At 58.7% G+C, this 94,965-nt stretch carries 87 protein-coding genes, 1 tRNA gene and 4 pseudogenes; 67 read left to right on the top strand and 25 right to left on the bottom strand.

Going from position 1 to position 94,965, the window contains the following annotated elements; genetic code table 11:
• The 16 genes from infB to Q4B98_RS09775 all read left to right on the top strand — a co-directional run.
• Positions 1-2,876 (top strand): translation initiation factor IF-2 (infB, locus tag Q4B98_RS09850; protein ID WP_303197118.1); only part of this gene is annotated, 2,876 nt, incomplete at its 5' end.
• A gap of 668 nt (positions 2,877-3,544) precedes the next feature.
• Positions 3,545-4,348, top strand: coding sequence for an ABC transporter ATP-binding protein (locus Q4B98_RS09845; protein ID WP_303197117.1), 804 nt, complete (start codon positions 3,545-3,547; stop codon positions 4,346-4,348).
• Positions 4,345-5,517: a conjugal transfer protein TraL gene (locus Q4B98_RS09840; protein ID WP_303197116.1), complete on the top strand. Its 1,173-nt coding sequence runs from the start codon at positions 4,345-4,347 to the stop codon at positions 5,515-5,517. The genes Q4B98_RS09845 and Q4B98_RS09840 overlap by 4 nt, the downstream gene beginning before the upstream one ends.
• Entirely contained in the window at positions 5,514-6,125 is a 612-nt protein-coding gene (locus tag Q4B98_RS09835) for a hypothetical protein (protein WP_303197115.1), read from the top strand. The genes Q4B98_RS09840 and Q4B98_RS09835 overlap by 4 nt, the downstream gene beginning before the upstream one ends.
• 79 nt (positions 6,126-6,204) lie before the next feature.
• Positions 6,205-6,639 carry a 30S ribosome-binding factor RbfA gene (gene rbfA, locus Q4B98_RS09830; protein WP_303197114.1) on the top strand — a complete coding sequence of 145 codons (435 nt, stop codon included), beginning with the start codon at positions 6,205-6,207 and terminating at the stop codon, positions 6,637-6,639.
• Between the two features lie 24 nt (positions 6,640-6,663).
• Positions 6,664-7,560, top strand: a complete 897-nt coding sequence (truB, locus tag Q4B98_RS09825) for a tRNA pseudouridine(55) synthase TruB (protein WP_303197113.1) — start codon at positions 6,664-6,666, stop codon at positions 7,558-7,560.
• A 335-nt stretch (positions 7,561-7,895) separates the two neighbouring features.
• Positions 7,896-9,239 carry a glycine betaine/L-proline ABC transporter ATP-binding protein gene (locus Q4B98_RS09820; protein ID WP_303197111.1) on the top strand — a complete coding sequence of 448 codons (1,344 nt, stop codon included), beginning with the start codon at positions 7,896-7,898 and terminating at the stop codon, positions 9,237-9,239.
• A 5-nt stretch (positions 9,240-9,244) separates the two neighbouring features.
• Positions 9,245-10,111, top strand: a complete 867-nt coding sequence (locus Q4B98_RS09815; protein ID WP_303197139.1) for a proline/glycine betaine ABC transporter permease — start codon at positions 9,245-9,247, stop codon at positions 10,109-10,111.
• Positions 10,112-10,227: 116 nt separating this feature from the next.
• Complete coding sequence (locus Q4B98_RS09810) at positions 10,228-11,235, top strand: glycine betaine ABC transporter substrate-binding protein (protein ID WP_303197138.1); 1,008 nt, start codon at positions 10,228-10,230, stop codon at positions 11,233-11,235.
• A 98-nt stretch (positions 11,236-11,333) separates the two neighbouring features.
• On the top strand, positions 11,334-12,299 hold the full coding sequence (locus Q4B98_RS09805) for a bifunctional riboflavin kinase/FAD synthetase (RefSeq protein ID WP_303197110.1): 966 nt from the start codon (positions 11,334-11,336) through the stop codon (positions 12,297-12,299).
• 172 nt (positions 12,300-12,471) lie between these two features.
• Positions 12,472-12,735, top strand: a complete 264-nt coding sequence (rpsO, locus tag Q4B98_RS09800) for a 30S ribosomal protein S15 (protein WP_303197109.1) — start codon at positions 12,472-12,474, stop codon at positions 12,733-12,735.
• Positions 12,736-13,239: 504 nt separating this feature from the next.
• Positions 13,240-15,447 (top strand): polyribonucleotide nucleotidyltransferase, encoded by a 2,208-nt coding sequence (locus Q4B98_RS09795; protein WP_303197107.1) that lies wholly within the window; start codon positions 13,240-13,242, stop codon positions 15,445-15,447.
• Between the two features lie 155 nt (positions 15,448-15,602).
• Positions 15,603-16,343 carry a 4-hydroxy-tetrahydrodipicolinate reductase gene (dapB, locus tag Q4B98_RS09790; RefSeq protein WP_303197105.1) on the top strand — a complete coding sequence of 247 codons (741 nt, stop codon included), beginning with the start codon at positions 15,603-15,605 and terminating at the stop codon, positions 16,341-16,343.
• Positions 16,344-16,359: 16 nt separating this feature from the next.
• Positions 16,360-17,175, top strand: a complete 816-nt coding sequence (locus tag Q4B98_RS09785) for a DUF2993 domain-containing protein (RefSeq protein WP_303197137.1) — start codon at positions 16,360-16,362, stop codon at positions 17,173-17,175.
• A 112-nt stretch (positions 17,176-17,287) separates the two neighbouring features.
• Positions 17,288-19,027, top strand: a complete 1,740-nt coding sequence (locus tag Q4B98_RS09780; RefSeq protein ID WP_303197103.1) for a pyruvate dehydrogenase — start codon at positions 17,288-17,290, stop codon at positions 19,025-19,027.
• A 140-nt stretch (positions 19,028-19,167) separates the two neighbouring features.
• Positions 19,168-20,859, top strand: coding sequence for a ribonuclease J (locus Q4B98_RS09775; RefSeq protein ID WP_303197102.1), 1,692 nt, complete (start codon positions 19,168-19,170; stop codon positions 20,857-20,859).
• A gap of 556 nt (positions 20,860-21,415) precedes the next feature.
• Here Q4B98_RS09775 and Q4B98_RS09770 read toward each other — a convergent pair.
• From Q4B98_RS09770 to Q4B98_RS09760, 3 genes are all read right to left on the bottom strand, one after another.
• A complete protein-coding gene (locus Q4B98_RS09770) occupies positions 21,416-21,724 on the bottom strand; it encodes a helix-turn-helix domain-containing protein (RefSeq protein ID WP_303197101.1) in 309 nt (102 codons plus the stop codon).
• 247 nt (positions 21,725-21,971) lie between these two features.
• Positions 21,972-24,014 carry an AlwI family type II restriction endonuclease gene (locus Q4B98_RS09765; RefSeq protein ID WP_303197100.1) on the bottom strand — a complete coding sequence of 681 codons (2,043 nt, stop codon included), beginning with the start codon at positions 24,012-24,014 and terminating at the stop codon, positions 21,972-21,974.
• Between the two features lie 11 nt (positions 24,015-24,025).
• Positions 24,026-26,098 carry a Dam family site-specific DNA-(adenine-N6)-methyltransferase gene (locus Q4B98_RS09760; RefSeq protein ID WP_303197099.1) on the bottom strand — a complete coding sequence of 691 codons (2,073 nt, stop codon included), beginning with the start codon at positions 26,096-26,098 and terminating at the stop codon, positions 24,026-24,028.
• 897 nt (positions 26,099-26,995) lie between these two features.
• On the opposite strand from Q4B98_RS09760, the gene Q4B98_RS09755 reads away from it, so the two are divergent.
• A complete protein-coding gene (locus tag Q4B98_RS09755; RefSeq protein ID WP_303197098.1) occupies positions 26,996-27,802 on the top strand; it encodes a sulfite exporter TauE/SafE family protein in 807 nt (268 codons plus the stop codon).
• Positions 27,803-27,838: 36 nt separating this feature from the next.
• Here the strand turns inward: Q4B98_RS09755 and Q4B98_RS09750 are convergent, their stop codons facing one another.
• The 4 genes and pseudogenes from Q4B98_RS09750 to Q4B98_RS09735 form a co-directional block, all read right to left on the bottom strand.
• On the bottom strand, positions 27,839-28,084 hold the full coding sequence (locus tag Q4B98_RS09750; protein ID WP_303197097.1) for a methionine adenosyltransferase domain-containing protein: 246 nt from the start codon (positions 28,082-28,084) through the stop codon (positions 27,839-27,841).
• A 116-nt stretch (positions 28,085-28,200) separates the two neighbouring features.
• Positions 28,201-28,914: pseudogene (locus Q4B98_RS09745) on the bottom strand (methionine adenosyltransferase domain-containing protein); the annotation flags it as partial.
• Positions 28,915-29,001: 87 nt separating this feature from the next.
• Positions 29,002-29,436 (bottom strand): annotated as a pseudogene (locus Q4B98_RS09740) (P27 family phage terminase small subunit); the annotation flags it as partial.
• Between the two features lie 504 nt (positions 29,437-29,940).
• Positions 29,941-30,354, bottom strand: coding sequence for a YccF domain-containing protein (locus tag Q4B98_RS09735; protein WP_303197096.1), 414 nt, complete (start codon positions 30,352-30,354; stop codon positions 29,941-29,943).
• A gap of 517 nt (positions 30,355-30,871) precedes the next feature.
• Here Q4B98_RS09735 and rpmB point away from each other — a divergent pair.
• Together rpmB and Q4B98_RS09725 are read left to right on the top strand one after the other, a co-directional pair.
• Positions 30,872-31,057 (top strand): 50S ribosomal protein L28, encoded by a 186-nt coding sequence (gene rpmB / locus Q4B98_RS09730; RefSeq protein ID WP_303197095.1) that lies wholly within the window; start codon positions 30,872-30,874, stop codon positions 31,055-31,057.
• Between the two features lie 119 nt (positions 31,058-31,176).
• On the top strand, positions 31,177-33,396 hold the full coding sequence (locus Q4B98_RS09725) for an ATP-dependent DNA helicase RecG (protein ID WP_303197136.1): 2,220 nt from the start codon (positions 31,177-31,179) through the stop codon (positions 33,394-33,396).
• Positions 33,397-33,472: 76 nt separating this feature from the next.
• Here Q4B98_RS09725 and Q4B98_RS09720 read toward each other — a convergent pair whose 3' ends face one another.
• Positions 33,473-33,895, bottom strand: coding sequence for a pyridoxamine 5'-phosphate oxidase family protein (locus Q4B98_RS09720; RefSeq protein WP_303197093.1), 423 nt, complete (start codon positions 33,893-33,895; stop codon positions 33,473-33,475).
• 142 nt (positions 33,896-34,037) lie between these two features.
• On the opposite strand from Q4B98_RS09720, the gene Q4B98_RS09715 reads away from it, so the two are divergent.
• Positions 34,038-34,631, top strand: coding sequence for an RsmD family RNA methyltransferase (locus Q4B98_RS09715; protein ID WP_303197092.1), 594 nt, complete (start codon positions 34,038-34,040; stop codon positions 34,629-34,631).
• Complete coding sequence (gene coaD, locus Q4B98_RS09710; RefSeq protein WP_303197090.1) at positions 34,628-35,104, top strand: pantetheine-phosphate adenylyltransferase; 477 nt, start codon at positions 34,628-34,630, stop codon at positions 35,102-35,104. The genes Q4B98_RS09715 and coaD overlap by 4 nt, the downstream gene beginning before the upstream one ends.
• 141 nt (positions 35,105-35,245) lie before the next feature.
• On the opposite strand, the gene Q4B98_RS09705 is transcribed toward coaD, so the two are convergent.
• The 6 genes from Q4B98_RS09705 to Q4B98_RS09680 form a co-directional block, all read right to left on the bottom strand.
• Entirely contained in the window at positions 35,246-36,421 is a 1,176-nt protein-coding gene (locus Q4B98_RS09705) for a hypothetical protein (protein ID WP_303197089.1), read from the bottom strand.
• A complete protein-coding gene (locus Q4B98_RS09700) occupies positions 36,418-39,501 on the bottom strand; it encodes a glycoside hydrolase family 38 C-terminal domain-containing protein (RefSeq protein ID WP_303197088.1) in 3,084 nt (1,027 codons plus the stop codon). The genes Q4B98_RS09705 and Q4B98_RS09700 overlap by 4 nt, the downstream gene beginning before the upstream one ends.
• A gap of 70 nt (positions 39,502-39,571) precedes the next feature.
• Entirely contained in the window at positions 39,572-40,570 is a 999-nt protein-coding gene (locus tag Q4B98_RS09695; RefSeq protein ID WP_303197134.1) for a TIM-barrel domain-containing protein, read from the bottom strand.
• A complete protein-coding gene (locus Q4B98_RS09690; RefSeq protein ID WP_303197132.1) occupies positions 40,515-40,787 on the bottom strand; it encodes a TIM-barrel domain-containing protein in 273 nt (90 codons plus the stop codon). Before Q4B98_RS09690 ends, Q4B98_RS09695 begins: the two co-directional genes overlap by 56 nt.
• Before the next feature lie 63 nt (positions 40,788-40,850).
• A complete protein-coding gene (locus tag Q4B98_RS09685) occupies positions 40,851-41,156 on the bottom strand; it encodes a hypothetical protein (RefSeq protein ID WP_303197086.1) in 306 nt (101 codons plus the stop codon).
• Positions 41,157-41,174: 18 nt separating this feature from the next.
• A complete protein-coding gene (locus tag Q4B98_RS09680; RefSeq protein ID WP_303197085.1) occupies positions 41,175-41,462 on the bottom strand; it encodes a hypothetical protein in 288 nt (95 codons plus the stop codon).
• 196 nt (positions 41,463-41,658) lie between these two features.
• Here Q4B98_RS09680 and Q4B98_RS09675 point away from each other — a divergent pair, with 196 nt between their 5' ends.
• Positions 41,659-42,669 carry a LacI family DNA-binding transcriptional regulator gene (locus Q4B98_RS09675; RefSeq protein WP_303197131.1) on the top strand — a complete coding sequence of 337 codons (1,011 nt, stop codon included), beginning with the start codon at positions 41,659-41,661 and terminating at the stop codon, positions 42,667-42,669.
• On the opposite strand, the pseudogene Q4B98_RS09670 reads toward Q4B98_RS09675, so the two are convergent.
• A pseudogene (locus Q4B98_RS09670) lies at positions 42,655-42,850 on the bottom strand (leucine zipper domain-containing protein); the annotation flags it as partial. The gene Q4B98_RS09675 and the pseudogene Q4B98_RS09670 overlap by 15 nt on opposite strands.
• Before the next feature lie 599 nt (positions 42,851-43,449).
• Between Q4B98_RS09670 and Q4B98_RS09665 the strand changes: the two are divergent.
• Entirely contained in the window at positions 43,450-44,115 is a 666-nt protein-coding gene (locus Q4B98_RS09665) for an ATP-binding cassette domain-containing protein (protein ID WP_303197083.1), read from the top strand.
• A gap of 2 nt (positions 44,116-44,117) precedes the next feature.
• On the top strand, positions 44,118-46,481 hold the full coding sequence (locus Q4B98_RS09660; RefSeq protein ID WP_303197082.1) for a hypothetical protein: 2,364 nt from the start codon (positions 44,118-44,120) through the stop codon (positions 46,479-46,481).
• 192 nt (positions 46,482-46,673) lie between these two features.
• Here Q4B98_RS09660 and Q4B98_RS09655 read toward each other — a convergent pair whose 3' ends face one another.
• From Q4B98_RS09655 to Q4B98_RS09645, 3 genes are all read right to left on the bottom strand, one after another.
• On the bottom strand, positions 46,674-47,591 hold the full coding sequence (locus Q4B98_RS09655) for a carbohydrate ABC transporter permease (RefSeq protein ID WP_303197080.1): 918 nt from the start codon (positions 47,589-47,591) through the stop codon (positions 46,674-46,676).
• Positions 47,588-48,544 carry a carbohydrate ABC transporter permease gene (locus Q4B98_RS09650; protein WP_303197078.1) on the bottom strand — a complete coding sequence of 319 codons (957 nt, stop codon included), beginning with the start codon at positions 48,542-48,544 and terminating at the stop codon, positions 47,588-47,590. Before Q4B98_RS09650 ends, Q4B98_RS09655 begins: the two co-directional genes overlap by 4 nt.
• A gap of 84 nt (positions 48,545-48,628) precedes the next feature.
• On the bottom strand, positions 48,629-49,939 hold the full coding sequence (locus Q4B98_RS09645; protein WP_303197077.1) for an ABC transporter substrate-binding protein: 1,311 nt from the start codon (positions 49,937-49,939) through the stop codon (positions 48,629-48,631).
• Between the two features lie 383 nt (positions 49,940-50,322).
• Here Q4B98_RS09645 and Q4B98_RS09640 point away from each other — a divergent pair, with 383 nt between their 5' ends.
• The 23 genes from Q4B98_RS09640 (at position 50,323) to dprA (ending at position 69,854) form a co-directional block, all read left to right on the top strand.
• Positions 50,323-50,883: a DUF177 domain-containing protein gene (locus tag Q4B98_RS09640; RefSeq protein ID WP_303197075.1), complete on the top strand. Its 561-nt coding sequence runs from the start codon at positions 50,323-50,325 to the stop codon at positions 50,881-50,883.
• 61 nt (positions 50,884-50,944) lie between these two features.
• Positions 50,945-51,136, top strand: a complete 192-nt coding sequence (gene rpmF / locus Q4B98_RS09635) for a 50S ribosomal protein L32 (protein ID WP_303197130.1) — start codon at positions 50,945-50,947, stop codon at positions 51,134-51,136.
• Between the two features lie 10 nt (positions 51,137-51,146).
• Entirely contained in the window at positions 51,147-51,884 is a 738-nt protein-coding gene (gene rnc / locus Q4B98_RS09630) for a ribonuclease III (protein ID WP_303197073.1), read from the top strand.
• Entirely contained in the window at positions 51,877-52,722 is an 846-nt protein-coding gene (gene mutM / locus Q4B98_RS09625) for a bifunctional DNA-formamidopyrimidine glycosylase/DNA-(apurinic or apyrimidinic site) lyase (protein WP_303197072.1), read from the top strand. Before rnc ends, mutM begins: the two co-directional genes overlap by 8 nt.
• Positions 52,723-53,004: 282 nt before the next feature.
• Positions 53,005-53,637 (top strand): GtrA family protein, encoded by a 633-nt coding sequence (locus tag Q4B98_RS09620; protein WP_303197128.1) that lies wholly within the window; start codon positions 53,005-53,007, stop codon positions 53,635-53,637.
• Between the two features lie 57 nt (positions 53,638-53,694).
• A complete protein-coding gene (locus Q4B98_RS09615; protein ID WP_303197071.1) occupies positions 53,695-53,862 on the top strand; it encodes a hypothetical protein in 168 nt (55 codons plus the stop codon).
• Between the two features lie 50 nt (positions 53,863-53,912).
• A complete protein-coding gene (gene ftsY, locus Q4B98_RS09610) occupies positions 53,913-55,112 on the top strand; it encodes a signal recognition particle-docking protein FtsY (protein WP_303197070.1) in 1,200 nt (399 codons plus the stop codon).
• A gap of 173 nt (positions 55,113-55,285) precedes the next feature.
• On the top strand, positions 55,286-56,869 hold the full coding sequence (gene ffh / locus Q4B98_RS09605; RefSeq protein WP_303197069.1) for a signal recognition particle protein: 1,584 nt from the start codon (positions 55,286-55,288) through the stop codon (positions 56,867-56,869).
• A gap of 55 nt (positions 56,870-56,924) precedes the next feature.
• Positions 56,925-58,088 carry an amidohydrolase family protein gene (locus Q4B98_RS09600; RefSeq protein WP_303197068.1) on the top strand — a complete coding sequence of 388 codons (1,164 nt, stop codon included), beginning with the start codon at positions 56,925-56,927 and terminating at the stop codon, positions 58,086-58,088.
• A 181-nt stretch (positions 58,089-58,269) separates the two neighbouring features.
• On the top strand, positions 58,270-58,713 hold the full coding sequence (rpsP, locus tag Q4B98_RS09595; RefSeq protein WP_303197067.1) for a 30S ribosomal protein S16: 444 nt from the start codon (positions 58,270-58,272) through the stop codon (positions 58,711-58,713).
• 2 nt (positions 58,714-58,715) lie between these two features.
• Complete coding sequence (locus Q4B98_RS09590) at positions 58,716-58,994, top strand: RNA-binding protein (protein ID WP_303197066.1); 279 nt, start codon at positions 58,716-58,718, stop codon at positions 58,992-58,994.
• Positions 58,995-59,180: 186 nt separating this feature from the next.
• Positions 59,181-59,735, top strand: a complete 555-nt coding sequence (gene rimM, locus Q4B98_RS09585) for a ribosome maturation factor RimM (protein WP_303197064.1) — start codon at positions 59,181-59,183, stop codon at positions 59,733-59,735.
• A 2-nt stretch (positions 59,736-59,737) separates the two neighbouring features.
• Positions 59,738-60,457: a tRNA (guanosine(37)-N1)-methyltransferase TrmD gene (trmD, locus tag Q4B98_RS09580; RefSeq protein ID WP_303197127.1), complete on the top strand. Its 720-nt coding sequence runs from the start codon at positions 59,738-59,740 to the stop codon at positions 60,455-60,457.
• A 180-nt stretch (positions 60,458-60,637) separates the two neighbouring features.
• Positions 60,638-61,318 (top strand): succinate dehydrogenase cytochrome b subunit, encoded by a 681-nt coding sequence (locus Q4B98_RS09575; protein WP_303197125.1) that lies wholly within the window; start codon positions 60,638-60,640, stop codon positions 61,316-61,318.
• The gene (locus Q4B98_RS09570; protein ID WP_303197063.1) at positions 61,318-63,345 is read left to right on the top strand and encodes a fumarate reductase/succinate dehydrogenase flavoprotein subunit; all 2,028 of its coding nucleotides are present in this window, start codon (positions 61,318-61,320) and stop codon (positions 63,343-63,345) included. The genes Q4B98_RS09575 and Q4B98_RS09570 overlap by 1 nt, the downstream gene beginning before the upstream one ends.
• The gene (locus tag Q4B98_RS09565) at positions 63,342-64,115 is read left to right on the top strand and encodes a succinate dehydrogenase/fumarate reductase iron-sulfur subunit (RefSeq protein ID WP_303197061.1); all 774 of its coding nucleotides are present in this window, start codon (positions 63,342-63,344) and stop codon (positions 64,113-64,115) included. Before Q4B98_RS09570 ends, Q4B98_RS09565 begins: the two co-directional genes overlap by 4 nt.
• A gap of 272 nt (positions 64,116-64,387) precedes the next feature.
• Positions 64,388-64,741: a 50S ribosomal protein L19 gene (rplS, locus tag Q4B98_RS09560; RefSeq protein ID WP_303197054.1), complete on the top strand. Its 354-nt coding sequence runs from the start codon at positions 64,388-64,390 to the stop codon at positions 64,739-64,741.
• A gap of 245 nt (positions 64,742-64,986) precedes the next feature.
• Positions 64,987-65,700, top strand: a complete 714-nt coding sequence (lepB, locus tag Q4B98_RS09555; RefSeq protein WP_303197123.1) for a signal peptidase I — start codon at positions 64,987-64,989, stop codon at positions 65,698-65,700.
• Positions 65,681-66,349, top strand: coding sequence for a ribonuclease HII (locus Q4B98_RS09550; RefSeq protein WP_303197053.1), 669 nt, complete (start codon positions 65,681-65,683; stop codon positions 66,347-66,349). Before lepB ends, Q4B98_RS09550 begins: the two co-directional genes overlap by 20 nt.
• Positions 66,346-66,657, top strand: coding sequence for a DUF2469 domain-containing protein (locus tag Q4B98_RS09545; protein ID WP_303197052.1), 312 nt, complete (start codon positions 66,346-66,348; stop codon positions 66,655-66,657). The genes Q4B98_RS09550 and Q4B98_RS09545 overlap by 4 nt, the downstream gene beginning before the upstream one ends.
• 112 nt (positions 66,658-66,769) lie before the next feature.
• Positions 66,770-67,192 (top strand): YraN family protein, encoded by a 423-nt coding sequence (locus Q4B98_RS09540; protein WP_303197051.1) that lies wholly within the window; start codon positions 66,770-66,772, stop codon positions 67,190-67,192.
• A gap of 35 nt (positions 67,193-67,227) precedes the next feature.
• Positions 67,228-68,712 (top strand): YifB family Mg chelatase-like AAA ATPase, encoded by a 1,485-nt coding sequence (locus tag Q4B98_RS09535; RefSeq protein ID WP_303197122.1) that lies wholly within the window; start codon positions 67,228-67,230, stop codon positions 68,710-68,712.
• Positions 68,709-69,854 carry a DNA-processing protein DprA gene (dprA, locus tag Q4B98_RS09530; protein WP_303197050.1) on the top strand — a complete coding sequence of 382 codons (1,146 nt, stop codon included), beginning with the start codon at positions 68,709-68,711 and terminating at the stop codon, positions 69,852-69,854. Before Q4B98_RS09535 ends, dprA begins: the two co-directional genes overlap by 4 nt.
• Here the strand turns inward: dprA and Q4B98_RS09525 are convergent.
• The 3 genes from Q4B98_RS09525 to Q4B98_RS09515 form a co-directional block, all read right to left on the bottom strand.
• Positions 69,749-70,330, bottom strand: a complete 582-nt coding sequence (locus Q4B98_RS09525; protein ID WP_303197049.1) for a methylated-DNA--[protein]-cysteine S-methyltransferase — start codon at positions 70,328-70,330, stop codon at positions 69,749-69,751. The two genes, dprA and Q4B98_RS09525, sit on opposite strands and share 106 nt — an antisense overlap.
• 51 nt (positions 70,331-70,381) lie before the next feature.
• Entirely contained in the window at positions 70,382-70,597 is a 216-nt protein-coding gene (locus Q4B98_RS09520; protein WP_303197048.1) for a CsbD family protein, read from the bottom strand.
• A gap of 195 nt (positions 70,598-70,792) precedes the next feature.
• A complete protein-coding gene (locus Q4B98_RS09515) occupies positions 70,793-71,926 on the bottom strand; it encodes an alpha/beta fold hydrolase (RefSeq protein ID WP_303197047.1) in 1,134 nt (377 codons plus the stop codon).
• An 872-nt stretch (positions 71,927-72,798) separates the two neighbouring features.
• Here Q4B98_RS09515 and Q4B98_RS09510 point away from each other — a divergent pair.
• Together Q4B98_RS09510 and Q4B98_RS09505 are read left to right on the top strand one after the other, a co-directional pair.
• Positions 72,799-73,677: a hypothetical protein gene (locus tag Q4B98_RS09510; protein ID WP_303197046.1), complete on the top strand. Its 879-nt coding sequence runs from the start codon at positions 72,799-72,801 to the stop codon at positions 73,675-73,677.
• A gap of 502 nt (positions 73,678-74,179) precedes the next feature.
• Positions 74,180-76,057: a hypothetical protein gene (locus tag Q4B98_RS09505; protein ID WP_303197045.1), complete on the top strand. Its 1,878-nt coding sequence runs from the start codon at positions 74,180-74,182 to the stop codon at positions 76,055-76,057.
• Positions 76,058-76,402: 345 nt separating this feature from the next.
• Here the strand turns inward: Q4B98_RS09505 and Q4B98_RS09500 are convergent.
• Positions 76,403-76,488: transfer RNA gene (locus Q4B98_RS09500), tRNA-Leu, on the bottom strand.
• Between the two features lie 337 nt (positions 76,489-76,825).
• Between Q4B98_RS09500 and Q4B98_RS09495 the strand changes: the two are divergent.
• Together Q4B98_RS09495 and Q4B98_RS09490 are read left to right on the top strand one after the other, a co-directional pair.
• A pseudogene (locus Q4B98_RS09495) lies at positions 76,826-77,014 on the top strand (hypothetical protein); the annotation flags it as partial.
• Positions 77,015-77,016: 2 nt separating this feature from the next.
• On the top strand, positions 77,017-78,315 hold the full coding sequence (locus Q4B98_RS09490) for a citrate synthase (protein WP_303197044.1): 1,299 nt from the start codon (positions 77,017-77,019) through the stop codon (positions 78,313-78,315).
• A 75-nt stretch (positions 78,316-78,390) separates the two neighbouring features.
• On the opposite strand, the gene Q4B98_RS09485 is transcribed toward Q4B98_RS09490, so the two are convergent.
• Positions 78,391-79,359, bottom strand: coding sequence for an aldo/keto reductase (locus Q4B98_RS09485; protein WP_303197043.1), 969 nt, complete (start codon positions 79,357-79,359; stop codon positions 78,391-78,393).
• 89 nt (positions 79,360-79,448) lie between these two features.
• Between Q4B98_RS09485 and Q4B98_RS09480 the strand changes: the two genes are divergently transcribed.
• The 6 genes from Q4B98_RS09480 to hisG all read left to right on the top strand — a co-directional run bounded on the left by Q4B98_RS09480 (position 79,449) and on the right by hisG (position 83,334).
• Positions 79,449-79,847 (top strand): histidine phosphatase family protein, encoded by a 399-nt coding sequence (locus tag Q4B98_RS09480; RefSeq protein WP_303197042.1) that lies wholly within the window; start codon positions 79,449-79,451, stop codon positions 79,845-79,847.
• A 113-nt stretch (positions 79,848-79,960) separates the two neighbouring features.
• Complete coding sequence (locus tag Q4B98_RS09475; protein ID WP_303197040.1) at positions 79,961-80,542, top strand: DUF3090 family protein; 582 nt, start codon at positions 79,961-79,963, stop codon at positions 80,540-80,542.
• Positions 80,543-80,663: 121 nt separating this feature from the next.
• The gene (locus tag Q4B98_RS09470) at positions 80,664-81,236 is read left to right on the top strand and encodes a hypothetical protein (protein ID WP_368492345.1); all 573 of its coding nucleotides are present in this window, start codon (positions 80,664-80,666) and stop codon (positions 81,234-81,236) included.
• Positions 81,237-81,408: 172 nt separating this feature from the next.
• Entirely contained in the window at positions 81,409-82,074 is a 666-nt protein-coding gene (gene pnuC, locus Q4B98_RS09465; protein WP_303197038.1) for a nicotinamide riboside transporter PnuC, read from the top strand.
• Positions 82,075-82,158: 84 nt separating this feature from the next.
• Positions 82,159-82,425 (top strand): phosphoribosyl-ATP diphosphatase, encoded by a 267-nt coding sequence (locus Q4B98_RS09460; protein WP_303197036.1) that lies wholly within the window; start codon positions 82,159-82,161, stop codon positions 82,423-82,425.
• A gap of 54 nt (positions 82,426-82,479) precedes the next feature.
• Entirely contained in the window at positions 82,480-83,334 is an 855-nt protein-coding gene (gene hisG, locus Q4B98_RS09455) for an ATP phosphoribosyltransferase (protein ID WP_303197034.1), read from the top strand.
• Between the two features lie 88 nt (positions 83,335-83,422).
• Here the strand turns inward: hisG and Q4B98_RS09450 are convergent, their stop codons facing one another.
• Positions 83,423-83,977, bottom strand: coding sequence for a hypothetical protein (locus Q4B98_RS09450; protein WP_303197032.1), 555 nt, complete (start codon positions 83,975-83,977; stop codon positions 83,423-83,425).
• Between the two features lie 138 nt (positions 83,978-84,115).
• Between Q4B98_RS09450 and Q4B98_RS09445 the strand changes: the two genes are divergently transcribed.
• From Q4B98_RS09445 to pheT, 7 genes are all read left to right on the top strand, one after another.
• On the top strand, positions 84,116-84,550 hold the full coding sequence (locus tag Q4B98_RS09445) for an SseB family protein (RefSeq protein ID WP_303197121.1): 435 nt from the start codon (positions 84,116-84,118) through the stop codon (positions 84,548-84,550).
• A 352-nt stretch (positions 84,551-84,902) separates the two neighbouring features.
• The gene (infC, locus tag Q4B98_RS09440) at positions 84,903-85,544 is read left to right on the top strand and encodes a translation initiation factor IF-3 (protein ID WP_303197030.1); all 642 of its coding nucleotides are present in this window, start codon (positions 84,903-84,905) and stop codon (positions 85,542-85,544) included.
• 100 nt (positions 85,545-85,644) lie between these two features.
• Complete coding sequence (gene rpmI / locus Q4B98_RS09435) at positions 85,645-85,851, top strand: 50S ribosomal protein L35 (RefSeq protein ID WP_303197027.1); 207 nt, start codon at positions 85,645-85,647, stop codon at positions 85,849-85,851.
• 100 nt (positions 85,852-85,951) lie between these two features.
• Positions 85,952-86,323, top strand: coding sequence for a 50S ribosomal protein L20 (rplT, locus tag Q4B98_RS09430; protein ID WP_303197026.1), 372 nt, complete (start codon positions 85,952-85,954; stop codon positions 86,321-86,323).
• A gap of 1 nt (position 86,324) precedes the next feature.
• Complete coding sequence (locus Q4B98_RS09425; protein WP_303197024.1) at positions 86,325-87,146, top strand: RNA methyltransferase; 822 nt, start codon at positions 86,325-86,327, stop codon at positions 87,144-87,146.
• Positions 87,147-87,274: 128 nt separating this feature from the next.
• The gene (pheS, locus tag Q4B98_RS09420; protein WP_303197023.1) at positions 87,275-88,384 is read left to right on the top strand and encodes a phenylalanine--tRNA ligase subunit alpha; all 1,110 of its coding nucleotides are present in this window, start codon (positions 87,275-87,277) and stop codon (positions 88,382-88,384) included.
• Positions 88,381-90,900 carry a phenylalanine--tRNA ligase subunit beta gene (gene pheT, locus Q4B98_RS09415; RefSeq protein WP_303197022.1) on the top strand — a complete coding sequence of 840 codons (2,520 nt, stop codon included), beginning with the start codon at positions 88,381-88,383 and terminating at the stop codon, positions 90,898-90,900. The genes pheS and pheT overlap by 4 nt, the downstream gene beginning before the upstream one ends.
• 82 nt (positions 90,901-90,982) lie before the next feature.
• On the opposite strand, the gene bioB is transcribed toward pheT, so the two are convergent.
• Positions 90,983-92,134, bottom strand: a complete 1,152-nt coding sequence (gene bioB / locus Q4B98_RS09410) for a biotin synthase BioB (RefSeq protein ID WP_303197119.1) — start codon at positions 92,132-92,134, stop codon at positions 90,983-90,985.
• A 64-nt stretch (positions 92,135-92,198) separates the two neighbouring features.
• Here bioB and Q4B98_RS09405 point away from each other — a divergent pair, with 64 nt between their 5' ends.
• The 3 genes from Q4B98_RS09405 (at position 92,199) to tyrS (ending at position 94,746) form a co-directional block, all read left to right on the top strand.
• Complete coding sequence (locus tag Q4B98_RS09405) at positions 92,199-92,765, top strand: TetR/AcrR family transcriptional regulator C-terminal domain-containing protein (RefSeq protein WP_303197021.1); 567 nt, start codon at positions 92,199-92,201, stop codon at positions 92,763-92,765.
• A 97-nt stretch (positions 92,766-92,862) separates the two neighbouring features.
• The gene (locus Q4B98_RS09400; RefSeq protein ID WP_303197020.1) at positions 92,863-93,402 is read left to right on the top strand and encodes an arginine repressor; all 540 of its coding nucleotides are present in this window, start codon (positions 92,863-92,865) and stop codon (positions 93,400-93,402) included.
• An 87-nt stretch (positions 93,403-93,489) separates the two neighbouring features.
• On the top strand, positions 93,490-94,746 hold the full coding sequence (tyrS, locus tag Q4B98_RS09395; RefSeq protein ID WP_303197019.1) for a tyrosine--tRNA ligase: 1,257 nt from the start codon (positions 93,490-93,492) through the stop codon (positions 94,744-94,746).
• The last annotated feature ends 219 nt before the right edge of the window (positions 94,747-94,965 follow it).

The following is a 94,965-nucleotide window of genomic DNA, read 5'->3' as shown; positions in this document are numbered from 1 at the left end:
AGCTCGCGAAAGAGCTCGGACTGTCAAGCAAACAGCTTCTGGGGAAGCTCAATGAGATGGGCGAGTTCGTCCGATCAGCTTCCTCAACTATTGAGGCACCAGTTGTGCGGCGACTGCGTGACCAGATCGGTTCAGCTGAGCCGGCTGGCGACGCCAAGGCCGCCAAACCTGCGGCTCGCAAGTCGCAGCCAGCACCCAAGGAAACATCCAAGAAGGCCCCAGCGGCCAAGCCCACCCCTGGTCCCAAGCCGGGTCCTGGGCCGAAGTCGGCGCGAGGTTCCCGTCCCGGGTCCAGCGGCGGACCCAAACCTGGTCGAAGCTCTGCGGCTCGTACCAGCGCAACCCCGCGTCCGGGCCTCATGAAGTCTTCCGGTGGTCTCAAGAAAGAGACCCCGGCACCCAAGAGCGACGCCAAGCCGGCTCCCAAGCCAGGCCCGAAGGTCGCCAAGCCCCATGCACCGACTCCCGGCCCCAAGCCCGGCGCGTCGGCCAAGTCGTCGACCCCAAAGCCGGGTGCTCGTCCGGGTCCGCGTCCGGGTGGATCTGGCGGTCTGCCGTCGGGACCGCGCCCCGGTCCGCGTCCGGGTGCCGGTCGTCGTACCGGTGCGCCACGTCCCGGAAACAACCCCTTTGCTTCCAGTCAGGGAATGGGACAGTCTCGTCATCGTTCTGAGGGCGGGCAGCGTTCCGGGGGAGCTTCGCATTCCGGTCGTGGCGAGCGTATGCCGCGTCCAGGTGGCAGCCAGGGATCGCGTGGCGGTTCCGGTATGCCTCGCCCGAACCCGGCCATGATGCCGAAGCACCAGTCCTCCCAGATCGGTCACGCAACTACTGGTCGTGGTGGACGCGGCGGTGGTCGTGGTCGCGGTGGGTCCCGTGGCGGCGGCTTTGGTGGCGGTTTCGGCGGCGGACCGCGCGGCCCCATTGGCGGTGGTCGCGGAGGTCGTGGCGGTCGTGGCACACAGGGTGCATTCGGTCACGGTGGGTCGCGTCGCAGCCGCAAGTCCCGTAAGCAGCGTAGGCAAGAGTTCGACGAAATGCAGGCACCGCTGGTTGGCGGGGTGCGCGTCCACAAGGGCAATGGCGAAACCATCCGGCTGCGTCGTGGCGCCTCGCTGACCGATCTGGCTGAAAAGATCAATGCTGAGCCCGCACAGCTGGTGCAGGTGCTGTTCAACCTGGGCGAGATGGTGACGGCGACCCAGTCGGTCTCAGACGACACCCTCGAGATCTTGGGTGGGGAGCTTAACTACGAGATTCAGGTCGTCTCCCCAGAGGACGAGGATCGCGAGCTGCTGGAGTCGTTCGACCTTGAGTTTGGCGAGAACGAGGGCGATGAAGAAGACCTCGTTGCACGTCCGCCGGTTGTCACCGTCATGGGCCACGTTGACCATGGCAAGACGAAGCTGTTGGATGCGTTGCGTCATACCCACGTGGTCGAGGGTGAGGCCGGTGGCATCACCCAGGCCATCGGTGCTTATCAGGTCAAGACTGAGGTCGATGGCACCGAGCGGGCCATCACCTTCATCGACACCCCAGGACACGAGGCATTCACGGCTATGCGTGCCCGTGGTGCGAAGTCGACCGATATTGCAGTGCTGGTTGTTGCCGCTGATGACGGCGTCATGCCGCAGACCGTTGAGGCTCTCAATCACGCCAAGGCGGCCGATGTGCCGATCGTGGTGGCTGTCAACAAGATCGACAAGCCAGAAGCAGATCCAGACAAGGTGCGCGGACAGCTCACCGAGTACGGTCTGGTTCCCGAGGAGTACGGCGGCGACACCATGTTCGTCAATGTCTCCGCTCGTACCCACGAGGGCCTTGACGATCTTCTCGAGGCGATCATTCTGACTGCGGACGCTGCTCTGGATCTTCGTGCCAACCCGGACATGGCTGCTCAGGGTGTTGCTATTGAGGCTCACCTCGACAAGGGTCGTGGTCCGGTCGCCACAGCGCTTATCCAGCGAGGCACCCTTCATATTGGTGATTCCATCGTCGCTGGGTCCTCTTATGGTCGCGTGCGCGCCATGATTAACGATCAGGGCGAGAGCGTCGATGAGGCTGCTCCGGCTACCCCGGTGCAGGTTCTCGGTCTCACGTCGGTGCCTGGTGCTGGCGACAACTTCCTGGTTGTCGACGACGATCGGATGGCTCGCCAGATCGCTGAAAAGCGTGAGGCTCGTATGCGTGCCGCTCAGCAGGCCAAGTCGTCGCGTCGCAAGACCCTCGACCAGCTGTTTGAGCAGCTTGAGAAGGGTGAGACTCAGGAGCTGCTGCTCATCCTCAAGGGTGACGGCGCCGGCTCGGTTGAGGCGTTGGAAGACGCTCTGGCCAAGATCGACGTGGGCGACGAGGTGGACCTGCGCGTCATTGACCGTGGCGTCGGTGCCATTACCGAGACCAACGTCTCGCTGGCTGCGGCCTCTAACGCCGTCATCGTGGGCTTCAACGTTCGCCCGACCGCCCATGCCCAGCGTATGGCCGACGAGGAGAACGTCGACATCCGCTACTACTCGGTCATCTACGACGCGATCGACGAAATCGAGTCGGCCCTGCGAGGTATGCTCAAGCCGATTTACGAAGAGAAGTCGATGGGCACTGCGGAGATCCGCCAGATCTTCCGCTCCTCGAAGGTTGGAACGATCGCGGGCTGCATGGTTGCCGATGGCGTCATTCGCCGTCATGCCAAGGCACGTCTCGTCCGCGACGGCGTGGTGGTCCAGGAAACCTCGATCAACACGCTGCAGCGCGAGAAGGATGCCGTTACCGAGGTCCGTGAAGGTTATGAGTGTGGTCTGACCTTGACCAATTACTCCGACATTCACGTTGGTGACGAGATCCAGTGTTACGAGATGGTTGAAAAGCCTCGCGACTGAGGTTCTTGGTTACTGTCCTGAACGGGGCGTCCGTGCGGAAGCATGGTCGCCCCGTTCCTGTGTTCCCAACCACTTGGTCCATCGTCACCCAAATGATAGCGTGACCCTCATCGGTCAGCAGTGAGGCTGGCGTTGCTCTCTTGTTTATTCTTTTGGACGGATGGTTGATGAATGTATGAGAAGAGTCGCATTGTAGTTATGTTAGCATTTGCCGTGTCTGTCTTTGGCTTGTGTTCTGCTGCCCCGGGACTTGCTGATACTATCAGAGCGACTCCTGTGACATCGTGGAAGAGTCTTTCTGTCACAGGAGGATCGGCGAAAGCATCAGGAAAAACCCAAGGACATAAGAAAGCCTACATGTCGTCAGATGGTGTCTGGCATTCTCGGGCTAATTACATTTTCACTGTCGCGGGTCACAAGAAAACTGACAGGGGCGGTTACGGTAAGATCGACGCATCTGTTCTTTATTACAGATGTCAGCCTATGCCGGGTGCAAACTGTATACCGAAAGTCTTAAGAACCGGGGCATCAGGCAACACTGGGCGTTTGGTTGGTGGAAAGGCGTACAGATGGGATGCTGACGCCAAGATCCACGTTGGTCGTAATCAAAGAGGCGGTTGGCAACGTTCTTCTAAGATTTGTATCGACCTAGTGGCTCGACATGATAAGTGCAGCGATGGGTTGAATTGGTGAGTTCTGACACGATTGAACTTGACCAGGTGGTCGTCCGATACCGGTCCGGGTGGCAACTGGGGCCGGTATCGGCGACCTTTCCGGTGGGGGTGAGTGCCCTTGTCGGCCCCAATGGTTCGGGTAAGACGACGATGCTTGCTGTGCTCACCGGAATCAAACGACCGAGGGCCGGGACGCTACGTCGTGACGGGCAACCCGTGAGGAGACGACGGGAGGGTTCTGGGTACCGGGTCCACATCGGGTACGTTCCTCAGGAATGCACCTGGTCACCGTCGTGGCCGGTCGAAGACTTTCTCGCCTTCTGTGCGCGCATGTATCGAGTACCGTCCACGCAGGTCAGGCACAGGTGCCAAGGCGTCATGTCCGATCTGAACGTCGGTCAATTCGCCCACCAGCCCATCGGTACTCTGTCGGGCGGTCAAAAGCGTCGGGTCTTCCTCGCGGCGGCACTGGTTCACGACCCCGAGGTGCTCATTCTTGATGAGCCGACCGTGGGCCTGGATCCGGGGGAGCGGATCTCGTTTCGCCGCCACGTCGTCGAGCAGGCGGCCTCACGGGTCGTCGTGCTGTCCACCCATCTCATGGATGACGTCGCCTTGTCCGCAGACCAAGTGCATCTGGTCGATGGGGGGCACATTACCTGGAGCGGCACACTGCCCGAATTGATGGCTGCAGCAGGAGAATCTGATTCACAGGACCACGTGTCAGTGGCTGAGCAAGGCTACCTGCACCTGATGCAAGGTCGCGCAGAATCCGAGCTCCTTGAGGGGGACCGATGAAAGCCTGTCTTCGGCAGGCCGTCTGGTCTGGGCTCGGGCTTGCCGTGTTGTGGGTCGCCACGAGCGTTGGCCTGATGCACATGTATCCCCGCGTGTGGAAGTCCTTCGCCTTGACGACGGGGAGTGTCTCGGTGGACACGGTCATCCTGTCTCCAGTGTGCTGCGGAGTCGGGGTGGCGTACGGCGCCCGTCTTCGCCGCGCCGGGGTCACGCGTACATCCCGAGCCTGGCCGCGCAGCGCCACCGCCGCCATCGTCACCACCTGGCTGGTGGGTGTCGGAGCCGTTCTGCTCCTGGCTGTGGGGGTAACGACGGCAATCCTCGCATTGGTGGCTTCTGGTGACGCCGATCCGCGACTCGTGATGGGTTCGGTCCTCACCGCCATGGCCGCCACGGCATTCCTGGCCCTGGGGGCCGTCCTTGGAGTGGCGGCTGGTTCCTATCTGCTCGCCGCTGTCGCTGCCATCGCGGTTTACTTGGTGGCGGGGGCCGTTCCTGAGGCCTATGACCTGCTCATTGGATGGTCTGGTCCTGCGGCCATCGACGGCGCCCCTTCGCATCTCACCTGGCACGCCATCGCGTTGTGGGCTGGACTCGATTGTGCCGTCATCGTCGTCTCTTTGGTGCTCGTGGCCGTGATCACGACACCCGGTGGTGGGCCTTGGTGGCGGTGGCTCACGGCGACGATTCTGGTGGCAGTGGTCATCGTTGACGCCGCAGCGACGATTCGGTTGGAGGAGGTGTGGGAGTCCACGGGTGATTGGCGGTGCCGTGAGGTCGGTAGGCGCGGATCAATGGCGTGCGTTTCCGGTGACATGTCTTGGCGGCTGGAGGAGTACGCGACGGCGATGGGTCGTGTCGATGACCTCCTGACCGACAGCGGGGTTCACAGACGTATAATGTATGCGCCCGAGGGAGGGCCTGGCCGGTCCGGGTACTTGCCGGTGTGGACGCAGGTGTCGACCTCCTCCACAGCGAGAGAATGGGCCGGGGATCTCAACGCACCCCTGCTGGGTGACAACCTGTTGGGAGTCGAGGATTCCACGTCCTCACAGTGTGACGGGATGGTCGAAATCCTTGACGACGCACTGGTGTCGGTCATGGACGGTCAACCCCTCGCCCCGGACTCGCTGCGATCCATGGTGGCACAGGTGAGGGCTTGTCCATGACGGGTCGGCTCTCCTGCTTCGGATGGTTCCTGCGCAGTCGTGGCCTTGCCGTGGTACTCATCTACCTGATTGCGGGAGTGGTGTGCGCATATCACAGTGGCGGGGATCTCGTGGGCGTCCCCATCTCTGAGGGGAGATCGGTTGACGTCGGTCTCGGAACGTCAAGTGTGTGCGGTCTGATAGCCGCAGTGTTGTTTTCTTCCCCAGACCCGCAACGAGAGCGTGCGTTCCCTGACGTGCCCATTCGAGCCATGAGGGTGGTGTGGGCCGTCATAGTTCTGGTGTGGCCAGTGACCTGGGTCGTGCTGTTCAATCTTGACCAGCCCGATTCGCAGTGGTGGGTGCTGTGGTTCATCCGCAACCATGTACTTCTCGCGGGAATGGCGATGGTCGCCAGCGTCTTGCTGTCGGTGGCCTGGGCGTGGCTGCCGGGAACCATCTTCGTCTTGCTGTGCTGGGTCATCGGCACGAAGGATTCTGCGGCGACTCCCTATTGGTGGGCGCTGCTGGACCAGAGCCCCTTTGATCCATTGAGCGTGGCGGTGACGACCATTGTGGTTGTGGTCGGATTGATACTGCAATGGCGCACGCCAGGGCCGCCGCGTTGACGCTCGACATGTGCGTTGGGGGTCGATGATGTGGAAAGATTGACACCTTGGTTCAGGACACGAATGGCGAGGAGAGATCATGAAGCCACCCAATCCCCGGGTCGCCAAACTGGCCGATCAGATCAGGGTTGTTGTTGCCGAGACCCTCGAGCGCCGCGTCAAGGACCCCCGGCTGGGTTTCGTGACGATCACCGACGTGCGCTTGACCGGGGACTCTCGTGACGCCACTTTGTTCTGGACTGCCATGGGCACTGACCAGGAGATCGCCGCTACTGCTGCCGCTCTGGAATCAGCCAAAGGTATGCTGCGTTCCACCGTCGGCAAGAGACTCAAGCTGCGCTACGCCCCGACGCTGACTTTCGTGCGTGACGCCACCCCCGAGACGGCCAAGTCAATCGAGGACGCCTTGGCTCGGGCTGCCGCTTCTGACGCTGAGATTGCACGTCGTTCCCAGGGGGCCGTGCCCGCCGGTGAGCCGGATCCCTACCGTCACCGTGCAGAAGAGGGTGAGTGACAATTATGGCTTTTGGGTCGGCAGATGAAGACTAATCTCGGCGTCCCATCGGGGGTCCTGATTGTCGATAAACCCGTCGGCCTGACTTCCCACCAGGTTGTGGGCCGGGTGCGTCGTCTCATGGGGACCCGCAAGGTTGGTCACGCTGGGACTCTGGACCCGATGGCCACCGGAGTTCTGGTCATCGGGATGAATCGCGCCACCCGACTCCTCGGCCATCTGTCCTTGCATGACAAGGACTACACCGCCACGATGAGGTTGGGGGTAAGTACCGTCACCGACGACGCCGAGGGTGACGTTACCGCTGTCACCGACCCGTCTGGGATAGCCGACGAGGACATCCGCGCTGCGATGGCGCGTCAGACTGGCACGATCCAGCAGGTTCCCACCGCCGTCAGTGCGATCAAGATCAATGGTCAGCGGGCTTACGCCAAGGTGCGCGCGGGCGAGGATGTCGTCCTTCAGCCGCGCGCTGTGACCGTCTCCCGGTTTGAACCCACCGATATTCGTCGTCATGACGAGGTGATTGACGTCGACGTCAAGGTCACCTGTTCCTCGGGAACGTATGTGCGGGCATTGGCCCGTGATGTCGGGGCAGACCTGGGAGTCGGGGGACACCTCACCTCCTTGCGCCGTACTCGAGTTGGACCTTTCGACCTCACCATGGCGTGTGCGGACATCTTTGCTGACGACGCAGCTCCCCCCACCCCGATGACTATGGCTGAGGCGGCCAGGATGAGCTTTCCCGTCGTCGAGACCACCGAGGACCAGGAAGCCGCCATTCGAGTCGGACGACGTCTGGACTTGATCGTGCCAGCCGAGGTCACCGCGATGGTTGCGAGTAACGGTGAATTATTGGCTCTTTATCGACCAGATGATGAAAAAAAGGGGCACAGTCGCGCGATCTGCGTACTTGTTTGACCTCAAGGTCAGGACAGGTGCGTTTGGAGCCGCGAGGAAGCGGTCACCCTGTCATCGATATGCGATGTGACATAGCCCACACAGGCTTGCATTATTCGAGTTTCGGGCCATGACGGCAACTCAGTTTCAAGTATTCATAGGAAATAATATAAAGTCATATCTACTGCCGTCCTCTTGCAGGTATAAATCAGACGTGATAGTTTTTACTAGTTGTTATGCCCTGATAGAGGCGTGATTCTGGCGGTTCACCGCGCCGTGGCGTGTAGTCTCGACGGCCTGGTGATCTGCGTGACTTGTGCCCGACTACCCAGTGGACTCAACTGCCCATGTGAAAGGTGCCGTACGACGTGGATTTGGTTCGAGCATCCCATCTGTACAAGGTTTTCGGTAAACACGAACGAGAAGTGATCGAAAGACTCAAGGCAGGGGAGTCTCGAGCAGATCTCGCCTCTCTTGGTACAGCGGCTGTCATTGATGTCAGCTTTGAAGTCGCCAAGGGAGAGACCTTCGTCGTCATGGGTCTCTCGGGTTCTGGTAAGTCCACCCTCATCCGGATGATAAACGGGCTGTGGTCCCCGTCCGAGGGCACCGTCGAGGTCGCTGGAAAGACCGTCTCCGATATGAACGGCGCCCAATTGAGGGAGCTGCGTCGCGACCATGTGTCCATGGTGTTCCAGCACTTCGCTCTGCTCCCGCACCTGACTGTTCGCGAAAATGCTGCCTACGGGCTGAAACTGCAGGGCAAGCTCAAGCCGAAGGAACGCCTGGGGAAGGCCGATGAATGGCTGCACACCGTGGGCCTAAAGGGATGGGGAGACAAGTATCCTCACCAGCTTTCTGGAGGTATGCAGCAGCGCGTCGGGTTAGCTCGGGCTCTCGCTGCGGAGACTGACATCCTGCTCATGGACGAGGCCTTCTCCGCCCTTGATCCACTTATTCGTCGCGAAATGCAGGACCAGCTCCTTGAGCTGCAGAGCACCCTCAACAAGACGATCATTTTCATCACCCACGATCTCAACGAGGCTATGTACCTCGGCGATCACATCGCAGTCATGCGCGATGGTCGTATTGCCCAGATCGGTACGTCTGATGAGATCCTCACTCGGCCAGCCGACGACTATGTTGCCGACTTCGTTCAGGACGTTGATCGCAGCCGAGTCTTGACGGCAGCGGCTGTCATGCACCCCACGGAGGCTGTCGTCTCCAGCTCGGCAGATCCCCGCCGCGTCCAGCGCATTATGGGGCAACACGACTGGTCGGGTGTCTTCGTCGTCGATGAGTATCGTCGCCTGCTCGGCATGGTTGGTGACCAGGAGGTCATCGCGGCTGCTCGTCGCGGAGATCGCAGTATTGCTGAGGTGGTTGAAACTGGCGACATCCTTACCGTTCGTACTGACACCCCACTGTCTGAGCTGTTCGCTCCCTCGAAAGACGCACGGTTGCCCCTCGCTGTCGTCGACGAAGACTTTCACCTCATGGGTGTCATTTCCCGCGTCACCTTGCTTGACTCGATGTCGAGATCTCAAGACAAGGTTTCTGAAGGGTCAGTGATGTCGTTGGAGGATACCGGGGAGTTGCCCGTCATCACAGCTGGCGGAGATCCCATTGGCCTTGCCCCGGCTGACCAGACGACGACCGGGACGGCCATGTCCGTCCCGACTATCGAGAAGGAGGCATGATCGAGATGGGCTTCAATTTCGCCAACCCGCGTATTCCGTTGGGAAGCTGGATCGAGACCTTCTTCGACTGGTTCCAGCACGCCTTTGACTGGCTTATTACCTTTACCAACGTCGTTATCGGCGGTATGTACCACGGACTCGACTTTGTGTTGTCCAAGCCGCTGTACGTGGTGATGATGGTGGTTCTCGCCGCTATCGGATGGGCCTGCGCTAACTGGAAGGTGGGACTGTTCGCCCTCATAGGGTTCTACGTGGTGCGAGCGATGGACCAGTGGAACAACACTATGCAGACCCTCGCCCTGGTGGTAGTGGCTGTCATCCTGGCCCTCATCCTGGCGATCCCGTTGGGGATCTGGGCTGCTAAGTCGAAACGGTTCTCGGCCATTATCAAGCCCATTCTCGATTTCATGCAGACGATGCCGTCGCTGGCATATCTGGTTCCGGTCATCGTGTTGTTCGGCATTGGCCAGGTTCCCGGTGCCATTGCGACGATCATTTTCGCCCTGCCGCCGGGAGTGCGATTCACCGAGTTGGGCATTCGCGGCGTTGACGCCGAGACGGTCGAGGCCGGCGCAGCCTTTGGGGCCAGTCCGCGTCACATTCTGTGGCGTATCCAAATGCCGCTGGCCATGCCGACAGTGATGGCAGGTGTCAACCAGGTCATCATGTTGGCCCTGTCCATGGTGGTGCTGTCGGGCATGGTCGGCGCTGGCGGCCTTGGTGGTGACGTTGTCGCTGCCTTGTCCCAGGTCGACATCGGTCTGGGCATGGAAGCGGGACTGGCAGTGGTCGTTGTGGCCGTCTACCTCGACCGCATTACTAATGGGCTGGCCAATCGCACCCCGCTTGCCAGGGCTCAGCGGGCTAACTGAGCGCAGTGCTGAGGGCAGTGTGCTGACCCAGCGCAGCGGGTCAAGTGGCCGCTGAGGGACGACCGAGTCCATGCGGATTATATGAAGAGAAGACGAGGAAAACGATGAGCATAAGCATGGTTCGACGCAAGGTCATCGGTGTGGTCTCCACCTTGACGATTGGGGCCATCGCCCTGTCTGGGTGCGGTGCCACCAACAGTGGAAGCGGAGAAGGTGACAGCTCCGCCACGGGCTCCAACAACGTCGACAAGAAGTGGGTCGAGTGCACGCCTGGCGACGGGTCCAAGGACACTGGCTCGATGAAGGCTGATGCTGACAACAAGATCACCATTGGTGCCTTCAACGGCTGGGACGAGTCCTTCGCCACCGCCGGGATACTTAAGAACGTCCTGGAAAAGGACGGATACACGGTGACGATCAAGGGATTCGACGCTGGTCCAGGTTATGCCGGTCTTGTTGGCGGTGACATCGACCTCATTACCGACGGCTGGCTTCCCCTGACTCACGCTGATTACGTCAAGCGCTACGGCGACAAGATGGAAAACTTGGGTTGCTGGTACGACAACGCCAAACTCACCATCGCCGTGAACAAGGACTCCAAGGCCAAGACCATCGGGGATTTGAAGTCGATGGGCGATGAGTATGGAAACACGCTCTATGGCATTGAGGCGGGGGCAGGTCTGACGAAGACAACCAAGGACTCGGCCATTCCGAAGTACGACCTGAAGAATCTCAACTTCAAGATTTCGTCGACCCCGGCGATGTTGGCTCAACTCAAGAAGTCCACTGACGCCGGCCAGGATATTGCGGTAACCCTGTGGCGTCCGCACTGGGCCTACGATGCCTTCCCGGTCCGTGACCTCGAAGATCCCGAGAAGGCCATGGGTGAGGCTGAGGTCCTCTACAGCTTCGGTCGTCCTGGATTCGAGAAGGATCATCCCAAGGCCGCACAGCTGGTGCGCAACATGGTTTTTGACGACGACACCCTCTCAAGCCTTGAGAACACGATGTTCTCTTCGGAGAACTATGGCGGCGAAAACCAGGAGAAGGCCGTGACTGAGTGGACGTCGAACAACAAGGAGTGGGTCGACAAACTCAAGTCCGGTGAACTTGCCGGCAAGTGATCGACAACTGTCCGAGTGGGCGTCACACCGCGTCCTGACGTGGCGTGACGCCCACCAATGGCACGAGCATGATGCGCACTCGCGGATGACGTGCAGTGATGACGTGCAGTCGTGGTTTTCGAATTCGGGTGATACGTGGTTATCGCCATAGACTGCCGATTGTGTCTGTTCCCGAGGAATCGTCGATTGTCGTTATCGGAAATTTCGATGGTGTGCATCGTGGCCACCAAGCCCTTGTCCACGAGGCCAAGAGGCTTGATCCGAACGGCTATGTCGTTGTCGTGACTTTTTGGCCTCACCCGTTGACTGTGCTGGCTCCTGACCGAGCCCCGGCTTTGTTGTGCCCCTTGGAGCGGCGTATTGACTGGCTCAAGGAAGCCGGTGCTAGTGAGGTGCGCGTCGTCAACTTCACCTCAGAGATTGCGAGGTGGTCCCCGGCGGCCTTTGTCGAACGGACGATTGGGCCGTTGCAGCCCAGGCATGTATTGGTGGGGCAGAACTTCCGCTTCGGGAGTCAGGCTGTGGGCACTCCGCAGACTATGTCCGAGATTGGACGCGGGCGTTTCGAGGTTCATGCCATGGATCTTGTTGCCATTTCTGGGGTGACGGTGTCGTCGACTCGGGTGCGCGAGGTGGTGGCAGCTGGTGAGGTCGCTGAGGCTGCTGAACTGCTTGGCCGTCCGTTCGAGGTCGGCGGAGTGGTGGTCATGGGGGACCAGCGGGGACGTGAACTTGGATTCCCGACGGCCAACCTGGTTCTGCCGGACGATCGGGCCGTTCCCGCTGACGGGGTTTACGCCGGATGGTTGGAGCCTGGCAGCGGACCGGACGTCGGACGTCGGTTGCCCTCTGCAATCTCGGTGGGAACCAATCCGACCTTCGACGGCGTCGAGCGGCGTGTCGAGACCTACGTCATCGATCGCGACGATCTCGAACTCTACGGAGTTGACGTCAAGGTCACTTTTGCCGAGCGACTGCGTGGGCAGGTGAAATTTGACGGTATCGAGGCGCTGATATCCCACATGACCGACGATGTTGACGCTGCCAGGAAGATCTTGGCCTGAGTAGTGGGGGAGGACACTGGCGTTAGGTGTTGACCTCGGGCGAATTCGCGCTCTACCGGCGGAATCTGATATTCTCACCCAGTTGCCGTCAGATCGGCCGCGGCCTTGGAAGAGTCTCCTGCAATTAGAGCATCGGGGACGCCGCGCAACGGATAGGAAGGAAGCCACCGAGATGGATGCAGCCGAGAAGAAGAAGATCATCGAAGAGTACGCGACCCATCCCGGAGACACTGGTTCGCCTGATGTCCAGGTTGCGATCCTCACGAAGCGTATCGCCGAGCTCACCGAGCACCTCAAGTCCCATAGGGGCGACCACCATTCCCGCCGTGGCCTGATGCTCATGGTCGGTCAGCGTCGTCGTCTCCTCAACTACATCGCGAAGAATGACATTGAGCATTACCGCGAACTCATCGCTCGCCTCGGCCTGCGTCGCTGAGCCTCATAGATGAAGTGACGGGGTGTTCCTTCCGGGACGCCCCGTTTTCCATGTCTGGGCACTGTACCCGGTTGCGGCGTTGCGGGCCGATCTGTCTTTGGCCGAGCTGTTTCCTGGTGTTTGTGACCGATCTGTCTTTGGCTGAGTTACTTGCAGTTGCGCCGTGTTTGTGCACCTGCGCCGCCTAAAACCGGCGCAACTGCACATCCGTGGCCCAACTGGTGGGGTGACATATCCCGGTTGACCGAATCCGGGACGGGAACAGGAGGCCAATCCTGGACCGACAACCAGGTAACGATTCGTGGTATTGACTACGGATGCCGTAGACTGAGCGACACAATAAGAATTACTGTAACCGTCGACTGCCTCCCCAAGACACATGGGTCCTCGGTAGTGGTCACCGGGGCACGATCCCGGCGGCTTCGATCGAAGACCGGTGTGGTTACAACAGGCGCCTTAGGGAGCGCCAGCGGGCGGCGGTCGACCCTGCGAAAGGACATCCCTGTGGAGGGACCCGGACTCGAGTTCACCGAGGCCATCATCGACAACGGAAAATTCGGCAAGCACGTCGTCCGTTTTGAATCGGGACTGCTGGCCCAGCAGGCGGACGGATCCGCCGCTGTTTACCTCGATGGTGACACCATGCTGTTGTCGGCCACCACAGCCGACAAGACCCCCCGAGACTCCATCGACTTCTTCCCGCTGAAGGTTGACGTCGAGGAGCGTATGTACGCCGTCGGACGTATTCCCGGCTCTTTTTTCCGTCGTGAAGGACGCCCGTCTGAGGGAGCCGTTCTCGCCTGCCGTCTTATCGACCGTCCGCTGCGCCCGTCCTTTGTTAAGGGTCTGCGCAATGAGGTCCAGGTCGTCGTGACTGTGATGGCCCTCAACCCGTCGGTTTACTACGACGTCATCGCCATCAATGCCGCTTCGATGTCCACCCAGCTTGCTGGTTTGCCGTTCTCCGGGCCGATCGGTGGCGTCCGGATGGCTCTCATTGACGATCAGTGGGTGTGCTTCCCGTCGGTTGACGAGCGCAAGGAGTCGACCTTCGACATGGTCGTCGCCGGGCGTGTGCTCGCTGACGGTGACGTCGCCATCATGATGGTCGAGGCTGAGTCGACCCCGGCCACCTGGAATCTTGTCCGTGGTGGACGTACTGCTCCGACTGAAGAGGTCGTCGCCACCGGTCTGGAGGCCGCTAAACCCTTCATCAAGGTGCTGTGTGACGCTCAGGTCGCTTTGGCCGCCAAGTTGCCCAAGGAAACCTACGACTTCCCGGTCTTCAAGGACTACGAGGACGACATTTACGCCGCCGTCGAGGAGAAGGCTGCTGACGAGCTGTCTCGTATCGAGCAGATTGCTGCCAAGCTGGAGCGCCAGGAGGCCGAGACCGAACTCAAGACCCGTATCAAGGCTGAGCTCGCGGAGACCTTCCCGGAGCGCGAGGCAGAGATCTCTGGTGCTTTCAAAGCCATCATGAAGAAGATCGTCCGCAAGCGCGTCCTCGACGAGGGGGTGCGTATCGACGGTCGTGGTCCTCGTGACATTCGCGCCCTGTCTGCCGAGGTCGGGGTACTTCCGCGTGTCCACGGTTCTGCTCTGTTCCAGCGCGGTGAGACCCAGATTCTCGGTGTGTCGACGCTCAATATGCTCGATATGGAGCAGAAGCTCGACACTCTCTCTCCGGAGACCTCGCGTCGCTACATGCACAACTACAACATGCCGCCGTACTCCACCGGTGAGACTGGCCGTGTTGGGTCCCCGAAGCGTCGTGAGATCGGTCACGGCAATCTCGCTGAGCGTGCCCTTATTCCGGTGCTGCCGACCCGCGAGGAGTTCCCGTACGCCATCCGTGAGGTGTCCGAGGCCATCGGTTCGAATGGATCCACCTCGATGGGTTCGGTGTGCGCCTCGACCCTGGCCTTGCTCAACGCTGGTGTTCCGCTGCGCGCCTCGGTCGCTGGCATTGCCATGGGCCTCATGAGCGAGACCGACGAGGACGGCAACACCAAGTACCTTGCCCTCACCGACATCCTTGGTGCCGAGGACGCCCTGGGTGACATGGACTTCAAGGTCGCTGGCACCAGTGAGTTCGTCACCGCCTTGCAGCTCGACACCAAGCTTGATGGTATTCCCGCAGACGTGCTGGCCGGTGCTCTCAAGCAGGCCAAGGAAGCTCGCACCACCATCTTGGAGGTCATGAACGACGCTATTGACTCGCCTGACGAGATGGCTCCGACTGCACCGCGAATCATTACCGTGCATATCCCGGTCGACAAGATCGGTGAGGTCATCGGCCCCAAGGGCAAGGTCATCAACCAGATTCAGGACGAGACCGGCGCCAATATCTCCATCGAGGATGACGGCACCATCTTCATCGGTGCTGACAATGGCGATTCCGCCGAGGCTGCCCGCACCATGGTCAACGCCATCGCCAACCCGCAGATGCCTGAGGTCGGAGAGCGCTACCTGGGCACCGTCGTCAAGACGACTAGCTTCGGTGCTTTCGTGTCCCTGCTGCCGGGTAAAGACGGTCTATTGCACATTTCCAAGATGCGCGACCTCAATGACGGCAAGCGCGTCGAGGCAGTCGAGGATGTGCTGTCGGTCGGCCAGAAGATCGAGGTTGAGATTGCCGAGGTCGATGATCGCGGCAAGCTGTCTTTGGTGTTGGCTTCCCATGACGAGGATGACGACGACGAGGAGTGACGCGAGTCGTTGATCTTGGACGGGCTGCCCTGACGCATTGGTCAGGACAGCCCGTTCGTCGTACACGAATGAGTCGTCCCTCGGCAGCGTCACACTTGCTGGGTAGTCTGGACTCGGCGCCAGGACAGGTGCCGTCGCCAGGAAGGAAGATCCAGATGATTAAGGTTGCCGTCTTCGGAGCCAAGGGACGTATGGGGGCAGCGGTGTGCCAAGCCGTCGAGGAGGCTGAGGACACTGAGCTTTTTGCTGCCATTGACAGTGGCGATGATCGTTCAGCTGCTAAGGGAGCTGATGTCATCGTCGACTTCACCACCCCCGACGCTGTCATGGACAACCTGGCATGGGCCATTGACCACGAGATCAACACCGTCGTTGGAACCACTGGTTTTGACGACGAACGCTACCAGACCCTGCGCGACCAGCTTGCCGATCATCCGAACATCGGGTGCCTGGTGGCCCCAAACTTCTCCATCGGCGCTGTGCTCATGATGCATTTCGCCCAGGAGGCCGCGAAGTTCTACGAGTCGGTCGAGATCATCGAGCTGCACCATCCCAACAAGGTCGATGCCCCCTCCGGCACTGCCCGCACCACCGCAGGCAAGATCGCTACTGCCCGGAAGGAGGCCGGGTTGGGAGAGGTTCCGGACGCCACCCAGAGCCAGCTCGACGGTGCTCGCGGCGCTGTTGTTGACGGGATTCACGTCCACGGTGTGCGCCTGCGCGGTCTGGTTGCCCATCAGGAGGTGCTCTTTGGAGCTGAGGGGGAGACCCTGACCATCCGCCACGACTCGATGGATCGTGTCTCGTTCATGTCCGGTGTCCTGACCGGCGTGCGCGGTGTCCTCGACCGTCCGGGTCTGACTATTGGCATTGAAGGGTTGCTTGGACTTGAATGAGCGTCCTGACTTCTCGCTGACGCCAGCTGAACCAACTCTGGTGCTGCCGCCTAAACCTCAGGTCGATCCCGGTGCGAAGGTGACGGTTGAACGTGATCGCCGTCCCCACCGGTTCATCAAGTGGCTCATCGGGATCGTCGTTATCGCCTTGGTAGCGGTTGCCGCAGTCGTGACGGACCAGACCTTTCGGGCCAGAACGGAAAAAGAGATAGCGGCCACTATCGCGACGTCATCCGGGGCCGACGAGTCGAGCGTCGGTGTCACCATCCACAATCGTCCTTTTCTTGGGGTGCTGCTGACTGACGAGCTGCAAGGTCTTGACGCCACCATCCCGACAGCAACCATTGTCCGGGACGAGGAGACGGTGACTTTTCGCGACGTGAACATCCACGCCAACGGGATTCGTCACGTCCGTGAGCAAACCCAGACAGTAGCCGAGACCGTGTCTGCAACAGGCAGGGTTGATTGGGCTGAGCTGTCGCGGCTGGCAGGTGGTCGTATCACCTACAACAGCGACACCGGTGAGAACGGCACAGTGACCATTGTGCGTGATGTGTCGGTACTGGGGGCGCGGGTGGACGTCAGCATTTCGGCGGTGCCCGGCGTTGAAACCACGTCGCGGCGGGTGACACTGACCAGCCCATCAGCAAGCTTGGACGGTATTCCTATCCCCGAGATCCTGCTCAAATCTGTTTTGGAAGGTGTGACTGAGCGATTCACCCTCCCCGACTTGGGCAATCTGCATTACGAATCTCTCAAAGCTACGCCGAGAGGATTGGAATTCTCCCTCGTGGGGACCGAGGTGAAACTGTCCGACCTTACCGGCAAGTAATCAGCTCGGCGCGAATGGTGAGGTGAGGCTAGTCACAAAAAGTCGTATCCTAACCTGTGGCCGTTCGCCCGGCCGTTCATCACATATTGCCAGTCCCGCGGAGGTCCCTTTCATGAATGTTGCCGAGCAGCTTGTCCAACAGCTCCTCGATGCGGGAGTGCGACGGATATATGGCATCGTCGGAGACTCCCTCAACCCCGTCGTTGACGCAGTTCGTAAAACTGGCGGTTCCGCCAAAGGTGGTATCGACTGGGTTCACGTTCGTCATGAGGAGGCTGCGGCCTTCGCGGCTGCTGCCGAAGCAACTCTGACCGGTGAACTGGCTGTGTGCGCAGGATCGTGCGGCCCGGGCAACCTGCACCTCATCAACGGCCTGTTCGACGCCTACCGCTCCCAGGTTCCGGTTCTCGCTATTGCCTCGCACATCCCCAGTGTGCAGATCGGCATGACCTACTTCCAGGAGACCCACCCAGATCGTCTGTTCGTGGAATGCTCCGATTACTGCGAGCTGGTCTCGACCCCTGAACAGGCTCCTCGCGTCATCAATTCGGCCATTCGCCACGCTGTTGCCGGCAGTACTGTCTCAGTCGTCACCCTTCCGGGCGACATCACCGATAAGAAGGCCGTCGCCCCGGCACCGGTTTTCGTTCCGAGTCGTCGCCCCACGATCGAACCGAACCCGGAAGACGTCCGTCAGCTGGTCAAGCTGCTCAACGACGTCAAGAAGGTCGCCATCTTCGCTGGTGCCGGTGTTGAGGGTGCCCATGACGAGGTCCTGGCCTTGGCCGACAAGCTCAAGGCCCCGATTGGGCACACCCTGCGAGGTAAGGACTTCATCCAGTACGACAACCCGTTCGATGTCGGCATGACCGGCCTGCTGGGATACGGTGCCGCCGCCGAAGGCATGAACGATGCCGATGTACTGATCTTGCTGGGAACCGACTTCCCGTACAACCAGTTCCTGCCCGACACCCTTACCGTTCAGGTGGAGAATCGTCCCGAGAAGCTGGGACGTCGTACCAATGTCTCGTTCCCCATTCATGCCGACGTCAAGGCTTTGTGCAATGCCGTTACTCCGTTGCTCAAGCAGCATGACGACAAGTTCCTCAAAGCGACCGTCAAGCGCCACGCCAAGATCATGAAGGCTCCGGTGGGTTCCTATACTCGCAATGTCGAGCACATGAAGCCGATTCACCCCGAGTATGTTGCCCATGTCCTCAATGAGCTGGCTGATCGCGACGCGATCTTCACCGCTGACACCGGTATGTGCAATGTGTGGACTGCCCGTTACATCGACCCGTTGGGTACTCGACGCCTCATCGGGTCTTTCCTGCACGGCTCAATGGCCAACGCCCTGCCTCATGCCATCGGTGCTCAGGCTTCCCATCCGGGACGTCAGGTGATTTCGGTCTCCGGTGACGGTGGACTGTCCATGCTGCTTGGCGAACTCGTCACGGCCCGTATGCTCAATCTGCCCATCAAAGTGGTCGTGTTCAATAACTCCACCCTCGGTATGGTCAAGCTGGAGATGTTGGTCGCCGGTCTGCCTGATTTCGGTACGGACGTCCACGACGTCAGCTACGCCGGGATTGCCGAGGCCATCGGTTACCACGCCGAGCGGGTCGACGATCCGAAGAACGTACACCGGGCGCTCAAGAATGCTCTGGACTTCGATGGTCCGGCCCTCGTCGAGGTGATTACGGATCCCAATGCCTTGTCCCTGCCTCCTGAGATCAAGAGTGAGCAGATGATTGGGTTCGCCACGGCTATGAGCAAGATCGTGCTCAACCGTGGTGCCGGTGAGGCGGTTTCGATGGCTACCTCCAATATGCGTAACATCCCGAGGTTTTGAGTTGTCGCGTGGGCCCGTGAGGACGGGCCCACAGTCTTTGTGGCCGCTGGTCAACAGGTTTATGTCCGACCCGCAGCCTTTTCGTCCCGCCGGCACACGGGGAGGCAAATCTGTCGGAGTCTCCCGATAGGCTTCACAGCGTGGCTAAGACTGGATTGACGACACCCCCGGACCTGCAACCGGATGTTTTGCGCATCATTCCCCTCGGGGGATTGGGGGATGTCGGACGCAATATGTCATGCTACGAAATCAATGGGGAGATTCTTCTCATTGACTGTGGTGTGCTGTTTCCAGAGGATGACCACCCCGGCGTCGACCTGTTGCTGCCAGGATTGGATTACCTCGACGAGGACAAGCTCGCTCGTGTCAAAGCGCTAGTGCTGACTCACGGCCATGAGGACCACATCGGGGCTGTGCCTTATCTGCTTAAGCGACGCGCCGACATTCCTGTTTATGGGTCCAAGCTGACGTTGGCTCTTGTCGAGGCCAAGCTGCGTGAGCACCGTATCAAGGGGTATCAGCTGAACGTCGTTCACGAAGGCGACGTTGCTGAGGTGGGTGAGCAGTTCGACTTGGAGTTCATCGCCGTCAACCACTCCATTCCCGACGCCCTGGCGGTGTGTGTGCGAACCGACGCCGGAACCCTCATCAATACCGGCGACTTCAAGATGGATCAGTTACCGCTGGATGGCCGTATTACCGATCTGCGTGCCTTCGCGCGGCTGGGCGAAGAAGGGGTTGACCTGTTCATGGTTGATTCCACCAACGCCGAGGTGCCGGGTTTCGTGAAGTCCGAGACCGAGATTGAGCCGGCCATTGAGAGGGTGTTTGAGAAGGCTAACAAGAAACTCATCGTCGCCTGTTTCGCCTCTCACGTGCACCGCGTTCAGCAGGTGCTCAATATGGCGGTCCGCCATCACCGCAAGGTCTGCTACGTCGGTCGTTCCATGGTCCGCAACATGGCAGTGGCCCAGGACCTTGGCTACCTGCATGTACCGGACAACACCGTCATCGACCTGCGCGAGCTCGACCACTATCGGGACGATGAGGTCGTCATCGTCTCGACCGGGTCCCAAGGGGAGCCGTTGTCAGCTCTGGCCCGTATCGCTAACCGGGAGCATCGCGACATCGAGGTAGGGGAGGGCGACACCGTCCTGTTGGCCTCCTCCCTCATTCCTGGCAACGAAAACGCCGTCTACCGTGTCATCAATGGTCTGACGAAACTGGGTGCCACCGTCGTTCACAAGGGCAATGCGCTGGTTCATGTTTCCGGGCACGCGGCGGCCGGTGAGCTTCTGTACGCCTATAACATCGTGCGTCCGCGCGCTGTCATGCCGATTCATGGCGAGGTGCGTCACCTTGTGGCTAATGCCGAATTGGCTAAGGCCACCGGAGTCGATGAGAAGAATGTCATCCTCGTTGAGGATGGTGGGGTAGTGGATCTGGTTGATGGGGTGCCGCGAGTTGTCGGCAAGATTGACGCCTCGTACATTCTCGTCGACGGGTCGGGGGTTGGCGAACTCACCGAGGACACCCTCACTGACCGTCGCATTCTTGGCGAAGAGGGATTCCTGTCGGTAGTGACGGTCGTTGATACTCGGTCGGCGTCGGTGGTGTCGCGTCCGGCTATTCAAGCGCGTGGTTTCGCCGAGGATGATTCGGCTTTTGCGTCGGTTACCGATCAGATCGTGGTCGCGTTGGAAAAGGCGATGGGGGACGGCATGGATGACGCCTACCGGTTGCAGCAGGTGGTGCGGCGAACGATCGGACGGTGGGTCTCCCATACATTCCGGCGTCGTCCAATGATCGTGCCCGTCGTCGTTAAGATCTGAGGGTTTCGAGGTTGGAGCTTGTGGCGTCGTTGTGCGATACAACCGGAAGTTTGGCGAAGAATTACCATCCGGAAGCGGGCTGCTACGACTATGCCCCCGCACCGCCTGCCGAGACCAGATCCCGCTTCGTTACTACCTGTAGCTGCGCATGACGTTGTTTACGCCTGTGGGGAGTAGTGAGGCGGGTGGTCTGGTGAGCCGGTGTGGGGTCGATGATAGGTGCCGTGGATGTTGCCTACACTGATGGCTTGGACTGGTTTAGCTTCTGAACGATAAGGGCGGGCGTATTGAAGCTTCTCGGGGCTTGATCTGGTTATATCGTTCGATGGTGCCGGTGCGACTGTGGAGTCTAGATGTTGCGGATCTGTGGGTGTGGCCTTCATCGACCAGCACGGATGTGACCATGTGCCTATCACGGGCCGTTATCAGTGACTGTGGTGATGGTGTCGATACTGTGGACGGCACAAGAAAGCTTTCGCACGACGCCACAACTCCACCATGGGTGGAAACCATCTGGTCGGCACAGGGTTCGGTGTAGGCCAGCCGGGACAACCTGTCACAGATAGGTGCCGCCCACTGTGCCGCGGCTAGGCGTAGCAGCCCTGCCGTGGAGACACCATCGCCCGACCGTGGCCTGAGAAATCCGGATACCGCGATCTGCCAGGTCGATACAGATCAGTCGGACCGACCACTGTTGTTCCCGCCGCAACCTAGCGATGGTCTTGACGATCTCAGTAGGGGTTTGATGAGGGCACCGGGCAGGCCGGCTGGTCCGATCAGCCAGGCCAGCTTCTCCGTGGCGGCGGTACCGGTTGACCCATGTAGGTGCAGTGGCCCGACTGATACCCATCTCGACGCCCACCATAGGCGATCGGGCAGGTGTTAGCGACGCTCAACCAGGCGTCCGGTCAAAGGTGCGTTAGCGTGAGTATTCACCGGCAGGCTCCCTACTCAGGCCGTTATTTTCCAACTCCTATCCTGACGGGGCCTACCCCCTCCCTCACTCCAGCAGCGTCAACAACCTCATGAACCGCAACAACTACCCACAGGCTTAAGCAACGTCATGCGCAACTACATATAGGAACCGGAGGATTCACGACCCATCGGTACTGTCAATCGTGATGAGCCATTTTATCTCGTTCACTTCTCGACTTATCAGAGCCTGGCAGTGAAGCAACTAGCTGCGCGATTTCGGCAAGCCATTTCAGCGGGGTAAGTTCCGGGGAATCATAGGCCTCCTCAAATAATCGATAAAGATCACAGTATCTGCTATCATTTTCCACCAGGTATTTTACTTGCGCAATATCAACGGGGATTATCTTTAAGGGAGTGTTATCTCCTTGATTATTCCAATAACCGGAGTTCTTTCGAAATCTAAAGTCATTTGCGACATTGACTTCTATGTGGGGCGCTACAAAAACGCAGTAGTCATTGTGGTTTCCGGTTTGAAGAATGTGAGTACCTAGGTGACGTGAAACGGGCTCCATTTCCATGCGTCTGGTGTTCGTCCCATCGGCTAAAGTCGCTTCAATAAGCATGTCATGGCGGGGATAATTACCTGACGGCTCAAACTCGAATACAATGTCCGCGCCTCCGCCTTGTGCGTGAGTGCGGGGCATGAGGTCTGCGTCAAAAGAAAGTTTCATAAACCGTAGAACATCGCCTTGTCGGTCAGTGAACTCATACCAAATGAGAGCTAAGACATATTCAAAGATAGTTGATGGCGTTGCATCTTCAGTAACAAGTTCCTTGACACGCTCGTCATTACGAGTTATAAAACAGTCTAGGAGTTCCATGAGTACTTTTTTGGTGAAGCGGTCATCTAATAGATGGTGCAAACGTTCGTAGCGTTTGTCCTGTACAAAGCCATTGACTTCAGAAAGCGTCGTAAGTTTTACGCCCAGCTTGGATGAAAGCGCTGTCAGTAAATCCACTTCCGGTATATTAAACATTGGTGCGATATTTTTAAGCTCAAGCGACTGGGTGAGAGTTTCGGAGGGCTCAAACATAGACGCTAAAAGCTTATCTCCAACAAGCGAGAAAAAAGCTGATGGAATTGAATCAAATCTGACTGTGTTTTCGCGGAAAAGAACAGTGTCTGTTAGCTTAAAATACCTCCTGTTGAGATCGAAGTAATCAGACAAGGTGGCCCGGGCCTTGTACAGATGTAGATATTTGAAGAAGACGTCCTTTAACTCGGCCTCGTCTGACACCGAGGTAAACGGGTTGTTTTGAGCGAATGAATCGGCGCCATTTCGGCGCACTTTTGTTGAGCTACTATCGCCGAAAATCAGGCGCTTCCAATATGTAGCCGTCTTGAGGTTTCTGACTTGCTGGTAAAGTTGTGAAACCGCTCGTGTTGTGTTTCTCTTTTCTACGAAGATTTGTTTGAGGAGCTGGTAAAAGGGGTAATACGCCCTGTCGTACTTCCGGCTTTTACGGTTCATTCCAATTTGGGTGACTAGTCTTTCATCAACGGTGGTTGTCATCCACAAATCGTATGCCTGCTTATAATTCTGCTTAGACATTAAGGTCGAAAGGATCACTTCATTGAAAGTCGCCCTTCCGCTCCGCACGTCGGTAAGGCTTGTTTCAACGATGTGTAGCGACTGTTCATCAACAACTAGCGGCAAAAGATACGTGAATTCTTCAAAGGTTAAGGAACCGAACTTATTCAAAAAGTGCGCTAACACAAAGTATGGCCTCACGTTTGCGTCTTCACGGATTCTTAACGATGTCTTCAATAACTGCTTGAGATAAATGAAGCTATCCGCAGGAATCATGAAGTAGTTGTTTTCGCCGAACGAGGCATCCTCGACATAATTTAGAAGCTCCTCGCCTGCAGGCGTGATTATGCGATTATCGTCGATAAACCCTAGTGTCAATAAACCAGACGTCTTCTGGCGAGCATCTTTGTCGGGTCTCCGTGCGTCACCTTTCAGAGCGTTGTTGTCTTTTAGATAGTAGTAGAAACGGGCCTGTAATTCCCTATTCCCTTTCCAGCGCCATTTTTCATCCCCGTCTGTGATTGTTTGCGAGAAGCTGCGCAGATGAATGAGTTGCTCTTCAATGCGCAGGTTCATTTGAGCTACGCGGAAACTAGTTGTACCCAGCACCCAGCTATAGCTTTGGAAATTGATGTTTTCGTAGCTCACAACTAACCTTTTCAGAAGTTTGTCACTAAAACCTCAAGCGTGGGCGAAGTTCTATTGGCTCTATGGTAATTAGAGTTCCGGTAGCTCATTGTCAATTTGTGTGTCGTGAATTCAGGGTTGTTTGCCCAGTCGCTTAGGATGTGATTGACGGAACCTTTTGCCTGGATCACGTTAGACAAAGCAAACCGACGTCCGGAATCGTGAACCCTGCCTAAGAAGGTGATGAGATCGCGTTCGTCGTTCTCAGACCACCCGCCCCTCTCATTGTAGGTGGCCTGGGTTATGAGATACGGAGGATCGCAATAAAACATAGCGTCCTTCGGGGTATCGTCGATATTAAAATCGCGGAAGTCTCCTACTTGGAATACGGCATCCGTCTTTGAAATGCGGGTATGAAAGTTCTTGAGTTTTGCTCGCATTCTGGAGTTAAAGTCGCGCTTACCAACGGGGAGGTTAAAGTTCCCCTTGGCGTTGAAGCGTAACTGATTATTGAAACCATGAATCACCAGAATATAAAGCAACAACGGGTCACGACGGTGAATGGGCATCGCGTTGTAGTCGTCCCGGAGCCTCATGAATGAATCTCGATTGATGTCAGCGAGACCTGAGGAACTGTCTACGCCATAATACTTGTAGGAGTTCCTATAAGTATCGCTAAATCCATAGTGGTCTTTGATCGAGTCCACGGCGTGGATGGTGTCAGTAGGGTCGTTGTGCGCAAGAAATCGAATAAGATCCATTAACTGCTCGTTACTGTCGTTAAAGATGACTTTATCGGCGTCGATGTTCGCGCCGACAGTGCATCCTCCTGCAAAGAGGTCAATGAAGAGGCTAGTTGATGGGAGAAGATGGCTTAGTTGCGGCATCAACTTGCCTTTTCCGCCAATGTAATTGATTGGGCTTAAAGTCACGGGGACAGCTGGTTGAGTCGCAGGTTTAACGGTGCAAACGAATAGTCGTTCAGCGTTGTGCGCTATTGCAGACTTTCCAGTGCTGAATGCCCTATAGGGTTGTTCAAAGACTTGAACATGACCTTTCTCGGAGAATATGTCCATAATTTCGTCGTCGCTAATCTTGGCGTTAGACCTCCCATTGCCCTTTGTTGCCATGTTGTTATAGGAAAAAACTATGTATTTTGCGTCCGCCTTTCTGACAAGATCTCTTAGTGCTGCAGTCGCCCGCACGGTGTTGTAGTCACTTTTTAAGGCGGTTCTGTCCATTTTGCGAGCAACGCCGTACACTTCCGGTTTTTCCCATCGAGCGATGTTTTCAAGCAAGTGGTAAGCGTCGGAGTATTGGCGTGAATTGTAGGGCGGATCACAGTAAAGCAGGTCGCCGTTGAGGCTGTCTATCAGTCCGTTCGCGTCGGTGTTGTACTGTTTGTTCCGGGGCGAAAGATCAATGGAGGGTAAGATGACCGGGAAGATGAGTGATTTGTCGAATAGTGCTCCTTTGCGGAATGCGTCGTAGTGACCTACAGTATTTGCAATCCGGTCCATGCCATAGAGAACCGAAGTAACCAGAATCGCAAACTCGCGGTTGTTGACAAGGTTGGAGGTTTGTGCTTCTTTGATAAGCTCGCGGGCCGCGCCGATTTTTGAGCAGTTATCCGCACTAAAATAGGTGTCCGAGAAATTCTTCCGAACATAGTTATTTTCGCTGGTTTGAATGGCGTTCAGGCTTGAAATGGCGTCAATGATGACGTACGGCCTGTATGGGGTTGGCGAGAACCAGCAAACATTTGTGATGTAATTTGAATATAAGATGTCGTTCGTGATTATAGTTTTGTCTTTGAAGGCGTTGGCTACAGTGCCCGTACCTGAGAAGATGTCGATTACGGATGTAACCCCTGGACAATGTTGATCGACGATTTTTCGGATGAATCCGGTAAGCTTATGTTTGCCACCTAGATACCGTCTGTTATTGATTTGGGATACTCGAACACCGTTTCTGATAAGTTTGTTTTCGAGATTTGTCAACACTTGGGTGCCAAGCTCGTGTGCAAGCGGGTCGCCGTCGCGGCGTAGAACGTTGATGAATTCTGATTCAGCAGATGGGTTCTGTGTCCCGGCGGCGGTTTTCATTCCCAAGGTCTCCGTCTAATCATGGCTGAGGGCATCCTAGATAATGTATGTCATGGGGGCAAGCCGGGTGGCTTGACGAGAGGACACTCAACGAGAGGACACTCACCGGTTGGATGGAGTTGGGGTGTGGCCACAGATGGTCGAGCGCTCGGGGCGACAGGCTGACAAATACCAAGGGCTAAGAGCATGGATGAATGAGTTTGCGGATCAGGGGATGCCGCAGGGCGTGGATCTTTGCTCAGCGCGACACTGTGGCTCGCGAGACCGCCCCAGAAGGCATGCATGGGTGTGGGAGACGCCAGGGACGCGTCAGCGGTAAAGGGAGAGGTCACCCTGCTGATGTGTAGGCGTTGAACTTCGAGTGCGACTGGACTCGCCACGCTTAGACCATCAAGGTTTGTCATGAATACACGCGGCAGCAGGCGGCCCCCAGGTGAGACCTGCCTGAAGACCGAATCTGTGTGGTCGAGGTGATCGGCCTAGCAGTTTTTGAGCACGGCGGGCGTGGATGGATAAGGTGCCGGGATTGATAGCTGATAAGCTTCAGGGTTGGGCTGGTGAGGATGAGACGATCCAGGCATTCATCACGCAGGGAGGGCCGTGGCATAACGGGTATGTTGAGTTCTTTCGTAACTGCTTTCGTAACTGATTGTGCGATGAGTTCTTGGCAGACAACTGTTTCGAGCATCTAGCTCACGTCAGGGTTCTGGTTGGCCAGTGGTTCAACCGTTACAACATCCACCGCCCCCGCTCGATACTGGGCTGCCCAGCCTCAACGAGTATGCTAAACAATGGAAAAAAAGAACACCGTCAATTCTCAAGTTGACTGGATCAAATTCCTAGCCCACGCCAGGTCTTGCTTGAAGCGTATAGGAACGGAAATGGAGTTCGACACTGATGGAAGTAATAATTGATGCGATCCTCGTAGGTCTGGTAATTGGCGTAGTTGTGGGCCTGCTTGGCGCCGGTGGGGGCATCCTTTCAGTGCCGGTGCTCGTTTATCTGTTGGGGCAAGACGCTCACGATGCTGCGGCTGGATCGCTTGTGATTGTTGGGCTTACATCGGTTGTTTCTCTCATACCGCGATTGCGCCAAGGGACAATTAATTGGCGTGACGGTTCTCTTTTTGGATTGATCTCGGTGGTGGGCGCGCTGATTGGCGCACGAGTTTCGGTGCTGGTGCCCGAAGTAATGGTGATGCTCATTTTTGGGGTGTTGCTTGTTGTTGTTGCGATAATCATGGCCAAGCGTGGTCGTAAAGACTTACTAGCTGAGCGTAAGCAGCATTCGGAACCTCAATCGGGTGCTGTCGATACGGGCCCAACTCGACGTCGGGGCATAGTAGCAATCATCCTCGCAGCTACGTGTATCGGCATACTCACTGGTTTTTTTGGTGTAGGCGGCGGATTCGCCATTGTACCAATGCTTGTGCTTGTGCTTGGTTTTACCATGAGAGAAGCTTCTTCCACTTCGCTGCTAGTTATGATTATATCTTCCGTTTCTGGCTTGTTAGGGCGGATCGGTACCGATGTACATATTGATTTGTCGGTAGTTTTACCTTTTGCAATAGCATCGATGGTTGGTGGGCTTGTTGGGGGGACAGTAACGAAACGCTTCCGGGATTCGCTGCTAACGATAGCGTTTTCAGTTCTCTTGGCTGTCGTAGCCGTTTATGTTCTGACGGTGAATATCATGGCGCTGTGAGGCAGACAGTCGATGATGGAGTCAGCGGGCGTGAGGTTAGCGATGGATAGCTGCTCGATGCGCATGCGTTTCCACCGCCTTCTGCAGGTCGCGATCAAAACGCCAGGTGTGTTCCCAAAGCGGGTAATCCCGGCCTATGTGCCCGTAGACCGCCAGATCCCGGTAGCGGGGTGTGCGCAGGTTGAGGGCGTCGATGATCTTCGCCGGCCGTAGCACGAACACGTCCCGGGCAGCCTTGGTGAGGATCGGGTCGGCGTATTCTCCGGTGCCGAGCGTGTCCACACTGAAGGCGACCGGATCAGCCTTCCCAATCGCATAACTGATGGCCACCTCGCACACTCAGCGGCCAGCCCGGCGTCAACGATCGTACGAGCGATCAGGCGAGCCATGTAGGCCGCTGACCGGTCGACCTTGGAGGGGTCTTTGCCGGGGAACGCGCCCCCAGCATGAGACCCGAGCCCGCCGTAGGTGTCGACCATGAGCTTCCGGCCCGTCAGCCCGGTACTGGCTCGCGGCCCGCCTTCAACGAACCTTCCCGACGGATTCACAAGAATTTCGGTGTGCTCGTCTACGGGTAGGTAGGTCTGGCAGGCCGGACCGACGACCAGCGACTCGACCTCACGGGTCAGCGCCTCCAGATCCTTCCCGGCGTCGTGCTGCACCGAGACGATCACCGTCTCCACCGCGATGTGCCAGGACGAGCGGGAGGCGTTCAGGGGTCTCAGCGTGGCGTAGCCGTAGACGGCGCCCTGATCGCCAGCCCCCTGCAAGGCGAACGCCGAACTATCACCACCGCGTGCCTCCAGCGAGGTGGTAACTCCGGCGCTGATGTCGCCGGATTGGCGGCGCGTCCACACGTAGATCAGGAACCCGAGCGGACTGTATCCGGCACGCGCGAGGGCGGTTCGCACAGACTCCCGAATGCGGGGGCGGTGATCGGTGGTGATTTCGCCGGTGACGATGATCCGCCGACCGGCTGCCATCACCTCCACCGCCACCCGGGCGGCCTTGTCGTCGTAGAGGATGTCGTCGAGGATCTGGTCGGCGATCTGATCGGCCAACTTGTCCGGATGGCCAGCGCACACAGACTCGGCAGTACGAGTCGAACACATAAGCACACTCGCTTCCACGAAACACAGAGGGAACAAGAACGCGCCCACCCCACGTTTGGGGATGGACGCCAAGATCAAGAAAGACGGTTAGGAGCGGGCCTCCAGCAGCTGCTCCATCACCTCATCACTAGGGGTAGTGCCCGCGTAGTCGATGGTGCAGGTGGCGCGCACGATCTCGTAAATCTCATACCAATACACATTCGCCTGCTTACCGAAACTCTGGCTCATTGCCACGAACGGGCTGGCGATCGCAGGCCCAGTGGTCGGGTGCTTACCGAGGAGACCGAGCTTGGAGATCGCCTGCTCACACTGCACATAGCGGGCAAACGCCTGCGCATACGCCTCAATCAGGCGCGGTGTCACAAACTGCCAACAGCCCCGCTAATCAAGCCACTGCCAGGTTTCCCGGTAGACGATGTCAGCGCCCAGCGGTTTGCCGTCGCGCTGAACCTCGGACAGGTACTCAGACGGTTCAGGCATCGTCTCCCCGGCAAGCACAGCGCCATCCCCGGTGTCGCCGCCCTGGCGTAAGGTGAACTGTGGTAGGTCCTCGGTCAGGCCTCTCGTCCCGTAAGAGACATCGTCACAAATGACCGAGGCCGTTCGTGTTCTAAGGGATTCATGCCTCGCCCTGGTGACGAACGTGTCGAAGAGCACGCGCTGTCGAATCTGGATCAAAGCAAGGAGGCCCCTATGCCTCACTACCGCAATGAGATCAGAACCGGTAAGGCTACAGTATCGAGGTCTATGCGTACACGCCTATCTGGGTAGCAGTGAAGACCTTCGGCCACTACGCGAATAACAGAGACAGCGCTACCTACACCATTGTTTATGAAGAGCCGGTTTAGGCCGATCCGCAAGCCATCGCGGTGCTGGCGTAGTCGACTGCAGTAGGTGAGGAGGATGAACCCGAGCTTAGGGCGATACTTGAGAGATCGTCGTCAATGGCATTAAAGAGGAAGAGCAAGCACGACGCTTAACCACCAACACAGGAAACGTAACTTGCTTATGCCGCGTCCCCATTTGTCACAAACCGCGTGAATAAACTGAGGAGTAATGAGCGATCTCGCGGTTGCTCACGACCATCTTTCCGAAGGGGAAACACGTGATCGGAATGAGCTTCAGGTTGGCGATGGCGAGTGGGATACCGATGATGGTGATGGCCTGGATGAACGCGGTAACGACGTGGCCGATAGCGAGCCAGAGGCCAGCGACGAAGAACCAGACGACGTTCATGACGGTCGATCCTGCACCTGCGTTCGGCTTCGCGACAACTGCTCGACCGAAAGGCCAGAGAACGAATCCGGCGATGCGCCAGCAAGGAATGGCTGCCGGGATCGTAATGATGAAGATGAAGGCGACGCCTCCAGCTAAAAGATACTCGAGAAATAGCCCGAAGCCAGCGAAAAGTACCCAGATGACGTTTAGCAAAAAGCGCATAATCCCACCGACTAGCTAATGCGACTGGGGAAATATAGCATGCGCGCTTGTGTCCGCGCCCACTCAGAGCGGGCTGCGGGAAGCACCCTTCTTTGCTCCGCCCAAGAGGCTCTTCACAGATGCGGGTGCCAATGGTGGGCGCAGGTGTGCAATGGTGGCGCAGGTTATCGATGGTTGTCAGAGCCGACCGTGGAGAAGTGGCGCAGCTGTGCAGACCTGGCGCAACTGCACGAGAGGACGGGTGTTGATCGCTGCGGCGTCAACCCCTATACCCTCAAGTGCGACGAGCCGCTTGAGGTTGAGTCAACTTCAACTCCATCCACGTACTCTGGCTCACGCAGGCACATTGAGATGAGTCAATGAAGCACTCCACGCGGGCATTCAGGATGAGTCAACGCGGCGATTTGGGTTACGGGCGCCAAACCGTATAGTCTTGTCCAGTTCCTGAAGGAACTCCCCGAACCCAACGATTGTGTCGGGTGCCTCATGCGCCCGGCCCTGAACAGGAGATCTCCCAGTGGCTGCTGTGTGTGACATCTGCGCCAAGCGCCCCAGTTTCGGACACAACGTCCCCTGGTCGAAGAAGAAGACCAATCGCCGGTGGAGCCCGAACATCCAGCGCGTCCGTGTCGTCGAAAACGGCACGCACAAGCGCTTGAACGTGTGCACCTCGTGTATTAAGGCTGGCCGCGTCAGCCGCTGAACAGCACGTTCGACGATGAAACCCGCCGTATGGCGGGTTCTTTGTCTTTATAGGCGCGAGCTGCGGCAGCCGTCGGTGTAGATGTCATTGCCGACCGGTACGGTGGCCACGTGAACGCAGTGACCAGGTGGCATACCCGCACTCAGCAGGAACTTCATCGTCCGTTGGCCGAGGCGGTGGGTGCCAAGACAGCCAAGGCTTTCTCTGCGCTGCACGTCGAGACTGTCGGTGACGCTCTTGGCCATCTGCCTCGCCGCTATCTGACGGGAACAGAGACCACTGATCTGTCTCACCTCGTCGTTGATACTGAGGTTGCCTTGGTAGCCGATGTCGTTGGGCTGGAGGTTCACACCAACAAAACTGTCACTGGCCGGGAACGACGACCACGCCAGCGACTTGAGGTCATGCTGTCCGACGGCAACGCGCGGCTCCCGGTGGTTTTTTTCGGCAGACCCCATATCGTCTCGTATTGGCAACGCATCTTCTCGGCTCATACCCACGGCATTTTCGTCGGCAAAGTGGGGGAGTTCCGGGGCAATCCTCAGCTTGTCCACCCTGATTTCGTCATGATTGACCGTAACGGCAAGGTGGTGGCAGGCCGCGAGGAGGGCAAGGTGATGGCCGCCCAGGTACAGCGTCACGGCCTGCTCGGTTTGTACCCGCAGACGTCGAAGCTGCGCACGTGGGAGATCGCCTCGGTGGAGTCAATGCTCCTGGACTCCACCCCTGAACTCGAAGACACCCTGCCGGAATGGATTCGGCAAGAAGCTGATCTGCCGAGTTTGTGGCAGGCCTATCACGCGATCCATCACCCGCATTCGGTAGCCGAAGCCCATCGTGGCGCCCAGCGGCTGGTGTGGGAAGAGGCCATCTCCACCCAGGTGACGATGGCGGTGCGACGGCGCAGCGCCGACAGTCATGACGCTCCGGCGTGTCGGCGTCGTGATAACGGCCTGCTGGCAGCTTTCGAGTCGAGACTTCCGTTTACCCCAACAGCAGGCCAGGACGAGATCAGCCGGGTTATCGACGACGACTTGTCCTCCGATCACCCCATGCACCGGCTGCTGCAGGGAGAGGTCGGTTCCGGCAAGACCTTCGTCGCTTTGAGAGCCATGCTCCAAGTGGTTGACGCCGGCTATCAAGCCGTCCTTCTGGCACCGACTGAGGTGCTTGCACAGCAGCATTACGCCACTATCACTGCAATGCTGGGGGAGCTTGCCTCCGGTGATGGTCTGGACGCTCCGGAAAACTCCACCGGGGTTGCCCTGCTGACCGGCTCGATGAAGACAGCCGGAACCCGAGCCGCTCTGGCTGACATCGCTTCAGGAGCGGCGGGAATCATCATCGGAACCCATGCCCTGCTGTCAGGAAGAGTCGTCTACAACACCATTGGTCTGGTCGTCGTCGACGAGCAGCACCGCTTCGGCGTCGAGCAGCGCAGTGTGTTGACAACAGGCGATGGTGCTCGGCCTCACGAGCTTGTCCTCACTGCAACCCCGATTCCTCGCACTGTTGCCATGACGGTCTTCGGTGATCTGGAAGTATCCACCTTGCGGGAATTACCGTCGGGACGCGCCGACATCCAGACCACCGTCGTCGACCTGCCTGCCCACCGTTCCTGGCTGACACGTGCATGGGAACGTATCCGGGAAGAGTGTGTAGCGGGACATCAGGTCTTCGTGGTGTGTCCCCGTATCAGCAGCGATGATGCCGATGACGTTGAAGGCGGTCGCTCGCCGACGGCTGCGGTCGAGGAGCTTGCTCCCCGGCTGGCCGGCGGTCCGCTTTCCGGGCTGCGAATCGAAGCCCTTCATTCCCGGCTGGACACCGATGAGAAGAAGGCCGTCATGGACCGGTTTGCTAGCGGAGAGTCGCAGGTGCTCATCTCCACCACGGTCATCGAGGTCGGTGTTGACGTCCCCAATGCCACCATGATGGTGATTATGGACGCTGATCGTTTCGGCGTCTCGCAGTTGCACCAGCTGCGTGGACGTATCGGGCGAGGCAAACTGCCTGGCCTGTGCTTGTTGGTGACGACCGCCCCTCCCGGGTCACCAGCTCGTGAGCGGCTGGCTGCTGTGGCGTCATCTCGCGACGGATTCCAGCTCGCGGAATTGGATTTGGCCCAGCGCCACGAGGGCAATGTGCTCGGATCGTCGCAATCGGGGTATTCCTCGCCGCTGCGGCTTCTGCGGGTTCTCGATCACGCCGACATCGTCACCGCGTCGAAGGACCTCGCGGAGCGGTGGGTCAGGGAGAATCCCGAGGACCCCAGGCTGCTTGATGTCGTCACGGCAACAGAGATGTTGGCCGAAGGCGATCTCATGGAGCAGGGCTGAATGGAGCAGGGCTGAGCTGGCCGTCACGAACGGCGGCAGTGATGACCCGAGAAAGGTCTCAGTTGTCCTGGGGTTCTCAGTTGTCCTGGGGTTCGGGACCGAAAGCGAAAGTGCGTCCGGTGATCTCATCGGCCTGGATACGCACATAATTACGTTTGATGGTCGGCACCCACGGGAGCAGGGGCATTTTGTCACACAGGGCGAGTTCGGCCTCATCGGTGATGACCTCGGCGATCCCGCGCACGACGACCGACCAGCCAGTCTCTTCGGACCAGCCGTCGGCTTCGAAGGCAACACGGTTGTTGGCGACGATGTCTTCAAGCTTGCTGCCAGCTGCGGTGCGGAAGACGACACTTTGTCCGTCGACGACGTAATTGACAGGGAAGACCTCAGGTTGGTCGTTGACGCTGGTGGCCAGACGGCCAACCTCTGCGGTGTCCAGATAGCCCCAGCAGCTGTCCTGCGGGACCTCGGCAATCGGGTTCTCCTCATTACTCATGAGTCCATTCTTCCTGAACACGGTCCATTTTGGGAGTCGACGGGCACAAAGTTGCCGAGGTCGATGACAATGCCGCGCCACATGACCAAGAGTCCTGCGGAAGGCAGATGTGCTCGACAAGTGCTGCCGGTAGCCTGTAAGGGTGAGCAGGATTATCGCGGGTCGTGCAGGCGGGCAACGCCTTGCCACCCCGGCGGGGCGACTCACACGTCCGACGACTGATCGGGTGCGCGAGGCCGTCTTTTCGGCCTTAGCTGCCTGGAATGGCACGGCTGACGAGGCTCCCGAGGACCAGCTGGCCGGTCAAGCATTCTGCGACTTGTTCGCCGGGTCCGGAGCTGTGGCTCTCGAGGCTGCCAGTAGAGGAGCCTCGTCGGTCATTGCGGTCGATCGGGATCGCGCCGCATGTAGTGTCATGAAGGACAATTCCCGAGCGACACGGCTCAAGATTCAGGTGGTTTCCCAGCCGGTGTCGGCATTTCTATCCGGTAATCGGCAGACCTTCGACATCGTATGGTTCGACCCGCCCTACGACGTGGCCGATGACGTCATGGACAGCCTCATTGCGTCCACCACCCAGCACGCTCTGGCCCACGACGGATTGCTGGTGGTGGAGAGGTCACGACGAAGTCGATCCCCTCACTTTCCAGAGGGTTTTGAGTCGTGGAATTCTCGGTATGGCGAAACCGTCGTCTACTACGCTCAACGCAACCGTGAGTCCATGGAGCAGCAGTGAAAGCAGTTTTCTCAGGATCTTTCGACCCCATCACCCTGGGCCACGTGGATGTCGTGGCCCGAGCCGCCCAGCTTGTTGACGAGGTGGTCGTCGGAGTGGCCGTGAACTCCGCGAAGAACGGCATTTTCTCCATGGAGGAGAGAGTGGCGTTCGTCGAGGACGCCGTCGCTGACATCCCCGGGGTTGAGGTTGCCCCCGTCGACGGACTATTGGTCGATTTTTGTACCGAGCAAGGAGCTGACGCGATTATTCGCGGTCTGCGCTTTGGTGGAGATTTCGATTACGAACTTCAGATGGCCCACCTCAACAAGGCCATGAGCGGGATCGAGACGATTTTGCTGCCGGCTGGGCGAGAGTTCGGAACGATCAGTTCCTCGATGATTCGTTCGGCGGCCTGCAACGGGGGCAACGTTTCTGAGTTCGTGCCAGCGATGGTGGACGCAGCCTTGCGGGAGAAGTTCCCGCGTTCCTGAAACCGGGGGTTCTGCAGGTGTTCGGGCGGACTGAACACTGGTTCGCTATGTGATGCCTCTGCTCGCACATGGTGTTTGTGCGCAAGGCTGTGGTTTCCGCGCAAGCTGAGGGGTTTCTGCGTGCAAGCCCGGAGCAGATCCTTACCCCCTTCGAAGCTGCGGAGCCTTCCCGGTTCGTTCCGCCTCGTCAACCCAGTGAGCGAACAGGTCACCCGTGGGAGAACACACCGAGCGCCCTGCCCCGGTCTGCCAATCGGCGCTGAACTCCAGCGGCTCATCAGACTCGATTTGGGGCTGAGCGTTGTGTAAGTCGGGTAGCAGCTCGGACAAAGCGAGGGCTTCGGGCTTAGGCGTGCCGTCGTTGGTAAAGAGGCCTAACGAATACTCCAGTTCTGGGAAATCGAGGAGGTCACGGGAGACGTCGTGGGAGCACCACCACGTGACTGCTTCCAGACCAGGGGTACTTGCTACCGAGGCGAGGGAGGACGTCACGAAATCGGCAGCATGGTCATTGGGAACGTGAGTGCGCGGGGCACCAATTTCTTGTAGCCAAAGCGGGCGTTGCGAGTCAGGACTCCACGCACGTGCCAGTTCAAGGAGATAGCGGGGGAACCATGTCAGGGCGGGATGTCCCTGGCCGAATCGCGGCCCGACGTGGGCGAACACCCAGGAGTGAACGGTCGTCGAGGGTCCCTGGGTGACGGCGTGACGCGGTATGAAGGGATGGTCATCAACGAACCACAGGTCGTCGTCGAACCCAAACCAGAATCGGCCGTCGGGCCACTGGTCTCTCATGGCTCCCAGCATTGCCTCCAACCACATCTGTGCTTGGTCAACAGAGCACGCGCTGCGCATCGGATGATGGTGACCGGGGGCCAGTGCGGCATACTGCGGAAACTCGTTGCCCACTGTCATGCCTATGACGTTCGGCTCCTCGCGCAGGTGTGCTGCCAGGTGGCAAATGAGGTCAGTTTGGCCAGCTTTGACACGTGGATCGGTAAAAAGGTTCGATTCGTGCCAGGTGACCACCCATGCGGGCAGGAAGTCGTAACTGGACAGGTGCCCGTTGAGAGCGTCGACTGTGACATCAAGGTCGAATTCTGCGGCAACACGCGCGACAGCGACCACATCGTCGAGAGCTTGCGGACGTACCATGCCACGATTGGGCTGAAGCAACGGCCACAGCGGAAAGAGCCGCACGTGGTCGAGGCCGAGCTGCGCGATTGCCTCAAAATCGCGCCGGGTGGCGTCGAGATCGAGGTCAAGCCAGCTGTGGAACCACCCCTGAGAAGGGGTGTAGTTGACGCCCACCTTCATTGGTTGCGTCCTAGCCTCAAGGTTGCGACCTGGAAGGGGCGCATGGACAGCCCGATGGTCGCCCCGGAAAGGTCGGTGCAGATGACTGACGGGGCTACTTGAGCGCGTGGATTGTTCGCAAGAGGTTCTTCCAACAGGTCGGTCTCAATGGCGGTCGCCGCCGGGAAGTTGACCGTCATTGTGGTGTGAACGTGGCGTCCATAGGGTTCATAGAGTCGAACGATGACGTCACCCGAGCCGTCCTCGGCAAGCTTGATGGCCTCGACCATGATTCCCTCAACGTTAACCAACGGTTCGACCGGTGATCCCTGACGGCGGCGCACGCACAAGTTGGCGGCATACCCGTCACGCACGGCGTCGGGGAGAGTGGCACCGACGTGCAGAGTGTGGAAGAAATCGTGTTCTCCCTCGTCAGCGCGCGGATCGGGGTAGCGAGCTCCCTTGAGTAGGGAGGCCCGGGCCACCGACCAGGTGCCGCCGTTGTCCTTGGGATGGCGAGACACATTCCACCCGTAGGTACCGGAGTTGGCGATGGCGACGCCGAAACCGGGCTCGGACAGGTAAACCCACCGGTGGGCATGAACCTCGAATCGGAAGGCATCCCACGACGTGTTGGTGTGGGTGGGACGGGTGATGTGGCCCATGGCAATCTCGTAATCGGCGTGGTCGGTGTGGACGTCGACCGGCCATGCCAGTTTGAGGAGGCTGTCGCGTTCGTGCCAGTCGACATGAGTGCGCACCTTGACGCGCGGATCTGCTGGATTGACGGTCAGCGACTGGATGGCGCTGGAATGACCGAACGTCCTCGTGACACGGATGGTTACGGATTCGCCCGTTCTGGTCATGGTGGCCTGACCGTCATCGATATCGGTGACGTCGTTGGCATAGAAAGGATCGATGTCCCAGGCATCCCACATATTCGGGAAATCAGGGTGAAGTTGGAGCAGATTGCCTCGCTGACCGGCAGGGATGGCGTCTCGGCGGGACGCGGTGTCGATCAGGTGGGTGACGAGTCCGTGCTCGTCAACGCTAAGACGCAGTAAGCCGTTGTCGACGACGAATCCGGTAGCCGTTTCCTCAGCGTGGACTCTTTCGGTGATGGCTGGGCTGGCCCCGGCCCCCATGGCCACGGTGGAGGCCCACGGACGGGGCAGCGGAGCGGAATCGAAGACAATCTCTTGGTCGCCTTCCCCGGCTAGCAGCTCTTGGGCATGGTGAATGAGTTCGGTGAGCTCGTCAGAGATTCGACGATGATCGGCGACGACTTCTCGATACACCCAGGAGATCGCCGACCCGGGCAGGATGTCGTGGAATTGATAGAGACAGACGGTGCGCCATATCTCGGCCAACCGCTCACCGGGATAATCCATCAGACCGCGTACGGCTGCCGTGGCGCACCACAGTTCGGCCTCGCGCAACAGATGTTCGTTGCGACGATTACCCTTCTTGACCTCGTATTGGCTGGTGAACGTGCCTCGGTGCAATTCGAGGTAGAGCTCACCGACCCATGTTCCTGGGTCCTCGTGCTCGCGCTCGGCGCGCGCGAAGAAGGCCGCTGGAGGCTCGATGGCCACCTTCGGAGCGCCGTCAAGATCAGCGACACGGTGAGCTTGGGCGAGCATTTCGCGAGTTGGGCCGCCGCCCCCATCCCCGTAGCCGAAGGGAATGAGAGAGGAGTTGGCGCGGCCTTTGTCCTGGAAGTTGGAACGAGCGTGTTCGAGATCATGGGCAGACAGATCAGAGCCGTAGGTGTCGGCAGGTGGAAAATGCGTGAAGATACGGGTGCCGTCAATTCCTTCCCACCAGAAGGAATGATGGGGGAACTTGTCGACCTGGTTCCACGAGATTTTCTGGGTCAGGAACCAGCGAGCTCCGGCCAGCTTGGCTAGCTGCGGCAGAGCCCCCGAGTAGCCGAAAGAGTCCGGTAACCACACCTCGGGGCAGTGGTGGCCGAACTTGTCCATGAAATAGCGCTGCCCGTACAGCAACTGGCGGCACATCGACTCACCGCCGGGCAGGTTGGCGTCAGATTCCACCCACATACCCCCGACCGGGATAATCCGTCCAGCGGAGACTGTCCGCTGCAACCGGGCGAAAAGGTCGGGATAGTCCTGTTCCAGCCATGCCGAGTGTTGAGCAGCTGGGAAGGCGAAGAGATGAGTGGGGTCATTGTCGATCAAATTGAGCTGATTAGCGATGGTTCGAGCGACTTTGCGCCGGGTCTCACGTAATGGCCACAGCCAGGCAGAGTCAATGTGGGCATGGCCGATGGCCGTCATTGTCTGGGCAGAGTCGTGGGCCGGCCGAGCCAGGATTGGGGCCAACTCGCTGCGAGCTGCTGACGCCGTGGCGGGTACGTCACAAAGATCGATCCGATCCATGGCACGATCCAACGCGCGACGGATCTCCCACCGGCGCTCCGAGTCCTCCGGTAATTCGGCTGCCAGGCCTGACAGGGTGACGATGTCGGCGATGAGTTCGCGCACATCATCATGGACAGCAACGAGATCGGCCCGCTTGAGGGTGTAGTAGGCGTCGGTCGATGCAGTCAGCTTGTCGCCGTCCTCGGTCGGTTGAAAGGGCGGCTGAGCCAACAAGATCGGGTTGGACGCCGCTTCGACGTAGATATCGATATGGCCGTGCGTATCAGTTTCGACGGGAATCCAGGTGTTGCGCGGGTTAAGCGCCTTGATGATAGACCCGTCGGGACGTATCACAAGACCTTCGGACTGGAACCCGGGAGAGTCCCACACTCCGCCGAGGTCAACGATCATCTCGAGGTGGTTGTCCCGATGTTTCGGCGGTACGGAGGCCGTGAAATGGAGCCAGGTCGTTCCCCATGGCGGACCCCACTTGTCGCCCACTCGGAAAGGCTGGTAGTCGAGAGCCAGTCCTGCGCTGATCGGAATCGGTTCTCCCTGGCCACGGATACCGGGACGGCTGTTCGGGCCATCACAGGTGTCAGTGACAGGAGCCCATTCGACGTTGAGTTGGCACACCGTGGTCGTTTCGGCGGGGCGGATTTTCTCATCGAGATGACGGCGCACTCGGCCGTCAAGAATGGTGGCGTGATCGTGCATGGGGAGTCCCTGGCGGTTGCGACGTTGACAACGGATAGTTACGGCATTGAAGTGTAGTGACTAATGCGGTTTAGTTTAGTCGCTCAGATGGAATTGCCCACACGATCTCCAAAAGGGCGTTGCGTAGGGGTTCAGGTGCCTGACGGTGCTCCCCCAGGTCAATCGTGACGGGGTGCCCGCCGGAGTGGACACTCACCCGCCACCGCCGGACGACGTTTGGACCTGAGCCTTCGCTGGGGCCGATTCTGAGCATTCCGTTGGCGTCGAGGTCAAGAGGTGTTCTGCGCAATTCGTCACCGTCTTCGAGTAAGTCGAAATGGCCAGCAGCACCCGGAACGACGACCAGGGTGAGGTCAGTCGGTATGTCCTCCTTGGTCAGCGGATCGGTGGCGGTTGGAACGATGGTTCCAGGTTTCGCCAAGACGGGCACCTCGTCAATGCTGCGAGCCATGGTGACGAAACGTTGTGGCGTGTAGGTGAGTCCGGTGAGTAGATCGACCCACCGAAGGCCCTCAGCTAGGGGAGGAAGCCAGGTGCGCGTCGTAGCGAGCCCCGTGGCGGTATTGCGTTTGGTCGTGACCGGGCGAACCAGGAGTTGGCTGCCGAACCAATACTCATTGCGATCAACATACGATTCCTCCCATTCCGGGTGAGTCCAGTAGACCGGTCGGATGAGCGGGCACAGGTTGCGGTGACCCGACAAGTTCTCGCTGTGCAGGTATGGGATGAGCCGATGACGCATTCGCAAACACTGCCTCATGACAGTTTCGGTTTCGGCGCGGAAATGCCACGGCTCCTTTGAACCGAACTCATTCTTGGTCGAATGCAACCGATTGATGGGGGAGAGCACCCCGAACTGTGCCCACCTGGCCATCAGCTGGTCGTCGAGGGAACTGAAAATGTGTCCGCCAATGTCGTGGCTCCACCAGCCGTAGCCGATGTTGGAAGCGGTCGCTGTGAATTCGGGTTGGAAGTCCAGCGTTTCCCAGGAGATGACGGAGTCACCCGAGAAATCAATGGGGTACCGATGTGAACCTGGCCCCGGCGACCTGTCGGTAGCACTCTTCATGACGACGGATTCCGTCAGCCGGGTGCACATTGAGACTGGTGCGCAGGCCACGCCGGTGAAGAGTGGCAAGAAACTTGGGCGGATCGGGGAAGAGGTCTCGATTCCAGGTGTAACCAGTCCAGCCATGTCCTAATGCTGGGTCGATGTTGGTGAGGTGCCAGTCCATGTCAATGACGGCTACCGACAGCGAAATTCCGGCTGCCTCGAAGCGGTCTATGAGGGCTTCATATTCGGCGGGGCTGTACCTGTGGTAGCGCGATCACCAGTTGCCTAGACCCCATCAGGGAATGACTGGCTGTGGCCCGGTGAGGCGGTAAAAGTCTGCGACGGCGCCGGGATAGTCGTGGCCGTGGAGAAAGAGATAGATGTCGTGACCTCCGCACTCAGCTGAATTGTGTCGGGGCACGGGCTGAGGCCATGGGGTGGATTCGTCGTTGTCCAATGCGAGGCCATGAGAATCGTCAAGGACTGCCCAACCTTGAGTGTTCGCCACTCCGGTACCCATGTCACATCGGCCATCAACACAGTCGAGAGTACGAGCGGTCCCACCCAGGTTGGCGGGAGCGCCAAAGGGATTGTGCGACAACGGGTCATCTCCCCAGCGCTATGCGGCATGATAGTTGCCGACGCTGGTGATTGAGGCGTGCAGGCCCTTTGGCGAAAAGCTCATACCGTCGTAATGAAACTCGTAATACTGGTTTCGAATGACGATGTGGCTGTCAACCTCATCGATGGTGCTGGTCACCTCGTGTGGTGAACGGTCCACGACGAGTTGAGTGGGCCGGTCTTCGAAGGGTTCGGCGGGGTCAACGCGCCACTCACATCGAATAAGACGATCGGTGATGAGTGTGATGCGATAGTGATCGCTGACAAGGCAGGTCGTCTGAGTCATGACATCTCCCGGCGTTGGGGACTCCCACCCTAGTGAGGGATGTGACGATGGCAAGGGCGGTTTGGTGAGTGTGCTGAAGCGTTCTGCTCCGGCTCGCAACTCTAGAATGAGGCCGCGCTGGCTATGGCGGCGTACCTGCGAGGCGAGAGCCGCGAGGTCGACAGAGCATCCACGCTTCGGGAAGGGTCATCGCTTCATGGGTAGGACAACGATCAAGGACATCGCCAGGGTTGCTGGCGTGTCGCCCGGAGCGGTGTCCTTCGCTCTCAATGACAAGCCGGGCGTTTCCGACGCCACCAGGGCGCGGGTGAAGGAAGTCGCTAAAGATCTGGGATGGCGTGCCAATGTGGCCGCCCGAGCGCTGTCGGCCAACCGGGCGGGTGCCATCGGACTCGTCATCGCGCGTGACGATCGGAGTTTCGCTGGTGAGGGCTTCTTCCTCCATCTCATCGCCGGTATGGAGGAGATCCTCACCCCTGCGCGTACCGCTTTGGTATTGCAGTTGGTTGGCTCCCGTGAGGAAGAATGCGAGATCCATCGGCAATGGTGGGCGCAGCGTCGGGTTGACGGTGTCGTTCTTGTCGATCCAGCTCGCAACGATCCGCGCTGGCCCCTCATGGCAGAGATGACGATGCCGTGCACCGTTGTTGGTGCCATGGACGACACGCCGTTGCCTGGTGTGCACATTGATGACGCAGCTGCTGCAGAGAGCATCGTCACCCATTTGGTTGACCGAGGTCACCGTCGTATTGCTCACATTGGCGGTGACCCCATCCTCGAACACAGCATGGTGCGGAGGTTAGCTTTCTCCCAGCAGGCCGAAAGACTAGGCGTCGTTGTTATCGAGGCTGCAGCAACGGATTATTCAGAGCAGTCTGGGTTGCGGGAAACGACGGCGTTGTTGGAGGCGCAGGATCGTCCTACTGCGATTGTCTACGACAACGAGGTCTTGACCCTGGGTGGATTGGCTGCGGTAGCCGAGCGCGGGTTACGGGTTCCTGCTGACGTGTCAGTGGTGTCATTTGAAGATTCTCCGGCGTGCCGGGTCATGTCGCCTGGAATTACCGCGTTGCGACGTGACCCCTCGGTTTTGGGCCGTGATGCCGTCACGATGCTGATGGGGATTATTGGTGGTGACGATGTTGCTGATGTCACCGAACCGCCTCCTCAACTTGTGGTGAGAGGGTCTAGTGGCCGGGTTGGGTGAGGGGTGGGGTCGGCTCGTCCGATCAGTCAGGCCGACTTCTGTGAGGCGGCGGTACCGGTTGACCCATGTACGTGCGGCAGCTCGACTGATACCCATCTCGGTGCCTGACATGGACGATCGGGCGGGTTTGACAACGCTCAACCAGGCGTCCGGTCAAGGGTGCGTTAACGTCAGTACTCACCGGCAGGATCCCTACTCAGACGGATAAGTGTGCAACTCCTATCCTGACGGGGCCTGGCCCCTCCGTCATCCCCGCAGCGTCAACAACCCCATAAACCGCAACACGTAAAAGGTTGATGGGGTGGCGATGACCCTGTTGTCTGTTAATATCAATTTGTCGTCCGACTCGTCGCTGTGGCGAGCACGGTGAAGTTGGGAAATCAAAGATGATTTTTTAGGAGGATATGATTGGGGCCTCATTATCAATAACAACACCCTCAGCGAGTGCGCTCGGTGGGAACTGCTCGGCATGGCTTGAGAATGGTGTGGGGTACACCCTCGGCGTGGGTAGGTGTTCGTCTCTTCATTCGGACACGAAAGCGCGAGTTACTCTTGACGTTGCGGCCGCGCCGGACTACCACTCCGGATGGTTCACCAAGCTAAACGCATCCTACAAGACCCCTTCGTGGAGAGCAGCATCAAAATACGGATGGCCTCGCGCTGCTCGTGTGGATCACGCCAAACGATGACCATCCGTGCGGTTGTGAGATCGTAGTGCTTTGTTGCACTGTGACCTCACAACCTTGATTTCTGGCATGTCCTATGGTTAGAGGGATAAATGTGCGTTTGAGTATTGAGCATCTAGGGTTTGATTATCAGGGAACTGGTGAGACTCGGAAGATATTTGATGGCGCATCGGCTTATTTTTCGACGGGGAAATTGTACGCGTTGATGGGACCCTCTGGCTCAGGGAAAACCACGTTTTTTAGGTTGCTGACTCGCGAGTTGGAGCCGACAAGTGGGAAAGTTTTGATTGAAGATCAGGATCTGGCGAGTACCCCTGTACGTAAGTTGCGTTCATCTGTAATGGGGCGGATTTTCCAACAGTATCTTTTAGTACCATTCCTGAATCCTGTGGAGAATTTGTTGCTCGCGCGTGAGATTGCTGTTGGGCATGTAGGTAAGGGCGATGTCGAGCGCGCTGGGAAGCTGCTTACGCGGGTTGGGCTAGAAGGAAACGCTAAGCGCCCTGTCGAATGCTTGTCTGGCGGGGAGCAGCAGCGTGTGGCAATCGCACGGGCTTTGATGGGAGATGCCCGTATTCTTCTTGCCGACGAACCTACTGGTGCTCTGGATCGGGATAATACGGTCCAGATAGCACAGCTGCTGGCTAGGTTGGCTCATGACGAGGACATGCTTGTCATTGCGGGTACGCATGATGAGACTTTCGCTAGTTATGCAGATACCGTGGTGCGGATTCATGACTATGACCTGGTAATGGAGTAAACATGGGTACGCAACGAAGGCGCCTCATTTTTAAGATGGCACTACATCACCCGGGTGGTGCGTTGGGGACAGTGGTGCTCGCGCTGGTGTTAGTGGCGGCGTGTACGTTAGTATCAGGTTTTGTTTCTGCTTATGGTATTGCGGTTGAGCGAGGTGCGCAGAGCGGTTTCGGTTCTTATAGTCAGCAGGTAACAGGGAATGAGGACGTTTCCACCTATATGCGCGAGCTGCAAGAAAAAGGTAAAGCTGTCGCTATTGCTCATTCGCGCCAAAATGTAATAGCATCCGGTCACGACAGAGCAGCTAGCGCTGATGTGACTATGACCAGTGGCCCGGCAGGGCTAGGCGTAGTTGTGACCGGGCGTCACCCGAACAAGCCTGCTGAAGTCACGGTGAGTGCGGCTCTGGCTAGGCAGCTAGAGGCGCAGCTCGGTGATAATCTTGATCTGGTTGACGTCGATAGCATGGGAGAAAAATCGCCTTTTACACTGGTGGGGGTAACGGAGAATCCAGCTTCGATCAATGAGGTCAGTGCCTCAGCTATCAGCCACGACGAGGTATTTCTGGCTTCTGCCGAGGTGTGGTTGACCAATAATAATCTGGCTAAGATTGATAATGTTCTTAAGCATGGTGGTGGTCAAACTTCAACGGTAAACTCTGTGGTGAAGAGGGCTAGCGATAATGCAGCGAGTTATCAAGCAATTTCTCCTCAGTTATCATGGCTTTTTGGTGGGCTACTGATTGCGGCTATGATCGCTGCGATCTATGCGGCTGATCGGCAGCGACGCCGCGAGGTGTATCGGGTGTTGATCGCATTGGGAGACCAGCCCATCCGCGCGAGCATGACTACCTGCGCACAAACCATGCTATTAGCGTTATGCGGCGGTCTAATAGGTTGGATGCTTGCGGTTGTTTTACTGCCGGGGTTATCGGCTCACTTAGCGACGTTTTTTCAGCAACGCTGGACTGAGGTGACGTGGACGACTGTGAACATTGCCGCCCTGGTGACACTGGCCATGATTATGGCTGGGGGCATCCTCGCGGCGGGATTCACAGTAATGTCCGAAAAGCGTCGTGCCCGAACCCACAGGATGGGGTTTTCACGCCCGGTGTTAATGGGTGTCGGCATCATCGGGATTGTGGTGACGATACTGCTGGTTATTAGTCGCCAGCTCTTTATTTTCCCGGAAGGCCACCGGGTAGCAATGATAGTCGGAGCTTTAACCATCCCAGCTTTGGCCTACTCGATCACGCTAATGACGCGCAGACATAGAGTTATTGCTCTTCTGGGGAATCGATTGCAAAAAGTCGCCCTAGCTGCGCTCGCAGTTGTATTTGCCTTGAACTATTGGGGTGCGCTTTACGCTAGTGGGGTAGCGGATTTGACAAACTGGCTCAGCGGCCAGATCAACGGTGAGAACAGTTACTTGGAGGTCAGTAACGCTAACGAACAAGCGATAAAAAACCTATTAGAGCGATTCCCAGAACTCAAACCTCATACGGCGATATTTGGTGACGCTTCTACCAGTGAACAAATGTTGCGTATCACCGACAATAGTGGTTCTGAATGCTTCAAGGCTGCGAAACTGGTTGACGCCTGCCCGCAGTCGAATTTAGATATGGTTTATATTGCTTCTGGAGGATTGGTTGACCGGAACTACACTGGTCATGCCTCAGCTTCCTACGTGTCCAAGGACGGTAAAGTCACCGTGGTCGGCATTGGGATCGCTGATTCGACCGTCAAACAGGTTACTGAAATAGGCGGAATCTCCGGCGATAAAAACCTCGATAACAATGTTCTCAGGGGTCTGATCCTACCCGCAGATTCTCCCTTGCTCAAACAATTCGGGGTGAGTAAACCACAGTCTTATACTGCTATCATCACTGGTTTTGCTGCCTTACCCGACAATGTTCGGGACGGCGTTCGCTCCACGGTGCTCAGTCAAGCACCGTTTGCGGCAGTGTCTGATTCTGATGATCCTGAAATGAGGCAGCTACGCGCCCAAGCAGTAGCGCGCCAATTATTCGCCATCATCGCTTCCGGGACACTAATGTTGGCTATCGTTTCCACGTTGATCTCTGACCAGAGGATCGAACGTCGTCTGATCGCACTAGGTGGCGGAAACCAGGTAATCCGGGTGAAGTTGTTAGCCCCCTTTCTATTTGCCTACACAATCACCGTAGCAAGCTCCGTAATCTTGGGGCGGCTGGCTACTATGGATCGAATCCCATTCACACAACTCGACACCGCTGTGGTTCATGATTACGGGGTCGTGTGGGCATTAGGACTAACCGAGCTACTCTTCATTGTTCCAGCCGTGATTCTTGCCGCCCGATCGACGGCCGTCAGCCAAGATAGAACGTGAACAGGCGCTTGACGTTTTAAAGTAGGTTTGTCCTTGAGCTGGGTCCTCCGGAGTCGATGGAGGGTTCGAATGATGTAGTGGTCTAGGTTTATGAGGCCAAGGGCGATTCCGCGTAGGTATGAACCGCCTCTTGAACTTGTGGTGAGAGGGTTGAGTGCCCGGGTTGGGTGAGGGGTGGTCGCGGTTGTGGTGTTAGCCCTTGACGGCCCCGGTTTCGACGCCTCGGAAGAAGATTTTTTGCATGGAGGCGAAGACGATGATGATTGGGACGAGGGCGATGATTGTTCCGGCTGCGACTTCTCGGGGGTCGGTTGACATGGTTGAGTTGAGGTATTGCATGCCGACTGTGAGGGTGTATTTGTTGGGATCGTTGAGGACGACGAGTGGCCATAGGAAATCGTCCCAGGCTCCGATAAATGAGAACACTGCGACGACGGAGGCCATGCCTTTGATGTTGGGCCATACGATGTAGCGGATTTTGGCCCAGGTGTTTGCGCCGTCGACAGTTGCCGCGTCCAACACTGATGTGGGTACTGCACGGCAGGCGGTGGCCATGAGCAGGACGTTGATGGCACCGACGATGCCGGGGATGGCGACCCCGGCCAGGGTGTTGGCAAGACCCATGCCTTTGATGATGAGGTACTGGCTGGTCAGTGTTACCTCACCTGGAAGCAAGAGGACCGACAGCAGGATGCCCATGACGATCTTCTTGCCACGGAATGCCATGCAGGTCAGCGCGTAACCGGCCAGGGAGGACAACACGACGTTGCCGATGACGCATACTGCGGCGACGATGATCGAGTGCCAGGCGTAGCTGAAGATTGGGACAACACGGGCCACGCGACGGTATGCGTCGACAGTGAAGTCTTGAGGGACGAGGTGGGGCGGGAAGGAGTAAATATCCTCGCTGACTCCCTTAAGCGAGGTCGATAGCTGCCATACGAAAGGCCCGATCGAGATGATGACGACGAAGATCAGCAAGAGATAACGCCCAATGAGCCCGGCAAAGGTGGGGCGGGTTGGATCGAAGGACCGATGATTGCGCCACGGCTTTTGCTTGACGGGGCGGGACTTTTGCTTGACGGGGCGAAAGGTGTGCGTGGTGCTCATGCCGTCGTCTCCTTTGCTGCGTTGCGGATAGCGACGGCCCGGTGTGCGCGACCTTTTCGAGGTTTGGCGTGGTGACCGGATCGTAGATCCTTGTTATTGGCCCAGCCGATGACAGCCAACGGAATGAGGGTCAGGAAGAACAGCACAACTGATAGCGCGGAGGCGTACCCGAGTTGGCCGGACAGCCCGGTTCCCACCTGCTTAATGACCATGACGAGGCTGGAATCCTCTCCTCCCGGGCCCCCGGTGCCATTGGTAAGGACGTAAAGTTCGGAGAAAATCCTCATGCCGGAGACCGCGATAAGGGCAATGATGAGGATCATTGCGGGGCGTATGCCAGGAATGGTGACGTTACGGAATCTCTGGAAGGTACTCGCACCGTCCAAAGCGGCCGCCTCGTGGAGGTCGTGATCGACATTGCCCAGGGCTGCGAGGTAGACGATCATGTAGTAGCCGAGACCTTTCCACACCGTCAGCAGTATTGCGCACCCGAGCAGTTTCCAACGATCGACAAGGAACGGGATAGGGCTGGTGGTGACGCCCATCCATTGCAAGGACTGGTTGATGAGACCGCGAGAATCGAACATCCAACTCCAGATAAGGGCAACGACGACGACCGACGCGATGACGGGGAAATATGCCACCGTGCGGAAGAACGAAATACCCGGGATCTTTTTCTCAACCAACAGGGCCAGTAGCAATGGCAAGATCGTCAAGAGTGGGATGCAGACGATGACGTAAATGAACGTCGTCACCATCGCATTCCAGAACATTCCGTCATGCCACAGCTCGATGTAATTGTCGAAGCCGATGAACTGCCCACCGACCAAGGGTCGGGTATTAGTGAAAGACAAGACGATCGTGTTGATGAAGGGGTAGAGGGCGAACACGATGGTCCACACGGTTGCCGGAGCCACCAATAACCACGGTGTGTACCAGCGGTGGGAGTTCATGGAAAGCAATCCTTGCGTGAGTTAGACAGGTGGTTGTGACGATAGCGGTGTTGGCTCCGCGTTAGGGCGAAGCCAACACTCAGATCATTTGGCGACGTGGTCGTTACAGTATTTGACGGCTTTGTCGAGGGCGTCCTTAGCGGAAATGTCTCCTCTCATGGCCGACGAGATTTGCTGTCCGACGTAGGTCTTCATGGCGTCGGTGTAGGCCATGGGTTCACCGATCTTGGCGGTTTTCATCTCCTCGGCGAGGGCCTCGGCGGCCTCTTTCATCTGTGGGTCAGAGATGACAGAGGTAAAGGAGTCTGGGTTTTCGTTGGCTTCCTTGGTTCCCGGCAGGAACCCCTGTGCCACCTTGACGAACTCGACTTGGTTGGCGTTGTTGGTCACGTATTGGGCGAAGGCCAGGGCCAGATTGGGGTTCTTCGAGTCTGCCGAGACACAGATGCCCTGCACGAACAACGGGGGGACGCCAATGCGTTTGGTCATGGTGACGTGGGGTACGAGCTTCGGCGCGTCCTTCTTGAGGTCGACGGGGAAGGACGCGGAGCCAGTGGTCCACGCAACCTTGCCCTGAGTGAACAGTTTCGAGTTACCGAGGTAGTTGTTCTGCAGCACCTCTGGAGGCATAGCTTTCTTGGCGTAGAGTTCGACATACTTCTCGATGATCTTGACGGCCTGGTCAGTGTTGAAGGTGAAGGTACCGTCCTTGTAGGTCTCGACGCCTTGGGCGGCAAGATCACCGAGGGCTGGCGCGGTGGAAATGAGCGGCATGGCACCGTGCGACTTCTCGGCCATGGTGATCGCTTGGTCGTAAAGCTCATCGAGTGTGCTTGGCAGTTTTTTGGGATCAAGACCGTATTTCTCGAAAGCCTCGAGGTTCCACCAGTTCAGGTCGGTGCCGAGGTACCACGGGTAGCCGTAGACCCCCTCGGCGTCGTCGAAGGTGTAGGCGTCAATACCGCCCTGAGTGTAGGTGTCAATGACTGCTGGGTCGGCCTTCTTAAGGTCCATCACCTTGTTTGCCTTGAGGAGCTGCCACGCAAAATTCGGGGGAATGTTGATGACGTCGGGAAGCTGCCCGGCGGTTGCTTGCTGTTGGACTTTCTCCTCATATCCATCACCTGGCTGGTCAATCCACGTAACTGTCGTTCCGGGATGTTCCTTTTCGAAGGACTTCACGAGTTTCTCGAAGTAGGGCGTGAACTTCTCGTTCTTGAGCGACCAGGTTTGGAACTGGATGCTGCCTTCGAGCTTGGCAGATGGGTTAACAGATGCCTGAGATGACGGTGTGTCCTCAGAACCTTTCATGCCGCAGGCACTTGCGACGAGGACGGTAGCTAGGGCGGCAGTGCCGCCGAGCAGTTGACGTCGATCGATGGTGATCTTTCCCATGATCTTACTTCTTTCCTTGAAAGACGGGGCCCGGGTAGGTTCCAGCGCCACCATTGGCGCCAGTTACCGACGAACTAATACGGTTTAGTACAGTATCGCCCGAATGAGCGGCGATAGTCAAGAGGTGGCGTGATCTCCGTTCCTGCTAAGTGTCCGCTGTCTGGTTGGCCGGATACTCGATAGCAGGATTCTTGGAGATGTGCGGTGTGGTCGTCGTTAGTTGTGTGTTGACTGGTTGCGGACATCATCGCAGGTGACGTGGGTTACGTTGTTGACGAGCCTCGGTGAGGAGACTTCTGGTTTTGGTTCCATCCGTAGGGCCGTGTAAAGTAGCGCGACGGTCATGACCTCGTCGTGTTCCACCGGTCGAAGGGATCTTTGCGATGAACACCACACATCGCCATCCCGACGCATACTCGGGTCTTGTCATCGAGACTCATTCGCTGCGTCGGAATATGGGTCAGATGATCCGGGTTCAGCGGACGGTACCCGCTCCGGCGGATCTCGGTGTCGACATGATCGGCGTTCCTGAGGACTCTCCTCTCGATCTCGACCTTAGGTTGGAGTCGGTGGGTGAAGGAGTTCTCGCCACCGGGACCGTCGAAGCCACCCTGAAAGGGGAGTGTTCTCGCTGTCTGGATCCCATCGAGGAGGATCTCGTCCTCGATATCCAGGAGCTGTACTTCTACCCCGATAGGGAAGCTGAGGAGGACGCCAGTCGGGTCAGTGCCGATGAAACGATCGACCTTGACCCTGTCATCCGCACTGCCGTCGTGCTGAACCTGCCGTTCAGCCCGCTGTGCCGCGATGACTGCCAGGGACTGTGTCCTGACTGCGGTGCCAACCTCAATGACGACCCGGACCATGACCATCCGGATCGGATTGATCCACGCTGGGCTGGCCTGCAAGGGCTTTTCAGCGAGGAGAATTCGGACAAGTCGTGAACGTCCCAACGGCATCCGTACCATGCGGATGTCACACCTGAAGCACACCAAGGAGAAGATCGTGGCCGTCCCGAAGCGGAAGATGTCCCGCAGCAACACCCGGCACCGTCGTTCGCAGTGGAAGGCGGTTGCTACCAAGCTCGTTACCTGCGCCAACCCGGCGTGCGGTGAGAAGCACCTGCCCCACACTGCCTGCCCCTCCTGCGGCGAGTACGGACCGCGTGGTCAGCGCCGCCAGGTTGTCCAGATCTGAGATTGGCACCGTGAGCGCACGAAAAGGCCAGAATCCCAGCTCGCCGGAGTATGAAGGGTGGCCTTTCTTGAATGTTCTCGAGGAGCTGGGGATCAAATGTGACCCTCAGCTCCTTGATCTTGCGCTCACTCATCGCTCCTATGCCTTTGAAAACGGTGGCATTCCCACCAACGAGAGGCTGGAGTTTCTCGGTGACGCCGTCCTAGAGGTCGGCGTCACGGATTATCTTTATCGCGCCTTCCCAGATAAACCGGAAGGTCAACTTGCCAAGCTGAGATCAGCTGTCGTAAGCACGGTGTCGTTAGGGCGGTTGGCTCGGCGCCTCAGTATTGGGCCTCGTATTAAGCTGGGCAAGGGCGAGGAACAAAGCGGCGGCCATGACAAGACGTCGATTCTGGCTGACACTACCGAGGCCCTACTGGGCGCGGTAGAGCTGTCATCGGGATTGCCGAATGCCCTGCGTCTCGTCCACCACCTCTTTGATCCCCTCGTCGATGAGGCGGATCGTTCCGGCGCTGGCACCGACTGGAAGACGGTTCTTCAGGAGTATTGCGCCGAGCATGGCTTTGACACCCCGCGATACGAGATCGTCGGATCAGGGCCAGACCACAATCGTCGCTACTGTGCCAGGGCGAATGTGAATGGCAGGCTGCACGCCGCCTTCACCGGCCATAACAAGAAAGAGGCTGAGCAGGGGGCGGCTCAGCTTGCGGTGCACGCACTGATCCCTTCTTGCACCGGTGCCTGAGCTTCCCGAGGTAGAGACAGTACGAGCTGGGCTAGAGCGGCTCATCATTCCCTCCACCGTCGAGGGTGTCGACGTGGTGGATGTTCGCGGGTTGCGCCCAACCGGTGGTCCAGAAGAGGCCAAGCTTTTCGAGACGACTCTGACCGGACGCCAACTCACTGCTATCGAGCGCCGAGGCAAGTACCTGTGGTTTGTCCTCGACGACGGCATGGCGATGCTGGCCCATTTGGGCATGAGCGGACAGTTCCGTGTCGTTGGCAGGCAGATCTCACACCATCGCCACACCCGAGTCGTCATCAGGCTCGGCGACGGTCGTGATCTGCGCTTTCTGGACCAGCGCACTTTCGGAGGACTTGCCGTGGTCCCGCTGATCGACGGTGTGCCCGAGCCGGTTTCCCACATCGCCCCCGACCCGTTCGAAAGCTGCTTTGACATCGACGAGGTCGCCAGACGGCTGCGCGCACGCAGGTCGACTATCAAGAGGAGCTTGCTCGATCAAACTCTCGTCTCCGGAATCGGAAACATTTACGCCGATGAGACCTTGTGGCGGGTCCGACGTCACCCTGAGACCCCCTGCTCCCGGTTGAGTCAGCGCAAGGCGGTGGAGTTGCTAGAGACGGCGCGTGAGGTGATGGCCGAATCCATCGCCCAGGGTGGGACGTCATTTGACTCGTTGTATGTCAATGTCAATGGGGAATCGGGGTATTTCGACCGAACTCTTGATGTTTACGGACGCCAGGGCAAGGCGTGCCGACGCTGTGGCAGCTTCATTGTTCGGGAGTCCTTCGCCAACCGTTCCTCCCACCGCTGTCCGAAGTGTCAGCGTTTGCGGGGATGATCTGAGAACGATTTCCTCAGATCTCAACAGGCCTTCCCAGATCTCAACAGGCTGTGTCATGACAACGGACGGATGAGGCGGCGGTTAGTCAAGGAGAGGCAGCCGTTCTGATGCTCTGTCAGTGACCTTGAGGTGCTCCATCTGGTACTTGAACTGTCCGGACGTCACGGTAAGCGACTGTCGTGGGGCCGGAGCACAGGTGGTTTTAGGGATAACCACGTCCAATCGGCGTCCTCGGGGTGCCTATAGGTCCATTTTTGGTCCGTTTGCCATGCGCATATAATCTCGCGGGTGACCGCTAAGCCAGCTGTACCCGGGAGACGACGTATCAAGAGGCGTCACCTTATCGAGTTTTTGAAGTTCGGCATCGTGGGCGGCTCGGGATTCGTGGTCAACATCGTCGTTGCCATCATCATGAACAAAGCGAATGGTGGCACCGAGCACGCCCAGGACATCCTGTTCAACTTGGCGGGCACGCGGTGGAACTTCCGTTTCACTAGCCTCGTCTGGCTGGTCGGCTTCGTTGTTGCCAATGTCACGAACTTTCAGCTTAACCGTTCGTGGACCTTCAAGCGGGAACACCGCCGTGGCTGGTGGCACGAGTTTTGGCCATTCTTCGCGGTGGGGTCGGTAGCAGCCATCATCGGCATGTTCATCAAGATTCTCTTCACCAACCCAACCTCACCGATTTACCTCCCGGAGCCCTGGTTCCACGAAAGCAAAGGACTGCACTCTCGTGAGTACTGGTCGCAAATCTTTTCCATCATCGTGACCATGCCCATCAACTTCGTGGTCAACAAGGTGTGGACATTCCGGGCGGTCAAACACTCTGGCGAAGTCCCGATGGTTGCTCCTGCTGTTTCGCCCGAGAGTCTCGATGTCGACGACTCGTCCGAAGCCAGTCAGCGCGTCTGAGAACCAGCGTTCATCAGGTACCCTGAAATAGTCCCGTTAACGGAGAGGTGTGCTCGGATGATCGTATTCATCATTGCGATGATTCTTATCCTGGCAGTCGCGCTGGGAGTCTGCGCCATGGTGATGTTTGGTCTGCGCCATCCTGGTGATGGTTCCGATGGGAGTTTTTGGCGTCATACCGCCACCCGGGTGGGGGAGGATCTCAGCGGCGTGCGACGTCGGTGAGGAGTTGCGCATCTATGGTGCCGTGAGGTGAGCGGCTAGTATCGGCGGACGTGGACCCGACTTACCTGATTTGGATCATTGTTGCCATCCTCGTCCTCGCGACGGTGGTTGCCGCCATCACTGCTGGTGTCTCGCGACGTAAGGCTTTACGCGAGAGTTCCAAGCCAGCGGAGGTAGAGCAGACCCCGACGAAGGAACCCGAGACCACCGCTGAGGCGAAGCCTGAGACAGGTGCAGTCCCTGCTCCATCCGCCGAACCTGAGGCTCCTGCTGAAGCTGAGATTCCCGTTGAACCTGAGGTCGAGGCCCCGGAGGCGGCGGGCTCACGAATGGCGCGACTGCGCCGTCGTCTGGCCAATAGCAACAACGCTCTGGCCCGTGGATTGGCAGAGCTTCTGAGCGCCGACAAACTCGACGACGACACTTGGGACGATTTCGAAACTACCCTCATCACCTCTGATCTGGGCGTGGGCCCGACTACCGAATTGGTCGAGAAATTGCGCTCTGAATTGGCGATTGACGGCGTGTCCGACCCGGCTCACGCCCGGGAGGTGCTGCACCGCGAACTTGTCGGCCTTGTCGGGCCGACTATGGATCGCACCATCAACCTTGACCATCCCGAGGGCAAGCCTGCCGTCGTTCTCATGGTTGGTGTCAATGGCACCGGCAAGACGACTACCTGTGGCAAGTTAGCCCGAGTTCTCGTTGCCGAAGGCAAGACGGTTCTTCTCGGTGCTGCGGACACCTTCCGTGCCGCCGCTGGGGAGCAGCTGGAAACCTGGGGTGAGCGGGTAGGAGTACGGACTGTCCGTAAGGACGAGGGAGCCGATCCTGCCTCGGTGGCATACGAGGCAGTTCAGGCTGGTATCGACGAAGGCGTTGACGTCGTACTCGTCGACACTGCGGGTCGCCTTCACACCAAGGCCGGCCTTATGGACGAACTGGGCAAGGTCAAGCGCGTCATCGAGAAGCTCGCCCCCGTCAGTGAGGTGCTCCTCGTTCTCGATGCCACCACTGGCCAGAACGGTCTGACCCAGGCCCGTATTTTCTCTCAGGTCGTCGATGTCACCGGAATTGTGCTGTCCAAGCTTGATGGTTCTGCCAAGGGCGGCATTGTCGTGCAGGTACAGCGTGAGCTGGGAGTCCCGGTCAAGCTCATCGGACTGGGTGAAGGTCCCGACGACCTTGCTCCCTTTGACGCCGAGGATTTCGTTACCGGCCTGATGGGCGATGAGCCTTCCGGCCAGTGACGCCGACCCCAGGTGGTGTGATGCTTTCCAAGAATGCTGCCGGTTGCTTTTTGCCGGTGCGCCTGTCCTGTGTTCACCAGCATGTGGTGGGCACCTGACCTCGCACCGAATCATCATGTCAGACCGGGACGGTAGGCTGTCCCGGTAAGGATCTAGCGCGCTGAAGGACAACCGTGTTCGACACTCTCCAAGACCGCCTCGCATCAACGTTCAAAGGATTGCGCGGCAAGGGGCGTCTCACTGATGCCGACATTGATGCGACGACTCGTCAGATTCGCATTGCCCTCCTTGAGGCCGATGTCAATCTTTCAGTCGTCAAGGAATTCGTCGCTGCGATCAAGGAACGCTGCCACGGTGAGGAACTGTCGAAGGCGCTCAACCCCACTCAGCAGATCATCAAGATCGTCAATGAGGAACTCGTGGAGATCCTCGGCGGTCAGACCCGCACCGTTCGGTTTGCGAAGACCCCGCCGACCATCGTCATGCTCGCTGGTCTACAAGGTGCCGGCAAGACGACTCTGGCCGGCAAACTTGCTCGGTGGTTCAAGGAAGAGGGGCACTCTCCGCTGCTGGCTGCGTGCGACCTTCAGCGACCCAATGCCGTCACTCAGCTGCAGGTCGTCGGGGAGCGGGCTGGGGTACATGTCTTTGCTCCCGAGCCTGGGAATGGTGTTGGTGATCCCATCCAAGTGGCCCGTGATGCCGTCATTGAGGCACAACGCAAGCTCTACGACGTCGTTATCATCGACACCGCCGGGCGTCTGGGTGTTGACGTCGAGATGATGGCCCAGGCAGCTGACATCAAGTCAGCCACCAACCCCGACGAGACTCTTTTCGTTGTGGACGCCATGATCGGTCAGGACGCGGTCAACACCGCAGTGGCCTTCCAAGAAGGTGTTGGCTTTGACGGGGTTGTTCTCACCAAACTTGATGGTGACGCCCGAGGCGGTGCCGCCCTGTCGATCGCCCGAGTCGTCGGCAAACCGATCATGTTCGCCTCCTCAGGTGAGGGACTCAAGGATTTCGACGTTTTCCATCCCGATCGGATGGCGTCACGCATTCTCGATATGGGCGACATGCTCACCCTCATCGAGCAGGCGGAGAAGGCCTTTGACCAGGAGCAGTCCCAGGCCGCAGCCGCGAAGCTCATGGCTGGTAAGGGGCAGTTCGGTCTTGACGATTTCCTCGGGCTGATGCGCCAAATGCGCCGCATGGGTCCAATGTCGAAGATCATGGGGATGTTGCCCGGTGTGGGGCAGGTGAAAGACCAGATCGAGAACATTGACGAGCGCGAAATCGACCGTATTGAGGCCATCATCTGCGCTATGACTCCGGCAGAACGTGCCGATGTGTCGATTCTCAACGGTTCGCGCCGTGCCCGTATCGCCAAGGGCTCCGGCGTGGAGGTCCGCGATGTCAACAACCTCGTCAACCGATTTGTCGAGGCCCGCAAAATGATGGGCCAGATGGGTCAGATGATGGGTCCAGGAGCTGGCCGTATGATGGGGTCAATGGCCAAACGCGGTTCCAAGCGCTCCAAGAAGAAGCAAAAGAATCGCAAGGGTTCGGGTAACCCAGCCAAGCGCGCAGCCCAGGCCCGCCAGGGTGGAAAGAAGATTCGTCAGGACAGCGGCGCGGCATTCGGTCTCCAGGGCCAACAGCCCAGTCAGGAAGACCTGCAGAAGGCGATGAGCGAATTCAAGATGCCCCCGTCAATGCAGCAGATGTTTAACCAGACCAAGAAGGGGCCGCGCTGATCTCGTTGCAGGTTTGGCGTTTCGCCATGCTGCGGCCTCGTGCCACGATGGGGGCATGACCGAGGACCCCCAGCCGCTATTCCACACTCATAGTCACGACGGGTGGACCCACACCCATATCGCCCCTGAGGCCCACACGGCTCCTGCCGAAGATTTGCGGATCCGAGGAGTCGTCCTGCCCGAAGGTGAAGAGCGTGAACTCTGGGTTCACGACGGTGTTCTCGTCGCGGGACCGTTGCCAGGTGCTCGCACTCTCGCTGACGGGTGCTGGGTCATTCCGGGCCTGGTCGACGCTCATAACCACATCGGTTTGGACCGTCACGGTGCCGTCGATAGGGAGACTGCGGAAGAACAGGCAGGTACGGAGACGCGAGCTGGCACCCTCCTCATTCGCGATGCCGGGTCCCCGAGCGACACTCATTGGATTGACAAGCGCGACGATCTACCTCGGATTATTCGTGCCGGGCGTCACATCGCCCGTCCCAAGCGCTATATCCGTAACTACGCAGCGGAAGTCGATCCAGAAGACTTGGTAGCTGAGGTGGACCGCCAAGCTCGATCAGGCGATGGGTGGGTCAAACTTGTCGGTGACTGGATTGACCGCGCTGAGGGGGATTTGGCACCGTTGTGGCCTGCCGATGTTGCAAAAGACGCCATCGCGCGCGCTCACGAACTCGGTGCCCGTGTCACGGCCCACTGTTTCTCCGAGGAAGCTCCTGCACAGCTTGTTGACGCAGGGATTGACTGCATTGAGCACGGCACCGGCTTGACGGACGACACCATCTCGACCATGGCCGAGCGTGGCGTCGGACTGGTCCCGACTCTGGTCAATATTGAGACTTTCCCGTCCATCGCGACCCAGGCTGAAGCCAAGTTCCCCACGTATGCAGCGCATATGCGTCATCTCCACGCTCACCGCATGGATACCATCGGCAAGGCCTTTGACGCCGGGGTTCCGATCTATGCCGGCACCGACGCTGGCGGCACCATCAAGCATGGACTCATTTCCTCTGAAGTTCGGTTGCTGGCTGCCGTCGGGGGAGCGGAGATGGCCTTGGGGGCAGCATCGTGGCGGGCACGCGCCTGGCTTGGCGGTGAACAGCTGAACATCGGTGACTCCGCTGACCTTCTCGTTCTTGATCGCGACCCGAGGACGGACGTCACAGTGCTGGAATCTCCTGAGTACATCCTGTTGCGAGGGCGCGTGGTCATTCGGTGAAACTCGCGTTGACGGCCCGGATGTGGCACAATGTCGAGAGCTTCTGTCCGTTGGGTGCCCTCTCTAACCGACGGACGGTTCCATCCGAGTTCGGTTGCGATGTCCCCACATCGCGATTCGTGCTCACCCGCAACTTCCCGGGTTTTATCCCGGGCGTCTTACTACAGGAGATACCACACACGTGGCTACCAAGATTCGTCTGAAGCGTCTCGGCAAGATCCGTACCCCGCACTACCGTGTCGTCGTCATGGACTCGCGCACCAAGCGTGACGGTCGTGCCATCGAGGAGATCGGCCAGTACCACCCGAAGAATGACCCGTCGGTCATTCAGATCGACTCTGAGCGCGCCCAGTACTGGCTCGGCGTGGGAGCTCAGCCGACCGAGGCGGTTGTTGCTCTACTCAAGCGGACAGGTGACTGGCAGAAGTTCACTGGTGACACCTCGCCCTCCGGCGTGATACCCCAGCCTGAGCGTCCAAATAAGGACGATCTGTTCAACGCCGCATTGGCTGAGGCTGACGAGGCTCCGCGAGAGGCCATCACCAAGAAGGCTGATGAGTCCGCCGCAGAAGATGCTGCCAAGCCAGCGGCTGAGGAGAATTCCGACGAGAAGGCCGAGGCCTGATCGTGCTTGCCGACGCCCTGGAACATCTCGTCTCCGGCATCGTCGCCAATCCCGATGATGTCCGGATTCGGGAGAAGGACCTGCGACGCGGCCGGATGCTTGAGGTGCGTGTCAACCCCTCCGACATCGGCAAGGTCATCGGTCGTCAGGGCCGTACGGCCTCTTCGCTGCGCACGGTCATCGGTGCCTTGGCCGGTGATGAGCAGATCAGAATCGACTTCGTTGACGTCGACCGCCGAGGCTCGGGACGCCGTTCCGATCACCGTGGCCGTCGTCGCTGAACCGTCGGTCGGCTGAGAACTGGCACCGATCTTCTGACCAGTGAATCGGCACTCAATGAAGTGACATTTCAATGAATTGACACTCTGGGTCGCGGTCCCCGCGTAGACGGGGCTGCGGCCCAGAGTCGTATTCGATCTTTTGTTCAACCGCAGGCGCGGAAACACCTATGAGCTTCAGGAGCCACAGTGGAAGAGCAGACAACGGTGGAAGTTGTTGTTGGACGAGTGGGACGCGCTCACGGCCTGCGTGGTGACGTTGTCGTCGAGGTTCGTACTGACGAGCCCGACGAGAGGTTTGAGATCGGTGCGACGGTTCGTGTCGAGGGGAAGCGGCGGGAGCTGACGGTTGTCCGGTCACGCTGGGCCAAAGGTAGCTTGATCGTCGCCTTCGAAGAGGTCACTGATCGAAATGGTGCTGAAGACCTGCGTGGTTCGGTGTTGGTGGTTGATGTCGGGGCTGACGAGGAGCCAACCGATCCAGAAGAGTTCTGGGATCGTCAGCTGCGCGGGCTGACAGTCGTCGACGAGTCCGGTCAGAGGCGGGGAACGGTAAGGGAGATTCTTCATATGCCGGCCCAGGACGTGCTTGCCATTGATGTTGACGGTGAGGATCGTGACCGCCAGGAACACTTGGTGCCCTTTGTCCGTCAGCTCGTTCCCACCGTTGACGTCGGGGCTGGACACATCGTTATCACCAGTATCCCTGGACTTCTCGACGACGACGCCGAGGAAGCGAGGTGACGATGAGGCTGGACTACCTGTCGATTTTCCCGGGGTATTTCGACGTTCTGGATATCTCTCTGCTGGGGAAAGCAGCCAGCAACGGCCTGGTTGAGGTCCATGCCCATGATCTGCGCGAGTGGACCCACGATCGTCATCGCACTGTCGACGACACACCGTGCGGTGGTGGTGCCGGCATGGTGATGAAACCTGATCCGTGGGGTGAGGCCTTTGACGAAATCATGGGCACTGAGTCTGACCCGTCGATCCACGTCGTCTTTCCGGCCCCCTCCGGTGTCCCGTTTACTCAAGCTGGTGCACAGCAGTTGTCAACGGTCGAGCGAATCGTCTTTTGCTGTGGACGTTATGAAGGTATCGACCATCGAGTCATCGATTACGCCCGAACCATGTGGAGTGTCCATGAGCTGAGCCTGGGAGACTACGTCCTCAACGGGGGAGAGGTGGCTGCCCTGGCCATGACTGAGGCCATCGTCCGTCTGATCCCCGGCTTTATGGGTAATCCCGAGTCGCTCGCGGAGGAGTCGTTCTCCCCGGGCCAAGAGGGGTTATTGGAGTACCCGCTGTTCACACGTCCGGTGTCGTGGCGGGGGATGGAGGTCCCCGAGATTCTCATGAGTGGCCATCACGCTCGCATTGCCGAGTGGAGACGGCAGGAGTCGCTGCGGCTGACGCAGGATCGACGTCCCGACTTGACTGATTCGCGCTCGCGGGCATGTCATTGACGACCCTGTAACTCGTTAAATTCGAACCAATAATGTTGCGTTAATACGAGATGAATCCCCTAGTCAGAGGGTGGTTATCGCGAGATTTTGAAAACCCTTGGGCTAGTGGCGCAAAGGGGCTGTTTATTGGATAGTCTTTACGCCGTGGGGACTACAACACTTACTACTCATCAGAGAGCGGTGCGATCAACTGTCGCGGCGAAGGCCCTCATGGCCGTCACCGGTATCATCTTGATCCTCTTCCTGCTCATGCACATGTTCGGCAACTTGAAGTTGCTCGGTAGCAACGAGGATTTCAACCACTACGCCAGCTACCTCCGTACGATTCTGAACCCGATCCTTCCGGGTGAGTCGTTCCTGTGGATCTTCCGAATCTTCATGTTGTTGGCCATTGTGCTGCACATCTGGTCGGCGATCCGCGTGACCAAACAGCGTCGTATCGGTACTGGTGGCGCTGGCCGTTACTCCGTCAAGAAGAATCTGTCTCCGGAGAACACCTACGCGGCTCGCACGATGTACTGGGGCGGTTGGATTATTTTCCTGTTCCTCATCCTTCACCTGCTGCAGTTCACCATCAGCCCTGACCTGCTCAACAATCCACCGACTGAAGAGGCCGGTCGAGCAGGCATGCTGCTTACGGCTTTCAGCCACTGGTGGTACGTGCTCATCTACCTCATCGCCATCATCGCGGTGTGTATGCACATTTCTCATGGCTTCTGGAGCGCCTTCGCGACTCTCGGTGTCAACGTCTCCGGTACTGCTCGCGCTGTGCTGCGCGTGTGCTCCTGGATCGTCGCCATCGTGATCCTCGTGGGCTTCATGGTTCCTCCCTTCCTGATCCTGTTCGGGGTGATCTCCTGATGACTGCAACAGCTACGTCGAATAACAACGCCGCTCTGGCCGACCAGTACTGGACGGTTGGCGACGAGATTCATGACACCAAGGCCAACCACGACCTTCCGATCGAAAAGATCTGGCCTGATCGTCAGTTCACCTCTCGCTTGGTGAACCCGGCCAACCGACGCAAGATGACCGTCATCATCGTCGGTACTGGTCTGGCAGGCGGTTCCGCTGCGGCTACCCTTGGCGAGGCCGGCTACCACGTCGAGAACTTCTGCTACCAGGACACGCCACGCCGTGCCCACTCCATCGCCGCTCAGGGCGGTATCAACGCCGCGAAGAATTACAAGAACGACGGTGATTCCATCTATCGCCTGTTCTACGACACCGTTAAGGGTGGCGACTACCGTTCCCGCGAGACGAACGTCTACCGTCTGGCAGCGGTCAGCGCAAACATCATCGACCAGTGCGTCGCCCAGGGCGTTCCATTTGCTCGCGAGTACGGCGGTCTGCTTGACAACCGTTCTTTCGGTGGTGTTCAGGTGCAGCGTACTTTCTACGCTCGTGGCCAGACCGGTCAGCAGCTGCTAATCGGCGCTTACCAGGCTCTTGAGCGTCAGGTCCATGCCGGAACTGTTCATATGCATACTCGTCACGAGATGGTCGAACTCATCGTTGCCGATGGTCGGGCCCGTGGAATCGTGACCCGCGACATGGTTACCGGCAAGATCGAGGAGTGGTTCGGCGACGCCGTTGTCCTAGCCACCGGTGGTTACGGCAACGTGTTCTTCCTGTCGACGAACGCCATGGGCTGCAATGTCACCGCGTCGTGGCGTGCTCACCGCAAGGGTGCCTACTTCGGTAACCCGTGCTTCACGCAGATTCACCCGACCTGCATCCCGGTACACGGTGAGAATCAGTCGAAGCTGACCCTGATGTCGGAGTCGTTGCGTAACGACGGTCGTATCTGGGTGCCGAAGCGTGCCGAGGACTGTGAGAAGGATCCGCGCGACATTCCCGAGGAAGATCGCGACTACTACCTGGAGCGGATCTACCCGTCCTTCGGCAACCTGGTTCCCCGTGACATCGCCTCTCGTCAGGCCAAGTACCGCTGTGACGAGGGTCGCGGCGTCGGCCCGAAGGTTCGTGAGGTCGACGCCGACGGCACCGAGCATATGCGCGCCCGTGGTGTGTACCTCGATTTCTCCGAGGCCATTGAGCGGATGGGCAAGGACGCCGTCGAGAAGAAGTACGGCAACCTGTTCGACATGTACCAGCGGATTACCGACGAGAACCCCTACGAGGTTCCCATGCGTATTTACCCCGCTGTGCACTACACCATGGGCGGGCTGTGGGTCGATTACGACCTGCAGTCGACCATCCCGGGTCTGTTCGTGTGTGGCGAGGCCAACTTCTCCGATCACGGCGCGAACCGACTTGGTGCCTCGGCCCTGATGCAGGGTCTGGCAGATGGCTACTGGGTGCTCCCCAACACCATCACCGATTACTTGGCCGATTCCCCGAAGTTCGACAAGGTGGACGAGAAGCACCCGGCTGCTGTCGAGGCTCGTCAGGCCGTCGAGAGCCGTATCAACAAGCTCCTGTCAATTAACGGCGCCCGTACCGTCGACTCGATCCACAAGGAACTCGGCCACATCATGTGGGAGTACTGCGGCATGGAGCGCAACGAGGCCGGGCTTATCAAAGCCATTGGTCTCATCCGCAACCTGCGCAACGAGTTCTGGACCAATGTGAAGGTCACCGGTGTTAACGAGGAGCTTAACCAGACCCTCGAGCGCGCCGGACGTCTCGCTGACTTCTTGGAGCTTGGTGAGCTGATGTGTATCGACGCTTTGCATCGTCGCGAGTCGTGTGGCGGTCATTTCCGCGCTGAGTCCCAGACCGACGAGGGTGAGGCCCTACGTCACGACGACCAGTATCAGTACGTCGCCGCCTGGGAGTGGACTGGTGAGGGCCACAAACCGACCCTGCACAAGGAGCCGCTCGTCTACAAGTCCATCCAGGTCAAGCAGAGGAGCTACAAGTGAAGATCAACCTGCGAATCTGGCGCCAGCGCAATACTCAGGATCAGGGCCGTCTGGTCGAGTACACCCTGGACGGTGTCTCCGGCGATATGTCCTTCCTCGAGATGCTGGACCTGCTCAATGAGAACCTCACCGCTCAGGGCGAGGATCCGGTGGCATTCGACTCGGACTGCCGCGAGGGTATCTGTGGCCAGTGTGGTGTCGTCATTAACGGGGTACCGCACGGTGGCATGGGTGTCGCCCAGCCGGTGCGTACCACGACCTGCCAGCTGCATATGCGCTCCTTTGCGGATGGCTCGACCATCACGATTGAGCCCTGGAAGTCGGGTGCCTTCCCGATTCTGCGTGACCTCATCGTGGACCGTTCGGCTCTCGACCGCGTCATCCAGGCCGGTGGCTATGTCTCGGTGAATACCGGTGCCGCTCCGGATGCCCACTCCGTCCAGATCAACAAGAAGCGCTCCGATCGCTCCTTCGACGCTGCTACCTGTATCGGGTGCGGTGCCTGCGTGGCTGCTTGCCCGAATGGCTCGTCGATGTTGTTCACCTCGGCGAAGATCACCCACCTGGCCATGCTTCCGCAGGGCCAGCCAGAGCGGATGCGTCGTGTGAAGGCCATGGTTGCCCAGAACGACGCTGAGGGATTTGGCGGCTGCACAAATATTGGTGAGTGCGCGGCGGTGTGCCCGAAGGGTATTCCGTTGGAGACCATCAGCCAGCTGAACCGTGACCTCATCGCTTCGCTGTTCAAACACGACGGTAAGGACGACTGAGTTCTACCCCACAACGAGGCGGGCCCCAACACCACAGGTGTTGGGGTCCGCCGGTTGTGTGGGTAATGGTGAGCGCGACAATGTGCTGCAACAACAAGGTGGCGGTGATAATTCGGCGCAGTGAAGATTTGGTGTGTGGCCGTCAAGTATGGAAAAATCATCTGCTGTTGTCCGTGCCCGGCTCCTGCCACAGGGGGATCGTCTGGAACACGGGGGACTACATCTTGTGAATTCGAACACCAGGTGGCCTGTGGCACCGGCGAGGAAACACCATGAGCAACATCATCGACGAGATCGACAAGGCGTCGTTGCGTGACGATATTCCCGACTTCCGCCCCGGCGACTCGGTGAAGGTTCACGTCAAGGTTGTCGAGGGCAGTCGCACTCGTGTTCAGGTCTTTGCTGGAACCGTCATCTCGCGTACCGGTGGTGGCGTCCAGGAGTCCTTCACCGTCCGCAAGCTGAGCTTTGGAACTGGTGTCGAGCGTACCTTCCCGTTGCACTCCCCGATCATTGACAAGATTGAGGTTGACCGTCGCGGTGCGGTGCGTCGCGCCAAGCTGTATTACCTGCGCGGTCTGCACGGCAAGGCTGCGAAGATCAAGGAGAGGGGCGCAGCTCGCTGACATCGTCTTGACAGGAACGGGGTTTCGCGGTGGCGAGGCCCCGTTTTGCACGTCGATGATTGGCTCGCGATAAAGCGGGCTGTACGTTAGTTACACTTCAAGGTGGGACCCGACGGGAAGGCCCCCGGGGGAAGAGGAGAAGTTTCGCCGTGGCGGATCATTACAACCCGCGAAGGGCCTCCCGGGATAAGAAACCGGGTGCCGATACCGCGCCGCAGACGGGATGGCAGAAATTTCGATCTGGGGTGATCGAAATTGTCCTTATCATTGTCGGGGCTCTCGTCATCTCGGCAATCTTGCGTGCCTTCGTCGGACAGATGTTCGTCATTCCCTCCAAGTCCATGCAGAACACTCTGCAGGTCGGTGACCGGGTAGTAGCCGTCAAAGCAGCAGATTTCCACCGTGGCGACGTCGTGGTGTTCGAGGACACCGAGCACTGGCTTCCAGCCGCTCAAGATCGCCGTTCTGCACCGGGCAAGGTTCTGGAGTTCATCGGTCTGCTGCCCAATACGAGTTCCACCTATCTCATTAAACGCATTATCGGTATGCCCGGGGACACCGTTGCCTGCTGCAACGCCAACGGCCAGGTGACTGTCAACGGGAAAGCCCTTGACGAGCGTTCCTACTTGTACTCCGAAAACGGCCAGATGGTTGAACCATCGGCGATGACGTTCCAAGTCACGGTTCCCAAGGACCGGATGTTCGTGATGGGGGATCACCGTAATGCGTCAGGAGATTCGCGTTATCACATCCAAGATCTTGACCCTGATGAGTACACGGGCGCTCCCGGATTCGTTCCCCTTGACAATGTTGTCGGGCCAGCAAAGGCCATTCTCATGCCTCTCAACCGCATTGATGGGCTAGGAACACCTGACACCTTTAAGGACATCCCCGACCGTTCGGCTTCAGCCCCGGACAAGGCACGCATTTGCGTCGGCGATGACTGTTCACCTCGGTGACAACGCCGTGACGGTGCGCGTCGGATCTGGGCCGAGGGGCCATGAGAGGGCCTTGACGAGAGCAGGACTCGGTCCAGTTGCCGGGTGCGACGAGGCCGGCAGGGGAGCGTGTGCCGGACCCTTGGTTGCCGCTGCAGTGATTCTCGACGATCGCCGGTCGGCACGAATCGACGGGCTTGCTGATTCCAAGACCTTGTCAGCTACCAGACGACAGCGACTGTTCGACGTCATCATGGATAAGGCGCTGGCTGTGTCATGGGTGCGAGTAGAGGCTGATGAATGTGACCGGCTGGGGATACAAGAAGCTGACATCAGCGCGTTGCGACGCGCCGTCGCGAGGCTGGAGGTCGAGCCTGGCTACGTGCTGTCGGACGGATTCCCAGTGGACGGACTGACGGTTCCCGACTTGGGAATGTGGAAGGGCGACGCGGTATGTGCCTGTGTCGCGGCGGCGTCGATCGTGGCGAAAGTAGCCAGAGACCGGATCATGATCGCCATGGATGACGAGATCCCCGGTTACGATTTCGCTGTCCACAAAGGGTATTCGACACCTGCGCATCAGCAGCGCCTGGAGGAATTGGGGCCGTCGTCCCAGCACAGAATGACCTACGCGAACGTTCGACGAGCGGCTAGGCTTCATTCATCATGAGCGCCGAAGATCTGGAACAGTACGAAAACCGCATGGAGCTTGAACTCTACCGCGAGTACAAGGACGTCGTCGGTATCTTTAAATATGCCGTAGAGACTGAGAGACGGTTCTATCTGTGCAACATCGTTGACCTCAAAGTGCGCACTGAGGGTGGTGACGTCTACTACGAGGTGTCCATGGCAGACGCCTGGGTGTGGGATATGTACCGACCGTCCCGATTCGTCAAGAGCGCCAAAATCCTCACCTTCCGTGACGTGTCGATCGAGGAGATCGTCCATCCCGATTTTGACGAGGTTCCCCCGAAGTAAGTGACGACATTGCCTGTGGACAACTCGTGGCGTTTATGGCAGAAGGCACTTGTGTTGTGGATAACTGAATAATCGGCATTCTTTCGACGACAACTGTTGTCGGAGGTGGTGCATGATGACACCCAAACCGTTGTCGGCAGAACTAACGACCCCTCGCGGAGCAGCTTTGCGTGGGCGTCGTGGCGGCAGACCCGCGTTCGGAGCGTGGGGCGAGGACATTGCCGCCGAATACCTGGAATCCCTCGGGTGGACGATCATCGCCCGTAATTGGGCGTGCGATGTGGGAGAGATTGACCTCATCGCGCACGATGACCAGACGGTCGTCATCGTCGAGGTCAAGACCCGCTCAGGCACCGGGTTCGGTGATCCGTTGGAATCCATCACAAAGACGAAGGTCCGCAAGCTCAACGAACTTGCCTTGGCCTGGTTGGTCAACCAGGAAGACCCGGTTCACTCAATACGCATTGACGCCATCGGGGTGATGGCGCGGCCAGGTGAACAACCGACGATCACGCATGTGAGAGGTATCCGGTGACCGGGGCAAGCGCTTGGTCCGTCGCCTTGGTGGGGATGGAAGGCTCCATGGTCGAGGTCGAGGCGGCTATCTCGTCGGGATTGCCACGCACAGTACTCGTCGGCCTGCCCGATACCGCTCTTCATGAGGCGAGAGATCGGTGTCGAGCCGCTGTTGGCGCCACCGGGATGTCTTGGCCGAGCAATGTTCTCACCATCAATCTGACACCAGCCGGATTACCGAAGGCCGGAACTCACTTTGATTTGGCGATTGCGACCGCAACCCTCGCCGCCGATGGCAAAATCCCTCAGACCTTGCTCACCTCGACGGTTCTGCTGGGAGAACTGGGGCTAGACGGACGGGTCCGTCCGGTACGTGGAGTGCTTCCTGCTCTGTTGGCGGCCCGGGAAGCAGGTTTTGAGCGGGCCGTGGTGCCAGCACGTCAGCGCAGTGAGGCAAGCCTCGTTGAAGGTCTGACGATCTGGCCGGTCCATCATCTGCGTGATGTCATCGAAGTCTTGCACGGTCGTCCTGTGTTGCTAGCCGATGAGCCGGAGACCCAGACGGCTGACACAGATCCAACACTGGGGGATATGGCGGAGGTCATCGGCCAACAGGAAGCACGCCGAGCTCTCGAGGTTGCGGCAGCTGGACGCCATCACATCGTGCTTCGGGGAGCACCAGGGTGCGGAAAATCAATGCTGGCACGACGCCTGCCCGGGATTCTTCCTCGTCTCGATCACCGCGACGCTCTTGAGGTGACTGCGTTGCACTCGCTGGCAGGCCGAGGGGGCGGGCACCTCATAACCAGGCCACCGCTGGCCCAGCCGCACCACTCGGTGTCGATGGCGGCCATGGTCGGTGGGGGAGCACGGATAGCGCAGCCTGGTGCCATCTCTCTGGCCCACCGAGGTGTCCTCTTCCTTGACGAGGCCCCTGAGTTTGCTCCCAAGGTTCTCGATTCGCTGCGCGGGCCTTTGGAGACAGGAGAAATTGTCATCGGTCGATCTCAAGCCCATACGACCTTCCCAGCGCGATTCCAGCTCGTGATGGCACTCAACCCATGCCCATGCGGAATGGCTGACGATCCATCCGGGCGCTGCACGTGTACTCCTCAGCAGGTTCGGCGCTATTCGGGTCGGTTATCCGGACCCATCCTTGACCGGGTTGATGTCACCGTACGTATGCGTCCACTGACCTCGGCTCATCTGCTCGACGCCTCGACGCTGCCAGCGGGAGAGTCCAGTGCCGTCGTGCACGACAGAGTAGCTGAAGCCCGGCTGCGGGCAGCGCGCCGCTGGCAGGGAATGCCGTGGAGATGCAATGCGGAGGTGCCCGGGAAGGTGTTGCGCGAGATGCTGCCGGCCAACGACGCCACCCGCATTATCGAGGATGCCTTGACTACTGGTCGGCTGACAGCACGCGGAGTGGACAAGGTACTGCGACTTGCATGGACGGTCGCGGATATAGAAGGCAAGGACGAGGTAGACAAGGCCTGTGTCGCCGAAGCCTTGGGGATGAGACGAGGACGACTGCGATGACATGGGATGACGAGAGGGTGGCACGTGCGGCTCTGACCGCTGTTGTTGAGCCAGGGGATACCGCCATGGCCGGGCGGCTGAAGGACTTGACAGCACAAGACCTGTGGTACCACCTGCTGGCTGATACCGACGAGAGGTGGCATGAGCGTGCCACCAAGACCGATGTCGACCAGATGATTGCGCGGGCGGAGAAAGCCACGCTGAGATTCCTCATTCCAACAGACGAGGAATGGCCGCTCCGGCTCCACGACCTGTCGTGGATAGAGAGATCAGGACTGGGCGGAGCACCCATCGGCTTGTGGGTTCGCGGCCCGGCACGTCTCCAAGAAGCATCAGAACGGTCGGTTGCCATCGTCGGATGTCGCGCCGCTACCAGCTACGGCCAGGATGTTGCCATGGAGATGGCTCATCACCTTGCCCGTGGACACCGTGACGGAACCGGACGCCATGTCATCGTCTCGGGCGGCGCATTTGGGATTGACGTCGCGGCACATCGTGGCGCATTGTCGGCCAACGAGACCACGATCGGTGTCCTGGCATGTGGGCTGGACGTCTTATACCCCAAGGGCAACGTCCCGGTACTGGAACGCATTGCGCAAACCGGTGCTTTGGTTTCGGAAATATCTCCAGGACGACACCCGACGCGTCCGGGATTCCTGGCCAGAAACCGTCTGATTGCCGCGCTGACAACGGGTACGGTCATTGTTGAAGCCGGATGGCGATCGGGGGCGATCAACACCGTCTCATGGGCGCATGAGCTAGGCCGCGTCGTCATGGCGGTTCCCGGACCGGTAACGTCAAGCCGATCGACCGGGACAAACAAGCTCATTCGCGACGGTGAAGCTATTTTGGTCCGCGATGCCGAGGATGTCCGCGGGATCGTGGGAGAACTCGCTCCTGAACCTGAAAGACCTGATGGCCATAGCCTTCCCACCGATGTGCTGGATGCGACTGAGCTCGCTGTTCACGAGGCGCTCCCCGCCCATGGATCATCTGGGCTCGACGAGTTGTCAGCCTCGGCAGGGGTGCCGGTGGCTCAGTGCTCTGCTGCCTTGACAGTCCTCGAGCAGTTGGGGTTGGCGGCGTGTTGCCTGGACGGCACCTGGTCGGTCTCGATAGCTGGGGACGGCAGGCGAGGCTGACGGGTTTCCAGGTCTACTAGGAATCGTTTGATGACGGGACCTCCCAGGTAGCCACCGAGTCCGCCGTCACTGCGCAAGACCCGATGGCATGGAATAACAATGGGCAGTGGATTCGTGGCGCAGGCGTTCCCGACGGCCCGGGCAGCCCGGGGATGCCCGATGAGGGCAGCCAGATCGCGGTAACTGATGGTCTGAGCGTAGGGAATTGAAAGCAGACCGTTGAGGACGAGCCTCCTGAAGGGTGTCACCGTAGACAGATCAAGAGGGAGGTCGAAAGCTGCCCGGGAGCGGGAAAAGTATTCGCTGATCTGGCGCGCCGTAGCGTCGAGGATGGCCTCACACATATCGTGTTGTTCGGACGGTTCAGGGATTCCCAGAGGTGTCGGCGCTGTGGGGAACGAGACTTGCAGCAGCCCGTTGGGAGTCGCGGTAAGCGTCAGCTCTCCGATCGGGGTATCGAGGTGACGGATCGCCATGAGGGCATGATAAAGGGCCGGGCACCATATGTGCCCGGCCCCCTATATCCGTCAGTCCTTCAGCTTGTCAGCAGCAGCCTGGACGCTGTTCTTGAGGTCAGCTGCCTTGTCTTTGATACCCTCGACGACCTGGTCCACCTTGCCGCTAGCCTTCTGGCCGGCACCCTCCGCCTGGAGATCGGCGTTATCGGTTGCGTCACCGGCCTTCTCCTTGGCAGCACCGATGAGTTCGTCGCTCTTACCCTTGATCTTGTCACTGAGGCCCACGAGTGGCTCCTTTCGTCAGTTTCGGGACCGCTTATCAGCCCGTAGTTAACCGTATATTACCGGGTAACCCAAGTTTCACCAGTTTTCTGTGGTGTAAGAGTGATCTGAGCTTTCGATACGCTTGGTGCGACTCTCGAAATAGTCTGATGTAAGCCTATGAACTCGAACGAGTAGAGGTTCAGCCGTAGATCGGACTCAGCGGTTGTGAGAATTAATCCAGTCGACGGTCGTCTTGATGACCTGGTCCTTGGTTGGCTCGTTGAAGATCTCGTGCATGAGGCCATGCCACTGGATGATCTTCTTGTCCTTCGAGTTAATGGCGTTGTACCAGTTCACATCGAAGTAGCTGGGGACGAGACCATCGTTCTCGCCATGCATGATGAGGGTTGGGGTGTCAAACTCATGAGCATTCATGATGTTGTAAGCCTCACCGACACCAAGCTGCTCGACCAATCCGAGCCGGATGTAGTGGTTGTACAGCGGGTCACTCTGCCAATGGTCGGTGCGGACATCGGGATCGGAGCACAAACCGTAAGGCGGGTAGGCAGGAAGGATGATTTCATCAGACAGCGGGCCTGAGGGCATCCGGATACTCTTGGGATTCTTGACGATAGCCTTGGCAAGACGACCATTGAACGCCGTCAGATCAGACATCGGGAGCACCTGGCTGATCTGAGGTAGGGCATGGCGGGCAAAGAAGTTGAGGTTGTCAGGTGTCACGGTGGTGACGCCCTCGGTGTTCGGTCCGTCAACGCTGGCGAAAGTGCCCCCTCCGGAGGAGATAATGCCATCGACAGTTCCCGGATACATGATTCCGTAGGACTGGACGGCGATACCGCCCATCGAGTGGCCAAGGAGGAAGACCTTCTTGTCGGCGTTTTCGCTATGGGCGGTTTGAACCACCTGGTGAATGTCGGACTCAATGTTCCACCAGTCATCGAATTGGCCGCGCGGGATCGTGTTGTTGACGTACGGGGCGGCACTACGGCCGTGACCTCGGTTGTCGAAACGGTAGACGCTGTAGCCGGCCTTGGTGAGACTCTTGGCCAGATACTCATAGTTGGAGGAATTCTCCAGCAGGCCGTGGACGAGAACGACGGCACCTTTGGCATGAGGGACGATGTCCTTGCGATAGAAGAGCTTGGTCCCAAGCTTGTCAGTGGTCTTGAAGTAGCCGGTCTCCTTTTGCACCTGGTCGGTTGCCGGAGCGGTCGCCGCAGGCTGGGAACCACTTTCAGGGGCGGCCAGGGCCGGCGTCGTCATGGTTATGCCGGTCACCGCCATGGTGCCAGCAATCGTCAGCGCGCCGAGTTTGCGTGGTAATGACATCAGGTTGCTCCTCTGCGTCGTATGTGCCCGTCTCATCGCTGAGTGACGGTCACTTCTGATGCCCAGGACGATATGAGCCGAGGGTTCGCATTCCCGGGCTGAACGGCAGAGTTGATCTTTCGTGCATAGGTCCCAGGGTGGGTGTGAGGCATTTGCTCAGTCCTACCAAAAAATGGCCCGATATGAGACCATCAGGTGTATTAACGCGTGTTCTGTATTCTTGGTGATTGGGTGCGCGAAACACGGGTTTGGGTGTCTTTAGCGGGTCTTGGTTGTGGACATATGGCCGTGGTGAGCAGGTGATTCGGGGGTATTCGGCCGGTCCTGGTGACGCTACGAAACCTTGTAAAGTGCGCTGTCAAAACCGCAGTGCCGAACCGTAGAATCCAGCAAGCCAAGTATATTTAACTTGGTTCAAGTTGAAACGGCTCACAATGGCCTCATGCCACTCGTTTTCTTCCTAAAGGTAGCCGTCGTTGAGTGGTTGTCAAATCAAGACGTGTGAAAGTGCCTATTTAGGATGTTCATCTCGTGGGGTCTTACTGGTGTCTCCATCATCGTGAGGTGTGACCTTGTCGGCTCGTCGACGCCGCTCGTGGCAGGTGACATGGCAGGCTCGCATCGATCAGGCGACGTCGTCTCCAACCGTCTCTCAGAGTGACAAAAACCAAACATCATATCAGTATGGTTCGTTTGTCTTGAAGCCACCCCCACTAAATTGAGTGCTGACTCCCGAGGGCGACGCACCAACAAAACAGAATTACAACGACGTGATTCGGATATTAATTATATTTATTACCCTGCTTGAGAGCTCCAAAGGACCGGATGTTAGCGTATCCCTCGTATCCGTACTTTCCACTTCTTGAGGAATCATGTCTGCATCTAACAGAATTGCCGCACTCGCAGCGGCAGGGATCACCCTGATCGCGTCTACTACCGCGTACGGAGTAGAGGCTGCCGGACCCGGCCCTTCTCACGCTTCCGGTCCTGTCGAGACTGACGTGGAAGGCAGCGCTGATCCGATTGCCTCCGCTGAACAAGGCGTAGCGGATGCCGAAGAAGATCTCGCCGAAGCGCAGGAAGCCGAAGCCCAGGTCACCGAAGAAACCGAAGAAGCTGTAACGGCATACGAAGACGCAGCCGAAAAGGCGGCGGTTGCCGAGACTGAAGCCAAAGAGACCGCAAAGGCTGCCGAAGACGCGCTCGCGCAGAAAAAGGCTGACGCCGCCGATGACGACGCTGCCGCTAAAGTTATCGTGGAGGAAGCTACGGCTGCGGTAACGCAGGCTGCCGAAAAGAAGACGGCTGCTGACGCGGCGGTGACTGCGGCGCAGGAGAAGAACGATAAGGCCGCTGATGAGTTAGCTGAGGCTCAAAAAGCGGCACCGGATGCGCAGGAGCTAGCGGCTGCGGAGCAGGAGGCGGACAAGGCTTCAGCGGCAGCTGACGATGCCGCACAAAAAGCTGAGAATGCAGCTGCTGATCTTTCCAAAGCCAAGGCGGAAGCTCAAGAAGCAGCAGAAGCTGCCAAGACCGCAGCCAACGAAAAAGCTGCAGCTGATGAAGCGCTGGCCGCTGCGACAGCGGATGTTGCTGAGAAACAGCAGGAGCTTGACAAGGCTGAGGCCAATCTCGATGCCGTCAAGGCAAGTATCGATGACGACGGTGCCTTGACAGACGCTGAGGCGGCGGTGAAGGCTGCTGAAGCAGATCTGGCTGACGCACAGGCAAAAACAAGCCGCAGCAGATGAGGCGGCTGAGGATCTGCAGGCCAAGCAAGATACCCTCAAGGAAGCTCAGGCCAAGGCTGATACTGCAGCTAAGAATCTCGCGGATGCCCAGCAGGCCGCGACTGCAGCGCAGGAAGCTGCTGATGCCGCAGAGGAAGCTGCCAAGAAAGCACAGCAGGCGGCAGAGGCTGCCAAGAACGATGCCGATGAAGCCGCTGCTGCGCTCGCTGAAGCTGAGAAGGCCAAATCTGAAGCCAATGACGCTGTTACTGGTGCTCAAAACGCTCTGACGGCAGCGCAACAAGATCAACGGAACGCCGCAGCTGCCCTCGAAGCCGCAGAAGCAGATGCGGAAGCATCCAAGGCTGAGGCTCAGGCGCAGTGGGATAAAGGTTCTGTTGGATTCTTTGAACATAATGGTTCTACGGATGCGCTAGCCGTATTTAAGACGCCCAAAAAAGCCAGTGACGGTTCTTCTTATTTGGATGCGACTAATAATGCCGGGGAAGAGGATTCTCGGTCTATGGATAATATGAAGAACTCGATAGACCAAATAGCCAAGGTTATCGAGAAAAGGAAGAGTGACGGCGGTATCGACGGAGCTGAGCTATCCACTCCCAAAGTGAGTGATTATGCCATGGCAGTCGCTCAAGCTAACGCAAACTGGTCGGCATATAAAATTGACCACGCCGGTGTTTATAATCCGCCGTTCGAAAATCTTGCGTGGGGACCAAGCGACCAAGCGTCTTCAGCTCTCGCCAGCTGGTGGGATCTGGAAAAGCAAGCCTTCGACGACTTGCGAAGCCAAGGACTAACAACGCGATCCCAGATCGATGAGTACCTGAGAAGTCACAATTATGTCGTGCGTGGTCAGCGTATAACTTCGGTTGGCCACTATACGAACCTCGTAGATGACTTGATGTGGGGTGAATTTGACTCAGGTGATTCGCAGGGGATTGGGTACGCCACTCGTCGTGGCGAATATGGATATGTGCAGTCGCTGCAGCTCACCCCGCAGATCAAGGGTGACGAGCAGGATTACGATACCTACAAGAGAAACTTTGAAACGTATTACAATGCGTTGAAAGATGCGCTCGAGAACGGCACCGGTGAGGCAAAGGAAAACTACCAGAAAGCTCTTCAGGCGAAAGCTGACGCTGATGAGGCAGTATCCGATGCCCAGAAGGCCGTAGAGGCTGCTCAGGCTCAAGTTCAAGCTGCCGAACAGACGCTCGCCCAGGCGCAGAAAGCCAAGATTGCCGCTGATTCTGCAGCTGAGCAGACTGCCGATACCGCGAAGCAGAAGCAAACCGCCGTTGGCAGCGCGAAGGAAGCAGCGAAAGCTCAAGCCGCGTCGGTGAAAGCTGCTCAAAGTGCTAAAGAGGTTGCGGACCAGGCGGTGACTAAAGCGCAGAATCAGGTCAATACTGCGCAATCAGCCAGCGACGCCGCACAGAAAGCGTTAGCTGCAGCCTCCTCAACCACTGCCGAAAAGCAGAACGCAGTAGATAAAGCTCAAGCCGCTTACGACGCGGTGCTAGCGACGAAAGCGGACGCTCAGAAAGCTCTGCACGATGCGCAAGCTGCATTGGCTGAAGCCCAAGAAGCGGCCGACAGCGCTGTTGAAGCCCAAACTGCTGCACAGAAGGTGGTCGACGAAGCCAGCACCAAGGTGACCGAAACGACTGCTGCAAAGACCAAGGCCGATGCTGCCGTGGACAATGCGGAAGTGGCCAACGCCAAGGCGGATGGCAATGCGAAGGCCGCTCAGGCTGCCTCAGACGCAGCTGCCGCTAAGCTCGCTCCACTGGCATCGGCTCAACAAGCTTTCGAGACTGCTCAAGCCAGGGCCGATGAGGCTGCCAAGGCCCTCAGCGATGCGCAAGCAGCAGCTAAGAAGGCCGCTGCGGAGCTGAGAGAGGCGGAAGCTGCGCAGCAGGATGCGGTCCAGAAGGCCACTGCGGCGGCGAAGGCTTTGGCCGCAGTAGACGCTTTGCCCACGCTGGAGCAATATCTTGCCGACCCGAGTCTTGCCGATACCTTGCCAGAGGATCTTCAAGGCGCATATGCGGCAGCGGCTGAGGCCGCCAATGCCGCCGAGGACGCCCGGTTGGCAGCGAATGAAAAGCGAAGCGCATATGACGCCGCCTTGGCGGCTCGGAGCGCGGCTCACGAGGCAGTAGTCGCGGCTGAGCAGGAATTGGCAAATGCAAAGGTGATGCTAGCTGTGCTGAAGCATGAGCAAGCGATCGCCAAGCATGGCGCGCCCCAGACGGCCCCTAATGGCCAGCAGATAGCTCCCCGGCGCGCTGCGCAAGAATCGTCGGGTAAGGGCGGTGCTGTGAACGTGGCTCCGCGTCATGCGGCTCAGCCCAAGGCACTTCCCAGAACTGGCGTCTGAGCTAGCCGTATTGGCCCGGGACGCTCTTATATTGAGCGGCCCGGGCATTTTCGTTTTGCGAGGTTGGAGGGCCGACGTTTCTTGGTTTCCCGGGGGTTCCACCATTGTCGGTTTCACTCGTGTGGTCGCCTCGATGACAGCGATCGGGGTTCGTGGTCACAGGAGCGATCGTCAGCAGCGCGACGATTCGCGAACGGCCAGTCATAACGTGGGCGAAAGCCCAGCTACGTGACGTGTGGAAATCCTGTGGGTTTTGGCCCGCGTGTTGTCTGCCGCACTCCGCGTCTATGAACACTGAAGCTGAAAAACCCTGCCTGATTCGTGCGGTGAATCGGGGATGTGTTGTGTCCGAGAGAGGACTTGAACCTCCACAGCCTTAATCGGCCACTAGCACCTCAAGCTAGCGCGTCTACCTATTCCGCCACCCGGACTCGGGTCACCGGCTCCTCGCTCGCGCGACGTACCGGACACTCACGGAACTGTAGTGGAACTTTGCAGCGCAATGCAAGTTGACGTCCACCGGGGGTCCCTGGTGAAAGAGCGAACCTTTCGAGGTGACAGAATCACGACATGCCAGACCTCATCAGCATGTCTCTTGACGAGCTCATCGACGGGCCGGATAGCCCGCAGGCCGAGGTGGTTGAACTCTGCTCGCACATGATCCAGATTGATTCGCAGGGCTTTGGCCCACACGATGCCCGTGGCGAGGTCGAGATGTGCCGCTACGTCACTGAGCAGCTGGATGAGATCGAAGTGGACGTCTCTGGAGGCACCGACGCGAAGGGGTTTGCCGTCCTTCCGGACGGTCGACGTATCACTTGTTATGGCTGTACTCCGCTGCGGCTTCCCACAGACTTTGACTTCATCAGCATGTTCCACGGTGTCGATGGGAGGGTCCCAATGGCCTCTCTCGTTTTCGGCACCACAGTTATCGATCACATTTTGCAGGAGGCCTGACGATGAGCGAGACAACAAACCAGCACGAAACCGCAACTCTGATCCTCGACGGTCGGGAGTACTCCTTGCCGATTATTACCGGCACCACCGGTGACCGGGTCATCGACATCTCGAAACTTCGTCAGATGACTGGCGGAGTGACGACCTTCGATCCAGCGTTCGCCAACACCGCGTCGTGTCGATCGGCCATTTCCTGGATTGATGGTGAGCAGGGTGTGCTCACCTATCGCGGGGTCCCTATTGAAACCTTGGCTAAGGAAAAGGTTTCCTTCGTCGAGACAGCATGGCTGCTTATTTTCGGTTACTTGCCGACCGAGGCACAGCGTGACGATTTCCGGAACCGGTTGACCGAGTACTCCGCATTGCACCGGTCGATGAATCTGCATTTCAATGCTTTCCCCCCGAACGCCCATCCTATGGCGATCATGTCGTCGATGATTAATGCGATGAGCACCTATGACCGCCCGCGTATCACCGACGAGGAATCCTTTACCGACGCCGCCGCTAAGCTCATGTCGAAGGTGCGTACGATTGCGGCAGCCTCGTACAAGGCGTCAATCGGGGATCCGGCGATCTACCCTCGCTATGACCTCAAGTACGTCGAGAACTTCATGCACATGATGTTCTCCCTTCCCTACCGCGAATACGATCCGGACCCTGTAGCGGCCAGGGCCCTCAACCTCTTCCTGGTGCTTCACGCCGATCATGGCCAGAACTGTTCAACGTCGACGGTGCGGATGGTGGGGTCTTCTGGAGCCAACCTGTTCACCTCGTGTTCGGCGGGAGTCTGCGCGTTGTGGGGAGATCGTCACGGTGGTGCCAATGTCAACGCGGTGCGGGCCCTGCAGCGTATCTATGATTCTGGCCTCAGCCCGCGCCAATACTTGGCCAAGGCGAAAGACTCAGGGGAGAAGATTTCTGGTTTCGGTCATCGGGTATACCGCAACTGGGATCCCCGGGCGAAGATTTTCCGCAGCGTCGTCGGTCCGCTGCTCGACACCATGCACAAACCTGATCCGCTACTCGACGTTGCCATGGAACTCGAGGAAGCCGTCCTGGCCGACGACTACTTCATTGAGCGCCGGCTTTACCCGAATGTGGACTTCTATTCTGGAATTGTACTGAGAGCCCTTGGTATTCCGCTCAATATGTTCACTGTGATGTTTGCCATTGGGCGGATGGCCGGTTGGATTTCTCATTGGAAAGAGGTTTTCGAAGATCCGACGACTAGGATTTCAAGGCCGCGCGAGCTCTACGATGGTCCGGCTTCGACGCCGTGGGTGCCGCGCACCAATCGGTGATACTCAGTGCTGAGATCGTGTTCGGTGCTGACGAAGCGTGCTGAGGAATCGCCAGGGCTAAGACGGCGCTCCCCGTCAGGTTTCGTTGCGAGCGAGGTTCGGCCCGCCCGTGATGTCGTCGAAGGCCGAGGTGATCTCAGTAGGCAGTACAACGTCGTCAGCACCGAGCAGTTCCTCCAGCTGAGTCGTTGTCCGCGGGCCGACGAGGGCCGATGAGACGATGGGGGCGTCACGTACCCATGCCAGAGCGACCTGCGCAGTCGTCGCCCCCAGCCCACTGGCTGCCTTCGCGACGGCGTTGACAACAGCGCGGGACTTTGGCGTGAGGTAGGGCTGCACGAACCACGAGAGATGGTCAGAACCGCCGCGGGAATCTCTCGGAGTGCCGTTGCGGTAACGGCCAGCCAGTACGCCACGTCCCAAGGACGACCATGCCAGTAAGCCCATGCCATGATGTCGAGCAGAGGGCACAACTTCGATCTCAGCGCGACGGGCCAGCAGCGAGTACTCGACTTGGTTGCTCACCAGGGGAGTGCGCGCCCCGATTGCTCGCTGCCAGGTGGCAGCGGTTGCTGATTGCCAGCCAACAAAATTAGAGACGCCCACGTAGCGAGCCATGCCTGAGCGCACTGCATGGTCAAGAGCTGCACACGTTTCCTCAATGGGGGCATCTCCCCAGGCATGTACCTGCCACAGATCGACGTGGTCGGTGTGAAGACGGCGCAGGGAGCCTTCTAGATCGCGCAGCAAGGCAGTTCGTGAGGTGTCAACGACCCGTTTCTTGCCCTCGACGACGAACCCGGCCTTGGTGGCGATGACAAGGTCGTCTCTCTTGATGTCCGTGTGGATGAGCTTGCCAATGAGCTGTTCGGCGAAACCTCCGGCGTATGCGGGGGCGGTGTCGACGAGATTTCCACCGGCCTCGACGAAACGGCGCACCATGGAGCGAGCCTCACGAGAGTCAGTCTGGCCGCCCCAGGTCAGGGAGCCCAGACCAATGGCAGACACCTTGAGGCCGCTGGCCCCGACGGTTCTCATGCGCATGTGCGTCCTCCTCGTTCAAATCACCCTAACGGAGCACCCTCAAGCACACCTTGAGGCAAACTCCGGAATCGAGCGCAATACATGACGTTATGGCGCGGCTTCTGCTCATTCGACATGGACGCACGCCGGCCATTGCGAAGGGAATTCTGGTCCGCCGCTCAGATCATCTTCTTGACGAGGTAGGTATCCGCGATGTGAAAGCTCTGGCGTCTCAGCTGACTGACGTCGCCCCCGAGGTCGTCGTGACCTCTCCCGCCTCGCGAACACAGCAGACAGCGGCAATCGTGACCCAAGGCACCGGGTGGAGTTGTCCGATACCCGTTGATGACGATGTGTCCGAGTGTGACTACAGGAGGTGGGCCGGACAACCGATGGCATGGCGGTTGTCGTCAGTCACGGAGACCCGTTGCGAGTCGTCGTTGCCTGCTGCGTCGACTCTTTCATTTCGTGGCCATCAGTCCAGCCAGCGCCACTCTGCTTGCGGGTGATGAGGCAGCTTCAGAGCCTCAACCGGCGACTTGACAAGGGATCGAGTGAGGGATGGATTGATTCGACAGGGCTGGACCGGGCGCACCAAGGGTGAGGTGGCTAGGGTGGAGACATGACTCGCCGTACCTTCCGATTCGAACAGCCCGATCGGGTCGTCGTCGGCACCGTGGGTCGTCCGGGGGCGCGGGTCTTCCACCTCCAGGTTCGTCAGGGGTCGCGCCTGGTGACGGTTCGTTGCGAGAAGGCCCAGATCAGCGAGCTCGCCTTTCAGCTGGACAGAATCTTGGATGGGTTGGCTGCTCATGCCGCCGACGTCGTGGTCCCGCCGGCAGTCCAGACTCCCGATGACCTTGCCCCGTTGGATGCGCCCCTGGATGAAGAGTTCACGGTAGGCACCATGGCAATGGCCTTCGACGATTCGAGCAAGCGCATCGAAGTTGAAATGTACGCCGTCAGCGATGATGAGCTGATGATAAATGATCCGACAATGCTGTTGACGACCTTTCCGGAGGCAGCACCGGATTCCCTTGACATTTTCATGACGACGTCTCAAGCTCGCTCCTTTGTCGCCCGCTGTCATGTCGTCGAGGCGTCGGGACGCCAATACTGCCCGTACTGTTCCCAGCAAATTCTGTCGGCTAAGGGCCACCTGTGTCCCAGGTCGAATGGTTACCGTAAGCCACTGGTGTGGTGAGCACGACAAATCCCTGGGATGTGTCACAACCGCCTCATCCGCGCGGCCCATGGCGGATTGACGGTGTCGTGCCAGATTCCAGTGTGCTCTCCTGACCCGCGACGCCGATGATCGGTTGTGGGTGTACAAACCGGTAGCCCACGAGCAGCGGCGTCGCGGTTTTCCGGCCGGGACCCTCGCCGGCCGTGAAGTTGCGTTCTACCTGCTGTCTCAATTCATGGGGATTGCGCTGGTGCCATTGACCGTCTTCGTTGCGGACGGCCCGTACGGGCCTGGTTCCATGCAGTGGTGGATTGACGACGACCTGGAAAACCCGCTGGTCGTCGCGGGCGTTACGGAACGTCTGTCAGCACACTGGTATGGATTTCTGCTCGGTGTTGACGAGGACGATCAGGAGATCGGGCTTGCCCACTCTCCTCATCCTGCTCCGCAGGCCCTAGCTCTCTTTGACGCTGTTGCCAACAATGTCGACCGTAGGGGAGGTCACGTCCTCCTCGGGCCTGACCCTGATCTGGGTGGGACGTCCCACCTCTGGGCGGTGGACAACGGCTTGGCTTTTCACACTGCGCCGAAGTTGCGCACGGTGCTGTGGGGAGGGGCAAATCAGCCCCTTAGAACCCGTCGAGGAGATCACGCGCAACCAGGTTGCCAACGTGCCCAACGGCACCTTCGACGAGGTCATCACCTCGGCTGAGATCGACGCATTGGGGCAGAGATCTTCAGACCTCCTGGAGTTCGGCGCGTTCCCGGTGCCGAGCGGACTGCGCTCAGGCCTGCCATGGCCACCTCTATGACAGACGACGGCTACCAGATACCGATCTGCAAGAATGAGACGACCACCTTGCGATGGTCGGAAAGGTGAAACCGTGTCCGACGTCCTCACGTCCCTGCTCAATGCTCAGCTCGATGTGGGTTTAGGTAAACCGATCCTGTGGCGCGAAGTCGTCGGGAACGCGTTCGGGCTGGCATCGGCCCTCGGCGGTGCCCGTCGTCGCGTATGGGCATGGCCAGTGGGCATTGCCGGGAACGTCATCTTGTTCACAGTCTTCTTGGGCGGAGTGTTCCACACTCCGCAAGACCTCAACTTGTGGGGCCAGGCTGGCCGTCAGATCTTCTTTTTCGCGACCAGCGCCTATGGCTGGGTGGTGTGGGCTGCCACTCGACGCAACAACGGAGCTTCTCAGGTGGCCGTTCATCCCCGATGGGCAACACGACGGGAACGCATCCTCAGTCTGATAGCGGCTCTCGTGATGCTGATCGTCTTCTACTTCGTGCTCAAAGCCATCGGCTCGTGGGGGCCGTTGTCAGATTCCTGGATCCTCACCGGATCGATCCTTGCCACCTGGGGGATGGCACGTGGCTGGAACGAGTTCTGGTTCGCGTGGATCGCCGTAGATATCGTCGGCGTCCCGCTGTTGGCGGCTGCTCAGTACTACCCGAGTGCGTTGATGTACGTTTTTTACGGCGCTTTCTGCCTATACGGCTTTGTGACGTGGTGGCGAGTTGAACGCGCCGGTAAGGCTGCTACCTGAGCGGTCGGCTGGCCTGTTGCCACATATGGTCCGTCACGTGGGCTTATCTGTGGCAATGCTGTCGCAGTCGGTAGCCTGACCACTGTGAGCAAGACATTCGAGGAACTCTTCGCCGAGTTGTCCACCAAGGCGCAGACTCGCCCCGCTGGGTCGGGCACCGTCGAGGAGCTTGACCGTGGCGTGCATGCCATCGGAAAGAAGATCGTGGAGGAAGCCTCCGAGGTCTGGATTGCCGCCGAATACGAGGGCAACGAGAGGCTCGCGGAGGAAATCAGCCAGGAGATTTATCACCTGCAGGTCATGATGATTAAGCAGGGGCTGACCCTCGACGACGTTTACAAGTATCTGTGAGTCTGCGCCTGACCAGTCGGTTTCCCGGATTTTTCAATCTCCCGAGGAGAGTTCATGTCAGATCTGTTACGCGTTGCCGTACCAAACAAGGGTGCCCTGTCAGAAGCGGCGTCTTCGTTGTTGGCGGAGGCCGGATACCGGCAACGTTCTGATCGCAAGGACCTCACCCTGGTCGACGAAACGAACGGGGTGGAGTTCTTCTACCTGAGACCGCGTGATATTGCGGTGTATGTCGGTGAAGGGACTCTCGACATTGGGATTACCGGTCGAGATTTGTTGCTGGATTCCGGTGCGGATGCCACTGAGATCAAAGGTCTGGGGTTTGGTCACTCGCGGTTCCGTTTCGCTGCCCCCAAGGGTCCGCACAACACGGTGGAAGGTCTGGCTGGTAAGCGCATAGCGACCTCGTACCCGGGCCTGCTTGGCAGCTTCTTGACAAAACGCGGTATCGACGCTCACCTCATTCACCTCGATGGTGCTGTTGAATCCTCCATTCGGCTCGGGGTGGCTGACGCCATCGCCGATGTCGTCGAGACTGGGACGACTTTGCGCAAGGCTGGTCTGGAGGTCTTCGGAGACGTCATTTTGGAGTCCGAAGCTGTCCTCATTCAGCGCCGGGGCTTCGCCGGGGGTACCACTTTTGACCACTTCATGCGTCGTATTGACGGGGTTCAGGTGGCCCGCAGCTACGTCATGGTGGATTACGACGTGCCTGCCGAAGCGCTCACCACCGTCACCGAACTAACCCCGGGTTTGGAAGCGCCTACTGTCTCGCCGTTGTCAAAGAATGGGTGGTATGCCGTTCGTGCCATGGTTCCCCGCGAGGCCGTGCAGGGACTCATGGACGAGCTGTGGGACGCGGGTGCTCGTGCCATCTTGTCGACGGAACTGTCTGCTTGCCGACTTTAATCGCCGTTATGGACTGGTACTGATGGCAATGCCGTGAGAGCAATGGTCACGGCATTGCCATCAGCGTCACAGTTGTTTTTGACACCGATCATTCGATTCCGCGCTTGCGCAGGATGGCCTCCAGCTCAGCGTCCTCATCCTTTTCCGCAGCCGGGATCTTCGAAGCGTCGACGGCTCGGGTAGTCGTTCCTTGGTTCTTCCGCGGTTTCTGGGAAGTGGTTTGCTGGGAGTCCTTCTGAAGGGACGCAGAACCCGTGGATGTGGATTGAGGAGAGGCCGTCTTGCTGCGGGCCTGTTTGCGCGCGGCGTGATCTTGACGGCGCTGACGTCCAGTTTCCCGGTCGACCGGGGACATAAATCCAGCGATAAACCAGGTCACCAGGCCGATAGCGATAACGACGACGCCTATCCAAATAGTGGTCGTCATAGCGGTGCCAGCAAACCAATCCACCACCAGGTGAATCGCTCGGACCAGCAGACGCATCAATCCAGTCAGGACCAGACCGATCGGTACGAGAGCCAGACCCACACCGCGTAGCAGGGCACGAAGGGAGCGGCGGAAAAGCCATCCAGAAAGGGCCCACAGCACCGGCAGTATGACCAGGACAATAGTGACGACGGCAACGACAGTCGTTTCGCTCATACTCCAACTGTTCCATACCGCGCCAGAATGTGCGTAGTGTGGCTCGCCCAGCCGTCGGTAAGTTACGCGGCGAGTGTGCCCCAACAATCAGCTAATGTTCGGCAAGTGCCTACTCCACTATCTCCCAGCGGCGGTGACATGGGAGAAGCCGACCCTCGAGTGCGCGCTGCTCTGGCAGCCTGCCTGACCGATGACCCGGACACATACCGCAACGCTTTCCTCGAGGCAGTGTCGACCTTGTGCGCGGGGGCACGCCTGTTTATGCCGGTTATGGCGGACGACGATGGTCAGATCGGTGCCGTCAAACTCACCAATGACCAGGGCAGTACCGCCCTGCTGGCTTTCAGCGGTATCGACTCGTTGACGGCGTGGGATTCCCGAGCCCGGCCGGTTCCCGGCTCGTTGCCCGATGTGGCAGCCACGGTCAGCGAGGTCCAGGCCGATGTCCTTCTCATTGATGTCGCAGGACCGGCACCGCTTGTCCTCGGACCAGATGTCCTCGGTCCACTTGGGCAGGGTGGAAAACTGGTGAAATTCGAGGAAAGCTGGGGCTGGGTTCGCAACCTTTCCTAACTCAGGCCTTCTCACAAGGAGAGTCGGGGTCGCATCTCGGCATGATTCATGCCCCGATTTGGGATGACGTCGTTAGATGCCCTAATATGTCTCGAGCGATCAGTACCGAACTGGTCACGTGGAAGAGGGGGCCTGACCTCCCACCTAGGCGAATGCTCTTTGCCGGGTCATCGAACAGCGAGCCTGAGAGTTCGCTGGAATGCTCGAGTATGTCAGGCCTTCGCATATCCGCGAGGGCCTTTTGTTGTATCTGGATCGCGGAGACGTATTCGCGTCCCCATAGTGAACAGACATCCGGGAGGACCCCATCAGTACTGAACCCCGCATCAACGAGCGGATCCGCGTTCCCGAGGTGCGCCTGGTTGGCCCTAATGGCGAACAGGTCGGCATCGTTAGGGTCGAGCAGGCCCTGCAGCTCGCCCGCGAGCAGGACCTCGATTTGGTTGAGGTAGCTCCGCAGGCCCGACCCCCTGTCGTCAAGCTCATGGACTACGGCAAGTTCAAGTACGAGGCGGCCCAAAAGGCCCGGGAGTCCAGACGCAATCAGGCGAACTCCATCATCAAGGAGATGAAGCTTCGCCCCAAGATCGACGATCACGACTATGAGACCAAAAAAGGTCACGTCCTGCGGTTCCTTAAAGCCGGCGACAAGGTCAAAATCACGATCATGTTCCGTGGTCGGGAGCAGTCGCGCCCCGAGCTCGGTGTCAATCTGTTGCGTCGTCTTGCTGATGATTTGACCGAGTACGCGACTGTTGAGTCCCCTCCCAAGCAGGAGGGTCGCAATATGCTCATGATTCTTGCCCCAACTCGTAAGAAGAATGAGGCCAAGGCAGATCGCAAGGCGGAACGTGATCGTCGGGCCGCCGAGCGCGCCGAGGCCGCCCAGGCTGACAAGGCCTACGAGGCTGCCCAGCGTGCTGCTGCCAATGCCACCAAGAAAAAGAAGAAGAAGGGTCCCGCCGACAACATGGACCCTGACATCGACCTCTGAGCGCTGCTCAGAACCTGGCGGTCCAGTCTTCACTGGTCAGCCAGCCCGGGACCTTCCCTCCGGTTCGCGGGACGACACACATGAACGAATGGAGCCATCTATGCCCAAGATGAAGAGCCACTCCGGAACGAAGAAGCGTTTCAAGGTGACCGGCTCGGGCAAGGTCACCGCTCGCAAGGCAGGCAAGCGCCACCTCAACGAGCACAAGTCCTCGCGCGTTACCCGCCGTCTGACCGGCGAGACCGTGCTGTCGAAGGGCCAGGCCGCCAAGGCCAAGAAGCTGCTCGCCGGCCATCCGGGCCGCTGACGACAACAGACGTCGTCATTGACGACGTTCCCAAGTCCACTGGGCGGCATACGCCCCGAACCAATCCGGGACTGACCCGGGAGATCCAAGGAGAATCACCATGGCACGCGTGAAGCGTTCTGTGAATGCTAAGAAGAAGCGTCGTGAGGTCCTCACACAGGCCTCCGGTTACCGCGGACAGCGTTCCCGTCTGTACCGCAAGGCCAAGGAGCAGACCCTCCATTCGGCCACGTATTCGTTCCGTGATCGTCGCGCCAAGAAGGGCGATTTTCGCTCGCTGTGGATTCAGCGTATTAACGCTGCGTCCCGCGCCCAGGGCATGACTTACAACCGTTTTATTAACGGCCTGAAGAACGCTGGCATTGAGGTCGATCGCAAGATGCTCGCTGAGCTGGCTGTCTCCGACATCGACGCTTTCAACAGTCTTGTTGAGGTTGCCAAGGCCAACCAGCCGCAGAAGGCTGCTGCCTGAGGTGGGAATTACCGACGGGCCGAACGGCGACCGGTTGAGGTGGGACCGCATCTCGAAGGGGTCGCTGCGTTCGGCCCGTCGTCTTTCGGCTCGGCGTGGACGCGAAGAGTCCGGGCTGTTCCTGGTTGAAGGAGCGCAGGCGGTGCGCGAGGCATTGACGTGGCCCGGAAAGGTGAATTTGCTGGCCACATCGGACCCGGTGCGTGACGCCGACTACGTCGAAGCCGCAGAACGTCGTGGAATTCGGGTAGTGCTGCTGACTGCTGAGGACGTCAGTGCGTTGTCCGACACTGTCACGAGTCAGGGTGTCTTCGCGGTCTGCCGTCAGGTTGCCCGTCGGGAATTACCCGACAAGGACGTGCGTCTTGCGGTTATGTGCGCACAGGTTCGCGATCCCGGTAACGCCGGAACAGTTATTCGCTGTGCTGATGCTTTCGGCGCTGATTGTGTGATCTTGACGCGTGGGTCTGTTGATCCCCACAACCCCAAGACGGTCCGGGCTTCGGTGGGATCGATCTTCCATCTGCCGATTGTCGTCGGAGTCGAGCTTTCTGACGCCGTGGCATGGGCCCACGCTCATCAGATGACGGTGTTGGCTGCCGACGGCGGGGGACACAGCCTTGACGCTGTTGCCAGGTCCGGACGGCTCAAACGGCCCATCGCGTGGCTGATGGGAAACGAAGCCTGGGGACTCCCGGGGGCAGACCGTGCCTTGGCAGATGAGGTCGTCGGGGTTCCGATGTGGGGATCTGCGGAGTCACTCAATCTCTCCACTGCCGCCGCTGTGGTCTTGTACGCCACAGCCAGCGAACAACGAGCCTGAGGACCGCAGGACGACCACGAACCTTTGACGGCGCAGAAACCACTAGAATTGTAGTGATCGACGTCAGTCGCACACTCGCGCTCGGAGACGGGCGCTTTTCCAACGTCAACCCATCAGGGGGAAGGCCCATGAGTGGCCCCAACACGAATTATGACCCAGTCCAGGTGAGCACCCTCGACGCCGACCAGGTCAAGGCCCGGGTAGCCGAGGCTTTGGAGGCGATTGCCGGGGCGTCCACGACTGCCGAGCTCAAGCAGGTGCGTATCGCCCACACCGGCGACAAGTCTCCGCTGGCTCTGGCCAACCGCGAGATTGGAGCGCTGCCTCCAGAGGCTCGTAAGGACGCCGGAAAACGAATTGGCCAGGCGCGTGGTCGGGTCAACCAGGCTCTCAACGCTCGCCAGGAAGAGCTTGCCGAGGCAGAGCTGGAGGCCCGTCTCGCGGCTGAGACCACCGACGTCACCTTGCCGGTCGTCACCTCGCCGCAGGGGGCTCCACATCCGATCACAGCCCTCATTGATGATGTCTGCGATGTGTTTACTGCGATGGGTTGGGAGGTCGCAGAAGGCCCCGAGGCTGAGTCCGAATGGTTCAACTTTGACGCACTGAACCTCGGCACCGACCACCCGGCTCGCGCCCTTCAAGACACGCTGTGGCTGGACCCGGTCAGTGACGGCAAATGTATGCGCACGGCTACCAGCCCGGTGCAGATTCATACCTTGCTCAACCAGAAACCGCCGGTACGCATTATCAGTCCCGGCAAGGTTTTCCGTGCTGACGAGTACGACGCAACACACCTACCGGTCTTCCACCAAGTCGAGGGTCTGTGCGTCGACAAGGGCATTACGATGGGCCATCTCAAGGGCACTATTGACGCCTTTGCACGCGCCATGTTTGGTGACGTTCGTACCCGATTCCGCCCCCACTACTTCCCGTTTACCGAGCCTAGCGCCGAGGTCGACCTGGAGTGCTTCGTGTGTCACGGTGCTTCCGTCGGCAATCCCGACCGTCCGTGCCGTACCTGTCGATCCGAGGGATGGATCGAATGGGGCGGGTGTGGAATCGTCAACCCGCGCGTGCTCATCGCTTGCGGAATCGATATCGACATCTACTCCGGATTTGCCTTCGGAATGGGCATTGATCGCACGGTGATGTTCCGCAACAACGCCCCTGACCTGCGCGACTTTGTCGAGGGTGACGTCCGATTCAGCCGCTCACTCAAGGGAGGAGCACGATGAAGGTTCCCATGTCATGGCTACAGGCCATGGTCAACTTGCCTGACGGCACGACCACTGAGCAGGTGGCCAAGGCCCTCACCGACCACACTGCAACTGTCGAGAAGGTTGAGGTCGTCGGTGGCGAGCTGACTGGGCCGATCGTCATCGGCCGTATCCTGTCTTCAGTTCCCGAGCCGCAGAAGAACGGCAAGATCATCAACTGGTGTCGGGTCGATGTCGGCCCGCGCTACAACGCCGAGGGGCATCCCAAGAATATTGAGGAAGGCGTCGAGGGGCGCGGCATTATCTGTGGTGCTCCCAATGCTGTCGAAGGAGCTTGGGTCGTCGTGTCCCTGCCCGGGGCGGTGCTACCCGGTGGATTCGCGATTAGCGCCCGCAAGACGTACGGCCACATGTCTGACGGTATGCTCTGTGCCGCCGATGAGCTGGGTATCGGTGTCGATCATTCCGGCATCATCACCCTGCCTCCCTCCGTCGAGGGACACCAGTTGATCCCCGGCGAGGACGCCATGCCAATTCTTGGCGTTCCCGAGGACGTTCTCGACGTTGACGTCACCCCGGATATCGGCTACTGCATGTCAGTGCGTGGTATAGCCCGCGAGGTGGCTCACGTCATGTCGGTGCATTTCCCCGATCCCTATGATGAGGATCCGATCGGCCCGGTCCAAGGCTCGGTCAGCGTGGACATCCAATCTGATGCCTGCAGTCAGTTCGTCGCACTGCCGGTGAGCGGTCTGGACCCACACGCCCCGACCCCGCGTTTCATATCCGACCGTATTACCCGTGCGGGAATGCGTCCGATCAGTCTGGCCGTCGATATCACCAACTACGTCATGTTGGAGTCCGGTCAGCCCTTGCACGCCTATGACGCCGACAAGGTGAGCGGAACCATCGTCGTTCGAAAAGCTCACGAGGGAGAGCACCTGGTCACCCTCGATGACACCGAGCGAACCCTCGATCCCGATGACTTGGTGATCGCTGACGATTCGGGTGCCATTGGTTTGGCTGGTGTCATGGGTGGCGCTTCCACTGAGATGACTTCCGAATCGACGTCGATCATTCTGGAGGGTGCCCACTTCGATCCGACGACAGTCGCTCGCGCCTACCGACGTCACAAGTTAGGTTCGGAGGCTTCACGTCGGTTCGAGCGTGGCGTTGACCCGGTGTGTGCTCATAGTGCTGCGGTCCGTGCCGCTGAGTTACTGGCTCAATACGGTGGCGCGACAATCGGTGAGCCGACAGTCGTTGGTGAGGTTCCAGAAATGCCGCACCAAACCATTAGTGCTGAGCTTCCTGGCCGCATTCTCGGCACCAAGGTGCCGACGGAGGAGGTCATCGAGATCCTCACCCGTTCGGGTGTCAAGGTCACTGCTCTCGGCGACTCTCTCAGTCTTATCCCCCCCACCTGGCGCCCGGACCTGGTTGATCCCTATGACTACGTGGAGGAAATCGGGCGCAAGATCGGGTTCGAGCGAATCGAGCCAGCTTTGCCGACGAGCTTGGGGGCTGCCGGTCTGACGAGGGCTCAGCAGGGTCGTCGTCGTGTCCTGCGGTCGATTGTCGACGCCGGATTTGTCGAGCTCATCACCTTGCCCTTCATCGGGGACAAGGATCTGGAGACCCTCGGGATCAGCGCGGATGATCCGCGTCATGCGACGGTGACTCTTGCGAATCCTCTTGACGATACCCATCCCTACCTGCGTACCAGTCTGCTGCCGGGGCTCTTCCATGCGGTGGCGACAAATATGTCAAGGTCTCAGGAGGACTTGGCGGTGTTCGAGAGCGGTTCGGTTTTCCGTGCTGTGACTCCGGCCAAGGCCCCCCGTCCAGGTGTTGATGAGCGTCCCTCCGACGAGGTCCTTGCTGAAATCGACGCTGCTTTGCCGGCCCAGCCGAGGATGCTTGCTGCGGTGATCTGCGGCAACTGGTTGCCCGACCGTTGGGACGGTGGGTCAGTCAAGGCGGACTGGCGTCACGCGGTGCTGGTGGCCCAGAAGGCTGCTGACGCTCTCGGTGTCACCCTGGAACGCAAAGCTGACCATCAGGCGCCGTGGCACCCAGGTCGATGTGCCGCCCTTGTCGTAGATGGGACGGTCATCGGTCACGCCGGTGAGTTGCACCCCACCGTGGTCTCACAAGCTGGTCTCCCGGAGCGCACCTGCGCCGTTGAGTTCAACCTCGATACTTTGGTGGCCGCAGCTCCTCATGGCGGTCAGGTTAAGACCATTTCGGGTTTCCCGGTGGCCAAGGAGGACGTTGCCCTCGTCGTCGACAAGTCGGTCGCCAGCGAAGACGTCCGTCAGGCTCTCATCGAGGGAGCCGGTGAGCTGCTGGAGTCCGTTGAGCTGTTTGACGTCTATGAGGGTGAACAAGTCGGTGAGGGACACAAGTCTCTGGCATTTAACCTGCGGTTGCGTGCGGTTGATCGCACACTCACCGACAGCGAGGCGGCTGAGGCCCGTGACGCTGCGGTGGCTCGCGCGGAACAGGCTTGTGGAGCAAAGCTGAGGTCGTGATACCTCTTGACACATACGGAGCGAGGGGCCGATGTGTCGGCCCCTCGTACTGTGTTCAATGCTGTGCTGCGAACAGGGCGGCTCAGGCGTTCGCCGGGTTTTCGCTGCCAATGCCACGGTGACGAATCGGAACCGCGTTGACGGGCAGATCGGGGGAGTAGTGCGAGTCGTTGTGGACCAAAGGCTGGCCATCGGCTCCCTCCGGAACGAAACCCCCATCTTGAATCATGTCGAGGTCTGCAGCGCCCGCAGCTCCCTCACTGGTGAGGTAGTCGCCCAGGAAGATCGAGTTGACGACTTCGAGAGCTAGCGGCTGCATTGTGCGGATGTGCTGTTCACGTCCAGCAGCAGCACGCACTTCGGCGTCTGGATGCACGAAGCGCACCATCGCAAGACGTTTGAGGCACCACTGCGGGGTGATGTGCTGGGCACCACCTGCGAGGGGAGTTCCCTCGAATGGAAGCAGGAAGTTGACGGGAACCGAGTCCACCTTGTGCTTACGAAGGTCGAAGATGACGTCGACGAATTCCTCGTCGGTTTCGCCCATGCCGGCGATCACGCCCGAGCACGGAGATAGACCGTTGCGTTTAAGGATGTCAACGGTGTCCATGCGGTCCTGGTAGGAGTGGGTGGTGCAGATCTGCCCATAGTGAGAACGAGCGGTATTGGCGTTGTGGTTGTAGGCGTCGGCACCAGCCGCCTTGATGGCGGCAGCCTTGTCGTCATCGACGAATCCGAGACAGACGCAGACCTCGACATTGGGATGGTCTGCCTTGAGAGAACGCACCATGGCATTGACACGCTCGACGTCACGCTGAGAGGGTCCATGGCCGGAGGCCACCATGCAGACGCGGCGTGCTCCGCCAGCGATACCAGCCTCGACGGCTTCATGCACCTTTTGTGGATCGGCCCAGGAGTACTTCATGATCTCGGCGCGCGAACCGAGGCGCTGAGAGCAGTAAGAACAGTCCTCGGGGCACAGCCCAGATTTGAGGTTGACCAGGTAGTTAAGGCGTACTCGGTTACCGAAATAGCGGCGACGAACCCTTCCGGCAGCAGCGATGATCGACATGAGTTCGTCATCGTTGCTGCGAAGGATCTCGAGAGCTTCCCTGCGGGTGATCGGCTCCCCTTTCAGGCCACGGTCAGTCATGTCGGCTAGATTCAGCAATGTTCTGGTCCTTCCGAGACTGGAGACGTCCTGAACGCTGTTCAGGATTGAACAGAGTTCAATTTAGTCGATGAGGTTCGGTCTGTGTGGGCGACCCCGACGAAATGTTGAGTGTGAAGGAGTCACCGTGAGTCTGACCAAGGCAGACGTTGTGCAGGCGGGGGTTGAGATTCTTGATACCTACGGACTTGGTGACCTCTCTATGCGTCGGTTGGCTGACCGGCTCGGAGTCAAGGCCGGCGCTCTGTATTGGCATGTTGCCAACAAGCAGAGTCTGCTGGCTGCTGTGAGCGACGAGATTCTGTCAGTGGCCGGAGGTCCGACGTCGTTACCGGATGTGGACGTCGATCTTGACGCCGGAGTTGATGAGTGGGCGCGATGTTTTCGACGGGTTTTGCTGGACCATCGTGATGGGGCGGAATTGGTTGCCTCGACCATTTCAGTAGGGCTGGGGGAGGTCGACCCTACGGTGAGATTACGGGAGTTTCTGGTGGCTCATGGTTTTGATGTCGATGGTGCTGGAGGAATCTGCCGCGCCATCGTCCACCTTGTCCTTGGCCACACTATGGAAGAGCAGACGCGTTCTCAATTGCACGATCTGGGCGTCATGGGAGAGGTTGACCCCGCTCGGCAAGAGAGGGATTTCGACCTGGCCATGAGAATCTTCATTGCCGGCATGGACACTGCGCGCTAAAGCGTGGGGTGGACTCGGGCGGCTATATTGATGCATACTTATGTGGCGTAATGAATGTTTAGCATCCACTTCGGTGGGTCGCGGTCAAGGAGGTTCCATGAGCGAGGGGCACTCCGCACCGACGTCACGTGCAGCGCGACACGCTCGCATCCGGGTCCTGATTCAAGAGGGAAGAATCTCCTCTCAAGCTGAATTGGGTGAGATTCTGGCTTCTGAGGGGTTTGTTGCCTCCCAAGGGACTCTGTCCCGCGATTTGGTCGAGATCGGAGCGGTCCGAGGTCGCGATCATGCGGGAAACCCGTGTTATTCAATTCCTGAGGGGAGCCATCCCTCGGATGTGACGACGGGATCGCCGGCCTGGATCAAGCTGGCGCGAATGACCAAGGAATTGTGTACCGGGGTGCAGAACAACGAGTACCTCGTGGTGCTCAAGACCCCGCCAGGTGCTGCTCAGTATTACGGATCTGCCATCGACAAGGCTGGTTTAGAGATCGTCTTGGGGACGATTGCCGGCGATGACACCATCGCGTTGATGTGTGCTAGTGGGGTCGACGCCGGAGAAGTCGCAGACGCTTTCTCTCAGATGGCCGTCACGGGTGCCCCGGCCGGCATTCTTACGCGTCCGGCGCATACCTGAATGAACGTGCGGGCCTTTGATGCGGCTGGGGTCGGTAGACTGACGCCCAGTTGACCCCGAGGGGGTCGTAGACGAGAGGAAGATGACGTGTCGGATCTGTTGGACGACCTGGAGTGGAGAGGGCTTGTTGCCGATTCCACCGACCGTGAGGCATTGGAGGCCCATCTCGCCCAAGGACCCGTCACTTTCTATGTGGGTTTCGATCCGACCGCGAAAAGCCTGCACATCGGACATCTCGTGCAATTGATGCTGGTGCGGGCTTTGCAGGAACGTGGCCATAAACCACTACTCCTTGTCGGTGGCGCAACTGGTCTTATCGGCGATCCAAAGATGACCGGTGAGCGTCAGATGAACGACCGCGCAGTGGTTGCCGAGTGGGTTGAATCCATCAAGGACCAGGTGAGCAAGTACGTCGACACCGAGGGGCCACATGCTGCTCGGATCGTCAACAACTATGACTGGACGGTCCAGTACACGGCTCTGGACTTCTTGCGCGATGTCGGGAAGTACTTCTCAGTTAACCGAATGCTGGCTCGTGACGTCGTGGCCCGACGTCTTGAGAGTGGTATTTCGTACACGGAGTTCAGCTATGTCCTGTTGCAGTCACTGGACTTCTATGAACTTCACAAACGTTACGGCTGTACCCTGCAGACCGGCGCTCAGGATCAGTGGGGGAATATCACCGCAGGTGCGGAGTTCATTCGTAAGACGACCGGTGACGTCGTCCACGGCTTGGTGACCCCGTTGCTCACCAAGGCCGATGGCACTAAATATGGGAAGACGGAGTCCGGGACGGTCTGGGTCGATCCGGAGCTGACGAGTGCATATGCCTTCCATCAGTTCTTCCTCAACGCAGAGGATGCGAAGGTCATTGACTACCTCAAGATCTTCAGCCCACGTCCCCGAGAAGAGATCGAGGAGCTGGCCCGTAAGACCAAGGAGGAGCCGTGGCGTCGTGCTGCTCAGCACTGCTTGGCTGACGACCTTACCGATTTGGTTCATGGTGTGGAACAGCGCAAGGCTGCCGAGGCTGCAGCGCAGGCTATCTTCGGACGCGGGGAGCTTCGTGACCTTGACGAAAAGACGGTGATCTCTCTGGCCGATGAACTCGGGGCCGCTCACTGTAAGGGTAGGGAGTATCCGACGATTGTCGACGCGATGGTTGCGGCTGGGGTCGTCGATACCAAGTCCGCCGGAAAGCGTGCTGTTACAGAGGGCGGCGCTTATCTCAACAACGTTAAGGTGACTGATCCAGATCAGCGTCTTACCGACGACGACTTCCTGTGCGGCCGGATAGCCTTGGTCCGTCGCGGTAAGAAGACAGTGGGCGCATTGACTCGTTGAGCGTCGTGACGACCTGATGTGTCCGGGGATCGCCGTACCTGCGGTGGTTCCCGGACAGTTGTACGTGGTCACTGGACACCTCTGCGACGCAGTATCGAAATGAGCGATCGTGCACCTCATTGGATGTGATTTGCGTGGTGGGTGGGGTGTGTGTAGTGTGTGGTGGGCTGCTGGGGGCTGCTTGTGTGGTGGTTTTTGGTGGTGGTTGTGCCGGGGTGT

Origin of the sequence: Cutibacterium sp. (genome assembly GCF_030525615.1) — a bacterium.
Lineage (GTDB): Bacteria > Actinomycetota > Actinomycetes > Propionibacteriales > Propionibacteriaceae > Cutibacterium.
Note: the sequence above shows the minus strand (reverse complement) of the source record. Positions and strands in the feature narration are given on the sequence as shown.

Excerpts from the sequence above, each read along its gene's own strand:
- Q4B98_RS09840 (WP_303197116.1), top strand. The coding sequence starts at position 4,345 with ATGAAAGCCTGTCTTCGGCAGGCCGTCTGGTCTGGGCTCGGGCTTGCC.
- Q4B98_RS09835 (WP_303197115.1), top strand. The coding sequence starts at position 5,514 with ATGACGGGTCGGCTCTCCTGCTTCGGATGGTTCCTGCGCAGTCGTGGC.
- rbfA (WP_303197114.1), top strand. The coding sequence starts at position 6,205 with ATGAAGCCACCCAATCCCCGGGTCGCCAAACTGGCCGATCAGATCAGG.
- truB (WP_303197113.1), top strand. The coding sequence starts at position 6,664 with ATGAAGACTAATCTCGGCGTCCCATCGGGGGTCCTGATTGTCGATAAA.
- Q4B98_RS09815 (WP_303197139.1), top strand. The coding sequence starts at position 9,245 with ATGGGCTTCAATTTCGCCAACCCGCGTATTCCGTTGGGAAGCTGGATC.
- Q4B98_RS09810 (WP_303197138.1), top strand. The coding sequence starts at position 10,228 with ATGGTTCGACGCAAGGTCATCGGTGTGGTCTCCACCTTGACGATTGGG.
- Q4B98_RS09805 (WP_303197110.1), top strand. The coding sequence starts at position 11,334 with ATGACGTGCAGTCGTGGTTTTCGAATTCGGGTGATACGTGGTTATCGC.
- rpsO (WP_303197109.1), top strand. The coding sequence starts at position 12,472 with ATGGATGCAGCCGAGAAGAAGAAGATCATCGAAGAGTACGCGACCCAT.
- dapB (WP_303197105.1), top strand. The coding sequence starts at position 15,603 with ATGATTAAGGTTGCCGTCTTCGGAGCCAAGGGACGTATGGGGGCAGCG.
- Q4B98_RS09780 (WP_303197103.1), top strand. The coding sequence starts at position 17,288 with ATGAATGTTGCCGAGCAGCTTGTCCAACAGCTCCTCGATGCGGGAGTG.
- Q4B98_RS09770 (WP_303197101.1), bottom strand. The coding sequence starts at position 21,724 with ATGGTGGGCGTCGAGATGGGTATCAGTCGGGCCACTGCACCTACATGG.
- Q4B98_RS09760 (WP_303197099.1), bottom strand. The coding sequence starts at position 26,098 with ATGAAAACCGCCGCCGGGACACAGAACCCATCTGCTGAATCAGAATTC.
- Q4B98_RS09755 (WP_303197098.1), top strand. The coding sequence starts at position 26,996 with ATGGAAGTAATAATTGATGCGATCCTCGTAGGTCTGGTAATTGGCGTA.
- Q4B98_RS09735 (WP_303197096.1), bottom strand. The coding sequence starts at position 30,354 with ATGCGCTTTTTGCTAAACGTCATCTGGGTACTTTTCGCTGGCTTCGGG.
- Q4B98_RS09720 (WP_303197093.1), bottom strand. The coding sequence starts at position 33,895 with ATGAGTAATGAGGAGAACCCGATTGCCGAGGTCCCGCAGGACAGCTGC.
- Q4B98_RS09705 (WP_303197089.1), bottom strand. The coding sequence starts at position 36,421 with ATGAAGGTGGGCGTCAACTACACCCCTTCTCAGGGGTGGTTCCACAGC.
- Q4B98_RS09700 (WP_303197088.1), bottom strand. The coding sequence starts at position 39,501 with ATGCACGATCACGCCACCATTCTTGACGGCCGAGTGCGCCGTCATCTC.
- Q4B98_RS09695 (WP_303197134.1), bottom strand. The coding sequence starts at position 40,570 with ATGAAGAGTGCTACCGACAGGTCGCCGGGGCCAGGTTCACATCGGTAC.
- Q4B98_RS09680 (WP_303197085.1), bottom strand. The coding sequence starts at position 41,462 with ATGACTCAGACGACCTGCCTTGTCAGCGATCACTATCGCATCACACTC.
- Q4B98_RS09675 (WP_303197131.1), top strand. The coding sequence starts at position 41,659 with ATGGGTAGGACAACGATCAAGGACATCGCCAGGGTTGCTGGCGTGTCG.
- Q4B98_RS09660 (WP_303197082.1), top strand. The coding sequence starts at position 44,118 with ATGGGTACGCAACGAAGGCGCCTCATTTTTAAGATGGCACTACATCAC.
- Q4B98_RS09655 (WP_303197080.1), bottom strand. The coding sequence starts at position 47,591 with ATGAGCACCACGCACACCTTTCGCCCCGTCAAGCAAAAGTCCCGCCCC.
- Q4B98_RS09650 (WP_303197078.1), bottom strand. The coding sequence starts at position 48,544 with ATGAACTCCCACCGCTGGTACACACCGTGGTTATTGGTGGCTCCGGCA.
- Q4B98_RS09645 (WP_303197077.1), bottom strand. The coding sequence starts at position 49,939 with ATGGGAAAGATCACCATCGATCGACGTCAACTGCTCGGCGGCACTGCC.
- Q4B98_RS09640 (WP_303197075.1), top strand. The coding sequence starts at position 50,323 with ATGAACACCACACATCGCCATCCCGACGCATACTCGGGTCTTGTCATC.
- Q4B98_RS09615 (WP_303197071.1), top strand. The coding sequence starts at position 53,695 with ATGATCGTATTCATCATTGCGATGATTCTTATCCTGGCAGTCGCGCTG.
- Q4B98_RS09600 (WP_303197068.1), top strand. The coding sequence starts at position 56,925 with ATGACCGAGGACCCCCAGCCGCTATTCCACACTCATAGTCACGACGGG.
- trmD (WP_303197127.1), top strand. The coding sequence starts at position 59,738 with ATGAGGCTGGACTACCTGTCGATTTTCCCGGGGTATTTCGACGTTCTG.
- Q4B98_RS09570 (WP_303197063.1), top strand. The coding sequence starts at position 61,318 with ATGACTGCAACAGCTACGTCGAATAACAACGCCGCTCTGGCCGACCAG.
- rplS (WP_303197054.1), top strand. The coding sequence starts at position 64,388 with ATGAGCAACATCATCGACGAGATCGACAAGGCGTCGTTGCGTGACGAT.
- Q4B98_RS09550 (WP_303197053.1), top strand. The coding sequence starts at position 65,681 with ATGACTGTTCACCTCGGTGACAACGCCGTGACGGTGCGCGTCGGATCT.
- Q4B98_RS09545 (WP_303197052.1), top strand. The coding sequence starts at position 66,346 with ATGAGCGCCGAAGATCTGGAACAGTACGAAAACCGCATGGAGCTTGAA.
- Q4B98_RS09540 (WP_303197051.1), top strand. The coding sequence starts at position 66,770 with ATGATGACACCCAAACCGTTGTCGGCAGAACTAACGACCCCTCGCGGA.
- Q4B98_RS09535 (WP_303197122.1), top strand. The coding sequence starts at position 67,228 with ATGGAAGGCTCCATGGTCGAGGTCGAGGCGGCTATCTCGTCGGGATTG.
- dprA (WP_303197050.1), top strand. The coding sequence starts at position 68,709 with ATGACATGGGATGACGAGAGGGTGGCACGTGCGGCTCTGACCGCTGTT.
- Q4B98_RS09525 (WP_303197049.1), bottom strand. The coding sequence starts at position 70,330 with ATGGCGATCCGTCACCTCGATACCCCGATCGGAGAGCTGACGCTTACC.
- Q4B98_RS09515 (WP_303197047.1), bottom strand. The coding sequence starts at position 71,926 with ATGTCATTACCACGCAAACTCGGCGCGCTGACGATTGCTGGCACCATG.
- Q4B98_RS09510 (WP_303197046.1), top strand. The coding sequence starts at position 72,799 with ATGTCTGCATCTAACAGAATTGCCGCACTCGCAGCGGCAGGGATCACC.
- Q4B98_RS09505 (WP_303197045.1), top strand. The coding sequence starts at position 74,180 with ATGGATAATATGAAGAACTCGATAGACCAAATAGCCAAGGTTATCGAG.
- Q4B98_RS09490 (WP_303197044.1), top strand. The coding sequence starts at position 77,017 with ATGAGCGAGACAACAAACCAGCACGAAACCGCAACTCTGATCCTCGAC.
- Q4B98_RS09485 (WP_303197043.1), bottom strand. The coding sequence starts at position 79,359 with ATGCGCATGAGAACCGTCGGGGCCAGCGGCCTCAAGGTGTCTGCCATT.
- Q4B98_RS09480 (WP_303197042.1), top strand. The coding sequence starts at position 79,449 with ATGGCGCGGCTTCTGCTCATTCGACATGGACGCACGCCGGCCATTGCG.
- Q4B98_RS09475 (WP_303197040.1), top strand. The coding sequence starts at position 79,961 with ATGACTCGCCGTACCTTCCGATTCGAACAGCCCGATCGGGTCGTCGTC.
- hisG (WP_303197034.1), top strand. The coding sequence starts at position 82,480 with ATGTCAGATCTGTTACGCGTTGCCGTACCAAACAAGGGTGCCCTGTCA.
- Q4B98_RS09450 (WP_303197032.1), bottom strand. The coding sequence starts at position 83,977 with ATGAGCGAAACGACTGTCGTTGCCGTCGTCACTATTGTCCTGGTCATA.
- Q4B98_RS09445 (WP_303197121.1), top strand. The coding sequence starts at position 84,116 with ATGGGAGAAGCCGACCCTCGAGTGCGCGCTGCTCTGGCAGCCTGCCTG.
- rpmI (WP_303197027.1), top strand. The coding sequence starts at position 85,645 with ATGCCCAAGATGAAGAGCCACTCCGGAACGAAGAAGCGTTTCAAGGTG.
- rplT (WP_303197026.1), top strand. The coding sequence starts at position 85,952 with ATGGCACGCGTGAAGCGTTCTGTGAATGCTAAGAAGAAGCGTCGTGAG.
- pheS (WP_303197023.1), top strand. The coding sequence starts at position 87,275 with ATGAGTGGCCCCAACACGAATTATGACCCAGTCCAGGTGAGCACCCTC.
- pheT (WP_303197022.1), top strand. The coding sequence starts at position 88,381 with ATGAAGGTTCCCATGTCATGGCTACAGGCCATGGTCAACTTGCCTGAC.
- Q4B98_RS09400 (WP_303197020.1), top strand. The coding sequence starts at position 92,863 with ATGAGCGAGGGGCACTCCGCACCGACGTCACGTGCAGCGCGACACGCT.